We start from the raw sequence: 94,457 nt of genomic DNA, 5'->3' as shown, positions 1-94,457 counted from the left end.
GAGTGGCTTCTATGCCCGGCTTCAGATTCGGTCAACAGGGTTTTTGCATTTTTGTTGCGCCACACCCCAAACCCGCAAAAAACTGCGGTTTACGACCCAGCAAGACGTAGCTGCGATAGGGGTTTGATGATCGAATCACCCGCCGAATCACCAAATGAAGGCCGAGAATCGCTCCGAAATCAGGTGCGCAGTGCGGTGATCTGGCGCTCCGGCACCCAGATCCTGGGGCAAGTCATCGCGTGGGGCGCCACCTTCCTGGTGATTCGCCTGCTCGACCCGAGCGACTATGGCCTGTTCGCAATGACCCAGGTCGTGTTGGTGCTGCTCAACCTCCTCAACGGCTATGGTCTGGCGAGCGGTCTGATCCAAAAGGCAGATGTCGATGAGCGCGCGGTGCGCCAGCTGTTCGGCATGTTGCTGCTGCTCAACCTCGGGCTTGGCGCGCTCCAGTTCATCCTCGCCCCGCTCGCCGCGGCCTATTACCGTCAGCCAGTCGTCGCCGATATGCTGCGCATTCAGGCGCTGCTCTACATCGCGACGCCCTTCATCGCCTTCCCCTATGCGCTGCTCGCGCGGGCGATGGACTTCCGCAAACAGGCGCAGGTGAACCTAGTCTCTGCCGTGGCGGGTGCGATCGCCGCGGTCGCGGGCGCCTATGCCGGCCTTGGCGTTTGGACGCTGGTACTTGCCCCCCTTGTGCTGTTCGGCACCCGCGCGATCGGCATGACCTGGGCTGCAGGATCGCTGATGTGGCCGAGCTTCGACTTTCGCGGTGCGGGCGAGATGGCGCGCTTTGGCGGGTTGATCGCGACCGGCCAGTTCTTCTGGTTCGTGCAGAGCCAGTCCGACGTGTTCATCGCGGGGCGGAGTTTCGACCCGCACTGGCTCGGCATCTATACGACCAGCCTGTTCCTGACCCAGATCCTTGTGTCAAAGTTCATCCCCGCGCTGAACGAGGTTGCCTTCTCCGCCTATGCCCGGATGCAGGATGATGCGGAGGGAACCGCGATTGCCTTTGCGCGATCGGTGCGACTGATCATGGTCGTCGCCATGCCCTTCTATCTCGGACTCGCCGCGACCGCCGAGCCGTTGGTGCATGTCGCACTGGGCGAGAAGTGGCTCGAAGCAGGGCCTGTCGTCCATCTGCTCGCGCTCGCCATGCCGTTCATGACGCTGCAGGTGCTGTTCGCGCCGGCGACCGACGCGCGCGGGCGACCGGGGCTTGGCGCGCAGACCGCCGCGATCGGCGCGCTGCTCCTTCCCGCCGCCTTCCTGATCGGAGTGAAATGGGGAGTCGAGGGACTTGCCTGGGCGTGGATCGCGGTATGGCCACTCTTTCTGCTGGTGACTGCCGCGCGCAGCCTGCCGGTGATCGGCCTGTCATGGCGCGAATGGCTGGGGGCGATTCTTCCGCCGGTCACGGCCGCGGTCGCGATGGCGCTGATCGTCGGGCTGGTCGACCGCCTGCTCCCGCCGCTTGCGCCTTTCCCGCATCTGACCCTGCTCACCGGTGTGGGAGCTGCCGTCTATGGTGCGTGGCTGTGGCTTTTCGCGCGCGCGACGGTTCAGGATGCCATTGCGATGATCCGGCGGTAACGCCCTGAACCCCGTTGGACCTGCCTTCGCTAAGCCGTCTGGATATAGGCCCGCATCTGATCCGCCTCGGCCTCGATCTTCTCGATCCGGAACTTGACCAGATCGCCGATCGACACGAACCCGATCAACGCGCCGCCTTCAACCACCGGCAGATGGCGGATGCGCCGCTGGGTCATCAGCGACAATGCGCCGAGCACCGATTCGCCGCGCGTCACCGTGATCGCCGGGGCGGTCATCACCCGTCGCACATCGGTATCGAGTGCAGCCGGCCCATCGCGCTTCAGACAATGGATCACGTCGCGTTCGGAAAAGATGCCGGCCACCACGCCCCCCTCGACCACCGGCACCGCGCCGATACGTTTTTCGGCAAGCAGCGCAACCGCTTCACGCACGGTCGCGTCGCCACCGATGGTTGTGACATCCTGTCCCTTGGTGCCGAGGATTGCTGCGATGGTCATCGTCAGTCTCCTTCATCTCGTTAGGCGGTTGAGACTCCCACGATTCGTCCCCAAATGAAAGGGCATGGAACCGAACCTCGACAATCCCGATTATGCGCGCCTCGCCTGGCGCCGCTACCGCCGCATTTTCGGCTTTGTCGGGCTGCTCGCTTTGGGGTCGGCGATCGTGGCGGTGATCGCGCTCTATGTCGCGGTCGGTGAGTTTCAGCTGCACGCGTCGATCGCGATGGCGATCGGGGTCGGGCTGTCGATCCTGCTCGGCGGCGCGTTGATGGGGCTGGTGTTCCTGAGTTCCGGCACCGGCCATGACGAGCGGTCGCGCGATGCGACGGAGAAGAAGCGGGATTAGAGTCGTTTCAGTTAGGCGGCACCGGCCCGCTCCCCCATCCGGCCACCCATAGAATACACTGTCGTTGGGTGGCCGGGTGCGGGTAGCCCCGCAAAGTACTACTTTGCGGGGACCCCGTGGGGGAGCGGGCCGGTGCCGATTCAGCTTTGCTGAAAACGACTCTAACGCTGCGGCTTGGGCGGGGGCGGCAGCTGCACCTTATAGCTCAGCGTCTGCGATCCGTTCGCCGGCACCGTTACCGCCCATAAAGTGCGGCCATCCTTCTTGCCCAGCTTGACGCTGGCCCCGCGCATCAGCGACGGGTCGATGTTGAACTCGCCCTCGAACTGCACCGGGAACGGGTTGGCGTTGCGCACGATCAGCTCGAATGCGTAGCGGCGCGATTTGGGCTGCTGCTGCTTGAGCTCCAGGGTCACATTGGCGGTCGCCGGGAACTTGACCTCGACCTCCTCGCCCACCGCCTTGTCGTCGGTGCTCGATTCGTCGATTAGTAATGACCGCTCACCCTGCCGCTCGAACAGCGCGACCGGCCCGGCGGGCAGCGGCAGCCCCAGCCGATCGCTTTCCTTGTTCATTGCGCGCAGCAGGATCTGCGGCTGCTCCGCACCCCGGAACCCGATTTCGGACGCGTAGATGATGCGCACTGGCACGGCATCCTTCGCCAGCATCGCCACCTGCTTCTGCGCCTTACCCGCGACGGTGGTGCGATCAGGAATGCGATAGGCCTTGAGGTCGCCGAGATCTTCCTGAACCGCCATCCGCATCCGCGCGCCCGTTACGACGATTTCCTCACGCGCCATCGGTGCGGCCATCATCGGGGGTGGGGGCGGCGGCGGCGCAGGGGGTGGTGGCGGAGGCGGCGGGATGTTCCCGCCACCTTCGGGCAGATAGCAGCGGAATTCGAACGACTCGGCGCTCTCGAATGGGTTGGCCGTCCGGCCGGTCGTGCGGTTGACCTTGCCCGCCACCACCATCGTTTCGGCGTCGGCAAAGCTGGTCATGTCGGTGCTGGCCAAGGTCACCCAGGCGAACAGGTCCGCCGTCCGCACGCCAGCCGCGGTGCCGCCGCCGTCCCGCAACGTCGCGACATAGTTCGCCTGCCAATCGAATCCCCAGGCGAGATAGGACAGCGTGATCGTCGCGGTCCCGCCCTGCGGCGATTCGGTCTCGACCGACAGCGTGGGTTTCGCAGACAGACCCTGCGGCACCGCGTCATAGACGATCGCATCTTCGGTCGGGCCGCAGTTCAGCACCTCGATCCCGCGTGTCGTCTCGACGATCGCCGCGCCCGCCGGGCCGGAGCGGATCACAGCGCGCTCCTCCACGGTCTTGCCGTCGCGCGTCCGGCGCAGCGTCACCGGTCGGGCATAGCCGCGGCTGTACAGACTCCCGGCCGACAGCAGATCGCCGTCGAGATTTTTCTCGCGCGCGCCCTCAGGCAATCCCGTGACGATCGCGCTTTCGGGCAGGATCCCCGACGCCACCCCCTCGAACCGGATCACTGCGCGGCCGGCGGGGATCGTTACCGTCCGCGTCTCGGTGATCAGCGCGTAGCCGCCGAGCCAGTCGAGATTGATCTTCTCGTCAGAGCCGCGATTGGGCGCACGATAGATGGTGACCCCGACCGAATCGGGTCCGGCGGAAGTCTGCACGCTCTGCGCATGCGCCCCGCCCGTCCCGGCGAGCGCGGTCGCGATCAGCAACAAGGCGGCGCGGCGCACCGGCCGCTTCTCAGTAACGCGTTTCGAAGGTCGCGGTCAGCGTCGCCTCGCCATTGGCGGGGACGCTCACCTTCCACAGCGCCTCATCGGAATTGACGCGTTCGCTCGCCTGGGTCTCTTCCAGGATCCGCGTATCCTTCCACCAGCTGTCGAGCCCGCCCTGCGACAGTTCGACCACTACGGCGTCGGGCCGGGCGTTGGTCAGCGTATAGACCATCGTCGTGCGCCACTTGTTCGATCCGGCGCGCTCGCGGGTCTGGACCACCGCCTTGACCTTCACGTCGAACGCTTCGCCAGTCTTGATCGCCAGCCGCGATCCCATCGGGGTGTGCGGGATCGCATTCTCGCCGATGAACTGCGGCGCACCGCGCGCGTCGCGCATATAGATGCGGACCGTCCCGGCGGGCAGCGCGTCGCCAAGGCCGCCCTCAGCCGAGGACGAGAAGCGCAGCACCGTGTCGACGCTGCGCGCCTGATCCTGTCGACCGAGCCAGGGGTTGCGATAGGCATAGGCTTTCGCCGCCGGCGCGCCCGCGACATCGAGGAAGCTGACCTGCTTTTGCTGGCGCTGCGCGATCGTGGTGCGGCCGGGAATCGGATAGACATAGAAGTCGCCGATCCGCTCGCGGCCCGCGGTTTCGGTGCCCGGCACCATCACCGACCCCATGCCGCGCCCGCCGCCGCCGACCGCACCCGCGACCAGCAATGTGTTGGCGTTGGTGTAGGTGACGCCGCTATTGTTGGTCAGGGTCAGCCAGCCCTGAACGTCGATCTTGCCCGCCTTCTCATCGAACAGCGCGACATAGTCGGACTTCCAGCCCATCCCATAGGTCAGGTAGCTGAGCGTTACCGGCCGCGCGCCCGCCGCATCGGCGTCCAGCGTCACCGACAGCGTCGGCCGCGCGCGCAAGGATGGGGGCAGCGACGGGAAGATCACCCGGTCGTCCTTGCCCAGCACCTCGATCCGTCCGCCGATCTCGACCACGGTGCCGTCATTATAGGCGAGGATTTTGGCGGGCAGGTTCTGGCCGCCGCGCACCACGGTGACGGCCTGGCCGACTGCCTTTTCCATCAGCGCTTCGGGGGTGAGCAGGTCGAAGTCGAAATTCTGTTCGACGATGGTCGCGCCGGGCGCGCCGATCGTCACCGTCTCGGGCCGGATCTGTCCCGACACATCGGGGAAATCCTGTTTCGACTTGCCCGCGGGCAGGCGCAGTTCGCGCTTGTCCTGCACCAGTGCCAGATTGTTGTTGTAGATGGTGACCGCGACCTCGCCCTGGGCGCTTGGGGCCTGCGGCGCTTGGGCGGACTGGGCGAAGGCGGGCAGCGCCAGTATCGTCCCGGAAAGCGCGGCTCCAGCCGCAAGTGCCAACGTCAAACGCCGCATCGCATTTCCCCTTCGATCTGGTGTGCGCACCATCGTCAACGGGCGCGCCATGTCAACGGTTAAGGGCACCAACAACGAAAAGGCCGGCCCGTAAGTCACGGACCGGCCTTTATTTTTTCGTCGAAGTGGAGAGCGCTTATTCGGCCGCAGCCGGTTCGCCCTCATCCTTCTTCACGCGGCGGCGGCGCGGCTTGACCTCGACCACCTCGCCCTCGACGCCCAGCGCCGGGGGCAGCACTGCCGCAATCTCGGCACCATGGCCGGTATCACTGCTCGCTTCGTCGCGGCGCGGACGCCCACGGCGCGCGCGGCGACCGTCCTCGGCCGGAGCTTCGTCTTCGTTCGCAGCGACCGGAGCCACTTCGCCCTCAACGCCACGCGGCTGACGTTCGCGGCGCGCGTCACGGTCACGGTTGCGGCCGTCGCGGTCACGTCCGTCACGATCACGCGGCGCGTTTTCGCGGGGGGCCTGATCGCGGGGCACATGCTCACGCGGGGCCTGATCACGCGGAGCCTGATCGCGATCGCGGTTCGGGCGGCGGTCGTTGCGGTCGTTGCGGTCGTTGCGGTCGGAACGCTCGTTGCGCACCGGACGCTCGGACTGCTCATCGCCCTCGTCGCCGAAGTCGCCGTCCTGGCCGCGATTGCCGTCCTCACCGTCGAACTCATCCTCGTCGCCGTCGAACTCGTCGCGCTGACGGCGCTGTTGCGGATTCTGTTCCTCGAAGCGCGAGCGCGTTTCGGCCAGCACGCGGAAATAATGATCGGCGAACTGAAGGTAATATTCGGTGTTCACCCGGTCGCCCGCCAATTGTGCGTCGCGAGCAAGGTTCTTGTATTTCTCAAGCAGCTGCGCGGCATTGCCACGTGCGCGATTGTCGATCCGGTTGCCCTGGTTGGGATTGCCGCCGCCCTGCTGGCGCTGGCCACCACGACCGCGACGGCGACCGTTGTTCGCCTGACGATTGTTTATCAACGTCTGTGTGTCCTGTCCTTACTCAATCCGCCATCGGTCAAACAGCGATCCCGGATGCGTGTTACACCGCACGCCGTCACGATCCTTCGGATCGAAACGGCTCTCGCATGGCTGCCGGACAATCAGCAGCGCGCATGCCTTGAATTGGGTCGGCAAACCTTTTCAACGATTTAGGTTGCTGGTGCCTGCCCCGGAGTTATCTTTAGCCCGCACGGCAATAATCTCCAAGCCCTATCTTGGTTCGGCGCAGCGATAGTTCAACTTAGCGGCATTTTGGCCGCAACCGCCCGCGGCCGCCCGCCCAGGTCGTGGTGCAGAACCGGGTCGAGCCCCGCAGCGCGCATCAGTTGCGACACCGCCTCGGCCTGCGTCCAGCCGATCTCCAGCACCGCGATCCCGCCCGGCGCGAGCAGGCGGGGGAGGTCGGGAATGATCCGGCGGTAGTCGTCCAGCCCATCGGCACCCGCGATCAGGGCGGAGGGTGGCTCATGGTCGCGCACTTCCGGCCCCAGTTCCTCGGCGATGCCGATATATGGCGGGTTGCACAGGATCAGGTCGAACTGGCCGTCGACGTCGTGGGCCCAGTCGCCGCGCCGCAGATCTACCCGCGATGCAATGCCCAGAGCGTCGGCGTTGGCGCGCGCATAGTCGATCGAGATATCCGACGCGTCGACACCGAGCCCCGTCGCGTCGGGCCACTCCGCCAGTGCCGCCAGCAACAACGTCCCTGGCCCGGTGCCGAGGTCCAGCACACGCTTGGGGCCGTCCGTTCCGACGAAATGCGCCACCCCTGCCTCGATCAGCGTCTCGCTGTCGGCGCGCGGCACCAGCACGCCTGGGCCGACGCCAATCTCGACGCTCCAGAAGCCGCGTGAGCCGGTGATGTAGGCGACCGGCTCGTGGTTCAGGCGGCGTTGGACCAGTGCATCGAAGCTGGCCGGAGCGGGATCGCCCAGATGCTTGAGCAGCAAATCCTGATGCGACACCCCCAGTGCATGCGCCATCAATAGCTCAGCATCGAGCCGCGGCGTGGCGGAGGCAATGCGCGAAGCCGCGTTGGCAATGGCTGCGCGGACCATTCGCTCGCTCACCACCAACTACCTCGTCACCCCGGCCTTGTGCCGGGGTCCACGGTGCCGCGCTTCCTGCGATTGAGCCTCTTGCTTCGCGCCCAGCCTCCCGGTGGACCCCGGCACAAGGCCGGGGTGACAACTGCTGGAACGACCGCCCAATCTCACGAATCCAGCGCCGCCAGCCGCTCCGCCTCATCCTCGGACACCAGCGCGCCGACCAGTTCGTCCATCTCGCCTTCGAGGATCTCGGGCAGGCGGTGGAGGGTCAGGTTGATGCGGTGGTCGGTCACCCGCCCCTGCGGGAAGTTATACGTGCGGATCCGCTCCGACCGGTCGCCAGAGCCCACCATCGACTTGCGCGCGCCCGAGCGCTCACTCGCCAGCCGCTCGCGCTCCAGCTCGTACAGCCGCGTGCGCAGCACCTGCATCGCCTTGTCGCGGTTCTTGTGCTGCGACCGCTGATCCTGCTGGATCACCACCAGCCCGGTCGGAATATGCGTCAGCCGCACCGCGGAGTCGGTGGTGTTGACGTGCTGCCCGCCCGCGCCCGACGCGCGATAGATGTCGATGCGCAGATCCTCATTCCGGATGTCGACATCGACCTCTTCGGCTTCGGGCAGCACGGCGACGGTCGCGGCGGAGGTGTGGATGCGCCCGCCGCTTTCGGTCACCGGCACGCGCTGGACGCGATGCACGCCGCTCTCAAACTTCAGCTTGGCGAACACGCCCTTGCCCGCGACACTGGCGACGACTTCCTTATAGCCCCCGGCTTCCGAGGTGGACGCAGAGATCAACTCAACCTTCCACCCCTGCCGCTCGGCATAGCGGGTGTACATGCGCAGCAGGTCGCCCGCGAACAGCCCGGCCTCGTCCCCGCCGGTCCCGGCGCGGATTTCGAGCATCGCCGCGCGCTCGTCCGCCGCGTCGCGCGGCAACAGCGCCAGCGCGAGGCGGTGGTCGGCCTGCGCCAGCGCCGCCTCGTTCGCGCGCAATTCCTCGCCCGCCATCGCGCGCAGCTCGGCGTCGGCGTCGCGCGTCATCGCCGCCAGGCTCACCGCCTCGGCGCGCAGCCGCCGGACCTCGCCCGCCGCCGCCGCGACCGGCTCCAGCTCGGCATATTCCTTGGACACCGCGACGAAGCGATCCGACGGCAGGTCACCGGTCGCCATCATCGCCGACAGCTCATCCCGCCGCGCCTCGATCTGCGCGATCCGCTCGGGGGAGATGCGGGTCACCGTTTACGCTTCAACAGCGAAATGACGCGGGTTTCCGCGTTATCATCAAAGACGAAGTTTGCCTCGACGACTTCTTTTAAACGGGCGCGGACAGGTGCTGCTTCATACCAAAGATTTTGAAGGCGAAATGACCCGATCGCTGAGGCGTCCGCATTTGCCTCAACACTAACAACTCGGGCGGCGCTGAGGTCGCGCTTCGCCTTCTCGAATTGCTTTTTAGCAGATCCCTTAAACGCCATATTCGCTTCGATGCCGCCTGCTCGAGCGAGAGCGAGTAGTTCGCTGGTGAGGAGGCGTGACTCGTCGTTTGCAGCGATGAACAGCAACTCAGGCACGCGAATGGGCGGGGGATCGAGCAACATCCCCAACCGCTCGATCCCGGCGGCCCAGCCCACGCCCGGCGTCTCCGGCCCGCCGAGATTGCCGATCAGCCCGTCATAGCGCCCACCGGCCAGCACCGTGCCCTGCGCTCCCAGCCGGTCGGTGACGAACTCGAACGCAGTGTGGCGGTAATAGTCGAGCCCGCGCACCAGCCGCGCGTTGCGCGTCCACGCGACGCCTGCCGCATCCAGCCCGCTGGTCACTGCGTCGAAAAAAGCCCGCGCTTCATCGGTCAGATACGCATCGATGTCCGGCGCCGAATCCGCAACCGGCCGGTCGCGCGGGTCTTTCGAATCCAGAATCCGCATCGGGTTCTTCTCGAGCCGCGTCAGGCTGTCCTCCGACAACTCCCCACGATGCGCCTCGAAATGCGCCACCAACGCCGCGCGCCACGCCTCGCGCGTCTCAGCATCGCCCAGCGTGTTGAGCTGCAGCGTCACGCCCTCGGCGATCCCCAGCTCCTTGAGCAGCTGGTCGGCCATCGTCAGCAGCTCGACATCGGCCTGCGGTTCCGCCGCGCCGATGATCTCGGCGTCGATCTGGTGGAACTGGCGGTACCGCCCCTTTTGCGGGCGTTCGTAGCGGAACACCGGGCCGTGCGTGGTCAGCTTGAGCGGCGCGAATTGCTGCCACCCCTCGGTGATGTACGCGCGGCAAATCCCCGCGGTGAATTCGGGCCGCAGCGTCAACAGATCGTCGCCGCGGTCGGGGAAGGTATACATCTCCTTCGACACCACGTCCGACGTCTCGCCCATCGAGCGCGCGAAAACCGCCGTGGATTCGAACACCGGCACTTGCACCTGCTGGAAGCAGTATAGCCGCCGCACATGCTCGAACGCCTCGACCACGCGCGCAAAGCGGCGCTGCTCGTCGCCAAAAATATCCTGCGTGCCGCGCACGCGGCGGGGGGTTTCGATCCGTGCCATGTGGGCGGGTCTCTATTGGCTAGGGGGCCGGAAGGGAAGATTGTTCACGCACCGCCCCCTTTCGACTATAGGCCCGCGCCATGAGCGCCACCCCCAAGACCTATCACGTCAAATCCTTCGGCTGTCAGATGAACGTCTATGACGGCGAGCGCATGGCCGAGCTGATGGCGGCACAGGGCATGACCGCCGCTGCGGATGCCGACAGCGCCGATCTGGTCGTGCTCAACACCTGTCACATCCGCGAAAAGGCGACCGACCGCGTCTATTCGGACATCGGCCACCTCCGCAAAAAGGCCCGCAACGCCGAGCGCGCCGCCCCGATGATCGCTATCGCCGGGTGCGTCGCTCAGGCCGAAGGCGACGAGATTATTCGCCGCGCCAAGGTGGACGTGGTCGTCGGCCCACAGGCCTATCACAATTTGCCCGCCCTGATCGCCCAGGCCGCCTCCGGCACCGCCGCGACCGACATCGACATGCCCGCCGCCAGCAAGTTCGGCGCGCTTCCCAGCCGCCGCCGCGTCGGCCCCTCCGCGTTCCTGACGGTGCAGGAAGGGTGCGACAAATTCTGCACCTATTGCGTCGTCCCCTATACGCGCGGCGCCGAGGTCAGCCGCCCGTTCGCCGCGATCGTGGATGAGGCCAAGTCGCTGGTCGATGCCGGCGCGCGCGAGATCACGCTGCTCGGCCAGAACGTCAATGCGTGGGACGATGACGCCGGCACCGGCCTGCACGGCCTGATCGCCGCGCTCGACAAGATTTCGGGGCTCGCACGCATCCGCTACACGACCAGCCATCCCAACGACATGAAGGAAGGCCTGATCCGCGCGCATGCGGAGGTCGCAAAGCTGATGCCTTTCCTCCATCTCCCGGTGCAGGCGGGCAATGACCGCATCCTGAAAGCCATGAACCGCAGCCACAGCCGCGATTCATACCTGCGCATCCTCGACCGCGTCCGCGCCATCCGCCCCGACATCGCGCTGTCGGGCGACTTCATCGTCGGCTTCCCCGGCGAGACCGAAGAGGAGTTCCGGGACACGCTGAGCCTGGTCGACGCGGTCGGCTATGCCCAGTGTTTCAGCTTCAAATACTCGCCCCGCCCCGGCACCCCGGCGGCGGAGATGGACGGCGCGGTACCCGAGGAAGTCATGGACGACCGCCTCCAGCGCCTGCAGGCCGCACTCAACCGCGATCAGGCCGCGTTCAACGCCGCGACATTAGGCCGCACCTGTTCGGTGCTGATCGAGCGCAAGGGCAAGCTGCCGGGGCAAATGCTCGGCAAATCGCCCTGGCTTCAGTCGGTGCACCTGATGACCGATGCGGCGATCGGCGATCTGATCGAAGTGGAGGTTGTGCGGGCCGATCCCAATTCGCTGGCGGGTGTGGCGCTCTAACCGCCTTCGTCACCCCGGCCTTATGCCGGGGTCCACCGGGAGGTGAGGCGCGGAGCAAGAGGCTCGATCGCCGGAAGCGCGGCACCGTGGACCCCGGCACAAGGCCGGGGTGACAAGCTCTTAGCCGCCCCCATCTGGACACCGCCCGCCCGCTCGGCCAGTTTCCGCCGATGAACCTGACCTCGACCGCCCGCCTCGTCGCGCTGGCTACCCCGCTCCTCCTCGCCACCACCGCGCTCGCACAGCAAGCCAGAGACCCCGGCCCCAACGCCCCGGTCGCCTACGAGCTCAGCTTCGACAACGCCGCGCATCGTGAGGCGCGGATTGCGGTCACCTATCGCGACCTCAAGCCCGGCGCGGTCGAGTTCCGGATGGCCCGCTCCTCCCCCGGCCGCTACGCGATCCATGAATTCGCCAAGAACGTCTATTCGGTCTCGGCCAAGGACAGCGCGGGCCGCGACCTGAAGATCGACCGCAGCGACCCGTACAGCTGGCGGGTCACTGGCCATGACGGCACCGTGACCTTCGCCTACACGCTGTATGGCGACCGTGGCGACGGCACCTACAGCCAGATCGACCAGGCCCACGCGCACCTCAACATGCCCGCGACGCTGATCTGGGCGAGCGGCTATGACGACCGCCCGATCCGCGTCACCTTCCGCCCGGCCGACCCGAAATGGAAGATCGCGACCCAGCTCGCGCCGGTGAGCGGCAGCGCCACGACCTTCTGGGCGCCGCACCTCCAGTATCTGCTCGACAGCCCGACCGAGCTGTCCGACCACCATGTGCGCACATGGACGATCACTTCGGGCGGCAAGACCCAGACGATGCGCCTCGCCGTTCACAGCGCCGACACCCCGGAAACGGTCGATGCCTATGCCGAAAAGGCGAAGAAGGTGGTGGCCGAACAGATCCGCATTTTCGGCACCGCGCCAGAGTTCGATTTCGGCACCTACACCTTCATCGCCGATTACGTCCCGCAGATCAGCGGCGACGGGATGGAGCACCGCAACTCAACGATCATCAGCCAGCCGCGCACGCTGGAAGCGGGCAAGTTCGCCCAGCTCGGCACGCTCAGCCATGAATTCATCCATGCCTGGAATGTCGAGCGGCTGCGCCCGGCGGAGCTGGAGCCCTTTGACTTTACCCAGGCTGATCCCTCGCCGTCCTTGTGGTTCGCGGAGGGCTTCACGCAATATTACGGCCCGCTCGCGATCCTGCGCGCGAAGGAAGCCACGCTGGACGCCACGCTCGCGGGGCTGGGCGGAACGCTGGACTTCATCGTTAACAACTCCGCCCGCCGCTACGGGTCGCCGCAGGAAATGAGCCTGCGCGCGCCGTTCGTCGATGCCGCCGCGTCGATCGATCCGGTGAATGAGCGGATCTTCGCTTCCTATTACCCCTATGGCGCGGTGGTCGCGCTCGCGCTCGATCTGACGCTGCGCCAGCGCTTCGACACCGATCTCGACGCCTATATGCGCCATTTGTGGAAGCGGCATGGTGAGGCGCAGCAGGGCTTCGCCCCGGTCAAACCCTATACCCCGGCCGATCTCGAAACGGGCCTTGCCGAACTGACCCGCGACCCGGCCTTCGCCAAGGCGTTCTTCGACGCGCATATCCGGGGCAGCGCCCTGCCCGATTTCGCGCCGTTGCTCGCCCAGGCCGGGCTGGTGCTGCGCCCGGCCGACGCAAGCCGCGCGTGGATTGGTGCCGCCAACGTCACCGGCGGCGGCGACGAACCTGTCCGGCTTGCGGAAATCCCCGTCCCCGGCAGCCCGATCTACGCCGCCGGGCTGAATCGCGGCGACACGATCGTCGCGGTCGATGGCAAGCCGATCGCCAGCCCCGCCGACTGGCGCGCCGCGCTCGCCGCGATGAAGCCGGGCCAGCCTGTCGCGATCACCTTTGCCACCCGCGCCGGTCCGGGCAGCGCGACGATCACCCCGGTTGCCGATCCGAAGCTGACGATCGTCAGGCTGGAAAGGACTGGCGGCACGCTGACGCCGGAGCAGATCGCCTTCCGCCGCGCCTGGCTCGGCACGGACTGAACCACCCACTGTTGCCCCGCTGCGTCACCCCCGGTGCCAATCGGCATCGGGGCAGCATTTCCGCTGTCCTACGCGGCCCGCCTCTGCCATCCTCGCATCACGACATGCGAAACGGAACCTCCGCGCTGAAAACCGGTTCGGCCCTTCATGGCCCGCAGTCGCCCTCATACGTGCATTTTTGTCAGCTTCGTCTGCCGCCGCGCGCGTCGATGATCGCGCAAACCCATGACCTGTGTGACGTTCCAGCCACCGAAAGGACCGCATGAGCCGCAAGCCAGTCCCCGCCCAGCATGGTCAGCGCGCCCGCGTCGAGGTCAATTTCGACCGCCCGCAGCTGCTCCCGCAATTGTTCGGCGAATATGACAGCAACATCCTCGCGCTGGAGGAGCGGCTCGGCGTCTATATCCACGCCCGCGGACAACGCGTGGTGATCGAGGGCAGCGCCGAGGCTGTCGCGCATGCCCGCGAAGTGCTGATCGAACTGCACAGCCGGGTGATCCGGGGCGAGGCGATCGACACCGGCCTGATCGACGCGGTGATCGCGATGGCGACCGAACCGATGCTGACCGGCATCGTCCGCGCCGAGAATGACGAATCCGGCGGTAGCGCCCCGCCGATCATGATCCGCACGCGCAACAAGACGATCGTCCCGCGCTCGCTGACCCAGACGACCTATATGCGCGCGCTGGTGTCCAACGACATCATCTTCGCACTCGGTCCGGCGGGCACCGGCAAGACCTATCTCGCGGTGGCGCAGGCGGTGGCGCAGCTCATCACCGGGTCGGTCAAGCGTCTGATCCTGTCGCGCCCCGCGGTCGAGGCGGGCGAGCGGCTGGGCTTCCTCCCCGGCGACATGAAGGACAAGGTCGACCCCTATCTGCGCCCGCTCTACGACGCGCTCTACGATTGCCTGCCCGCCGAACAGGTCGAGCGGCGCATCGCGAGCGGCGAGATCGAGATCGCCCCGATCGCGTTCATGCGCGGCCGCACCCTTGCCGATGCCTTCGTGATCCTCGACGAGGCGCAAAATACCACGCCGATGCAGATGAAGATGTTCCTCACCCGCTTTGGCCAAAACAGCCGCATGGTGGTGTGCGGCGACCCCAAGCAGACCGATCTGCCCGGCGGTCCGTCGGCGAGCGGCCTCAACGATGCGGTCAACAAGCTCGAGGGGATCGACGGCATGGCGTTCGTCCGCTTCGGTATCGGCGACGTCGTCCGCCACCCGATCGTCGGGCGGATCGTCGAGGCGTATGAAGGCGGGGATCAGGGCTGATGCTTGACGTTGCCGTCCAGGCAGAACCCGGCTGGCCCGAACTCGACTGGGATGCACTGGGGATGAAGGCCGCCGCCGCTGCGGTTGATCAGACGCCCTATGGCTATCTGTCGACCAGCGACGCGATGATCGAGATCGCCGTGCGCCTGACCGACGATGCCGAGGTGCATCAGCTCAACGCGCAATATCGGCAGAAGGACAAGCCGACCAACGTCCTGTCCTTCCCGATGATCGAGCCCGACCTGATCGAATCGCTGACGCAGAACAGCGACGATGGTGAGGTAATTCTGGGCGACATCATCCTCGCGCAGGGCGTTTGCGAGCGCGAAGCCGAGGAAAAGGGCATTTCGGTCGAGCAGCATGCCACGCACCTGATTGTCCATGGCGTGCTGCATTTGCTAGGCTATGACCATCAGGGGGATTCCGAAGCCGAGGCGATGGAGTCGATGGAGCGCACCGCGCTTGCAACCTTGGGGATCCCTGACCCCTATCTGATACGCGAGGATTGAACTCTAAGATGGCGGACGGCCCCAGTAGCAACGGGAACGGCGACAGTAGCGGCGACGGCGGAATATGGCGCGGGCTTCGCTCTTTGCTCTTTGGCGACGAGCAGAATGAAACGCTGCGCGAACGCATCGAGGACGCGATCGACGAGGCGGAAGAGGGCACGGACCGCAAGTCCGCGAAGGGCGACCTCTCGCCGCTGGAGCGCAAGATGCTCCGCAACCTCCTCCATTTCGGTGAGCGCGACGCGGGCGATGTCGGCGTGCCGCGCGCCGATGTCATTGCCGTGGACGAAGCGACCAGCTTCGCCGAACTGGTCCAGATCTTCGCCGAAGCGGGGCATAGCCGCCTGCCGGTCTATCGCGAAAAGCTCGACCGCGTCATCGGCATGATTCACATCAAGGACGTGTTCACCGTGCTTGCCGCCGGGGCCGGTCCGCCGTCGAAGATCACCGATCTGATGCGCCAGCCGCTCTATGTCCCGCAATCGATGGGGACGCTCGACCTGCTCGCGCAGATGCAGGCGAGCCGCACCCACCTGGCAATCGTCCTCGACGAATATTCGGGGACCGACGGGCTGATCACGATCGAGGATCTGGTCGAGGAAATCGTCGGCGAGATCGACGACGAGCATGACGACGCGCCCGAAGCGCTCTGGATCCCGCTCGAAAATGGCGGCTGGGACGCCGACGCGCGCGCCGAGCTGGAGGATGTCGCCGCGGCGATCGATCCGCGGCTGGGCGAGGTCGAGGAGGATATCGAAACGCTCGGCGGGCTCGCCTTCATCCTCGCCGGCCATGTTCCGGAAGCCGGCGAATGCCTCAAGCATCCCAGCGGCTGGACGCTCGAAGTGCTGGAGGCCGACGCAACCCGCGTCCGTCGCCTGCGTTTGCACCCGCCCGAAGAATTAGTCGAACCCGAGGACTGACCCAGTGCGCCGCAAACTCCTGATCGCCACCGCCGCAATCGTCGTCATCGGCGCCGGCACCTATTGGTTCGCCACGCGCCCCGATGTCGCGCAGCTCAGCGTGGAGGCGACGAGCGGGGTGCGGCCCAAACTGGTCGATCCGCGCGCCCAGACCTTCCCGACGGTGAAGATCGCCCAAGCGGTCGGCTGGCCTGCAGGCGCGAAGCCGGTCGCGGCCAAGGGGCTGGCGGTCAACGCCTTTGCCACCGGCCTTGATCACCCGCGCTGGCTCTATCGCCTCCCCAATGGCGATGTGCTCGTCGCCGAAAGCAATTCGCCGCCGCGCGAAGGGGGCGGCGTCACCGGGCTGGTGATGAAGCGCCTGATGAGCCGCGCCGGCGCCGGCGTGCCATCGGCCAACCGCATCACCCTGCTCCGCGACACCAATGGCGATGGCGTGGCCGAAGCGCGCTCGGTGCTGCTGACCGCCGACAACGGGCTTGAGTCGCCGTTCGGCATGGTACTGGTCGGCGAGACGCTCTACGTCGCCAACCATAATGCGCTGATCCGCTTCCCGTTCAAACCGGGCGTGACCAAGATCACCGGCAAGGGCGAAAAGGTTGTCGACCTGCCCGGCGGCGGCAATCACTGGACCCGCGACGTGATCGCCGGGCCAGAAGGCACGTTGCTGGTCAGCGTGGGCTCTGCATCGAACATCGCCGAAAACGGCCTTGAGGCGGAAAAGAACCGCGCGACGATCCTTGAGGTCGATCCGCGGACCAAACGTTTCCGCATCTTCGCCGCGGGGCTACGCAATCCGATTGGCCTTGCGCTCCACCCGGAGACGCAGCGGTTGTGGACCGTGGTCAATGAGCGGGACATGCTCGGCTCGGACGGCCCGCCCGATTATCTGACCCAGGTGACGATCGGCCAGTTTTTCGGCTGGCCGTGGAATTACTGGGGCGGCTATGTCGATGAGCGGGTTCAGCCCGAGCGGCCCGACCTGCGCGAATATAGCGCGCGACCGAGCTATTCGATGGGGCCGCACACCGCCCCGCTCGGCCTGACCTTCGCCACTGACGTGAAGCTCGGCAGCGCGTTCGCCAAAGGCGCGTTCGTCGGCCTGCACGGATCGTGGAACCGTGTGCCCGCATCGGGCTACAAGGTGGTATTCGTCCCGTTCGGGGAGCGCGGTTTGCCGGTGCCCGATGCCAAGCCGGTCGACGTCCTCACCGGCTTCCTCGACGCCAAGGGCAAGGCACAGGGGCGTCCGGTCGGCGTAACCGCGGACCGCACCGGCGCGCTCCTGGTCGCAGACGATGTCGGCAACACGATCTGGCGGGTCAGCGCCCCGGCTCAGTAATCGGCGCTGGTGTAGGACAAGTCGGAATAGCCCGCTTGCTCGCTCCAGGCGGGTGCGACCGCGTCGCTGACGCGCAGCTCTGCCTGATATTCTGGCACTGCGCCTGACGGGGCAAGCGGGAGCATCCCGGTGACGGTGTAGTGGGCAGCGACCGTGCCCGCGCAACTGCCCAGCACGCCGGTGGCGAGCAGGGCGACGGCAAGCAGCGGCCACGGGCGGGGCGATCGATTCATCGCGTGTCTCCTCGCCGCAGAAAACCGCGAGGGCGAAGCGCGGTTCCCTATTTCAACAGCTTGGGCGCTTCCTGCATCAGCTTCTCGCGGATCTTGCCCGCGAACAGCGCGAGCATCGGCGGCAGATCGACTTCGGCATGGACATGGGCGTCGTGGATTTCGAGGCGGCTGGCGACGCTCTGGCCGAGTGCAGTGACGGTGAAGTGGAGCGTATCGCCCTCCCACCGCTCATCTACCGTGCCGCCGCCCGGAAACATCGACCCGATCTTGCCCACCCCGCCGGCGATCCGCGCCCGCGCCGCGTCGCGTCCAAGCTTGTGGGGGATATCGACGGTGACGGGTTCGGGCATGACTATTCCTCTGGTGTGCTGAGTCCATAATACGCACGACGCTTGTATCTGTCACCGTCCGGCCCGATAGCGTGGCCGTCATGTCTGCCCTGCCTCGTCCCCGCCTGATCGCGCTGCTGACCGGCGCCGTGTCCGCAACCGCTTTCGCCCCGCTCGACTGGTGGGTCGCGGTGCTGGTGTGCTTCGCCATCCTGCTGCGGCTGACGCATGAGGCACCGACGCTGAAGCAGGCGCTGCTACGCGGCTGGTGGTTCGGCCTTGGCCATTTCACCGTCGGCAACAACTGGATCCAGCACGCCTTCACCTATCAGGACAAGATGCCGGCCGAACTCGGCTATGTCGCGGTGGTCCTGCTCTCGCTCTACCTCGCCATCTATCCGGCGCTGGCGATGGGGCTGACGTGGCGGTTCGGGCAGCGGCGCAAGCTCGACCTGTCATTCGTGCTCGTCGCGGGTGCCGCATGGATCGTCGCCGAATATCTGCGCGCCGTGATGTTCACCGGCTATCCGTGGAACCCGCTTGGCGTGATCTGGCTCCCGGTGCCGGGTGTCGCGCAAACCGCAAGCTGGATTGGCAGCTATGCGCTGTCGGGTCTGACCATCCTCGTCGCGGGGGCTCTGCTGCTCGCCACTCAGCGCCACTGGCGCTTCCCCGCCGCGGTCGCGATCACCGTCGCGCTGCTGGCGCTAAGCGGGATCGAACTTCAGGCCACGCGTTCGGCCAATGAGCCCGTCCGCCCCATCGTCCGAGTGCTCCAGCCCAATATCGGGCAGGAAACCGTACTCGACGGCAGCTATGCGCAAAAGGCGTTGAGCGAGCTGATCCGCCTGTCCAACGACACCGCCACCATCCTGCCCGGCGGCCCGGTCCCGCGCCTGATCGTCTGGCCCGAAGGGACCGTCGATTACTGGCTGGAGGAGGGCTATCCCGCCGCCTGGTACGCCAGGAACGATCCCCGCACCGTCCGCAGGATGATCGCGCAGACGTTGGGACCGAAGGACATCGCGCTGGTCGGCGGCAACGGCCTGTTGTTCAAGGGCGACGACACGCTCGACGCCGCGACCAATTCGGTGTTCGCGATCGACGCCAGCGGGACGATCCTTGGCCGCTACGACAAGGCGCATCTGGTCCCCTATGGCGAATATCTGCCGATGCGCCCGATCCTCGAACCGCTCGGCCTGTCGCGGCTGGTGGCGGGCGAGATCGATTTCGAGCCGGGCCCCGGGCCAAAGACGATGACCGTCCCCGGCTTCGGCAATGTCGGCATGCAAATCTGTTACGAGATCATCTTCTCAGGGCAAACGGTCGATCCGGCCAACCGCCCGGCGATCCTGTTCAACCCGTCGAACGACGCGTGGTTCGGCGCCTGGGGTCCGCCCCAGCATCTGGCGCAGGCGCGGATGCGCGCGATCGAGGAAGGGCTGCCAATCCTGCGCGCCACCCCGACCGGTATCTCCGCGATCATCGACGCGCGCGGCGGCATCGTCGCGTCGGCAGAAATGGGCGAAGCAAAGGCGATCGAGGCTCCGATGCCGTCGGCGCTGCCCCCCACCCTGTTCGCCCGGCTCGGCAATCTCGCGGCGGCACTCGTCGCGGCATTGCTGTTCGCCATCGCCATTGCCTTCCGCCGCTTCGCTCGTTAGGGCGGCGCGATATAAGGGAAGCTTTATATCTTCCCTTACCCCCAGCCGGGCATGGCAACGGCCCGGCTTTTTTTGAGGAAAACCATGCGTTCCAGCTATCTCTTCACGTCCGAATCGGTGTCCGAAGGCCATCCGGACAAGGTTTCCGACCAGATTTCCGACGCCATCGTCGACCTGTTCCTGTCCAAGGACCCCGAAGCGCGCATCGCGTGCGAGACGCTGACCACCACCCAGTTGGTCGTGCTCGCAGGTGAAATCCGCGGCAAGGGCATCATGGACGAAGCCGGCAACTGGGCGCCCGGCGTCAAGGACGAGGTCGAAAAGGCCGTCCGCGATACCGTCAAGCGGATCGGTTACGAGCAGGACGGCTTCCACTGGGAGACGCTGCGCTTCGAGAACAACCTGCACCCGCAGTCGGCGCACATCGCGCAGGGCGTCGATGCCGGCGACAACAAGGACGAGGGCGCGGGCGATCAGGGGATCATGTTCGGCTATGCCGCGAACGACACCCCGGATCTGATGCCGGCGACGCTGGACTATAGCCACAAGATCCTTGAGCGCATGGCCGCCGACCGCCATTCGGGCGCAGCCCCGTTCCTCGAGCCCGACACCAAGAGCCAGGTCACGCTGCGTTACGAGGGCAGCAAAGCCGTCGCCTGCACCGCAGTCGTGGTCTCGACCCAGCACGCCAAGGGCTATGACCAGGGCGAGCAGGAAGCCGAGCTTAAGGCCTATGTGAAGTCGGTCATCGCCGACGTGATCCCGGCCGAGCTGCTCAGCGACGCGACCGAATATCACATCAACCCGACCGGCAGCTTCGAAATCGGCGGCCCTGACGGCGATGCCGGCCTGACCGGCCGCAAGATCATCGTCGACACCTACGGTGGCGCGGCTCCGCACGGTGGCGGCGCGTTCAGCGGCAAGGATCCGACCAAGGTCGATCGCTCGGCAGCGTACATCACCCGCTACCTCGCCAAGAACATCGTCGCGGCCGGCCTCGCCCAGCGCTGCACGATCCAGCTGGCGTATGCGATCGGCGTCAGCAAGCCGCTGTCGCTCTATGTCGACACGCATGGCACCGGCACCGTCAGCGACGACCAGATCGAGCAGGCGATTCAGGGCATCGAGAAGCTGGGCGGCCTCACCCCGCGCGGCATCCGCACGCACCTCAAGCTGAACAAGCCGATCTATGGCCCGACCGCGGCCTATGGTCACTTCGGCCGCAAGCCCGAAGGCGACTTCTTCCCGTGGGAGCGCACCGACCTGGTCGAGGATCTCAAGGCCGCTCTGGCCTGATCCTTCGCGTCACGAAGCAAGAAAGGGGCGGCGGTCTGCGGATCGCCGCCCCTTTTGTTGTGCAGCTTCCGATTTCGGCTTGCGGATCAGCGATTTGCAGTCAGGATCAGGCAAAATCCCGGAGACGCATCATGTTCGTTCGGCTGGCCCTGCCCATCATGCTGCTGACGAGCCCGGCGCTCGCCCAGCAGGAACCGGCCCCGATCGCGGCGCGCGAAGGGTCGGCGTACAAGCACAAGCATAGCGGCTTCAACTTCCCGCCGACGCTGATCGGCCTCAAGCGCGTGCAGGGGCGCGAAGTGGTCGCTCCGCAGCTGGACCTGTTCTTCAATTATCGCGCGGCCGACGATAGCGAGGAAATCTCGGTCTATGTCTATCGCATGACCTCTGGGTCGGTGCCGCTCTGGTTCGACGTGTCACGCACGGTGGTGGAGACGCGCAAGGAAACGGGCAGCAAGACCGCCTGGGGGACCCCGACCGCATTCGCCCCGCCGGGGCAAGCCAGCGCCTCGGCATTGCAGCTTGGCTGGACGATCACCGGTAGCGACCTGCGCAGTACGACGCTTACGCTGATCCCGATGGGCGACTGGCTGGTCAAAATTCGCCATTCATCGGTCGCGCATGAAGTCGCCTCGCTCCAGCGCCGCACGTCCGAGGCGGTCGCCGCGCTGGGCTGGCCCAAGCGGATCGCGGCCGCGCCCGCTGCGGCGGCGATTGCAGATTGCACCGACACACTCGCGCTAAGCGGCGACGCAAAGCCCGTCGCCGCAAATGGCGCAAACGCGCTGGTCGAGGCTGTGCTCGCGCAGATGGCGGGCAACCCGGCCAGCCGAAAGAAGGCGGCAGACGCGGCGGCCGCGCCACCCGTTCAGTGGTGCGCCGACCGCAGCATCGTCAATCAGGCCGGCCTCTACCGACCGCAGGGCACGCGCGACCGCTACCTTGCACCACTGTCAGACTCGGGCATCGCGGTCTGGACCCAGCCCTCCGCCGCATCGGCCATGCTGGCCGAAAAGGACAGCCCGTCCTGGTCGGTCAGCCTGCTCACCGCGGGCAAGACGTATAATTTCGCTGGGCGCGATCGGCTACCGCTTCCCAGCCAGGTGGACGCCATCCTTAAGGAGCGCCCGGCAACTAGCGCCGCCACCTGGGGCGACCGTCAGATCAGTGTCGATTCCGGAGCAATGAACTAGGGCCTGACTTCTCCACAGGCCGCTACGCAAAAATCCCTAGTCGAGTTAACCATCCGCCCTTCGCTCGTCCTAATAAGAGCGGGTGGAGACGCTGATGCAGACTGTACCGACCTTTTCCTCGGCCACGGCCGAGCCCGATTTTAACCTGACCATGGCGTTCCAGCCCGTCTGGGACGCGCGGCTGGGCGAAGTCTATGCCTATGAAGCGCTGGTGCGCGGCCCCAATGGCGAATCGGGGCGCGAAGTGATCGACGCGATCCAGCCGGCCGACCGCTACGCGTTCGACCAGCAATGCCGCGTCGCCGCGATCAAGCAGGCGGTTTCGGCGGGCATCCTGAAGGTGCCAGCACTGCTGTCGATTAACTTCTTCCCCGATGTGATCACCGATCCCTTTGCCGACAGCGAACGCACGATGCGCGTCGCCAAGGAAACCGGCCTGCCGCCCGAACGGCTGATGTTCGAATTTGCCGAGCATGACCGGCTCGACGGATGCCGCATGGCCGAAACGATCGAGGCACATCGCAAGATGCACATGCAGACCGCGTTCGACGATTTCGGATCGGGCGATGTCGGCCTGGCGCTGCTGTCGCGCTTCACCCCTGACGCGATCAAGCTCGACCCCGTCCTGATCCGCGGCCTGTCGACGAGCTGGTCGCGCCGGCTGCTGGTCGAGAAGGTGATCGAGATGGCGCGGTTGCGCGCAGTGCGGTTGATCGCGGAAGGGGTCGAGACCCGTGCCGATTACGACAAGCTGCTCGCGCTCGGCGTTCGCTATTTCCAAGGCTATTACATCGCGCGCCCGCAGATCGGCGTGCTGGAACAGCCACGATTGCGCCCCGCAGCCTGAGCCGGGTTCCGGGCGGGCAGTATTGCCCGCCCGTTTCAGCACCGCTCAAACCTTGCCCCGCGGTGCATGCTGCGCCAAGGGGCTCGCGATGAACGATCCGAGCACGATCCGCCGCCTCTATGGCCGCGCCAAGGGGCATAAGCTGCGCGCCGGCCAGCAGGCCCTGGTCGATGAGGGCCTGCCCCAAGTCGCTGTCCCTGCCGATGGTCCGATCGACGCGGTGCGCCTGTTCGGAGACGATCGTCCGCTGGAGGTCGAGATCGGCTTTGGCGCAGGCGAACATCTCGCCGGTCAGGCGGCGATGCGACCGGACCACGGTTTCATCGGTTGCGAGCCGTTCCTGAACGGTGTGGCCGGCGCGCTCGGCCATATCCGCGATGGCAGCCTGACCAATGTCCGGTTGCACATGGGCGATGCGCTCGACGTCGTCGAGCGGCTGCCCGATGCCAGCCTCGACCGCCTCTATCTGCTCCACCCCGATCCCTGGCGGAAGGCGCGCCACGCCAAGCGGCGCATGGTCAATCACGGCCCACTCGACCTGATCGCGGCGAAGCTGAAGCCCGGCGCGGAATTTCGCCTTGGCACCGACGATCCGACCTATTGCCGCTGGTCGATGATGGTGATGAACCAGCGCCGCGATTTCGATTGGCTAGCACAAAACGCGGCGGATTTCCTCACCCGCCCCGCCGACTGGCCCGAAACGCGCTATGAACGCAAGGCGCGGCGGCAGGGGCATGAAGTGTGGTACTTCCGCTACCGTCGTCGTTGATGTTCAAGCGGGCTAGGGCTGATGCAGGGGATCATTCGATCCGCGCGAATGCAGCTGCGCCCGACGGTCGCCTGGCGAGGCGGCTGTCGGTCGCGCCGCCGATCGCGAGGCTGAGCGCACCCACAGGGTCAGCGTTCCCGCCGAACATCGCCTCGATCCCGCGCACGCAGATCACGACATTCTCGTCTGCGAGCCGATAATGGACCTGTTTTGACACGCGCCGCGTCTTGACGATTTCGGCCCGTCGAAGCTCGGCGAGCTGTTGGCTCAGCGCAGGCTGACCGATGCCGGTCGCTTCGTCGATCTCGCTCACCGTGTGTTCGCCCTCGAGCAGACGGGAGAGGATCATCAGTCGCTGGGGCTGCGCGTAAATCTTCAAGCGCTCGGCGGCGACGTCGGCAGCGGGACGCGAGGCATAGAGCGTCATTTCGCGTCCGCCGTCGTCCGATAGAACCAATGTTCATCCTCCCCCGCGAGCACAGCGTGCTGATCCTGGGCCGGGGGCATCAACAGATCGTCGCCGATCCGCCACCCCTCCGGCGCGAGGACGTCATTGCCAGCCGTTCGCTGAAGCGCAGCGACCATGCGCAGCATCTCCGCCACCGATCGCCCGACATTCAGGGGATACCAGGTCATTGCCCGGATCACGCCTTCGGGATCGATAAAATATGTCGCGCGGACCGCCGACGAATCGTCCGAATGCGGCTCGATCATCCCATAGGCACGCCCGATCACCATCGACGGATCCTCGACGATTGGAAACGGGATGGTGACGCCGAACCTCTGGCGGATCGCGCGAACCCAGGCGAGATGAGAATAGAGGCTGTCGACGGACAGGCCAAGCAGTCCGCAATCCAGCGCGGCAAAGGCATCGGCCGCCTTGGCGATGCTGACGAACTCGCTGGTACAGACCGGCGTGAAATCAGCCGGGTGCGAGAAAAAGACCAGCCATCTGCCGCGGTAGTCCGACAGCCGGACCGCGCCGAGTGTCGAACGTGCCTGAAAGCCGGGCGCTATGTCACCGATGCGAAGCGGACGCTGTGGTGCAGCGGCGGAAGAAGAATTCGATTCAGTCATCATGGTCCCGTTGGCACCTCAAATCGATTGACGCAACTCAGATACACGATTACATACATATTGTAACTGTTAAATCCTGAGTCGGAGCATCCCATGAGCGATCCCCATCTCGACCAAGCCGCAGCAATGATCGGCAACGCCCGTGGCGGCACCGGGCACACGCCGGTCGTCAAAAGCTTCTTTGACGAGCCCACCAATACCGTCAGCTACGTCGTGCATGATCCGGCGACGGGCGAAGCGGCGATCGTCGACAGCGTCCTCGATTTCGATCCGGCGGCCGGACGGACCAGCTTCGCGTCGGCGGATGCGATCATCGCCTATGTACAGGACGAGGCTTTGACCGTGACCTGGCTGCTGGAAACCCACGCGCATGCCGATCACCTGTCGGCCGCACCCTATCTCAAGGAAAAGCTGGGCGGTGCGCTCGCGATTGGTCGCGAGATCATCCACGTCCAGAATGTCTTCGGAAAGATCTTCAACGAGGGCACCGATTTTGCCCGCGACGGGTCGGAATTCGATCGCCTGTTCGAGGATGGCGACACCTTCCAGATCGGCGAGTTGCAGGCGATGGCGCTGCACGTCCCGGGCCACACCCCGGCCGACCTCGCCTACGTCATCGGCGACGCCGTCTTTACCGGCGATACGCTGTTCATGCCGGATTACGGCACGGCGCGCGCCGATTTCCCCGGCGGCGATTCCCGCCAGCTGTTCCGTTCGATCCGCCGACTGATGGCGCTGCCCGAACAGACCCGCCTGTTCCTCTGCCATGACTATAAGGCAGTCGGACGCGACAGCTATGCCTGGGAAACGACGGTCGGGGCGCAGCGCACCGGCAATGTCCATGTCCATGAAGGCGTAAGCGAGGATGATTTCGTGGCGATGCGCGATGCCCGCGATGCCACCCTGGCCATGCCCAAGCTGATCCTGCCGTCGATTCAGGTGAATATCCGCGGCGGCCACCTGCCGGAGCCAGAATCGAACGGCACGCGCTACCTCAAGATTCCGCTGGACGTGCTGTGATGGAGGCCATTTTCGCAAACGCCATGCCCGTTCAGGGACTGATCGGCGGCCTGATGATCGGGACGGCGGCAGCAATCATGCTGCTCGGCCTCGGTCGGATCGCCGGTGTGAGTGGCCTTGCGGCACGTGCCACCGGTCTGTCGGGCGAAGGCGCACCATGGGCGGTCGCGGCGGCGTTCGTGATCGGCCTGCCCCTGGGCGCGGCAGTGATCGCGGCAGCGCTTGGCCCGGTTGAAGCCCGCTTCCCGACCAGCCTCGCAACGATCGTGCTCGGCGGCCTGCTCGTCGGCTTTGGCACGCGGTTGGGCAGCGGCTGCACCAGCGGCCACGGCGTGTGCGGCATGTCCCGCCTTTCGCCGCGTTCGCTGATCGCCACCGCCAGCTTCATGGCAGCGGGGATCGCGACGGTCGCCGCAATGAACGCACTGGGGTTCGTCCAATGATGCGCCGCAGCCTGTTTGCCCTGGTCGCCGGAGCGTTGTTCGGTTCGGGGCTAGCCGTGTCGGGCATGGCCGATCCCCAGCGCGTGCGCGGCTTTCTCGATATCTTCGGCGCGTGGGATCCGACGCTGGCATTTGTCATGGGCGGCGCGCTGATCCCGATGGCGCTCGCCTGGGCCGTGCAGAAGCGCATGGCCGCACCGCTCGCCGATATCCGCTTCTCGCTGCCCACCCGCCGCGATGTCGATCCGTCGCTGATTGGCGGCGCGGTGCTCTTCGGCATCGGCTGGGGAATTGCAGGTCTCTGCCCCGGCCCGGCCATCGCCGATCTCGCCCTCGCCCCCGTTCCCGCTGGGATCTTTGTGGCGTCGATGCTCGGCGGGATGATCCTGCACCGCCTGCTGCCTGCCACCCCGGCACGGCAACGCAACCCGGAGACGTCCAATGTCTGATACCCCCTCCATCGGTCTGCCGCGCTTAAACGCGCCCGCCCCGACCTTTTCCGCCAAGACCACGCACGGCGACCGCGCGCTCGCCGATTACAAGGGCAAGTGGCTGGTGCTGTTCTCGCACCCGTCCGATTTCACGCCCGTCTGCACCACCGAGTTCATCGGATTTGCCGAGGTTGCGGCGGAACTGAAGGGCAAGAACTGCGAGCTGCTTGGGCTGTCGATCGACAGCATCTATTCGCACATCGCGTGGACGCGGAACATCGCCGAGAAGTTCGGGGTCGAAATCCCCTTCCCGATCATCGAAGACCTTAAGATGGACGTGGCTCGCGCCTATGGCATGATCCATGAGGGCGCGAGCGACACCTCCGCCGTGCGCGGTACGTTCGTGATCGATCCCGAAGGCGTGCTGCGCGCGATGCTCTATTATCCGATGAGCAATGGTCGCTCGATCCCCGAAATCGTGCGCCTCGTCACCGCCATGCAGACGAGCGACGCCAACGGCGTTGCCACGCCAGCCGGCTGGCAGCCCGGCGATGACGCCATCGTCTCGCCGCCAAAGACCATCGCCGCAGCCACGGCCCGCGAGGGCGAGGGCTTCACCTATACCGACTGGTATTTCTCGACGCGCCCGGTGGCGGCCTGAACCCAGTGCCGGGCGTCGAGTCATCGACGCCCGGCATCGCCGACGCCCGCCGACACCGTTGTTCAAGGACGATCCTGATGCCGTTCAAGCCCCTGACCCCGACCTTGTCGGTATCGCCCCAGCTCAGCGAAGCCGATGTCGCCCAGGCGGCGCGCGACGGATTCCGTGCGATCATCGACAATCGGCCGGATGGCGAGGAGCCCGGGCAATTGTCGGCGGCGGACATGGAGGCGCTCGCCGCGCGCCACGGCATGGGATTTGCGCACGTTCCGGCCATTCCCGGCCAGATCGGCGACGCAGAGGTCGCGCAGATGGCCAGCGCGCTCGTGCGGCTCGACGGTCCGGTTCTGGCCTATTGCCGCACCGGAACCCGCTCGACGACCTTGTGGGCGCTATCCCAGGCAGGAGCGCGGTCTGCCGACAGCATCATCGCCACCGCAGCGGATGCCGGTTACGACCTGACGGCGTTGCGCCCGCGGCTGGAGCTGCCGTCCACGCCCCCCGAGGGAGCAAGGCCAGGCAAGGCCGACATCGTCGTGATCGGCGGGGGATCGGCCGGGCTCGCGACAGCGGCGTCGCTGCTTGAGCGTGACGCAACACTCGACATCGTCGTCATCGAGCCGCGTGACAGCCATGACTATCAGCCGGGCTGGACGATGGTCGGTGGCGGCGTATTCGACGTGGCCGAAACCCGGCGCGCCGAAGCGAGCGTCATCCCCGCCGGCGTGCGCTGGATCAAGGGCGCAGTCGCCAGCTTTCAGCCAGAGCGCGATGCCGTCACGCTGGAGGACGGGAGCACGATCGGATACCGCGCGTTGGTCGTCGCGCCCGGCATCGCGCTCGACTGGGCGGCAGTCGACGGCCTGCCCGAGACGCTGGGCCGGAACGGGGTCACCTCGAACTACAGCTATGACACCGCGCCCTATACATGGGAGCTGGTCCGCTCGCTGAAGGGCGGCACGGCCCTGTTCACTCAGCCGCCGATGCCGATCAAATGCGCGGGCGCGCCGCAAAAGGCGATGTACCTGTCCTGCGATCACTGGCGCCGCGCCGGGGTGCTGCGGGATATCGATGTCCAGTTTCATACCGCCGGCGCGGTGCTGTTCGGGGTGAAGGAATTCGTCCCGCCGCTGATGGAATATGTCGACCGCTACGGTATCGACCTTGCATTCGAATCGACGCTGATCGCGGTCAATGGCGCCGATCGCACGGCGACCTTCCGCGAACAGGCGGGTGAGGTCACTAGATCCTTCGACATGATCCACGTCACGCCACCGCAACGGGCCCCCGCCTTTATCGCGCGCAGCCCGCTTGCCAACGAAGCGGGCTATGTCGATGTCGATCAGGCCAGCCTTCAGCATGTCCGCTACGCCAACATCTTTGGTCTGGGCGATGGCGGATCGACCCCCAACGCCAAGACGATGGCAGCGGCGCGCAAACAGGCACCGGTCGTCGCCGAAAACCTGATCGCATTCCTGGCGGGCAAGCCACCCCGGGCGGTCTATGACGGCTATGGCTCGTGCCCGCTGACCGTCGAGCGCGGGAAGATCCTGCTCGCCGAGTTTGGCTATGGCGGCAAGCTGTTGCCCAGCTTCCCAAGCTGGATCATCGAGGGCACCAAGCCACAGCGCCTGTCCTGGCTGCTCAAGTCCGAAGCACTCCCATGGATCTACTGGAACGCAATGCTCAAGGGCCGCGAATGGATGGCCCAGCCGCAGCATCGTAGCGCAGCCTGAGATGAGCGTGCTGACCCGATACCTGCCGGTCCTCGACTGGGGGCAGCGCTATAACCGAACGACGCTAACCAACGATCTGGTCGCGGCAGCAATCGTCACGATCATGCTGATTCCCCAGAGCCTGGCGTATGCCATGCTGGCGGGGCTCCCGCCCGAAATCGGGCTCTATGCCTCGATCCTGCCGATCATCGCCTATGCGCTGTTCGGGACCAGCCGCACGCTGGCGGTCGGGCCGGTCGCGGTCGTCTCGCTGATGACGCTGGCAGCCGCGAGCAGCGTCGCGGCGCCGGGCACGGCCGAATTCATCGCCGCAGCACTGATCCTGGCGTTGCTGTCCGGCCTGATCCTGATCGGCATGGGCGTACTGCGGCTCGGCTTTCTGGGCAATCTGCTATCCCACCCGGTCGTGTCCGGCTTCATCACCGCCAGCGGGATCATCATCGCCACCAGCCAGCTCAAGTCGCTGCTCGGGGTCAGCGCCAGCGGCGAGGCGATGCCCGAATTGCTCCACAGCCTCGCCACCAATATCGGCGCCACCAACCTGCCGACGCTGGTCATCGGCATCTCCGCCACCGCCTTCCTGTTCTGGGTGCGCAAGGGGCTGAAGCCGTTGCTGATCCGCATCGGGATGGCCCCCCGCCCCGCCGATCTGATCGCCAAGGCCGGGCCGATCGCTGCGGTGGCGGCCTCCACCCTTGCCGTGATCCTGCTCGACCTGGAGGCACAGGGCGTCAAGGTGGTCGGCACCATTCCCCAGAGCCTGCCGCCCTTCACCATCCCGCTGTTCGACGCGGGCCTATGGGGGCAACTGGCGGTCCCGGCCCTGCTGATCAGCATCATCGGCTTTGTCGAATCGGTATCGGTGGCACAGACCCTGGCCGCCAAGCGACGCCAGCGCATCGACCCGGATCAGGAACTGATCGGCCTCGGCGCCGCCAATGTCGCGGCAGCTTTTTCCGGCGGCTATCCCGTCACCGGCGGCTTTGCGCGATCGGTGGTCAACTACGACGCCGGCGCCGAAACGCCGGCAGCCGGTGCCTATACCGCGATCGGCATTCTGATCGCCGCGCTGTTCCTGACCCCGCTGTTGCGTTCGCTGCCCATCGCGACGCTGGCTGCGACGATCATCGTCGCGGTGCTGAGCCTGGTCGATTTCAAGACGCCGCGTGCGATCTGGCGGTTCTCAAAGCCGGACTTCGCCGCGATGGCCGCGACCATCGCCGTCACCTTGCTTGCGGGGGTGGAGCCGGGTGTGATCGCTGGCGTCGGCATCAGCCTTGCCCTGTACCTGTGGCGCGCTTCGCGCCCCCATGCCGCCATCGTCGGCCGGGTACCGGAGACCGAGCATTTTCGGAACGTGAAGCGCCACGACGTGCTCACCGATCCGCGCATCGTCACGATCCGCATCGACGAAAGCCTGACCTATCTCAACGCCCGCTGGCTGGAGGAGTTCGTGCTGGAGCAGGTGGCCGAGCATCCCCGGATCAAACACCTGATCCTGATGTGTTCGGCGGTGAACGCGATCGACGCATCCGCGCTGGAGAGCATCGAGGCGATCAATCACCGGCTGCTCGATGCCGGGGTGCAATTGCACCTGTCGGAGGTGAAGGGGCCGGTGATGGACGCGCTTGAGCGCTCGCACCTGCTGCATGCACTCGGCGGAACCGTATTCCTGTCGCAGAATGATGCGTTCAGCGAACTGCTGAGCCGGGCCAGCCAGCCCGACGATGCAGGCGGCGAACGTGATCCGTGGATGGCGCGCGGGCTGATCTGATCATGCCCCCCCGCCGCTAGCAGCCAAAATCCTGCCCGGACCATTGCAACCGTTGCAGCGTTTGAGTGCCGCGTCTTGACCGGCGACGCCCAATCATGGCAGTGCGCGCGCTCGCCCGGCTTGTCCGGGTAAGCCTTGACGGCGGCCATGCGGCCAGAGCGGGCGGGTATAGCACAATGGTAGTGCAGCAGCCTTCCAAGCTGAATACGCGGGTTCGATTCCCGCTACCCGCTCCAGCCCTCTTACCCGATTCGGTAAATGTGCGGATTTACGCCGACGCTGTGGCGCGGTAATCGCCACTGCGATTCGGGGGGATCTAAGACATGTTGAAATTCGGGGACTTCATTTCGTCCTATGGCTGGCTGCTGGCGCTTGTCGCGGCCTTGATCGTTACCAGTATCGTGCTTGCCTGGCGCGCACGGGCGCAGCGCTCGCGCCGTGAACGGCAACGCGTGCGGCAACGCATGTGGGACTGGCTGATGATGCGGCCGAACGTCCGCCGGCTGACCCACCAGCCCGATCAGGACCAGGTCTGATCGACCGGTTCGGGGTGGTGGTGGAAGGGACTGGATTCGAACCAGTGTACGCTCACGCGGGCAGATTTACAGTCTGCTGCCTTTAACCACTCGGCCACCCTTCCATGCGGCACGCCGAAGCGAGTGCGCGCCAATGCCGAAGCGAGGCGGTGCTGTCAACGCCTTGCGCAGTGCATTCGCGCCTTCTAAGTCGTTTCCGCGATGCTGAACCGCTGCGGTGCCGGTTCCGCGTGAGCGGAACAGAGAGAGCTATGAGCCAAAGGCCAAGACGCGGGCATCGTCCCCAGACCGGATCGAACAGCAACCGCCCCCGTTTCTGGGGACGCCACGCCGTGACTGCGGCACTGGCCAATCCCGAACGACGGGTGCGCAAGATCTGGGGGACGCGGGAGGCGCTGGGCGCACTCGACCTGCCCCCGGTGTTGCCGATCACCTATGCCGATGTCGCCGATCTGGCGCGCATGGTGCCGGCCGATGCGCCGCATCAGGGCATCGTGATCGAGGTCGATCCGTTGGAGGAAATCTGGCTGGGCGACCTGCTGGAGCAGGGCGCGAATGATCGCCGCCCGCTCCTGGTGCTCGACCATGTCACCGATCCGCATAATGTCGGCGCGATCCTGCGCTCGGCCGCGGCGTTCGACGCGCTGGGCATCGTGACGCAGGACCGCCACGCCCCGCCCGAATCGGGTTCGCTGGCGCGCGCAGCGTCGGGCGCGCTGGAACTGGTGCCGTGGGCGCGGGTGGTCAATCTTGCCCGCGCGCTCGACGAGATCGGCGAAGCGGGCTTCTGGCGCATCGGCCTTGCCGGTGAGGCCAAGGGGACGCTGAGCGAAGTGATGGGTGACACCCGCCCGGCTTTGGTGCTGGGCGCAGAGGGCGAAGGCATGCGCCACAACACTGCGGCGCATTGCGACCAGCTGGCGCGCCTGCCGATCTCGCCGCGGGTCGAGAGCCTCAACGTATCCAACGCCGCGGCCATCGCGCTGTACGCGGCCATCTCGCGCTGACCCGACCGGGCGCGCCAACGGGGAAGTGACGCCATGTTCGACCGGTTCAAGGGAATTGCGCTGGCGATTCTGGCCCCGGTGCTGCTGGTCGGCTGTGCGTTCAGCCCGGGCAAGTTCGCCTCGACCCTCACCATCCTCGCCGATCGCAGCTTTACCTTCAGCTATCAGGGCGAAGTAATTGCGGTCGATATCGCGGGCGAGATGGCGAAGGGCATGGGCGACGCCTTTAAGGGGCTCGGCGACGAGGACGGCGACGAGAAGAAGAAGAAGACCACGACCAGCCTGTGGCGCGATGCCGCGTGGCAGGAGGACGATGACGCGGTCGAGGCTGAAGACGATGCCGAGGAGGCCGCCAAGAAGGAGGCCAAGTTCAAGGCGATCGCCGAGGCGCTGACCAAGGAGGCGGGCTATCGCTCGGTCACCTACAAGGGCGATGGCGTGTTCGTGGTCGACTATCAGATCAGCGGGAAGCTGACCCATGGCTTCCTGTGGCCCTATAATCTCGATGCGGAAGTGATCTTCCCGTTCGTCGTGCTGGAGCTCCGCGGCGCCGACGCCGTCCGCGTCAAGGCGCCCGCCTTTGGAGACAATGATTCGCTGGGCAAGGGCAAGTCGGACAACACCAACACCAAGCTCGACGGCACCTTCACGCTCATCACCGACGGCGAACTTGTCAGTCAGAACAACGAGGACGGGGCCAAGACCGAGGGCACTCGCCGCACGGTCACTTGGAAGGCGACCCCACTGAGCAAGGACGCCCCGATGGCGGTGGTGAAGTTCGCGCCGAAGCCCTGAGGGCCCCGGCCCTCCCTCAATCCTCGGCCGCGATCGTCACCTTCAGCCCGTCAAGCGCGGAGGTGAACTGCACCTGGCACGACAGGCGCGAGGTTTCGGTGCGGTCCGACGAGCTGTCGAGCAGGTCGTTCTCGTCCTCGCTCATCGCCGGAAGTTTGGCCGCAAATTCCGGGTCGACATGGATGTGGCAGGTCGCGCACGAGCAGCAACCGCCGCACAAGGCGAGCAGTTCGTCGAACCCGTTATCCCGGATCACTTCCATCACGCTCAGGCCCACTTCGCCCTCGACTTCGCGTTCTTCTCCTGCACGCGTGACGACGATAAGCTTGGGCATGGTCTTCTCCTCCGTATTGTGCGCCCATGCCGGGGATCGACGCGGCTTTCAAGGATTCGAAATATGGGACTGACCGCCGAACAGCTGCGCGAATCGCTCGATGCGATCGCTGCGGACGAGCCGCTGATGGCGGCGGCGGTCGCGCGCGTCGGCTACCCCGAGCCGCGCATCCGCGAGCCGGGGTACGAAACGCTGCTGCGCACCATCGTCGGGCAACAGGTCAGCGTCGCGGCGGCAGCGTCGATCTGGACCAAGCTGGCCGCCGGAGTCGGCGATCTGACGCAGCCCGATATCGTTGCCGCCGCGAGCGACGAGGCGTTGCGCGCCGCCGGCCTGTCGCGTCAGAAAGCGAGCTACGCGCGTAGTCTGGCGGAGGAAGTATCGAGCGGTCGCCTCGACCTCACCGCGCTTCCCGCCGATGACGAGGAGGCGATTGCGCAGCTAGTACGGGTCAAAGGGATCGGGCGCTGGTCGGCGGAAATCTACCTGCTGTTCGCCGAAGGGCGCCGCGACATCTGGCCCGCCGGTGACCTGGCGGTGCAGATCGAGATCGGACGGATCATGGGCCATGCAGAACGGCCGTCGGAAAAGCAGACCCGCGCCATCGCCGAGGCATGGCGACCGCATCGCGGCGCCGCCGCGATCCTCGCCTGGCACCATTACAAAGCCGATATGGCGGCGATCTAGTTCAGCCGCCCGCCCTCGACCCGGATCACGCGCGGGCAGCGGGACAGGGTTTCGATGCGGTGCGCGACAATGAGGATCGCCGGACGCGGCTCCAGCGCGGCGAGCCGGTCGAGGATGCGCCCTTCACTTTCGGGATCCAGCGCAGCCGTGGCCTCATCGAGGACGAGCAGGCGTGGACGGCGCAGGATCGCGCGGGCGATCGCCAGCCGCTGGCGCTCGCCGCCCGACAACAGCGCACCGCGCTCGCCGATGATCGTGTCGAGGCCATAGGGCATCGCTGTCACGCGATCGGCCGCGCCCGCCACGGTCAGGGCGTCCAACAGCATCGCATCGTCGATCCGCGTATCGCCCCAGTCGAGATTGCGGCGCACGCTGTCATGGAACAGGAACGCGTCCTGCGGCACATAGCCGATCGCCGCCCCCCATCCGCCCGGCGGCAGCGGCGCTCCGCCGACCGTGACTTGCCCCGATTGCGGAACCAGCAGGCCGGATACGAGGTCGATCAGTGTGGTCTTGCCACCGCCCGACGGGCCGGCAATCCCGATCAGCTCGCCCGGCCCGATCTGCAGCGACGCATCGACCAGTCCTGCGCCCGACGCATGGTGGTAGCGGACCCGATCAAGCAGGATCGGGCCCGCCGGAAGCGGGGCTGCCGCCGCGCGGGCGACGCCGGCACCGCCAAGGTCGGTCAGCGCCGCCTGCACCGCGCCATAGCTGGCGCCGAGGTGGAGCAGCTGCTGCGACGATTGCTGGAGCTGCATCGCGAGCGGGGCCATGCGCGAGAAGATCAGCGCCAGCACGACCAGCACGGTCGGCGGCACCTGCGCAAGGACGCCGCCAGTGAGCACGCCAGCGGCGGCAAAGGCAGTGCCGATGCCGAACCAGGTCCGCGCCGTCGACTGCGCGACCACGAATCCGCGCTGTTCGAGCGACGCCGCACGCTGCGCCGAGTCGAACTCCGCAGCAAAGCCCACGCTGGCGTCCTGCGCCGCCGAAGCCTTGAGTCCGCTCAGGAACGAGGTCGAGCTGCCCATCAGCGCGCGGTTCTTGTCGACCATCCGCGCCCCAAGCGCGGCGCTGTTGCCGCTGTGGCGATTGACCAGCAGCGCGAGCAACCCCAGCCCCGCCAGTGCCGCGATCGCGAACACCGGCGCCAGCGTGAGCGCGACGACAAGCTGGATCACGATCATTGCCATCGCCACCAGCGACTGGGCCATGAAATGGGCCGCGACGCCGATACGGCCGATGTCGCTGGTCAGGAGGCTGGTGATCCGCGCATGCTCGACCCCGGCCAACCGCTCCCATGGTGCCGCCGCCAGCGTATTCACCACCTGGCTGCGCAGATCGAGCGTGTAGCTGGTCTGGACGTCGAACAGCGCCAGGTCGCGCCGGCGCAGGACCAGTGCCCGCACGATCATCACCGTGACAAAGGCGGCGACCAGCACCACAAGCCGGGAGCGCGCATCGCCCCCCAGCCAGTCGAGCAGCCACGCGAACGAGTCGCCGGGGGCTACGATCACGCCGATCAGCGGCACGAGCAAGGCAAGGCCCAGCCCCTCCAGTACGGCACCCGCCGCGACCCATGCAACGGCACCCGCGCCACGGCGGCCGGCCTGACGGACCAGGCTGGCGGCGAAGGCGATGGCCTGTCGCCCGGCAGAGGCGGCGGTGGGAGATGCGGAAGCGCTCATGCGGGTGCTTGTGCCGCGCTTTGCACAAAGGGCAACCGACTTTGCGCGTCGCGGGGTGGAATCGCGCGCGCGGCTGCGCCATGAGAGGCGCAACCCAAGGGAGACGACAACCCATGAAGACCCGTGCCGCCGTTGCGTTTGAGGCGAAGAAGCCGCTCGAGATCGTCGAGCTGGACCTGGAAGGGCCGAAGGCCGGCGAAGTGCTGGTCGAGATCATGGCGACCGGCATCTGCCATACCGACGCCTATACGCTCGACGGGTTCGACAGCGAGGGCATCTTCCCGAGCGTGCTGGGGCATGAGGGCGCAGGCATCGTCCGCGAGGTCGGCGCGGGCGTGACCAGTGTGGCGCCCGGCGATCATGTCATCCCGCTCTACACCCCCGAATGCCGCCAGTGTAAGTCGTGCCTGTCGGGCAAGACCAACCTGTGCACCGCGATCCGCGCGACGCAGGGCAAGGGGCTGATGCCCGACGGCACCACGCGGTTCAGCTATAAAGGTCAGCCGATCTACCATTATATGGGCTGTTCGACCTTCTCGAACTTCACCGTGCTGCCCGAGATCGCGGTCGCCAAGATCCGTGAGGACGCGCCGTTCCAGAGCAGCTGTTACATCGGCTGTGGCGTCACCACCGGGGTCGGCGCGGTGATCAACACCGCCAAGGTGCAGGTCGGCGACAATGTCGTGGTGTTTGGCCTTGGCGGCATCGGGCTCAACGTGATCCAGGGGGCGCGACTGGCTGGCGCGAACAAGATCATCGGCGTCGATATCAACCCCGACCGTGAGGAATGGGGCCGTCGCTTCGGCATGACCGAGTTCCTCAATTCGCGCGGCATGAGCCGCGAGGATGTCGTGGCGGCGATCGTGGCGATGACCGATGGCGGCGCGGACTATACCTTCGACGCGACCGGCAACACCGACGTGATGCGCATCGCGCTGGAGGCGTGCCACCGCGGCTGGGGCACCAGCATCATCATCGGCGTGGCCGAGGCGGGCAAGGAGATCGCCACCCGCCCGTTCCAGCTGGTCACCGGTCGCAACTGGCGCGGCACCGCGTTCGGCGGGGCAAAGGGCCGCACCGATGTGCCCAAGATCGTCGACATGTACATGACCGGCAAGATTGAGATCGACCCGATGATCACCCATGTCATGGGGCTCGAAGACATCAACAAAGGGTTCGACCTGATGCATGCGGGCGAGAGCATTCGCAGCGTCGTCGTGTTCTGAAGCAAAACAAGGGGAGAGGAAGCCATGTTCAGCCATATCATGCTCGGCGCCAACGATGTCGCCGCGTCCAAGGCCTTCTATGACGCCACGCTCGGCACGCTGGGCGCGCGCGAAGGCAGCGTCGATCCCAAGGGCCGCGCCTTTTACATGCACAATGGCGGCATCTTCATGCTGAGCCAGCCGCTCGACGGACAGCCCGCCTGTCACGCCAATGGCGGCACCGTCGGCTTCGCCGCGACCAGCCCGGAGATGGTCGATGCCTGGCACGCCGCCGGCCTCGCCCATGGCGGCACCGCGATCGAGGATCCGCCCGGGATCCGCGAGAACGCGTTCGGCGCGCTCTATCTCGCCTATCTGCGCGATCCGGCGGGGAACAAGGTCTGCGCGATGTACCGCGTGCCCAAGGAAGGCTGACAGCGCATGGGGATGGAGACGGTTTCGACCAATCGCGCGCATGGCGGGACGCAGGGCGTGTATCGGCACGAGTCGACCGCGACCGGCACGCCGATGACCTTTTCGGTCTTCATCCCCGACCATGCGGAGGGGGCGAAGCTGCCCGTTTTGTGGTACCTCTCCGGCCTCACCTGCACCCACGCCAACGTCACCGAAAAGGGCGAGTATCGCGCGGCCTGCGCCGAACATGGCGTGATCTTCATCGCCCCTGATACCTCTCCGCGTGGCGACGATGTGCCGGATGACGACGCCTATGATTTCGGCAAGGGCGCGGGTTTCTACGTCGATGCGACGCAGGAACCCTGGGCCGCGAATTTCCGGATGCGGTCGTACATCGAGGACGAGCTGCCCGGGCTGATCCTGCGCGAATTTCCGATGGCGGACTTGGGGCGGCAGGGGATTACCGGGCATTCGATGGGCGGGCATGGCGCGCTGACGATGGGCCTTCGCCACCCGGATCGCTTCCGGTCGGTCAGTGCGTTCGCGCCGATCGTTGCGCCGTCGCAATGCCCTTGGGGCGAGAAGGCGCTGGGCGGCTATCTCGGCGATGACCGCGCGGCGTGGCGGCAGCATGATGCGGTGGCGCTGATCGAGGATGGCGCGCGGTTGCCGGAGCTGCTGGTCGATCAGGGCGAGGCCGACGCCTTCCTGACCGAACAGTTGAAGCCGGAGTTGTTAGCAGCGGCCTGCCGTGAGGCGGGCATCGACCTCACGCTGCGGATGCAGCCGGGGTATGACCATAGCTATTACTTCATCTCCAGCTTTATGGCCGACCATGTCGCCTGGCATACCGAGCGGCTGAACCGGTGACGCAGCGGTTCGACGCGGTCGTCATCGGGGCGGGGCATAATGGGCTGACCTGCGCCTTTTACCTCGCCCGCGCCGGTCTCAAGGTCTGCGTGGTCGAGCGGCGGGACGTGGTCGGCGGGGCGGCGGTGACCGAGGAGTTTCATCCCGGATTCCGCAACTCCGCCGCGAGCTACACCGTCAGCCTGCTCCAGCCCAAGGTCATCGCTGACATGAAGCTGGTCGAGCGGGGCTATCGGGTGATCGAGCGGCCGGTTTCGAACTTCTTTCCGCTGGACGGCGATTATCTGAAGCTCGGTGGCGGGGCGGAGCGGACTCGGGCGGAATTTGCGCGGTTCTCGGCCAAAGATGCCGCAGCGCTGGACGGTTACGAGGCGGCGCTGGAGCGGGTGGCGGACCTGCTGCGGAGCATGGCGCTGAAGACTCCGCCCAATGTCGGGGGCGGGATCGCCGCCTTGCTCGCCGCTGCGGCGCAGGGCCGGGCGGTTACAGCCTTGCCGATCGAGGGGCAGCGGGATGCTCTTGCCCTGTTCGTTCAATCTGCCCGCGAATTTCTCGACGGGTGGTTCGAGAATGATCACGTCAAAGCCGCCTTTGCGTTCGACGCGGTGGTCGGCAACTATGCCGGGCCGTCGGCGGCGGGGTCGGCCTATGTCCTGCTGCACCACGTCTTTGGCGAGGTGAACGGCAAGAAGGGCGCCTGGGGCCATCCGGTCGGGGGGATGGGCAGCATCACCCGGATGATGGCCGAGGCCGCGACCCAGGCCGGGGCGGTGATCCGGCTGGAGGAACCGGTCGACCGGGTGCTGGTCGACAAGGGGCGCGCCGTTGGGGTGCGGCTGTCGAGCGGCGAGGAGATTGCGGCGAAGACGGTGGTGGCTAATGTTGGCCCTGCCCTCCTGTTCCGCAAACTCGTCGATGCTTCCGAATTGCCCGCCGATTTCAACCGCCGGATTGCCGGGTTCAAGACCGGATCGGGCAGCTTCCGGATGAATGTCGCGCTGTCCGAACTTCCCGATTTCACCGTCCTTCCCGGCAAGGATGCCGAACATCACCGCAGCGGCATCATCATCGCGCCGACCATGGACTATATGGACAAGGCCCATGACGACGCGGTCCGCTATGGCTGGTCGAATGCGCCGGTGGTGGAGATGACCATTCCCTCCACCGTCGACGACAGCCTCGCCCCGCCGGGCTGCCATGTCGCCAGCCTGTTCTGCCAGCAGTTCGCCCCCACCCTTCCCAATGGCCGCAGCTGGGACGATGAGCGGGAGGCGGCGGCGGACGACATTATCGACACGGTGACGCAGCACGCCCCCAATTTCCGGGACTCGATCATCGCCGGGCAGATCCACTCCCCCACCGACCTCGAACGCAAATTCGGGCTGGTCGATGGCGACATTTTCCACGGCCGCATGTCGCTCGACCAGCTGTGGGCGGCGCGGCCGGTGCTGGGGCATGGCGACTATCGCAGCCCGATCAGCGGCCTGTATCTGTGCGGCGCGGGCACCCATCCCGGCGGCGGGGTGACCGGAGCGCCGGGGCATAATGCGGCGCGGGAAATCCTGAAGGATCGCAGCGTGTTGGGCAGATTGCTGCGGAAGTAATTCCCCTCAGTCGAATACCGCTTCGTAGCGCACTGCGCCGGTCACCGGTTCGCGGCTGCGGGGGACGAGGAACAGGCACATGCGGCCGAAACTGGGGTGCGAGAGCCAGTAGAGCCCCTGCGGCAGCGAGGCGCCGGCAGCGCCGCGCAGATACATCGAATAGGGCATGCGCCACGCGGTCGAGGTCGCGCGGGGACGCTCGGCCCGCACCTCTTCCAGCGTCAGTTCATGCGCCGGGCCGACGATGCCGCCGACCAGAAACACATCGCCGATCGCCGCGCAGGCATCCTGCGAGCTGGGGAGCGACAGCAGGGGACGGGTGCCCGACATCAGTGGCGGAATCCCGAATCGACAAGGCGTGAGAACGCGGCGCAGGCCATGACCTGGAGGCTCCATAAACTGTGGAAAGCCGGACTCACCCCTCCGGTCGTACCGAATAATATGCGTGAAATGGGTACGCCCGCAAGTCGGGGGTTTTGCGGATCGGCAGGTTAACCATGCGGCTCGTCGCATCGCGCGGGCGGGTCGCGGGGTGGTGCGGGGGACGCCGGATGCGGAGGTACCGACGAAGCTGACGAGAATGGGGGCGTATGCGGGCGACGCGACGGGTTTGCGACCGGGAACGGCCCGGATCGCGACCCGCTGACACCCGTGCCGCGACCGCCGCGCGACGGTGACGCGACAGGTGCGCGACACTCGGGCGACTGGTTGACGACCGAGTGTGACCGGAAGGCGACCGCGCGGCATCATGGACGCGCCACCGGGGCGACGGGGGCGCGACTGGGGGCGTCCGCTGGACCGCGCGGGGCGAGCGGATCGGGCGCGAAGGGATCGGCGAAGCGCGCGGCGTGGAGCTTGAGCGCGTGGCTCCAGTGATGGTCGAACGGCGTTCCAGCGAGGCGGTTGCGCAGCGCATGGGCGCTGGAGCGCGACATGCCGGCGGCGCGGGCCGCGCGGGCGATGCTGCCGGTTTCAACGAGCGCGGTGAGGAAGATGCGCTGGCGGGCGGGGGTCCAGTGGTTGCGTGGGGCGCTGGTGGCGGGTTGATCGGGGTGCATCGACTCGGCTCCGGTTGGTTGGAGCTGATTCAGTTGACCTATTTGGTTCGTGTAGGAAAGGGGGTTTTGGGTGCGCCAGCCCCCTCCCCTTCGTCACCCCGGACTTGTTCCGGGGTCCACTGCGAGGGAGGCGCGACGGCTGGGTTCGGAGGGCCGACGGGGCGTCTGAACGCTTTATCTTGGTGGCCGTGGTGGGGGATGGGAGCGCCACGCCAGCGCCTCATGGGTTCGGGGTGCGGGGACGGGTGGACCCCGGCACAAGGCCGGGGTGACCAGGGGGGTGGGGTGGGCGCATCCGTTCAGGCGGCAGTTCGTCATGCCGGGCTTGTTCCGGGGTCGTCCGTGCGGCACGCTCCCCCGTGCGATGTCCGAGCGAACGCCCTGCGTCTATATCCTTGCCAGCGGGTTTAACGGCACGACCTATGTCGGCGTTACGTCCGACCTGCTCGGGCGGATCGTCCAGCATCGCGAAGAGACGTTCGACGGCTTCACCGCGCGCAACAAGGTGAAGCGGCTGGTCTATTATGAGGTCGGAGGGACGATGGAGTCCGCGATCCGGCGCGAGAAGCAGCTCAAGCGGTGGCGGCGCGAGTGGAAGATGAACCTGATCGAGCGGGAGAATCCGCGCTGGGACGATCTGGCGGTGGAGCTGGGGCTGAAGCCGCTGGATGAGGACGACGCGGCGCCGGGTGCGGGACCGGACTGAGGCAGTAGCGGCGCATCGTCCCCGCTCCTGTCGTCATCCCGGACTTGTTCCGCGGTCCACTGTGCGGGAGGCGCGGCGGGCGCGGTTTCGAGCGCGGACGGGTGGTCTAGCCTGACTGGTCAGCGCGTGGCGGGTTCGGTCGCGGAGGATGGCGCGGGATCGGGCCGTTGGCGGTCGGGGCGCGGGGCTGGGTGGACCCCGGCACAAGGCCCGGGGGGACGAATATTGGGGGGTGAGCGCTGGCACCCTCTCCCGCCGTCACCCCGGACTTGTTCCGGGGTCCACTGTGAGGGAGGCGCGGAGGGCGCGGTTTCGAGCGTGGGCAGGTTGTCTGGCTTTGGCCTATCAGCTTGTGGCTGGCTCGGTCGCAGAGGATGGCATGGGGATCGAGCCACTGGCGATCGGGGCGCGGGGATGGGTGGACCCCGGCACAAGGCCGGGGTGACGAACGCTTTTATTCGGGTTGGTGGAATCCCACAGACAGATCAGCGATGATCTACTCCGCCGCAACCGTCCCATCGAACAACCCGCCCTCAGCGGCGTCCTCGTTGGCCGCCGGCCCGGCCTTTGCCTTCTGGCGCTTGTCGAACGAATCCCACACTTCGTTCCAGTTGCCCTTGGTCGCGCCCTTCGAATATTCCGTCGCGCGCTGTTCGAAGAAGTTGGCGTGTTCGACGCCGTTGAGCAAAGGGGCGAGCCAGGGGAGCGGGTGTTCGTCGATCATGTAGATCGGCTTCAAGCCCAGCTGGTTCAGGCGCCAGTCGGCGATGTAGCGGATGTACTTCTTGATTTCCTTGGGCGTCATGCCGGGGACCGGGCCCTGTTCGAACGCCAGGTCGATGAACGCATCCTCGAGCCGCACGGTCGTCTGGCAGACGTCCATGATGTCGTCCTTCACCGCCTTGGTCAGGCAGTCGCGTTCCTTGCAGAAGGCGTGGAACAGGCGGGTGATGCCTTCGCAGTGCAGCGATTCATCGCGCACCGACCAGCTGACGATCTGGCCCATGCCCTTCATCTTGTTGAAGCGCGGGAAGTTCATCAGCATCGCGAACGACGCGAACAGCTGAAGCCCCTCAGTAAACCCGCCGAACATGGCGAGGGTGCGCGCGATATCCTCGTCGGTGTCGACGGTGAAGCGCTGAAGGTAATCGTGCTTGTCCTTCATTTCGCTATATTCGAGGAACATGCCGTACTCGCTTTCGGGCATGCCGATCGTGTCGAGCAGGTGGCTGTACGCCGCGATGTGCACCGTCTCCATGTTGGAGAAGGAGGCGAGCATCATCTTGATCTCGGTCGGCTTGAACACGCGACCGTATTTTTCGTGGTAGCAATCCTGCACCTCGACGTCCGCCTGGGTGAAGAAGCGGAAGATTTGCGTGAGCAGATTGCGTTCGTGGTCGGTCAGCTTTTGCGCCCAGTCGCGGCAATCCTCTCCCAGCGGCACCTCTTCGGGGAGCCAGTGGATCTGCTGCTGACGCTTCCAGAAGTCGAACGCCCAAGGGTATTCGAACGGCTTGTAGGTCTTGCGGGCTTCGAGAAGAGGCATGGGGTTACTCCGAGAAGAACAGATGCTGAATTGAAATTGTGAGGACGACCGTGTTGGCGATGAGCGCCAAAGTCGCGCGGAGGCGGACGGTTCGCAGGCTTCGCCCTAACTCCATGGCTTTTCGCGATTGTCGAGGACCGACGATCGTACGAACCAACTGGACGATCCAAAGCCCGCTGGCTGCGGCGAGCGCACCATATATAGCCATATTGGCGCCCAGCACGCGCTGGAAGGCGAGCTGCAGCAAGACGGCTGCCAATACGAGGCCGACGAGCGTCAGCACGAACTGCTTTTGGCCGGTAGCCCGATAACGATTGACGGATTCTATCTCGCTCACGCCCCACCCACCACACTGGCGACCAGCGCGAAGCCGGTGAGGAAGAGGCAGAGCGCGACCAGCATCGTGCCGGCGATGCGCAGGGCGTAAATGCCCTCGGGCGAGGCGGCGCGGCGGCGCAGCAGGGTGAGGCCCGCTACACCCGACGCGATGCCGATGCCGGCCTGAATGGCGAGCGCGCGCGTCACTGGTCGATCACCGTGCCGCCGCGATCACGCACGATAACGCGTTCCTTGATGATCACCTTCTTCCCGCGATTGGCGCCGACGCCGAACACGCAGATGCCGAGGAAATAGCCAAAATCATACCAGCCGCCATTGTTGGGCACGGCATAGACCGCGACGTCGGGGACGAACAGCGACAGCACCCACGCGACCGGGAAGATGAAGCCGTGCCACAGGCCGAGCAGGAAGCCGGGCGCCGTGGGCTCGACCGCCGTGCCGACCTGCTGCGCGCAGGCGGCGAGCAGGGCGAGGCTGGCGATGGCGAGGGCATTACCTATCCGGATCATTGCGCATCTCCTGCATCCACTGGCGGCGCTAGGCGTTGGGCGGTTACGTCAACCAAAGGAACGCGATTATGGGACATGCCAGCAACGTCCGCGAGCATATGGAAGTCATCGGCGCCGATGGCGTCCATGTCGGCACCGTCGACAAGGTCGAACATCACCGCATCAAGCTGACCCGCAAGGACAGCGGCATGGGCAGCCATGAGGGGCATCACCACTTCCTCCCGCTCGGCCTGGTGGCCGAGGTCGAGGGCGACAAGGTGCGGCTGTCCGCCACCGCCGCCAACGCGCTCGCCTTCCAGGAAGAAGAGAGCGACGTCTGAGGCAGCGCTTCCCTCTCCCGTTGGGAGAGGGAGGGAGCCGCACAGCGGCGGAAGGGTGAGGGCAGCGTTCACGCGTTGCCCTTTTCTTGTGCCAGCACTGCTGCAACGCGGGCCAACACACCTTCGAGATTGCCCGTAACGTCGTCATTTGTGAAACGGATCACACGAAACCCCTCGCTCGCAATCACCGCGGTTCGCGCGGCGTCGCGAGACGCGCTGTCTGCATGGGTATCGCCATCGACTTCGATCACTAGAGCTTCCGAGAAACAGAGAATGTCGGCGTAGAACTGGCAGATCGGCACCTGATGCCGCCATTTAAGCACCGGGAAGGCTTCGCGGAGTGCGCGCAACAGCCGGCGTTCGGGACCGGGCGCCTCGCGCCGGAGCTGGTGGGCGCGGGGGACGGTCCCGATCGGCTGATTTGCGTAGAGGCGCACCCTGCCCTCACCCTTCCGCCGCTGCGCGGCTCCCTCCCTCTCCCAAGGGAGAGGGATTCAGTTCACTGACACGCCAGACATTCGTCGTAGTCGGTCGATTCGCCCAGGTTGAACTGCGGCGCGTCGATCGTGTTGTCGGCTTCCACGCCGCCCGCAAAGCCGGCGCGCTGCACCGATTTGCTGCGGAGATAGTAGAGCGATTTGATGCCGAGTTCCCATGCGCGGAAGTGGAGCATCAGCAGGTCCCACTTTTCGACGTCGGCCGGGATGAACAGGTTCAGCGACTGGGCCTGATCGATATAGGGCGTGCGGTCGCCGGCGAGTTCGAGCAGCCAGCGCTGATCGATCTCGAAGCTGGTCTTGTAGCAATCCTTTTCTTCCTGGCTGAGGAAGTCGAGATGCTGGACGCTGCCGCCGCGCTCGAGGATCGAGTTCCACACCGCTTCGCTGTTTTTCGACTTTTCGATCAGGATCTTTTCGAGATACGGATTCTTGACCGAGAAGCTGCCCGACAGCGTCTTGTGGGTGTAGATGTTGGCCGGGATCGGTTCGATGCAGGCGCTGGTGCCGCCGCAGATGATGCTGATCGACGCGGTCGGCGCGATCGCCATCTTGCAGCTGAAACGCTCCATCACGCCCATGTCAGCGGCGTCGGGGCACGGGCCACGCTCGACCGCGAGCTGCATCGAAGCTTCGTCGACCTGGCCCTTGATGTGCTTGAAGATCTTGCTGTTCCAGGTCTTGGCCATCGCGCCCTCAAAGGGCAGGCCGCGTGCCTGAAGGAAGCTGTGGAAGCCCATCACGCCAAGGCCGACGCTGCGTTCGCGGGCGGCGGAATAGGCGGCCTTTTCCATGCCGGGCTCGGCGCGGTCGATATAGTCCTGAAGGACGTTGTCGAGGAAGCGCATGACGTCCTCGATAAAGCCCTTTTCGTTCTTCCACGCGTCCCAGGTTTCAAGGTTGAGCGAGGAGAGGCAGCAGACCGCAGTGCGCTCGTTACCGAGGTGATCCTTGCCGGTCGGCAGGGTGATCTCGCTGCACAGGTTCGAGGTCGAGACCTTGAGGCCCAGATCGCGGTGATGCTTGGGCATGTTGTTGTTCACGTGATCGGCGAACACGATGTACGGCTCACCGGTCGCGAGGCGGGTTTCGACCAGCTTCTGGAACAGCGCGCGGGCGTTGACGGTGGCGCGGACGCTGCCGTCCTTGGGCGATTTGAGATCCCAGTCGGCGCCGCTGCGCACTGCTTCCATGAAGGCGTCGGGAATGAGGACGCCGTGGTGGAGGTTCAGCGCCTTGCGGTTGAAGTCGCCGCTGGGCTTGCGGATTTCGAGGAACTCCTCGATCTCCGGGTGGCTGATGTCGAGATAGCAGGCGGCCGAACCGCGACGCAGGCTGCCCTGGCTGATCGCGAGGGTCAGCGAATCCATCACGCGGACGAACGGGATGATGCCCGAGGTCTTGCCGTTGAGGCCGACCGGCTCCCCGATGCCACGGACATTGCCCCAATAGGTGCCGATGCCGCCGCCGCGCGAGGCGAGCCAGACATTCTCGTTCCAGGTGTCGACGATGCCGTTGAGGCTGTCGGGCACGGAATTGAGGAAGCAGCTGATCGGCAGACCGCGCCCGGTGCCGCCGTTGGACAGCACGGGGGTGGCGGGCATGAACCACAGGCGCGAGATATAGTCGTAGATGCGCTGGGCGTGCGCGGCGTCGTCGGCATAGGCCGACGCGACGCGGACGAACAGGTCCTGGAAATTCTCGCCGGGCAGCAGGTAGCGGTCGCGCAGCGTGTCCTTGCCGAATTCGGTCAGCAGCGCGTCGCGCGAATGATCGACCTCGACCGGGTAGATGCGCGGAGCGATGGTCTTCGAATCGAGCTTCTTCTTCGCCTTCACAGCCTTTTCAGGCGCGGCGGCGGCAGCCGGGGTTTTGGGCTCGACGAGCATTTCGGTGGTATCAGTCACGGTTTCACTCACGCTCGTTTCCTGGCTTTCTCTGAAGTCCATCGGTCGTCCCCTGCCACGTCCAATTGTCACGACTCGGGGGCGTTACCGATCCTAGCATCTTAGCATCCGGAACGAAGAGAACAAAACATGTCCATCCGTCCCGCCCAGGCAACAGCAGCACACCCCGCGATATAGGATCGCGAGCGGTGTTCCACCAGTGCTTGGGTTTGTCCCCCTTAGTGACCACAAGAGATTGTGCCAATCCGGCGCGGGAGGCAATACCGTAAATGACAGTTAAGGGACTCGGTTCGTCGCTGATATGACTCGGTTCATGGCACGCGACGGGTGGCATGAGGGGCGCGACGCGCGGACCTTCCTCGCCTTTTCAGAATGCAAGAGAACGACGTGCGAACGCAGGATTTTTTTCGCGGGGCAAGTCATCCACAGCTTTCTGACTCCGCGACGCCACCAGATGTAGCGATCCCCGCCCGGCAAGCCGGACGGGGATGCTGTGTCCAATGCGAATCCGACCCTTCTTGCCCTCACCCCTCCTGCGGAGGGGCGAGGGGAAGGCGTTAGAATCGGCCGGTCAGTTCAATGCCGTAGAAGCGCGGCTCGGCTGGGATGAAGGTCGGGATGCCGAAGCCACCGCCGGTGTTGCCCGCGTCGAGCAGATAATCCTCGTTCGACAGGTTACGGCCGAACACGGCCAGTTCGTAGCGACCCTCAGCGATCGACACGCCTGCGCGCGCGTTGAACAGGGTGATGCCCGGCTGGCTGATCGCGGGATTGTTCGGGATCTCAAAGAAGATCTGCGAACGATAGGTGACGGTCGGGGTCGCGAAGACGCGGACGCCGCCGATTTCGGTGTTGAGCGTGAAGCCGCCCGCCGCCTGCACTTCGGGCTGAAGGCGGAAGCGTGCGCCGGAGAAGGCGGGGGCGACCGAATTGCCTTTCTCGATCTTCGCATCGATATACGCGCCGTTGGCGAAGACGGTCAGCCACGGCGTCGCGCGGACGCTGACTTCGGCTTCGACACCGAAGTTGCTGGCCTTGCCCGCGCTCTGCGTGCGGGTGGTGCCGTCGGGCTGGATCACGCTGACCTGGAAGCCGTCATATTTCTGGTAATAGACGCCGAGCGTGCCCGAGACGGGACCGACGCGGCCCTTGAGCCCAGCTTCATAGTTCCACACCTTTTCCTCAGCGACGAGGTTGAGGTTTTCGACCGGGCCGGCGGGGGTGGAACGCGCCGAGAGCTGGACGACCGGCGAGCGGCGCCCCTTCGACACGGTGGCGAAGACGTTGATGTCGTCGGTCGCGCGGAACAGGACGTTGAAGCGCGGCAGCACGGCGTCGAAGCTGTCTTCGGCGTGGAGCGTGCGGCCCGCGGTATCGACCTGACCCGGGATCAGCGACGCGCCGCCGCTGAGCACCGAGCGCGGCACACGCGCGAAATAGCCCGAGCGGCGGTTTTCGGTGAGCCAGCGCACGCCCGCGGTCAGCTCAAGCTGGTCGAACGGGATCCAGGTGCCGTCGGCGAACACCGAGTAGCTGTCGTTGCGCCCCTGATTCTCGAACACCGAGCTGTAGGGGATCGCGGTGGCGAGGCCGCCGGTGGCGCGCGACGTCGCCAGTGCCGCCGTCACCACGCCCGCCGAATTGATGCAGCCCAGGCCCGGAATGAAGTTCGCCGCGCACTGCAGGAACGTGCCTTCTTCGGACGAGAAGGGGACGTTCTGGAAGCTGTCCTCAACGAACACGTTGAAGCCGAACGAGCCACGGAACTTGGCGCCGGTATAGGCAAAGCGGCTTTCCTGGCTGGCCTGCCAGCCCTTGGCGAATTCGGCGAACTCCAGATACCAGGCGGCCGAGCCGTCGGCGTCGAACACTTCGAGGCTGTCGAACTCGCGATAGCCGTTGACCAGGGTCAGCGACCAGCGATCGGTGATGTCCCAGCTGACCGTGAGGTTGGCGTCGTAGACCTCGCGATTAAGGCCGAGCTTTTCCATCCCCAGCACCTGCGCCGAGACGGGCGAGCCGCCGAGATGCGCCGCGCCGAACGGGTTGCCCGGACCCGCCGTGGTCGGCAGCGCGCGCGAGATGAACGGGGTGCCGCTGTTGCGCTGCTGGTCATAGGTGAGGATCAGGTCGGCGCGGAACGCGTCGCTCGGGCTCCAGCGCAGCGAACCGCGCACGCCGAGCTGGTCCTGTGCGTAGAGATCGTCCTGATTGGCGGCGAGGTTCTCGACATAGCCGTCGCGCTTCTTCACTTCGAACGCGATGCGGCCACCGAACACGTCGTTGCCGGCGTTGACGAAGCCGGCGACGCGCCAGGCGTCGAAATTGCCGTAGCTGGCGGTCAGCTGGCCGGAGAAGCCCGCTTCGGGACGCGCCGAGATGATGCTGATCGCGCCGATCGTCGAGGCGGTGCCGAACAGCGTCGCCTGCGGCCCCTTGATCACTTCGACGCGCTCGAGATCGTAGATCGCCTGGTACGAACCGCGCGAACGCGAGATATCGACGCCGTTATAGTAGAGCGAGACGCGCGGCCCCTGCTGCGCCGAGCCCGAGTCCGACGTGATGCCGCGGATCACGATGCCGGGGTTGTTCGCGCTCTGCTCCTGCACGTTGAGGCCGGGGACATAGTTGGACAGCTCGTCCAGGTCCTGCACGCCGAGCTCCCGCATCCGCTCGCCGCTGTTCGCGCTGATCGTGATCGGCACGTCCACCGCGCGCTGTTCGGTTTTCTGAGCAGTGACGATGATGTCGCCATTTTCGTCCTCAACCGCCGCGCGCGATGCGGGCGCTTCCTGCGCGAGCGCGGTGCCGGACACGGTGGTGAGCAGCGCCGCGAATGCGACGCCGGAAAGGCGCGATGCCATGATCGATTTCCCCTGGTGGACGTAGTTTATGGTGCACGCCCCCTGCTCCCGATCTGTTGCACGGCGACGCGATTTCGATGACGAAGCGGGGAGAGTTTCGTGACGATTTGGGGACAGTCGGGCGCGGGTCGTTACGCTGGACTAGGGCCTCACGCGGGTCTCAACAGTCATCGGAGAAGCCGCATCGGAATCGCGATGGTCGATCAAGGCCAGTGGAAGACCCGGCGCGGCGGAGCCAGCCTCGTGCGAATCGTCCATCGGTATTAACGGTTCGGCGAGGGATCCACCCGGTTGTGAAAGAACCCAGTGTATCCAAGCAACAGCACCCCCGGCGTGCCCGGTGCGGTGAAAGTCTTACGAACCCCGAGCGGTCCGAACTTCCCACGGACCGTTCCGTCAGGGCCATCAACTAGCCATCCGCCGATCTGCAGCCACCCTTCCTTCAGGACGATCGTCGTTTCCGGACGGGCGCGTATCTCGGCAATCTCTTCGGCGGACAGTTCCGCCCGCCGCTTTGTGAGGCGCGCGCAGCTGTAAAACGCCTCTTCGAGATAGCGTTTGAGCCGCTCACCGTTGTTGGCAGTCAACATGGTGAAACGGGCTTGCTTTGAAGGGGCGCCCTCCCATTCGATCGAAGCCTCGGATTGGTTCTCATACCGCAGGTTTGAGTCCTGCCACCCCGACACTGGATCACCCCCGCGAACCTTGAGCGCGCAGGCAACGAAAACGCGGGTGTTCGATGGGTTCACTGCATATTCGAAGGTCAAAGTCGCCCGAGCAGCGGGCAAGTCGCGAGCCATCGCCTCACCATTTGTAGCCACCCGCGCGTCCGCAGCCCGGAGCCACACCGTCTCCGCGAAGGCTGCACGCGTTGCCGTCAAGGCAAGTGCGTGGGCGTCGAAGTCAGCAAGCGAGGGGTCGAATGCGCGCCCTTTCTTTCGCAGGCCATCGCGTTCGCGCCGTTCGAGAATCCCCGAGAACAACATGCCGACCGGACCGCCAAAGCTGGCGACGGGTGCCAAGCTCAGTGTCGGCGAATATTGCACGCGAAGGCCAGTTTGCGGCACCATAACGAGCAGGTCTAGCGGCTCTGCCGTCGTGCGCACCTCGGTCGGCAACGCATCGAATGGGCCCGCCATCGCCGGACGTGGCAGCATTAGCAACGCGCAGACCAGAGCAGCTCCGACGACACTCGACACACGAAGCGACATGCGATTGCCCCATCTCATTCGGCTCCCCCGAGCCACGCACGGCGTCTTAGAGCCATGCCATATCGTTGATGTCAAACGACTTTCCTCGGTCAGCAATCCGAAAGCATCGCGATGCAATCCTTCTGACTGAAGGGGAATCCCATGCGCCATCTGCTGATCGTCGCCACTATGCTTGCCGCCCCCGCCACCGCGCAGATCCGCGATCCGGCGGGGAGCAATGCCGGCTGGCCCGCGCCGCGCCCGGCGCTGCCCGGGGTGGCGCGCGACCTGCATCAGGTGGACCGGTCGATCCGCGATGCGCGCGATGCCGGCAAATTGTCGCGCAAGGAGGCGCGGGAGTTGCGCCGCGAGAGCCGCCGGATTGCGGCGCTGGAGGACCGCTATGCCCGCGACGGGCTGAGTGAGTCCGAGCGCGCGGGATTGCAGGCGCGGATCGAGGCGTTGCGGAGCATTGCGAGCGCGCGGCGCAAGCCGTGATCCCGAGATCGCTTGAGGGGCGTGCGACACGCGGCTAGCCTTACTCCAAAGACGCTTTTTGGAGACTGCGATGTCGCTGCTGTTCCTGTCGCTTGCCCTTGCCTCACCCGCCGCTGCCGCACCGCCCGCGCCGGTCGCGGTGTCGGCCGAGACGCAGATTGTCGAGCGGTCGATCGACGACCTCGCCGCCGATCTGACAGCGGGGCGGACGAGCAGCGAAGCGCTGGTGCGCGCCTATCTGGCGCGGATCGAGGCGATCGACCGCAAGGGGCCGATGCTGCGGTCGGTGATCGCGACCAACCCGGAGGCGATCGCACAGGCGCGGATGCTGGACGCCGAGCGGCGGGCGGGCAAGTTGCGCGGGCCGCTGCATGGCATTCCGGTGCTGGTGAAGGACAATATCGACACCGTCGGGATGGCGACCACGGCGGGCAGTCTGGCGCTGAAAGACAATATGACGGGCCGCGATGCGCCGCTGGTGGCGAAGCTGCGCGCGGCGGGGGCGATTATCCTGGGCAAGACCAACCTGTCCGAATGGGCCAACATCCGCTCGACCCGGTCGATGAGCGGGTGGAGCGCGGTCGGCGGGCTGGTGCGCAACCCCTATGCGCTCAACCGCACCGCGTGCGGATCGTCGAGCGGGTCGGGCGCGGCGGCGGCGGCCAGCCTTGCCGCGGCGAGCGTGGGGACCGAGACCGACGGGTCGATCGTATGCCCGTCTTCGATCAACGGGCTGGTGGGGATGAAGCCAACCGTTGGGCTGGTCAGCCGTACGCATGTTGTGCCGATCAGCCATAGTCAGGACACCGCCGGGCCGATGACGCGCAGCGTGCGCGACGCCGCGTTGATGCTGACCGCGATGGCGGGGAGCGATGCGGCCGATGCGGCGACGGCACAGGCGGATGCAAAGCGGGTCGATTATGCGGCTGGGCTCGATGCCAATGGCCTGCGCGGGGTGCGCGTCGGGGTGGTGCGACCGCAGAACCTGTCCCCCGATCTGGCCAGCGTGTTCGATGTCGCGCTGGAGAAGCTGAAGGCGGCGGGCGCGGTGCTGGTGCCGGTCGAGCGGCCGGCAACGCCCGGACTGGGCGCGGCGGAGTTCGCGGTGCTGCTGACCGAGCTCAAGGCCGATCTCGACGCCTATCTCGCAACCACGCCCAATGCGGTGACCGCGCGCACGCTGGACGCGGTGATCGCGTTCAACAGCGCCAATGCTTCGAGCGAAATGCCGTTCTTTGCGCAGGAGATTTTCCTGGACGCGGCGAAGACCAAGGGGCTGGACGATCCCGCCTATCGCACCGCGCGCGAAACATCGCTGCGGCTGGCGGGCAAGGAGGGGATCGACGCGATGCTGGCCAAAGCCGATGTCGCGCTGCTGGTCGCACCGACCGCGGGCGCAGCGTGGTTGTCCGATCCGGTCCATGGCGATCAATCGGACGGCCCATCGGCGAGCGGCCTGCCCGCGGTTGCCGGATACCCGCATCTGACGGTGCCGATGGGGATGGTCGATGGATTGCCGGTGGGGTTGAGCTTCTTCTCTACCGCCTGGCGCGATGCCGAGGTTTTGAAGGCGGGATATGCGTTCGAGCAGCAGGCGAAGGCGCGGGTGGCACCGCGCTATCTGCCCAGTGTCGAAGCAGGGCCGGGGCTGGACGGGGTGCGTTAGGTTCTTTCAGCTTCGCTGAGGCGGCACCGGCCCGCTCCCCCACCCGGCCACCCAACGCCAGTGTATTCTATGGGTGGCCGGGTGGGGGAGCGGGCCGGTGCCGCAACTAATAGGCTTAAACGCACCAGCCCATGCGGCGTCCGCGATAGGGGCGGGCCAGTCCCTCGGCGATCAGCGTGTCGCCGACGCCGCGGCCGTTCACCTCGACGCGGCGCAGCTTGCGGCCATAGCGGTCGGTGTCGCGGTCGATCGGATGGAGCGTCACGGCGCCGCTGTTGAGCAACGCCTGCAGCCGTTGCGTCGCCGCCGCGCCGAGCCGGGCTTCCTCACGGCAGCGCGCGGGGTGGGTTTCAGGAGTGTCGATATCGGCGATGCGGATCTTGTCCCCCGCCATGCGGAACGTATCGCCATCGACCACGCAATTGGTGCCGCCGCCGCTATGGCAGAAGCCGAAGGCGGTGCGGGGGGCGGCGGCCGGTGCGGCAGGCGCGGGGGCGGCGGCAGGCAGCATCGACCAGGCGAGCCCGCCAACGATCCCTGCGAGCAGCATCCCCGCCAGTTCGTTGCGCCCGAAGCCTCGCCGCCGGTGCCGGCCACGGTGCAGGTCCAGAGGGTGTTTCATCGTCTCGCGTCCATCGGGCGCGAGGGTAAAAGACCCGGCTGATCAAATCCTTAACCGACGCATCCACCATGGCGGGGAGTCCCGCCATAGTGGAGGGAGGTCAGGCGTTGGCCAGCCCGAGCTGCCACAGGATGAAGGCGTTTTCGTCGGCGGCTTCGCGCAGGCTTTCCCAGCGGCCCGATTTGCCGCCATGGCCGGCGCCCATGTTGGTCTTGAGCACCAGCACATTGTCGTCGGTCTTGGTCGCGCGCAGCTTGGCCGCCCATTTGGCGGGTTCCCAATAGGTGACGCGGGGGTCGTTGAGGCCGCCGGAAATGAACAGCGGCGGATAACCCTGTGGCTTGACGTTGTCGTACGGGCTGTAGCCGCGGATCAGGTCGAACGCGGCCTTGTCGGTGATCGGGTTGCCCCATTCGGGCCATTCGCCGGGGGTCAGCGGCAGGCTGTCGTCGAGCATGGTGTTGAGCACGTCGACGAACGGGACATCGGCGACGACCACGCCCCACAGATCGGGGTCGGAGTTGACGACGGCGCCCATCAGCTCGCCGCCGGCGCTGCGCCCGGCGATGGCGATGCCGCCCTTGTGGGTGTAGCCGCGATCGATCAGGCCCTTTGCGACGTCGACGAAGTCGTTGAAGGTGTTGGCGCGCTTTTCCAGCTTGCCGTCGAGATACCATTGCTGGCCCAGATCATCGCCGCCACGGATATGCGCGATGGCGAAGGCGACACCGCGGTCGAGGAACGACATGCGTGCGGTCGAGAAGCCCGGCGGGATGGCGTAGCCGTACGCGCCATAGGCGTAGAGGTAGAGCTTGCCCGTGCCGTCGCGCGGGAAGTCCTTCGGGTAGACGATCGAGCAGGGGATGTCGGTGCCGTCGCGCGCGGTAATGTGCAGCCGTTCGGTCGCGTATTTGCTCGCGTCATAGCCCGAGGGGATGATCTGGACCTTGAGCGTTTCGAGCTCGCCGGTCGCGACGTCATAGTCATAGACGGTGCCGGGCGTGACCATCGATTCATAGCCGATGCGCAGTTTCGCCATCGCATATTCGGGGTTGTCGCCGAGGCTGGCGACATAGCTTGCCTCCGGGAAGGCGATGCGCTTGGCGCCGTCTGTTTCTGGGCCGCCTTCGTACTGGTGGATCTCGATCTGATCGAGCCCGGCCTCGCGCCCCTCGACCACGAAATAGTCGGCGAAGGTGGTGACGCCGGTCATGTAGAAGGTTTCGGACGGCGCGATCCGCTCGACCCAGTCGCCCGGCGCATCGAGGCTGGCGGTGACGAGCCGCCAGTTGGTGTGGGTGTCGTTGGTGTGGATGAAGAGCGTGCCGTCATGCTCCTCGACATCATATTCGCGGCCGGTCTGGCGCGGGGCGACGAGGATCGGTTCGGCGAGCGGGTTGTCGGCGGGGAGCAGGCGGATTTCGCTGGTGACGTGATCGCCGGTCGAGATGACGAGGAAGCGCCGCGATTGCGTCTCGCCGACGCCGACGCGATACCCCTCGTCGTCCTCGTGAAAGAGTTCGATGTCGCTCTCGACCGGATCGCCGAGCTTGTGCCAGCGGGCATTGTCGGTGCGCCACTGGTCGTTGGCGACGCCGTAGAGGAAGCCCTTAGAGTCCGAGGTCCAGACGAGGTCGGAGAGGACGCCGGGGATCATGTCGGGGAGCAGGTCGCCGGTGGTCAGGTCCTTGACCCGCACCTCGAACCGTTCCGAGCCATTATCGTCAAAGGCATAGGCGAGATAGCGGTCGTCGGGGCTGATCGAGAAGCCGCCGAGCACGAAATATTCCTTGCCGTCGGCGAGCTTGGGTTCGTCGAGGATCAGTTCGGCGTCACCGCCCGCAACCGGCTTGCGCCACCAGCGGCGATATTCGCCGCCGGTCTCGTGATCGGTCCAGTAGAGATACGCGCCGTCCTTTTGCGGGACCGTGGCGTCGTCTTCCTTGATCCGCCCGCGCATCTCCTGAAACAGCGTTTCGGCGAGCGGCTTCAGCGGCTCCATCACGCCTTCCAGATAGGTGTTCTCGGCCTCGAGATAGGCGAGGACGTCAGGGTCCTTGACCTCGGGATAGCCGGGGTCGCGCAGCCAGGCCCAGGGGTCGTCGATCGTCACGCCGTGGCGCTCGTAGCTGAAGGGGCGGGTGGCGGCGACGGGGGGCGTGGTCTGGCTCATCCGGCCCGTCTAGCGCAGCCGCCCGTTGGCGCAAACGGTTGCCGTGAACGGAAGCGGCGCTAGGCTGGTCGAAAATCTGGGAGGATCGGATGGGCAAGGCGATGCTGTTGGCGGCTGCGGGCGTGGCGCTGGCATGGAGCGGCGCGGCGCAGGCTCAGCGCTACGATGCGACGATCACCCGGACCCAGCATGGCGTGCCGCATATCGTCGCGAAGGACTGGCGCGGAGCGGGCTATGGCGTGGGCTATGCCTATGCGCAGGATAATCTGTGCATGATCGCCGAGGAGTTCGCGACAGTGGCGGGCGAGCGCTCGCTGCATTTCGGGGCGAAGGGCAGCGCGACATTGGGCTTCCAGAGCGTCGACAATCTGTCGTCCGACCTTTTCTTCCGCTCCGCGATTGATGTGCCAGCCCTGCGGCGCGGGGCGAAAGAGCAGGGGGCGGCGGCGCTGGCGCTGACTGCTGGCTGGGTCGCGGGGTATAATCGCTATCTCAAGGATCTGGGGCCGGAGCGGGTCCCGGCCGAGTGTCGCGGCAAGGCGTGGGTGCGGGCGATCACCGCCGACGACATGCTGCGGCTGAATGAGAAGCAGATGCTGCTCGCCAGTTCGCTGAACTTCGCGCCGGCCATGGCCAATGCGGTGCCGCCGGGAAGCGAGCCGCCGACCAAGACGAGCGCGGCGATGCCCGACCCGGCGAAGTTCGAGGTCGCCAGCAATGGCTGGGCATTCGGCGGCGATGTCACCGCCAATGGCAAGGGGATGGTGATCGGCAACCCGCATTTCCCCTGGGCTGGGCCGAGCCGCTTCTGGCAGATGCATGTGACGATCCCGGGCAAGATGGACACGGCGGGGGTCGGGATTGCGGGGTCGCCCTTCCCTACTTTGGGCTTCAACAAGGACATTGCCTGGACGCATACGGTGACGGCGGCGCGGCACTTTACGCTGTATCAGCTGGCGCTCGATCCGAATGATCCCACCGCCTATCTGGTCGATGGCAAGTCGGAGAAGATGGTGGTCAAGGCCGTGACCGTACCAATGCCCGATGGCGCGGCGCCGGTCACGCGGACGCTCTATTCGACCCGCTTTGGCCCGGTGATCGTGATCCCGCAGGCGATGGCGAACTGGAGCAAGGCGACCGCTTTCGCGATGCGCGACGCCAATGCCGGGAACCAGCGCGGGATCGGCACCTGGGTGCGGATCGCGACGGCGAAGAATGTCGGCGAGGTGCGCGCGGCGGTCACCGAGACGCTCGGCATTCCGTGGGTCAATACCATCGTCGCCGATCGCCATGGCGATGCGCTGCACGCCGATGTCACCGCCGTGCCCAACGTGTCGGCGGAGAAGGCGAAGGCGTGCGCGACGCCGCTGTCGCCGGCGGTGGCGCGCACCGCGATCCTGCTCGACGGGTCGAAATCGGCCTGTGCGTGGGATGCGGCGGCGGGGACGCCGGTGCCGGGGCTGATGCCCGCAGCCGATCAGGCGGTGCAGGCGCGGCGCGATTATGTGGCCAACATGAATGACAGCTATTGGCTGAGCAATGCGGACCATCCGCACCCGGTGCTGTCGCCGATATTAGGCGAGGCGGAGAAGCCGGTTTCCTTGCGCACCCGATCGGGGTTCATCGAAACCCGCGCGCTGATCGCGGGCGGCAAGGTCGATCACGCACGCGCCAAGGCGATGACCTTTGCCAACAAGAGCCATGCGGGCGAGCTGGCGTTGAAGCCGCTGCTGGCGCTGTGCGCGGGCAAGGATGTGGCCGATGCCTGTGCGGCGCTGGCGAAATGGGACGGGCGGTTCGAGCTTGATAGCCGGGGGGCATGGTTGTTCGACCGGTTCTGGATGAAGGTCGCGCGTCTGCCCGGCATCTGGGCGGTGCCGTTCGATGCCAAGGACCCGGTGCACACCCCACGCGATCTGGTGATCAGCGGTGAGACGGGCGACAAGCTGGTCGCGGCACTCAAGTCGGCGGCGGAAGAGGTGACCAAGGCGGGGATCGCGCTTGATGCGCGCTGGGGCGATGTCGCCTTTGCGCAGCGGATCACCGATCGCATCCCGATCCATGGCGGTGATGGCGCACTGGGCGTGCTCAACGTGCAGATGATGGTGCCGGCGCCGGGCGGGGTCACGCCGCGCCATGGGTCGAGCTATGTGCAGGTGGTCGGGTTCGATGACGCGGGGCCGGTTGCGGACACGATCCTGTCCTACTCGCAGTCGCCCGACCCGCAATCGCCCTGGTATGGCGATCAGACGCAAATGTATTCGCGCAAGCAGTGGGTGCGGTTCCCGTTCACCCCGGCGCAGATCGCGGCGGCGAAGGTGGGGAAGGCGGTGCGGATCGCGGAGTGACCCCGGTCACTCCGGCGTGACGACGCCGCCCATGCCGAGCCGCTTGCCACGGGTGATGATCACCTTGTCGCCGAGCTTGGCCTGCGCGAACACCAGCTTGGCGAAGGCGGTGGGGACGCCGATGCAGCCATGCGTGGCGCGGCCCTCTTCAACTTCTGACCCATGGATCGCGACGCCGTCCCAGGTCAGGCGCATCATGTACGGCATCGGCGCGCCGTAGAGGTTCGAGATGTGGTGGACCTTTTTCTGCTTGATCGTGTGCACGCCGAGCGGGGTCGGCTTTTCGTCCATGCCGTAGAGGATCGCGGTCGCGCCGATCTCGTACCCGTCGCGGAACACCGACATGGTCTGTGCTTCCAGATCAACGGTGATCACCAGCGGGCCATCGGGCGGGACGCCGTCGGTGTTCCAGTAATAGGTGCCGAAGCTGATCGGGCCGGGGATGTCGAGGATGCGCTTGACTGTCATCGCCTCCAGCGCCGGGGCGGCGGGCGGGAGTGCGGCGGCGGGTGCCGGTGCGATGGGAGACGCGACAACTGGCTTCGGCGCCGGAGCGACGGGAGCGGCTTTGACCGTGGGTGCGCTTCGGGCCGGTTCGGGCGCGGGGATCAGCGCAGCCGCAGCCATCGCGCCGACGCCAAGCGCCGCTACGATCCCCGTCCGCACCATCCATCCGCCTGCGCGCATCAATCTCCTCCGGTCCATCCACGCCAGATCGTGCATCGCGCCGCGCCTGACCACCCCCCGATTTGACCGCGTATCGCTGTGGGACAGGACGGAGGCGCGTTAACCTGACGGCCTCACCCCCCTTTTCAACCCGCGTCGCTTGGGCCACCAGAGCCGCTTAACGGCGCGGCGTCCGCTCCCCATATGGGGCCCAACACCGTAGCCCCAGCAGTTCGAGGACCGTTCCCATGTCGACCCACGCCGCCCGCCTTCAGGCCCTGCGCGAGCAGCTCAACCGCGATCAGCTCGACGGGTTCGTCGTGCCGCTGACCGATGAGCATATGAGCGAATATGTCGGCGACTATGCCCAGCGGCTGTCGTGGCTGACCGGGTTTCAGGGGAGCGCGGGGAGCGCGGTGGTGCTGCCTGAGGCGGCCGCGATCTTCACCGACGGGCGCTACACGATTCAGGTGCGCCAGCAGGTCGATGGGGCGAACTGGGAGTATGTGCCGGTCCCGCAGGTGAGCATCGCCGACTGGCTGCGCGACCATGCGCCGCAGGGCGGGCGGATCGGATACGACCCGTGGCTGCACACGCGCGGCTGGGTCGAGGAGGCGCGTAGGGCGCTGGCCGAGCGTGGGGCCGAGCTGGTGGCGGTCAGCCGCAACCCGATCGACGCAGTGTGGGACGACCAGCCGGCGCCGTCTGACGCCAAGCTGATCGTGCAGCGCGACGATTCCGCCGGGCGGACCAGCGCGTCCAAGCGGGCGGAGATCGCCGACTGGCTGGCCGAGCGCAAGGCTGACGCCGTGGTGCTCTCCGCGCTCGATTCGATCGCCTGGACGTTCAACGTGCGCGGGGCGGATGTCAGCCACACGCCGGTCGCGCTCGCCTATGCCATCGTCAACGCCGACGGCACCGCCGACCTGTTCGTCGCCAAGGACAAGGTGGGTGACGACGTCGCCCAGCATCTGGGCAATGCGGTGCGGGTGCATGACCGCGCGGCCTTTGCCCCGGCGCTGGAGCAGTTTGCGGGCAAGCGCGTGGCTGCCGACCCGGCTGGGTCGGTCGCAGCGATCTTTGACGCGCTCGATGCGGGCGGCGCGACGATCCTGGCGACGCGCGATCCGGTCGTGCTGGCCAAGGCGGTCAAGAACGACGCCGAAATTTCCGGGCACAAGGCAGCGCAGGCGCGCGACGGCGCGGCGCTGGCCCGCTTCCTCAAATGGGCTGAGGCGGAGATGCCCAAGGGCGGGGTGACGGAAATGTCCGCCGCCGACCGGCTGCAGGCGTTCCGCGAGGAAACCGGCGTGCTGCGGGACCTGAGCTTCGACACGATTTCGGGCACCGGGCCCAATGGCGCGATCCCGCATTACAAGGTGACCGACGAGTCGAGCCTGCCCATTGAGAATGGCCATCTGTATCTGGTGGATTCGGGCGGGCAATATGAGGATGGGACCACCGATGTGACTCGCGTGATTCCCGTGGGAGAACCGACGCAGGAGATGCGCGACCGCTTCACCCGGGTGCTCAAGGGCCATATCGCGATTGCCACCGCGGTGTTCCCGGCGGGGACGACTGGCGGGCAGATCGATGCCTTTGCCCGCCGCCCGCTTTGGGAAGTCGGCTGCGACTATGGCCATGGCACCGGGCATGGCGTCGGCGCCTATCTGTCGGTGCATGAAGGGCCGCAGCGGATTGCTGCGCCCAACTATCCCGGCGGCGGCCCGGCCGAGCCGCTGCGCGCGGGCATGTTCCTGTCGAACGAGCCTGGATACTACAAGGCGGGCGAGTTCGGCATCCGCATCGAGAATCTGGTGCTGGTGGTCGAGAAGGACATTCCCGGCGCCGAATCGGTGATGCTGGGGTTCGAGACGCTGACCTTTGCCCCGATCGAGCGCGATCTGATCGAGCCGGGGTTGCTGACCGAGGACGAGCGCCGTTGGCTCGACGCCTATCATGCGCGCGTGCTCGAGATCCTCGGCCCGCAGCTGTCGCCCGACGAGCGGGCGTGGCTCGACGCCAAGTGCCGGCCGATCGCGGCGCGCTGACTCCGGCTTGCTCCCACTCCTCGTTCACTATACGTTCCCCCCGTAACGATTCGGGGGGACGATATGATTGGCTATGTGACCTTGGGGACCAACGACCTCGCGCGCGGGGCGGCATTTTATGACGCGATCGCGGCTGAGCTGGGCACCGCGCGGATGATGGAATGGGATGGCACGATCGCCTGGGGGACGCCGGGCGGCGGTGCCGGCGTCGCGCTGACCAAGCCGTTCGACGGCAATGCGGCGAGCGTGGGCAATGGCGTGATGGTCGCGCTGGAAGCAAAGGATGAGGCGCAGGTCGATCGGCTCCACGCGGTGGCGCTGGCCCATGGCGGCAGTTGCGAAGGCGCGCCGGGGCCGCGCGGCGACAGCTTCTACGCCGCCTATTTCCGCGATCCGGACGGGAACAAGCTCAACGCCTTCATCATGAAGGGGTGAGTTGCGCCGTCAGTCGGGTGAGCCTGACGATGGCGGGATCACGATTGGCGGCGGGCCGGGCAAGTCCGCCGCCTCGCGTGCCTGTGCCTTGCGCTTGCGCAGATTTTCGCGGAGCGCAGCGGCGAGGCGGGCCTTTTTGTCGGCATCGGTCATGATCGCGCGATAAACCGGGCCACTGCGCCTTGACAATGGCCCGCTCCCGCGCGAAAGGGCCGCCTCCCAGCGTGGAACGGACCTTCCGCCCGCGCCGAGTGCTGCCGTAGCTCAGTGGTAGAGCGCATCCTTGGTAAGGCTGAGGTCGTGAGTTCAATCCTCACCGGCAGCACCATTTTCCCCAATCCGAACTGAAGGTTGCGGGGCCGCGTCTGCGGTTCGCGTGGAACCGCTTTGCCTCCCGCTCATTGATGCGCGGCATCAACAGGAGGAATTTGCATGAAATCGATGTTCAAGGCGGCGCTGGCTGGCGCCGGACTGTTTGCGCTCGCCGCGTGCGGCGGCGATGCCGATGACCGGGCGGCGGATAATGTCGAGGCCAATGCCGAGGCGATGGCCGACAATCTCGAGGAGCAGGCCGACATGGCCCCCAATGAGACGATGGAAGAGGCGCTGGAAGAGCAGGCCGACAATGTCCGCGATGCGGGCGAAGCCAAGGCCGACGCGATCGATGACGCGGACGATGCGCGCATGGAAAACAGCCGCTGATCCGCGCAAACTGATCGAGCGGGGCGATCACTGAGGCCGTTTCTTCGCGTTTCAGATCGATTTCCCCAAACCCCATATGGGCGGCATTGCTTCACAGGATGCCGCCCATGTCGCGCGATCTGACCAAGACGTTCACCTATCTGTCGATCCACCTGACGGTCGGGTTCAGCGTCGCCTATGCCTTTACCGGCTCGATTGCCCTCGCTGGCGGGATCGCCCTGATCGAGCCGTGCATCAACGCGGTCGCATTCTTCTTTCATGAGCGCGCGTGGCAGCGATTCGACGCGCGGCGGCGCGATGCGGGGGCGATCGACGGGCGGATCGTCACTGCCTGACCTTGCGCCGGGTGCCGGAGGGGCGCACTATGACACCGGTAACATTTATCGGAGTGACGCGATGCGCTTCCTTATCTTGCCCCTGATTGCGCTGGCCGCATGCTCGCCTGCCAGCAACGATGCCGCGCCCGCCAATGGCGTGCTGGCCGAGGGGCCGGAAACGGCGATCACCAACGTCGCGGCGACCGAGTTGCCTGCTGGCGTCGCGGAACTGGCCGAGGCAACCGTGCCGGGAATGCGGATCGCGGAGGCCGAGCGCAAGGATCGCGACGGGCGGACTTATTACGATGTCGAAGGCACGCGGCCGGACGGCAGCGAGGTCGAGATCGACATGCTGCTCCAGCCCGACGGGTCGCTGAAGGCGGTCGAGGTGCAGCGCGACATCGCATGGGAAGCGGCCCCCGCCCCGGTCCGCGCCGCCGCCGCAGCCACCGCCGACGCCTTTACGCCCGAACGCGTGATCGAGAGCCGACAGGTCGAGGACGGGCGGATCCTGTATGAGCTGTTCGCTCCCGGAAAGCCCAAGGACCCCGCGATGGAGATCGCATGGGCCGACGGCAAGGCGACGCTGCTGACCGAGCGCGCGATCCACTGACCCCGGCGCGCAACGCGAATTCGCAAGCCAGCGAGCGGCACAGCGCCTAGGCTGTCCTCCGGGCGCTATGCCCGCGAAGGAACAGGTCATGGCCAAGAGCCAGAAGAAGTCGAACCGCGAAGTCCGCAAACCCAAGGCGGAAAAGCCGCCCAAGGGCAACGCATCCAACCCCACGACCAAGGACAAGCCGGTCGCGATGGTGACGATCAAGGGGTGACCAAAGCGCCCCTCCCCCGCCCCGATCGCACAGGCGGCGTGGGGCGGTGGGCGGGACATCGGGTGCGGAACGGCGCTTCCTGGCTGGATCAATCAGGCGCTATCCGGGGTCGGCGAGACCGCCGATTCAGCGCGCGATCGCGACCGCTGGCGCGTTGACCCCGGCGGCTTCCAGCTCACGCTCGGCCTGAGTGAAGCCATAGGCCGGGACGATCTCGCCCGTGCGATCCGCCGCTTGCGCCCAGTGCGCGGCAAGCCGTTCGCCCGCATCCGCGCTGCCGCCGATCTGGATGCCGTCGGTCAGCGTCACATTGGCGGTCGCGAAATGCCCGGCACCGGCGCACAGGATCGCGCGGGTCGGCGCGTCCGCACCCACCAGTGCGAGCAGGCCGGGGCTGACCAATGCGGGGTCGAGCGCGGCGAGGCTCGCTTCCGATAGCACGCCTTCGGTCATCCCCGTCGCCGCGGTCGGGGCGAGGCAATTGACGCGGATGCCGTATTTCTCGCCCTCGATCGCGAGCGTCTGCATCAGGCCGACCAGCGCCATCTTGGCAGCACCATAGTTCGCCTGACCGAAATTGCCGTAGAGCCCGGAGGACGAGGTGGTCATGACGATGCGGCCATAACCTTGCCCGCGCATGATCTCCCACACCGCCTTGCTGGCGATGGCGGCGCCCATCAGGTGGACGTCCACGACGAGGCGGAATTCGTCCATGCTCATCTTGGCGAAGCTCTTGTCGCGCAGGATGCCGGCATTGTTGACGAGGATATCGACCCGGCCCCACGCGTCCATCGTCGAGGCGACGATGTTGGAGACCGCCCATTCATCGGTGACCGATCCGGCCAGAGCCAGCGCCTTGCCGCCCTGTGTCCCGATTTCGGCAGCAACGCGCTGAGCCGCTTCGTCGCTGAGGTCGTTGACGACCACGCGCGCACCCTTGCCGGCAAGATACAGCGCGTGTGCGCGGCCGAGGCCACCGCCTGCACCGGTGACGATTGCAATCCGTCCTTCGAGCGACATCAAATGATCTCCCATAAATTCGCTAACGCGTGAGTGAATGTCTTTAATGTGGTTAGGCTATATGGCGCGGCCCCGCTAGTCGGGCCGGCCGCGCACGCCGTGATCGCAGATCTGGCGGAAGCCCGCAGCCATGAACACGGCCATGCGGTCCTTGATCGCCGCGAAGTCGTTAGACCGGCACAGTCCGCCCGAAAGCTTGTCGATGCGCCCGGTGCGCGCCAGCGTGACCATCAGCGCGCCGGTGACGAAGTGATAGCCCCAGAAAATGTCCTCTTCCGCGCAATCGGGCAGCGCCTTTTTGAGCAGTTCGATCAGGCGCAGCACGACGGGGTCGAAATGCGCGTCCATCAGGTCGGCGCCCCATTCGGGCGTGTTCGCGACGAGGGCGCCGAGCGCGCCGTAATTCTTCCAGCCCTCGCCCCCCTCGATATACAGATCGAGATCGGTGTCGAGGAACGCGTGGAGCGCGCCTTCCAGCGTTGGCTTGCCACCGGTTGCGGCATCGTAATCGTTGAGGGCTTTCAGCCGGCGTTCGCTGGTCACCACCGCGCGGCGGGCGAAGACCGCGTCGAACAGCTTCTTCTTGTCCTCGAAATAATAGTTGAGCAGCGTGTGGTGGACGCCAACGCGCTTGGCGACGTCCTTGAGCGTCACGCCGTGCAGCCCGTGCTTCGAGAACAGATATTCCGCCTCGTCGAGCATCTGCTCCATCATCTCCGCGCGCTGCTCGGCCTTGGTCGAGCGGCGGCGGGGTTTGGGCTTTTCGGACGTCTGTTCTGGCACTGGGCGTTCATTCCCCTGTTGCCCGGACGCGATCGCATCGCCGCACACCGGGTCGAACAAGGTCTCAAGCGCTTCCATATTGAGACCGCAAGCTATTCTTGTCGATTTTGCCGGTCGGGGCGAGCGGCATCGCGGGAAGGCGGACGATTGCGTCGGGAATCCACCACGATGCGACGCGGCCGCGCAAGGGCGCGAGCAGTTCGTCATCGCTGAGCGCATCGTCCTGCATCTCGACCAGCAGCAGCGGGCGTTCGCCCCATTTCGCGTCCTGGCGGCCGATCACCGCGGCGAGCGATACCTGCGGCAGCGCGCCGACCACCGCCTCGATCTCCGCCGGGTTGATCCACTCGCCGCCGGACTTGATCAGATCCTTGGCGCGGCCAGTGATGATGAGGTTGCCCTGTGCGTCGATGCGCGCAAGGTCGCCGGTCGCGAACCAACCCTCGGCGTCGGTCGCGGGTGCGTCATGGCCGAAATAGCGATCGACCACCGCCGCACCACGCACGCGCAAATGGCCCTCGGTCTCGCGCTGTTGCGGCAGCGGTGCGCCGTCCGCATCGGTCAGCAGCAGGTCGACACCGATCGCGGGACGCCCGGAGACCGCAGCCGTCCGCTGCGGATCGTGCGGCGGGGCGACGGTGCCGGAGGGCGACAATTCGGTCATCCCCCAGCTGGTCTGCACGGTGACGCCGAGCACGCGTTCGATCCGCTCCATCAGTGCGGGCGCGAGCGGGGAACCGCCGACGATGATCCGCTGAAGGCTCGGCAGGGTTTCACCGGTCGCCTCGAGATGCTCGGCGACGCCCAACCACACGGTGGGCACTGCGACACCAACAGTGACCTCCGCCCTCGCGATCAGCCGGGCGAGGCTTGCCCCGTCGGTATGGCGTCCGGGGAGCACCAGCCGCCCGCCCGCTGCGGGGAGCGCGAAGGGCAGGCCCCAGGCATTGGCGTGGAACATCGGCACGACCACCAGCACGCTGTCGCTGGCGCGGATCGCCATGACATCGGCCTGCAGGCAGCGCAGCGTGTGGAGGAAGCTGGCGCGGTGGGTGTAGGTTACGCCCTTGGGCGCGCCGGTGGTGCCGGAGGTGAAGCACAGGCCGCACGGGGCGGTTTCGGGGAAGGCGCCCCACACCGCTCCGCCGGGCGCGGTTGCGATCAGCGGCTCCAGCGCGGTGACGGCGCATGTCGCTGACTCAGCATCGGCTGCACCGTCGATCACCAGCATCAGCGACACGCCCGGCACCCGCTCGACGATTGCGCGGGCGAGCGGCTGGAGGTCGGCGCTGACGATCAGTAGCTTCGCCCCCGACTGCACCACCATGTCGGCGAGCTGCTGCGCGGTCAGGCGCGGGTTGAGCGTGTGGCACACCGCGCCCATGCCCATGATCGCGTACCACGCCTCGACATGCGCCTGGCTGTTCCACGCCAGCGTCGCGACGCGCGCGCCCTGTCGCACCCCGAAGCCGGCGAGCAGCGACGAGATGGCGAGCGCGCGGTCGCGCAGCCCAGCATAGCCGATCCGGTCGATCCCGCCGCCTTCACGCGCGGTGATCACGTCGGCATCGGCGTGCCATTTGGCGGCGTGGTGCAGGAACTTGTCCAGCGTCAGCGGATAATCCTGCATGCTTCCGTCGATCATCGGCAACCCGTCGCCTTGTTGAGGACCGGCGAGGCGACGCCGGTGTTCCAGTTCCATGGCTGGTCGCCCGCCGCGCGGCGGCGACACACCGCCGCTTCGTGCAGCGCGAACATGCCCGGCATCAGCCGCGTGCCGGGAAGCGGCTTGCCCGCGAACGCCATGTAATTGGCGGCCTTGCCATAGGCTTCCCATGCCGGCTGCCCGTCCGCGACCGGCGTGCCCGAGCGCGCGAAGCTCGCCCAATAGCCCAGCATCGCGTCCGACAGGCGGCGGTTGGTCACGTCATCGGGGACCTTCGGCCAATAGGGCGGCGTGCGGCTGGCGGTGCCGAAGACATAGGGGATTTCGGCGGCGTGGAAGGCGTGCAGGCCATACTCCGCCGCAGCGGGGTAGCCGTGATCGAACAGGTAAAGATAGGCGCTTTGCCCGATCGCAGTCTGGCCGATCGCGAGCCGGGTGGAGGTCCAGCCGTAGAGCGCGTCGCGCGTGGTCGCGAGCATCGCTTCCTTGATGTTGCTCGCCGGATAGAGCCGCAGGAACGGGTTGGCGAGGTCGCCATAGCGCGCGCGGATCGCCGCCTCATACGCCTCGGCATTGGCGGGTGCGGGCGGGAGCAGGACGGGGAGCGAGCGGATCTCGCCCGAATTGAACCCGGCGAGCACCGGCACCTTGGCCTGTTCGCCATGGTCCCAGGTCGCGACGAGCTGGCGCGTCAGGGTCGTACCGTCGACAGTTGCCCAGGGGCCATAGCCCTTGGTCGCCGCATCGACCGTCAGCTTCTCGGCGTCCATTGCGCGCAGTCCGGCGACATTGCTGGCTCCGACTGCGGCCATGATATGGCTGCCCGCCGCTTCAGCCGAGGGCAGGCCGTGCTTGCCCTGTTTCAACTCGGGCGTGGTGATCATGTAGGCGCTTTGCGCCACCGCCTTGTGGAACAGGCCGCGCGCGCGCGGGCTGGCCATCAGGTACATCACGCTGAGCGCCCCGGCGGATTCGCCCGCGATGGTCACGTTGCCGGCATCGCCGCCGAACGCCGCGATGTTGCGCTGGACCCATTTCAGCGCCGCGATCTGGTCGAGCAGGCCGTAATTGCCCGAAACGCCGTCGGGCGATTCCGCGCTCAGTTCGGGATGCGCCAGATAGCCAAGGATACCGAGCCGGTAGTTGATCGACACGACTATCATATTGCCGCGCTGTGCCAGTCGCGCGCCGTCATACATGGTTTCGTGGCTATAGCCCGCGACCAGCGCGCCGCCGTGGATCCACACGAACACGGGCAGATCCTTGGCCCCCGGAGGCGACCAGATGTTGAGCGTCAGGCAATCCTCGCTGACCGTGTCGAGCGGGTTGGTGTAGATGCCGGCGTTGCGGTTGCGCGGCTGAACGCAGGCGGGGCCGAACGCGGTCGCCTTGCGCACCCCCTGCCAGTCTGCGGCAGCGACCGGCGGCTTCCAGCGCAGCGCGCCGACCGGGGCTTGTGCATAGGGGATGCCGCGAAAGATGCGGACGCCGCCCTGCTGCACGCCCTCGACCGTCCCGGCCGGAGGGGTGACCTGCGGCGACTGGGCGAGCGCGGGGCTGCCCAGCGCGAGCGCGAGGAGCGTGATCAGCCACTTCATGCCGCCGCCCCTTCGCGCTTGAGCCGTCGGGCGAGCGCGACGAACAGGCCGATCGCGATCAGGTAAAAGGGCGTGAGCGTGTAGAGCGCGCTCTGCAGGCTCTGCGTATCGCCCTGCGCCTTGAACCAATCGCTGGCAAAGCCGACCCAGGTCGGGCCGAGGCCAAGGCCGATGAAGTTCATGATCAGCAGCAGCAACGCACCCGACAGCACGCGCTGATTGGGCTTCACCTCTTCCTGCACCAACGCGACCGAGGCCGAGAGGTAGAAATAGTTGAACACCATCACCACCGCGAGCAGCGCCAGTGCAAGCGGCCAGCTCGGCGCCCAGACAAAGCCGATGTAAAAGGGCATTGCGATGGCGAGCGATACCGCAGGGGCGACCGCATAGCCGCTGCGCGCCGTGCGCGTCATCGCGTCGATCACCCGGCCGGAAATGACCATGCCGCCGCCCATGCCGATCAGCAGGACGAGCGCGTACCAGACCGCGACATCGCCGAGCACCATGCCCTTTTCGCGCATCAGATAGAGGACCGCGAAATTGCCGAGGCCGTAAGTGACGAACTGGGTCGCGCCGCTGCCTAGCGCCGCGAGCATCAGCACGGGGTTGGACAGGAATGCGCCAACGGTGGGCCAGAACGGCGCCTTGTCCGACGCGCCCGCCGCGCGTGCGCCGTCCATCGCGCCCTTTTGCGGCTCCCGGATCGTCAGCCATACGAACAGCGCGGTGACCACGCCGACCACGCCGACGATGATGAAGGGCAGCCGCCAGCCATACTGTTCGGCGATCGCCGCGCCGAACGCGACTCCTGCTGCTGCACCGATCGCGGGACCAAGATTGAAGATACCGAGCGCAGCGGCGCGCTTGCCGGGCGGATAGGTATCGGTGATGATCGCATAGGATGGCGGCACGCCGCCCGCCTCGCCGAACCCGACGGTCATGCGCGCGATCACCAGCTGGGTATAATTGGCCGCCATACCGCACGCGACGGTCGCGCCGCTCCAGATCGCGCAGGCGAGGCTGAGCACGCCGACGCGGCTGGTGCGGTCGGCGAACCAGCCGACGGGGATCGCGATGAAGCAATAGAACATCGCGAAATAGAGGCCGCCGATCAGGCCAAGCTGCGTGTCGCTGACCCCCAGCGAATCCTGAATCGGCTTGGCGAGAATGCCGATCAGCTGCCGGTCGAGGAAGTTGAGGATGTAGACGAAGGTGAGCGTGACCAGCACGAACCAGGGCCGGTTCGCAGGTGACGGACGGCCGGCGTTGCCGCCGGCCGTCATCGCATCAGAGGCCGTAGCCAAGACGGATCCCCACGGTACGTGGGCGCAGCGTGCCGAAGCGGCTCACCAGGAACGCCTCGGGGTGGATATAGGTGATCGAGTGATCGTCGAACACGTTCTCAAGATAGAGCGCGGCCGAGAGCGACCCCTTCTTGACCCCGAGATTGAGGTTCACGTTCACATATTCGTCGGTCTGGCCGAAGGTCGACAGGCGCAGGTTCGGGTTGCCCGGCGTGTTGGGGAACGAGCTGTTGTACGATCCCACATATTGCGCGTTGACCGCGAAGGTGCCGCGCGCCGTAGCGCCAAGGTCGAAGCCGTAGGAGATGTACGCCGCGCCCTGAAGCCGCGGGGCAGACAGGCGATGTCCGAGCACCGCGCCGGAGATCGCCGCCTCTGTGGCCGACAGCTTGGTAATCTTGGAGTCGTTATAGGCGACGTTGAGACCCAGGAATACATCCTTGGCCGGGATGACGCCCATCTCGAGCTCGAAGCCCTTGCTGCGCGCGGCACCGATGTTGGTGGCAAACTGAACCGAGTCGGTCGAACGGTTTGCCTGCGCCTGGATGTTGCTCCAGTCGATCAGATAGGCCGCAGCATTGATCGTGACGAGGCCGTTGAGAAACCGTGCCTTCGCGCCAATCTCATAGCTTTTCAGATCGTCCGATTCCGCGCCGTCGGGGATGACCACGCCGCCCAGCGTGGGGTTGGCGCCCCGGATCGCGTTGACGACCGGCGCGCGGAAGCCCGTCGAGAAGGTGGCGTAGGTGGTAATCGCCTCGCTCGGCTTCCACGTCGCGCTGGCCTTCCATGACGGGGCCGAGCCGGTCGCCTTGACGCCGGTGGCGGCAGCATAGGGGACCAGGCTGCTCGGCCCGAAATTCACCGGGATGCCAAAGAGCGCATAGGTGAAATAGTTGAAGCCGCCTGCCGTCGCGAGATAGCCGCCCGCCTCGGTGAATGCCTGAGCCGAGGTGCGGCCATAGCGCATGCCGCCAGTCAGCCAGAACTTTGGCGAGAAGCGGTAGGTGATCTCACCGAACCCGGCGAGTTCGTCGCTCTTCGAATAGGTGTAGAGCTTTTGATAATATTGATCGGGCAGCCCGGTGATGCCGCGCGCCGCTAGGAACTGCGGGTTGGACCGATAGAAATAGTCCACGTCGCGGCGGCGGTTCATATAGAAGCCGCCGATGGTGAATTCGAATGGGCCGTCGAGCGAGGAGACCAGCCGCGTCTCCTGCACGAACACCTTGTCATAGGCGTCGGCGTCGAGCCCGAATGCGATCGGTGCGCCGGGGAAGGAGCCGGGCGCGAAGGTGCCCGCAAGGTCGACATAGAATTTCTGGTCGAAATCCGAATAGGTCGACGAGCTGGTCAGCCGGGCGAAGTCGAATTCATATTCGACCGTGCCGTTGATGATCGTCTGCTTGCCGGTGAAGCGGTCGGGCTGGTCCGACACGCGCTTTTCGCGACCCAGCGACGGACTGGTGAGGGAGCTGTCCTTGGGATCGCTGTCCTCATAGGACGCCATCACGCGCACCGACAGCCGGTCATTGGGCTTCCACAGCGCGATGACGCGCCCGCCCCAATTGACCAGCTTGTTCGAATTCTCGACGCCGGTACCGACATTGTCGAGATAGCCGTCTTCGTTGCGGTAAAAGCCGACCGCGCGCACCGCGAGCGTGTCGCTGACGATCGGGAGGTTGACCATCACATTGTAGCGCTGGCGCAGGCTGTCCGATCCGGTCAGGCCGAGATCGACCTGGCCGGCCATATCGAAGGAGCTGAGATTGGGGTTCTTGGTCAGGATGCGCATTGCGCCAGACAGCGATCCGGAACCGAACAACGTCCCCTGCGGCCCGCGCAGGAATTCGACGCGCTCGACGTCGAACAGGGTCGGATCGACCACGGTGGTGTTGCCGATCGTCGAGATCGGCAGCTCATCGACATAGACCGCGACCGAGCTTTGCAGGTTAGCGTTATAGCCGTTGGTCGCGATGCCGCGCGCGGTGAAGTTGTTGAAATTCTGGGTCGGGCGGTTGAGCACGACGCCCGGCGTTTCGCGGGCAATCCCCTCGAACCCGACGATTCCCTTCTCGGTCAGCTCTTCCTGCTGGAAGGCGCTGATGCTGAGCGGGACGTCCTGGATGCGCTCGGCGCGGCGGGTGGCGGTGACCACCACTTCCTGGGCGCTGTCGGCGGTCGTCTCGTCGCGCGCCGGGGTGTCCTGCGCCGCAGCGGACATCGGAACCGTGAACACCGCAACCGCACACGCGGTCGCCAGAAGACTTGCCCTCATCCTTACCTCTCCTCGATGCCATCGATCATGCGTCGATTTGCTGGGGCGAATATGTCGCGGAGCAGAGGCGCTGTCAACATTCACTATCACGAGTGTGAAGATCTTTCACGCGTCCGGGAAGAGCGGCATTATGTGCGGGCTGTTGGGAGATCGGGGCGCGTGGTTCGAAGCCCTCGCGCGCGCCTATTCCGCGTCCGGCGCGCTGGTGAACAGGGGCATCGCCGCGTCGCTGGTCTCGAAATTCGAAACCGTCACCCCGACCAGGCGGATGCCGATGTCGAGCGGATAGAGCGTGCGGATCAGGTCGATCGCGGTCGCGCGCAGGTCTGCCGGGTCGCGCACCGCCTGCGGCTGGGTGCGGCTGCGGGTCACCTGCCTGAAATCGGCGAACTTCGCCTTGACGGTGACGGTGCGGCCGAACTGCTGACGCTTGGCGCTCCACGCGGCGACATCGTCCGCCATTTTGAGCACGCCCGCCTCGATCTCCGCCGGGTCGGTAAGATCGCGGTTGAAGGTGGTTTCCGAGCCGGATGACTTGCGCTCGCGGCTGGGGTTCACCGGGCGCGCATCGATCCCGCGCGCAATGCCGTAATACCAGTCGGCGGCGCTGCCGAAATGGCGCGCCAGCACCGCGATCGATTGCGCCTTGAGGTCGGCCCCGGTTTCGATGCCGAGGCGCTTCATCTTGGCCGCAGTCACCGGGCCGACGCCGTGGAACTTCGCGACCGGCAATTGCTCGACCCATGCCGCGCCCATGTCCGGCGTCACCGCGAACTGTCCATTGGGCTTGCGATGGTCGGACGCGAGCTTGGCGAGGAACTTGTTGTACGAGATGCCGGCCGAGGCGGTCAGCCCCGTCTCTTCATGGATGCGCGCGCGGATTTCCTTCGCCGTTGCCCAGGCGGTGTTGAGCCCCCGGTGATCGTCGGTCACGTCGAGATAGGCCTCGTCGAGCGAGAGCGGCTGAATCAAGTCGGTGTAATCGGCGAAGATCGCGTGGATCTGGGCCGAGACGGCGCGATAGACTTCGAACCGTGGCCGCACGAAGATTAGCTCGGGACAGCGCCGCAGCGCCGTCACCGATGGCAGCGCAGAGCGCACGCCGAATGCGCGCGCCTCATAGCTCGCCGCCGCGACCACACCCCGCGCTGCGGGCGAGCCGACCGCAACCGGCTTGCCGCGCAGTTCCGGCGCGTCGCGCTGTTCGACCGACGCGAAAAAGGCATCCATGTCGATATGGATGATCTTTCGGACACTCGGCTCGGACATGCACCTGCTCTAGCGCGGATCGAACAAAGATGGAACACGGATGGTGACGCGCGAACTGGTCGATGATAGTCGACGTCGAGGTGACGTATCCGATATGCCTGTCGCAGTGGGAATTTCGGCGGGACAGGGATAGCGTTCCACTACCAAGTCACTGACTCTCAGCGACAATTTTGGCAGCAGTGGCGGAGCGGGAGGGATTCGAACCCTCGATACGCTTTTGGCGTATACTCACTTTCCAGGCGAGCGCCTTCGACCACTCGGCCACCGCTCCGCTATCGCTGGATGGCGCTGCCTAGAGAGTTGATCACCGCTTCGCAAGCGCGTTGCATCGCGTGACGCGGCGTGACAGCTTGCGGCCATGCTGACCCTCTCCCTCGCGCTTGCACTTCAGGCCGCCGCCCCCGCCCCGCTGCCGTCCGATCCCCTGCCCGGGGACTGGCGCGACATCCCGGCCGACGAGTTGCTGGTGATGACGCTGGGCGAGGGCAAGCAGGTCGTGATCCGGCTCGCGCCGCGCTACGCGCCGGTGCATGTCGCCAATATCCGCAAGCTCGCCGCGTCGGGCTGGTGGGACGCGGCGCGGGTGTATCGCGTCCAGGACAATTATGTCGTGCAATGGGGCGACCCGAGCGAGAAGAAGTCGCTGCCCCAGGGGGTCATTGCGCAACCGCCCGCCGAATATGACTGGCCGAAATTCGACGCGGTGACGCGGCTGACCCGCACCGATCCTTATTCGAGCGCGACCGGACACAGCGCCGATGGCTGGCCGCTCGCGACCGATGGCACGGTCGCATGGATTCCGCATTGCTATGGCATGGTCGGGGTCGCCCGCGATCTGGCGCCGAGCACGGGGAGTGGCGGCGATCTGTACGCGGTGATCGGCCATGCCCCGCGCCATCTCGACCGCAATATCGCGATCGTCGGACGCGTGCTGGAGGGGATCGAGCATCTTTCGGCGCTGCCGCGCGGCACCGAAGGGGGGCTTGGCCTCTACAAGGAGGCGAGCCAGCATGTCGCCTTCACGCGCGGACGGCTGGCGAGCGAGTTGCCCGAGAGGGAACGCCCGCGCTTTCAGTATCGCGCCGCCGATAACGAACGCTTCGCTGCGTGGATCAAGGCGCGCGAGAACCGCCAGCCGCCGTTCTTCAACCTGCCGTCGGGCGGCGCAGACATCTGCAATGTCATGCCGCCAGTGCGACGGCGGAATAAAGCCTAGTTCCCGACCCAGTCGGCAACCTCGCCCGCCACCTGATTCGCGGCCTGGTTGAGCCCGGCACCAGCGGCGGTCGGGGTCACTTCCGCCAGCGGCACGCGCGCTTCAAAGCGGCGCTTTTCGAACGTCATCGCCGGGCGGCTGCCATCGGCCGCGGCGGGACGATCGCGCACGAGTGTGGCTTCAAAGACCACCACCGCCGCACTGCTGTCGGCATCCACGCCGAACTGGCGCAGCTCGCCGCCCAACCGCGCGCCGGGGTCCGACAGCGACTGGCGCAGGCCCAGCACCACGCGTCCGGTGCGCACCGAAATCGTGTCGCCGAGCACGCGCGCGAACATGCGGTTGGGCGCTTCGACCCATTGCGCGTCCTTGAGGTAGGCGACCGCAGTGTCGCTGCTGCGCACCGGCACGCGGGTCACGGCCAGTTCCTGCGGCACCGACGGGACCGTGATCGTGATCGAGCGGACGGTCGCGGAACTGACCGTCTGTCCGGTCGGCATCGCGGCATCCGCCTCGAGCTTGAGCAGCGAGGGCGGCGGCTCGGCACCGAACTTGATGCAGCCGCCCAAGGGCAGCGCGGCAAGCAGAACGGGGGCGAGGAGGAGCTTGCGCATCATCGGGCTCACTTCTTCTTGGGTTCGTAGTCGGGCAGCTTGGGCGATCCGATCAGCGATCCGGCGCCCTCGCGGTCGATCTTCTCGGCGACCGAGGCGAGCGCCGCGGTCATTTGGCGCAGGTCCTGAACCAGCTGATTGATCTCGGGAATCGTCTTGGTCGTGACCTCATCGATTCCGCCATCGGCCTTGCCCAGCGTGCGTTCGAGCGCTTTCATGCTCTTGTCGGCCGAAGCGATCGCACCGCGCAGGTCCTTCATCGCGGGCGAGATTTCCTGACCCACCACGCGATCGGTGGTGCTGGCAAGGGTACCGATCTGCTCGGCGGCGGTCCCTGCCTTCTGCACCGTGATGCGCAGTTCGGCGAGCGTCGCGCGCATGTCGGGGGCGCCCTTGGCGAGTTCGCCGGTCAGCTTTTCGGTATTGGCGAGGATGCCGCTGATCGACGACTGGTTGCGGTCGGACAGCAATTCGGTCAGCCGCTCGGTCAGCGTCGACAGGCGTTCGAGCAGGCGCGGCGCCGAGTTGAGCAGCGCGCCGAGGCCGCCCTGCTTGGTCGGGATCACCGGCACGCCGAGCGGGCAGACGCTGCGCGGATTGGCATCGGGGCATACGATCGGCGGAGCGCCCTTGACCGCACCGTCGAGCTGAATCTGGCTGACGCCGGTAAAGCCGACGCCCTGAATGGTCGCGGTCGTACCCTGCAGGATCGGAACGTCGCTGTTCACCGCGATGCGCACGCGCACCAGGCTGGGGTCGGGCTTGAACAGGCCGATTTCCTTGACCTGCCCCGCGGGGACGCCGGAAAAGGCGACCTGCGAGCCCTTGTTCAGCCCGTCGACCGCCTGTTTGAAGAAGATGTCATATTCCTTCTCGCTGGTCGTGTTCACGCGGGCGAGCCAGACGGTGAACAGCGCCAGCACGGCGAGCAGGATCAGCACGACGGCGCCGACCAGCACATGGTTTGAACGCGTTTCCATTCAGTCCCTCTCGCCCCCCTTGGCGACGGCCCGTTCCGCACTGGCCACCGCCGCGCGGCCCCGCGGGCCGTTGAAATAGTCCTGGATCCACGGATGATCCAAAGCGAGCAGCTCGTCGATTGTTCCCACCGCGATCACGCGCTTGTCCGCGAGCACCGCGACCCGATCGCAAATCGCATAGAGCGTATCGAGGTCGTGGGTGATGAGGAAGACGGTCAGGCCCAGCGTCTGCTGAAGCGAGCGGGTCAGTTCGTCGAACGCCGCCGCGCCGATCGGGTCGAGCCCGGCGGTCGGTTCGTCGAGGAACAGCAGTTCCGGATCGAGCGCGAGACTGCGTGAAAGGCCCGCGCGCTTCTTCATGCCGCCCGACAGTTCGGACGGGTATTTGGGGCCGGCTTCGGGCGGCAGGCCGGTCATCACCACCTTGTACGCGGCAATCTCCGCCAGCAGCTGCGGGTCGAGCTGGGGGTAGAATTCCTTGAGTGGAACCTGAACATTTTCGGCCACGGTCAGGGTCGAAAACAGCGCGCCGCCCTGAAACAACACGCCCCAACGGCGGCGAATCTCGATCGCCTGACGCTCATCGGCGTCGATGACCGATTCGCCGAACACATGGACCTCGCCCGCATCGGGCGGTTGCAGGCCGATGATCGATCGCATCAGCACCGATTTGCCGGTGCCCGATCCGCCGACCACGCCCAGAATCTCGCCCGGCCGTACGTCGAGATCGAGATTCTCGTGCACCACCTGATCGCCGAAGCTGTTGCGCAGACCGCGGATGCGGATGACCGCCTCTTCGCCGTCGAAAATGGGGGCGGTCATCAGTTCCACCCCACTTCGGTGAAGAACACCGCAAAGAACGCATCGAGCACGATGACGAGGAAGATCGCCTGGACCACTGCGGTAGTGGTGCGCAGGCCCACCTGTTCGGCGTCGCTCTCGACCTGCATGCCCTGATAGCAGCCAGCGATGGCGATGATCGCGCCGAATACCGGCGCTTTGACGAGGCCGACATAGAGATCGGTGATCGGCACCACTTCGCGGAGCCGCTGGACGAAGGTGATCGGCGGAATGTCGAGCGCGATCCAGCACAACAGGCCGCCGCCGATCATCCCGAGGAGTGAGGCGTAGAAGCCGAGCAGCGGGAGCATCAGCACCGCCGCGATCACGCGTGGCAGCACGAGCGCCTCCATCGGGTTGACCCCGATGGTGCGCATCGCGTCGATCTCTTCGGTCAGCTTCATCGTGCCAAGCTGGGCCGCAAAGGCCGACCCGGAGCGGCCTGCGACCATGATCGCGGTCATCAGGATGCCGAGTTCGCGCAGCGTGATCCGGCCGACCAGATTGATCGTGAACACCTCGGCACCAAACTGGCGCAGCTGCACCGCGCCCTGTTGCGCGATGACGATGCCGATCAGGAAGCTCATCAACCCGATGATGCCGAGTGCGGAGACGCCGACCACTTCAAAGCGATGGACGGTCGCGTGGTAGCGGAAGCGGCGCGGGTTGGCGATCACGCGCGCCGCCGCCACCGCAGTCGCGCCCATGAAGCCGAGCAGGCCGTACATGGTCTTGATCGCCTGAACCACCGCTTCGCCGATCTCGGCGAGCAGCTGGGCGAATGCGCCCATCGGCTTGGGCGGTGCTTCGATCGGATGGTCGGCCTGTGCGACATGGTCGAACAGCAATTGCTGATTGGCGTCGAGTCCGGTCACCCGCGCATCATGGTCGCGCGCGAAGCGATGGATCAGCCACGCCCCGACCGTGTCGATCCGGTCGATCCCGCGCATGTCGAGCCGACGCACCTCACCCTCGACCGCACCGAGCCGGGTCGGCAGATCGTCGATATTGCGCAGCGACAAATTGCCGCTGAACCGCAGCGTCCCTTCGGCCGCGTCGTGCTGGAAGTCGGCTGGCGCGTTCATCGCGACCATCCATCGTTGATTCGGACTGGAACGGCAAGCACCTGTAGGTAGAGGGTAAGACTTGGTCTGGACCAATTCCGGACTGCGACGAAAGGTTCCGATGCGCCGGCTCGCCATTTACGACATGGACAAGACGATCACGCAGCGCGCGACGTGGATTCCGTTCCTGATCCATGCGGCGAAGACACGCGCGCCCTGGCGGCTGGCGCTGCTGCCGCTCGCGGGGCTTGCGAGCGTTGCCTATCTTGGAAAGGCGATCGACCGGGCGCGGTTGAAGGAGATCACGCATCGCCTGATGATCGGCCGCGCGATCCCGCCCGCCGAGCTGATGGCGGTGGCGGAGACCTTCGCCGACGATATGGCAGCGACCAATATGTTCGCCGATGCGCGTGCGCGCGTCGAAGCCGATCGCGCGGCAGGGTGGGAGCCGGTGCTGGCGACCGCAAGCCATGGTTATTATGCCGAGGCGATCGCCGCGCGGCTGCATATCGGCACGGTGATCGCCACCGCCGCGCGGCGCGATGCCGATGGCAATGTGCTGGCGGGGCTTGAGGGCGAGAATTGCTATGGCCCGGCCAAATTGCGACTGATCGAGGCGTGGATGGCGCGTGAGGGCCTGGCGCGCGGGGATATCCGGGTGCGCTTCTACAGCGACCATGTCTCCGACGCGCCGGTGCTGGAATGGGCGGACGAGCCGTTCGCGGTCAATGCGCACGGGCCGTTGCGCAAGCTGGCGGCGGTCAGGGGGTGGACGGTGCTGGATTGGGAGGGGTGAGCGAGCGGCTCGATGAACTCTTCCGGAGGCGCGCGCATCGCATGTTGATGCCTGCAGTTCTGGAGGGCTGGCGTGCGCTAGGGGGCGATGCGCTCCCGCTGAGCTTTGACGACCAGATGAGGCTAGTGACCCGCGTGCGCGCGGCTGAGCCCGCCAAGGCCACCCATTTGGAGCGACTCTCGCTTGCTCAGCTCCATCACGAGATTGCGCTATTTTCGTCCCGCTTGACGGAAGTCGTGGTGGTAGGTTGGGCACTGGATAGCGAGCCCGCCGTGATGATAGCGACGTCGATGCTACAGCAGTCGGTATTCGCTCTCAGTTCGGTCTACCCTGACGGGTTCCTGTTGCTTGAACCGCTGGCGCTTCCACTCACATCTTTGCTTGCGGTCGATTTTGGGAACGAAGACGATCCCCAAATCTACATTCGGCATAAGACCTTCAACGTGCGGTAAGCCTCGTTTGGTTGGCGACCACAAACCTCACAACAGCGTATGCAGTGTGTGCAGCGTCAGTCCGACCAGCCCGCCGACCAAAGTCCCGTTGATGCGGATATACTGCAGATCCTTGCCCACCGCATTCTCGAGCCGCCCGGTGATCGTGCGCGCGTCCCAGCCGCGCACCGTGTCCGACACCAGCCGGACGATGCCGTCGCCATAATCGGCGGCGGTGCCGACCGCGGCGCGGCGGACGAAGCGATTGATCATGTGCGCGAGGCGCGGGTCGCTCTGCAGCGTGCCGCCAAGCTGGCGCAGTGCCTCGCCGAACTTGCCCGCCAGCGCCGCATCGGGATCGCGCGCCACCCGCAGCAATGCCCCACGCGCCTGTTCCCACATCCCCTCGATCCAGCGGGCGAGCGCGGGATTGTCGAGCATGTCGGCCTTGAACTCTTCGACCTTCAGCCGGGTGGGAATGTCGAATTGCAGGTCGAAGGCGAGCTTTTCCAGCCCCTCCTCCACCTTCGCGCGCAGCGGGTGGCCGGGGTCTTCGGCGACGTCCGACACCAGCTTGTACAGGCCGTCGATGATCGCATTGGCGAGCGTTTCGTCGAGGCCGGTCCAGCGCATGATCGAGCCGGCGCGCTCATGCACCATCTTGCGGATCAGCGCCTCATTCTGGTCGATGATCTTCGCCAGCCAGCGCAGCATCGAATCCATCAGCGGCAAATGCCGCCCCTCGGCAATCGCCGCGCCCAGCGCCTGGCCGAGCAACGGCGCGATGTCGGTCTGGCGCAGGCGGCTGGCGACCGCGCCCTTGATGAGGCCACCGAGCTGATCCTTGTCGAGTGATTCGAGCAATGACGCGGCCATGCGCGATGCGCCACGGCGCAGGCGACCCGAGTTCTCGGGCGGCTGGGCGAGCCAGCGGCCCGCTGCACCCGCGACGTCAATCGACCGCATCCGCCGCGCGACGACGCGGGGAATGAGGAAATTGTCGCGCAGGAAATTGGCGAGCGAGGTGGCGATCCGCTCCTTGTTGCGCGGGATGATCGCGGTGTGCGGGATCGGCAGGCCCAGCGGATGACGGAACAGCGCGGTCACCGCGAACCAGTCAGCCAGGCCACCGACCATCGCCGCCTCGGCAAAGGCGCGGATAAAGCCCGCGACGGTGTAGTCAGGCTCATAGCTACGGGCGATGAAATACACCGCCGCCATCAGCACCAACAGGCCGGTGGCGAGGATGCGCATGCGCCTCAGGCCGGGCGGAACGGGGTCACGGTCGCGAATCACTGGACCAGAAAGCACGCGGATTGCCGGGTTCATAGCCGGAACAATCCGCGTGCCGTCTTTTAGTTCACTCGGCAGGCGCGGGGCCTTCGCTTCCGCTGTGCCCGATGCGGCCGGCAGGGACGGTGCCGGCAAGGCGCGCCTTGTCCTCGGCATCGTCACCCGGGCTGAAGGTCAGCAGCTTGCGACCAAGCCACGGACCGACCCGCCGCTCCATGCCGAGCGCAAGGCTGAATAGCGCCGGGACGATCAGCAGCGTGAGCAGCGTCGAGAGCAACAGGCCCCCGATCACCGTGATGCCCATCGGCGCGCGCCACGACCCGTCGCCGTTCAGCGACAATGCGGTCGGCACCATGCCGGCGACCATCGCGACCGTGGTCATCACGATCGGCTGCGCACGCTTGTGCCCGGCGTCGACGATTGCGGTGATCTTGTCGACGCCCTTCTCCATCTCCTCCAGCGCGAAGTCGATCAGCAGGATCGAGTTCTTCGCGACGATGCCCAGCAGCATCAGGATGCCGATCAGCACCGGCATTGAGATCGGATTGCCGGTGATCAACAGGGCGATCAGTCCGCCCAGCGCCGCGATCAGCAGCGAGGACAGGTTGACCATCGCCGCCATCACGCCGCGATAGAGCAGCACCAGCACCGCAAAGACGAGCAGGATACCGGCCACCAGCGCTACGATGAAGTTGACCAGCATTTCGGTCTGCCACTTGGCCTGACCCACCTCCAGCTTGCCGACACCCATTGGCAGGGCGCGCATCGTCGGCAGCTGATCGACCTTCTGCATCACCGCGCCCAGCACGAACGGCTTGCCGGTCTTGGGATCGGTGGCGAGGTCGGCACCGACGACGAGGCGGCGCTTCTGGTTCAGGCGATCGATGCGGGTTGCGCCCACGCCGAACTTGATGTCGGCGACCACCCCCAGCGGCACCGATCCGCCGGTCGATGTCGCCACCGGCAGGTTGCGGATCGTTTCCAGCTCAGCGCGCGAGCTTTCAGCGAGCGCGACCTTGATCGGCACCTGGCGATCGGACAGCGAGAATTTGGCGCTGTTCTGATCGATATCACCCAGTGTCGCGATGCGGATCGCGTTCGACAATGCCGCCGTCGTCACGCCGAGGTCCGCCGCCAGCTCAGTGCGCGGCTGGATCACAATTTCCGGCCGCTTGAGATCGCCAGTAATGCGCGGGGAGCGGAGCTCCGGCATCTTCTCCATCTCGGCGACGATCTTGAGCGCGGTGTCATTGAGCAGCTTGGGATCTTCACCGCCAAGCACGATCGACACCGCGCGGCCGCTGCCGCCCCAGCCGCCCTGCGAGCGCACATTGACGCGCGCGTCGGGGATTTGCGAGAGCGCGGGCTGGAGCTGCTGCTCGAGCTCGACGCTCGTCAGGGTGCGCCGGCCAGCTGTCGCCTCCTCGTCACCCAGTCCTGCCTTAATGTTCTCCCACGCGGTCGGGCGCTCTTGAAGGATCGCGGTCACACGCCCATTGCCGACAAAGGTGCGCGAATAGACATTCTGCACCACGTCGGTCCGCGCGGCGATGATCCCGGTCACGCGGTCAACGACCGTTTTGGTCTGCTCCAGGCTGGTTCCGGGCACCATTTCGATCTGGACGGTCACATCGTCCTGATCCTGATTGGGCTGGAAGGTGAAGGGCAGCGGACCGCCCGCAGCGAGGAAGATTTCCAGCGCGAAGGCGACGAGGAACGCGACCACGGCGACCCAGCGATGCACCAGGGTCCAGCGCAGGATGCGGACATAGACGTCCATCATCGCGCCCTCGCCATGGCTGGCATGGCCCTTCGCCTTGAGGAAATAGGCCGCGATCATCGGGGTGAGCAGACGCGCAATCGCCAATGACATCAGCACTGCGGCGACAACCGTCAGGCCGAAATTCTTGAAGAACTGGCCCGAAATGCCCGGCATCAGGCCCACGGGAAGGAACACGGCGACGATTGACATGGTGGTCGCGAGAACCGCAACGCCGATCTCGTCCGCCGCATCGATCGATGCCTGATAGGCGGATTTGCCCATCCGCATATGCCTGACGATATTCTCGATCTCCACGATCGCATCGTCGACCAGCACGCCCGCCACGAGGCTGAGCGCAAGCAGCGTCATCTGGTTGAGGGTAAAGCCCAGCATCTCCATGAACCAGAAGGTCGGGATGGCGGAAAGCGGGATCGCCAGCGCTGAGATCAACGTGGCGCGCCAGTCGCGCAGGAACAGGAACACGACGATGACGGCGAGCACCGCGCCCTCGATCATCGCGACCATCGCCGAGTGATATTGGGCTTCGGTATATTTGACGCTGTTGAACAGGACGTTGAACTGAACGCTCGGATTGCGCTTGTTGAGCGCCTCCAGCTTCTTCTCGGCGTCGTCGAACACGGTGACGTCGGACGCACCCTTGGCGCGCTTGATGTTGAACGACAGCACCTGACGGCCGTTATACTCGGCCAGGCTGCGCTGTTCGGCGTAGAGATCCTTGACCTCGGCAATGTCGGCGAGCCGCACATTGCGGTCGCCACCAATGGAAATTCGCGTCTCGGCGAGCGCGCGCGCATCCTGGGCGTTGCCGAGGACGCGGACCGACTGTTCGCTGCCCGAAATCTCGGTGCGACCGCCGGCTGCGTTCAGATTGATCTGACGCAGCTGCTGGTTGACCTGTGCGGCGGTCAGGCCAAGCGACTGGATTTTGGGCAGGTTGAGGATCACGCGGATTTCGCGATTGACCCCGCCGATGCGTTCGACCCCGGAAAGGCCGTCTACCGACAGCAGTTCGTTGGCGACCGTGTTATCGACATACCATGACAGCTGTTCGATCGTCATGTCGGTGCCGGTCGCGGTAAAGGTCGCGATTTCCTGGTCGCTCGTGTTGGCGCGGCCGACCAGCGGTTCGAGAATGCCGTCCGGCAGGTCGCCACGGATCTGGGCGATTGCGTCGCGCACGTCGCTGACTGCACGATCGATCGGCGTACCGATATCGAGCTGGATGACGGTCTGTGAATTGCCTTCGCTGACGGTGGATTCGATCTGGTCGATGCCCTGCAGGCTGCGCACCGCCGCCTCGACCCGCTGGGTCACCTGGGTCTCGAGCTCGCTCGGTGCCGCACCCGGCTGGCTGATCGACACCCACACGATCGGGAAATCGATGTCCGGATCGTTGTTCACGTCCATCCGCGCGAAGCTGACAAAGCCGGCGATGGTCAGCGCCAGGAACAGAACGATCGGCGGAACCGGGTTCCGGATCGACCAGGCAGAGATGTTGCGAAAGCTCATATCCCGTTGTCCCTTAACGCTTCAGCGTGGTGAGGTTCGGCTTGACCTTCTGTCCCGGGTTGAGGAACGCGCCGGCGGTCAGCACCACCCGTTCGGTACCGTCCAGACCGCTGGTGATCGCGACCCCAACGTCGGACACGTCCCCGGTCGTCACGGCACGACGCTCCGCCTCGTCCTTGGCGTTGAGGATATAAACATAATTGCCCTTGGCGTCGCTCTGGATCGCCGATTGCGGGAGCAGCGGGGCGACAGCCGCACCCGCCGTGATCCGCGCCGAGGCGAAGCCGCCTGGACGCAGCGCCTTGTCGAACGACAGGGCGATGCGCGCGATGCCCTGACGCGTCTGCGGGTCGATGACCGGCGACACCTGCCATACCTCGCCGGTGAATACCCGGTCCATGCCGACCGGGGTCACTTCCGCGCGCGCGCCAACGGGGATGCGCTGAAGATCCGCTTCGGCAAGCTGCGTGCGCAGCTCCATCTGGCCGCCCTGAGCCACGCGGAACAGCGCGCCCGAGCCGGAGCTGATGATCTGACCCGGCTCGACCGAGCGGGTGAGGACGAGGCCCGCGGCGGGCGAGCGGATGTCGAGGCGGCGGTTGCGCGCCTGCGTCTCCGACAGCTGCGACTGAGCGACGCGGACGCGTGCGGCGGCAGCGTCACGGGTGGCCGTCTTGCGGTCGAGATCCGCCTTGGACACGAAGCCGCGTGAGAGCAGCTGCTGCGAGCGATCCAGCTCGGCCTGCGCGATGCTGAGATCAGCCTGCGCGACGCGGATGCTGGCGGACTGCGACTGGGCGGTCTGGCTCTGCACCGACCGGTCGACCGTGGCGAGCACCTGACCCGCGCCGACCCAGTCGCCCGGCTCGACGAGCACGCGGGTGACCATGCCACCTTCGCCAGCGACACCAACCGGCATTTCGCGGCGCGCGGCGAGCGAGCCGTTGCCGCTGATCATGCTGGAAATGGTGCTACGACCCGGAACTGCGACGGTGACGGTCGGCAGCTGGCGGTCGCCGCCCTGCCCACCCTTGGCGGCGCCAGCGGCGCCCGCCTTGGCCGGATCAGCCTTGTCGCCCGCCCCGCCCGAGGCAAAGGCGAACCAGGCGGCGACGATCACGACGAACGCGATAGCACCGGCGATGATCCACCGTTTGCGGCGCGACCTTTTCTCCCCCTCACCCGTCAGAGCGAGCCGTTCTTCCCCACCGAACATCCGAGCCTCGTAATTCATGCGCGACCTCTTTCACCCCCGACCCAAAGGCCGACGCGGGTCCTCCCCGTCGCGCTGTATTATCTGAATAAGTCACTTGCCTCAAGGGCAGTTTTACAGTGCGCGCCAGATGCCCGTTTTGCAGAATCCGCGCAAGGGCAGGTCGCACGCAAATGGGGGTATTCAGGAAAGCGATCATGGGGCAATCTCCCGCCTGCTCCAGCCTGATCGGGGGACGGAGGCGACTACAGGAGGAAGGCATGCCCGAAGGTATTCTCGGTTGGATCCTCATCGGCCTCGTGGCCGGGGTTCTTGGCAAGCTGATCATGCCGGGCAAGGATCCGGGCGGTATCATCGTCACCATTCTTATCGGTATCGCCGGCGCATTGCTCGCCGGGTTCGTCGCACCGTCGATCGGGGTCGACCTGACCAACACGCTCAACAGCTATATCGCAGCCACCGTTGGCGCGGTCGTGCTGCTCGCGCTCTATCGGCTGGTGATGACGCGCCGCACGCGCTGAACGCACGCTGCAGGGTTCGTTCAGCCCTTGTTGTCCCGCCCTGCCCCACGCAGCGGCGGGACAATGTTTGTTGAAAGGCCCTGATTAGATGATCCGAATGATGACCGCTGCCGCACTCGCCGCGACCTTCCCGCTCGCCGCGGCCGCGCAGGTTGCCCCGACAGCGACGGTTGCCGAAGGTACGCTGCTGGACGTGGTGGCCGAGGGGCGGGTCAATCGCGTTCCCGACATTGCGGTGATCCGCGCCGGCGTCGTCAGCCAGGGCGCGACCGCCGCCGAGGCGCTGTCCGCCAATGCGCGGCAGATGGCATCGGTGCTCACCGCGCTCAAGGGTGCCGGCATCGCCGATCGCGACATCCAGACCGCGACGATCTCGCTCAGCCCGCAATATCGCTACGCCGAAAATCAGCCGCCGGTGATCACCGGCTATCAGGCGAGCAACAGCGTGTCGGTGAAGTTTCGTGACATCGCACGCAGCGGCACGATCCTGGACACGCTGGTCAAGCAGGGCGCAAACCAGATCGACGGGCCGAGCCTGACGATCGATGCGGTCGATTCCGCGATGGATGAGGCGCGTGTGGATGCAGTGAAGCGCGCCCGCGAGCGCGCCGCTTTGTACGCCCGCGCGCTCGGGATGCGGGTCGATCGCATCCTGATGGTCAGCGAAGGCAGCGACGGTGGTGCGCCCGGCCCGGTGCCGCAGATGATGGTCCGCGCCGAAGCCAAGGATTCGACCCAGATCGCGCCCGGCGAACAGCAGGTCAGCGCCAACGTTCGCGTACGCTTCCTGCTCAAGTGAAAGAAAAGGGGCCGCCCCAGCCGGGACGGCCCCTTTTTTGTTGGCCGCTGAGCGGGCCGATGCCGCGCCCAGCGAAGTTTCGTTCGAGCGATTAACGCACTGAGCCGCGACGCACGAGATTGACGATCGCGAGCAGGATGATCGCGCCGACCAGCGACGACACAAAGGTCATCACGGTGATCGCGCTGTTGATCGAGCCGCCGAACAGTAGGCCGCCGATGAATGCGCCGACGATGCCGACGACGATGTTGAGCAAAATGCCCTGCTGGGCGTCGGTGCGCATCACGAGGCTGGCGAGCCAGCCCACCACGCCGCCGATTACGAGCCAGACAATCAGTCCAACCAGGTCCATGTCTTCCTCCACTGTGACGTCCGCACATTTGCGAACGATGTGGGGCGAAGACGCGCAGGGGCCGAAAATGGTTCCGCCCGCGTTTTGAGGCGCGGGCGGATGGGAGAGAGGGTCAGAGTCCGGCCTATGCCACCGGGATCATGTCAGTATTTCTGCTGGCGCTCGTAGAGCGACTTATAATGCTGGATCCGCGTGACACGCAGGCCGGGCATGCCCGACCGGTCGATCGCGCGCTGCCAGCCGGCGAATTCCTCGACCGTCAGGCCATAGCGCTCGCACACTTCGTCGACGCTGAGCAGGCCGCCATTGACCGCCGCGACGACCTCAGCCTTGCGCCGCACGACCCAGCGGGTCGTTTCGGGCGGCGGCAGCGAATCGAGTGTCAGTGGCTCACCGAGCGGACCGATCACTTTCGCTGGGCGGATCTTCTGGTTTTCAATCATTCCATACCTCGATCAGGGCGGGGGGTCCCCAACTGCGTCTGAAGCCCGTCATAACGTCCGCGGATTTCGCTTCGCCTAAACGGCACGGTAAACGGCGCCTTCATCGAACTTGCCACCGGGTTAGCGTGCGCTCGACCGCCAGGTTGAACGCGCCATGCGGCGGCGCGAGCAATCCGTGCGCGGGCGTCAGCCGATCGAGTCGGATCTGCAGGCGCGCGGTCCGGCTCGCCGACTGACGCACAGCCGCCGCCGCGAGCAGCACGGCAACGGGCGCGGCGATCGGCGTCGCGCCGACATCGCGGTCGAATCGGAAGCTCAGATCCACTGGAGCCTGCTGTCATCGGTCGAACTCATCCGACCCCGTTTAACGGCGAAGGCTGAAAGCCCGGTAAATACAGCGATTTTGCATCGCTATCGTGAAACCACTATGTGCGCGGCGATGTTCACCGGCGATTTTCAGCTTTCCGGGCCGCTCGAGAAGCGGCGAATCGTGGTCGCCATGTCGGGTGGCGTCGATAGTTCGGTCGTGGCCGCGCTTGCTGCGCGCACCGGGGCGGAGACGATCGGCGTCACGCTGCAGCTCTATGATCATGGCGAAGCGGTCGGGCGCGCGGGCAGTTGCTGTGCCGGCCGCGACATCCGCGACGCGCGCGCGGTGTGTGATCGCCTCGGCATCGCGCATTATGTGTTCGACCATGAAAGCAGCTTTCGCGAGACGGTGATCGACGATTTCGCCGACACCTATCTGGCGGGTCGCACGCCGATCCCTTGCGTCAAATGCAATATGGGGCCGAAATTCACCGATTTGTTCGCGCTCGCCCGTGATCTGGGTGCCGATTGCCTTGCCACCGGCCATTATGTGCAGCGGGTCGAGGGTGCCGAGGGGCCGGAGCTGCACAAGGGTGCCGACCCGGCGCGCGACCAGAGCTATTTCCTGTTCGCTACGACCAGCGCCCAGCTCGACTTCCTGCGCTTTCCCTTGGGTGGCCTGCCCAAGGCACGGGTGCGCGAGATTGCGGCGGAGATCGGCCTGGGCGTTGCCGGCAAGCCCGACAGCCAGGACATCTGCTTCGTCCCCGATGGCGACTATGCCAGCCTGGTCAAGAAATTGCGCCCGGAAGCCGACACCGCCGGGGCGATTGTCGATGAGGCGGGCACTGTGCTGGGCGCGCACAAGGGGCTGATCCATTTCACCGTCGGCCAGCGCCGGGGCCTTGAGATCGGTGGCAGCCCCGAGCCGCTCTATGTGCTGCGGCTCGACCCGGCGACACGCGACGTGGTGGTCGGGCCGAAGTCTGCACTCGCGGTCAGTGCCGCGCGGATCGAGGGGCTAAACTGGATCGGCGGGAGCCATAGCGGGCCGCTCACTGCCAAGGTCCGGTCGATGGCGCGCCCGGTCCCGGCGCGGCTCGATGGCGACCGGGTGGTGTTCGACGCGCCCGAATATGGCGTCGCGCCAGGACAGGCGGCGGTGCTCTATGCGGGCGAGCGCGTGCTCGGCGGCGGCTGGATCACCGAGACCGAACGCGCGGAGATGGTCGCGGCCTAAGCGCCGCGCAGCTCGTTCGCCTCGCGCAATGGCTCGCCGGGTCGGTCGACCTGGCCCTCCGGGTCGACATGGATCAGGATTTCGGTGCCGGGGAATTCGGCCTCGAGCCGGGCTTCGAGGGCTTCGACCACGTCATGCGCCTCGGCCACGCTCATCGTGGCGGGGACATGGATATGGAATTGCGCGAAATCCTGCGATCCGCTGCTGCGCGTGCGCAGGTCGTGGAGGCTTTCAAACCCGGGGATAGCTGCGGCGCAGGCGATGAAGGCGCGGCGCTTTTCCTGCGGCCATTCGCGGTCCATCAACTGGCCGATTGCGTCGATCGCGGCATGCCACGCTCCCCAGAGCAGCCATAGCGCGATGCCGATGCCGAACACCGGGTCCGCGCCGCGCAGACGGAGCACCGATTCGAGCACCAGTGCGGCGATCACGCCGGCGTTGAGCAACAGATCGGACTGGTAATGCAGCCGGTCGGTGCGGATCGCGATCGATCCGCTCGCGGCGATGGCGCGCGCCTGATAGGCGGTGAGCAGCAGCGTCACGCCGATCGCGATCACCGATACGATGATCCCGGCTTCGGGGTCGGCCGCGACTTCGCCACTGGTCAGCCGCTCGATCGCGCGCACCGCGATGAAGGTGGCGGAGGCGGAGATCAGCACGACCTGGAACAGCGCCGCCAGCGCCTCGGCCTTGCCATGGCCGAAGCGGTGATTGGCGTCGGCGGGCTGCGCGGCGATGCGCACCCCGGCCAGCGTGACCAAAGACGCGATCAGGTCGAGCACCGAATCCGACAGGCTCGCCAGCATCGCCACCGAACCGGTCGTCCACGCCGCATAGGCCTTGAGCCCGCCGAGCAGCAGCGCCGCACAGACGCTTGCGATTGCCGCCCGGGTCGGGGTGGCGGTCATGGGTAGAGCAAACCCTCGTCCCAGCTTTCGCCATTGCGGACGAACACGCGGCGCTCGTGCAGGCGGTGTTCGCGATCCATCCAGAATTCGATCCGCTCCGGCGTCACGCGATAGCCGCCCCAATGCGGCGGGCGCGGCACATCGCCGCCATCGAACCGCGCCTGCATCTCCGCAAACCGCGCTTCGAACGTCGCGCGATCGGGCAGCGGGCGCGATTGGTCGCTGGCCCAGGCGCCGAGCTGCGAATCGCGGCTGCGGCTCGCGAAATAGGCGTCGGACTCGGCGTCGGCCACGCGGCTGACCGGCCCTTCGATCCGGATCTGGCGGCGCAGCGACTTCCAGTGGAACAGCAGCGCAGCGCGCGGTGTCGCTTCCAGCTCACCCGCCTTGCGGCCTTCACGGTTGGTATAGAAGGTGAAGCCTTCCGCCCCATGGCCCTTGAGCAGCACCATCCGCACCGATGGCTGGCCATCGGCGCTCACCGTCGCCAGCGCCATGGCGTTGGAATCGTTGATCTCGGTCGTGCGTGCCTCGCGGTACCAGGCGTCGAACAGGGCAAAGGGATCTTCGGTCATGCCCCGCCATAGACCCTACGCGCGGCAAGCGGGAGGGGGAACGGCGATCCCGGCATTGCCCTTTGGTGCATCGCGCGGCATGGGGAGCGCAGGCTTTGGTCAAATTGTTCGAGGACGCGATGAAGGACAAGCTGGTGACGTTGATCGGCGGCGGCGGGTTCGCCGGACGCTATATCGCCCAGTCGCTGCTGAAGGCCGGCGCGCGGGTGCGGATTGCGCAGCGCGATCCGCGCGCGGCGTGGTTCCTCAAGCCACTGGGCGGCCTTGGCCAGACCCAGTTCGTCGTCGCCGACGTGACCCGCCCCGACAGCCTGACCCGCGCGCTTGCCGGGTCGGACGCGGTGGTCAATCTGGTCGGCGTGTTCGGCAACAGCATGGATGTGGTCAACGCGCGCGGATCGGGCAATGCCGCCAAGGCCGCTGCGGCGGCGGGCGCGACCAGTTTCGTCCAGATGTCCGCGATCGGCGCCGATAGCGACTCGCCCTCGGCCTATGGCCGGTCGAAGGGCGATGGCGAGGCGGCGGTGCGCGCGGCGTTCCCGACGGCCACGATCCTGCGCCCCAGCCTGATGTTCGGGCGCGAGGACCAGTTCGTGAACCGCTTCGCCGCGCTCGCCGCGTCGCTGCCGTTCGTCCCGGTGCTCAAGGGCGGGACCAAGATCCAGCCGGTGTGGGTCGCCGATGTCGCGCAGGCGGTGACGCGCGCGATCGCCGAACCCGCCCGCTATGCCGGTCACACATTCGATCTGGGCGGTCCGGACGTGATGAGCTTCACCCAGTTCCACCACTGGCTGCTCGAAGCGATCGGGCGCGATAAGCCGGTCGTCGAGCTCCCCGATGTCGTCGGCGCGGGGCTGGCCTCGCTCGGATTCCTGCCTGGCGCGCCGATCAGCTGGGACCAGTGGCTGATGCTGCAGCAGGATAATGTCGCATCGGGCGACGGCCTGGCCGCATTCGATATTGCGCCGACGCCGCTCGCCGCAGTCGCGCCGCACTGGCTGGTCCAGTATCGCAAGCATGGCCGGTTCGCGGGCGCGCGCCACGCCTGACCGCCGCATCCCCCGGCAGATTTGAACAGCCGGGCGCACCCGGCGGAGGACACGCGCCGTGAGCGACATCGCGATCTACATCATCCTCGGCATTATCGAGGGGCTGACCGAATTCCTGCCCGTGTCGTCGACCGGGCATCTGATCCTTGCGGGCGAGCTGCTCGGCTTTACCGGCGAAGGATCGGTGGCGTTCAAGGTGGCGATCCAGCTCGGCGCGATCCTGGCGGTGCTGGTCGCTTACTGGCGGCGCTTCTGGGGCATCGGCATGGGCCTGTTGCGCGGCGAGCGCGAGGCGATCTGGTTCACCCGCAACATCCTGATCGGGTTCCTGCCCGCGATGCTGATCGGCGCGGTCGCCTATGAGGGGATCCGCGCGCTCATCCAGTCACCGATGACCGTCGCAGTCGCGCTGATCGTCGGCGGCATCGCGATCCTCGTCATCGAGCGCATGGTCAAGGTGGTAAAGGTCGAGCGGGTCGAGACGATGCCGCTCACAACCGCGGTCACGATCGGACTGGTCCAGTGCATCGCGATGATCCCGGGCGTCAGCCGGTCGGGTGCGACGATCATGGGCGCGTTGCTGATGGGCGTCGAGCGCAAGACGGCGGCTGAGTTCAGCTTCTTCCTTGCCGTGCCGACGATGGCCGGGGCGACCGCCTATTCGCTGTACAAGGACCGCGACCTGTTGAGCGCCGACGACCTAGGCGGCATCGCGATCGGGCTAGGCGTGTCGTTTGTCGTCGCGCTGCTTGTTGTAAAGGCGTTCGTGAAAATCGTCGGCCGCTTCGGCTTTGCACCCTTTGCCTGGTACCGGATCGCACTCGGTGCGGCGGCGATCCTCTTCCTCTCCTTGCGTTAAGGGCCGATTCGGACCTGGATTTGAAATGATGTTGCGCAGGTGACAGGCTCACTTTGAAAACCGCAGTTAATAGGACAGCATAACTGCCCTAATAGCCCATTTTTGCGTGACTCATGAGGCAAATCCTGCCATCCGCGCCGCATGGCAAAGGATGTGATGCTTCAATTCGTCGATCGTGCTCAGGCATTTCCGCCCAAGCGCGATCCGGACCTGCGCGCGGAGGATTTCCGCGAGATCGCGGAGCGCTACGCGCCGTCGACGGCCGAGGATCAGGCCGGGCGCTGTTCGCAATGCGGCGTGCCTTACTGCACGGTGCATTGCCCGTTGCATAACCACATCCCCGACTGGCTGCGCTTGACCGCCGAGGGGCGGCTGCGCGAAGCCTATGAGCTGTCCAACAGCACCTCGACCATGCCCGAGATTTGCGGCCGCATCTGTCCGCAGGACCGGCTGTGCGAGGGTAATTGCGTGATCGAATCCTCCGGCCACGGCACGGTCACGATCGGGTCGGTCGAAAAGTTCATTACCGACACCGCCTGGGATCAGGGCTGGGTCGAGCCGTTGCAGCCCGGCCCCGCGCGCGGCCAGTCGGTCGGCGTCATCGGCGCGGGTCCGGCGGGCCTGACTGCGGCGGAATATCTGCGCGTGCTCGGCTATGACGTGCATGTCTATGACCGCCACGACCGCGCGGGCGGGCTGCTGACCTATGGCATCCCCGGCTTCAAGCTGGAAAAGCACATCGTCACGCGCCGCACCGATCGGCTGGCGGCGGGCGGCATCGTGTTTCACCTCGGTTTCGACGTCGGCAAGGATGCGACGCTGGAGCAGCTGCGCCAGAAGCACGACGCGCTGCTGATCGCGACCGGCGTGTACAAGCCGCGCGTGATCAAGGCGCCGGGCGTCGGCGCGAACGGGGTGGTCGATGCGCTCGATTATCTGATCGCGTCGAACCGCAAGAGCTTTGGCGACAGCGTGCCGGCGTTCGAGGACGGGAGCCTCAATGCCGCGGGCAAGAATGTCGTGGTGATCGGCGGCGGCGACACCGCAATGGACTGTGTCCGCACCGCAATCCGTCAGGGCGCGGAATCGGTGAAGTGCCTGTATCGCCGCGACCGCGCCAACATGCCGGGCAGCCAGCGCGAAACCGCCAATGCCGAGGAAGAAGGCGTCGAGTTCGTCTGGCTCTCTGCCCCCGAAGCGTTTGAGGGCGGCGAGCAGGTGACGGCGGTCAAGGCGGTCGGCATGCGCCTCGGCGCCCCCGATGCCAGCGGCCGCCGCGCGCCCGAACCCGATCCCGACGCGAAGTTCGACGTCCCCGCCGATCTGGTGATCAAGGCGCTTGGCTTCGATGCCGAAGACCTGCCGGTATTGTTCAACGCGCCCGCGCTGGGCGTCACCCGCTGGGGCACGGTGCGCACCGATGCGCGCACGATGATGAGCAACCTCGACGGCGTGTTCGCCGCGGGCGACATCGTCAAGGGCGCGAGCCTGGTGGTGCAGGCAATCCGTGACGGGCGTGATGTCAGCGAGCGGATGCATGCTTGGTTGAAGGCGAAGGCAAAAGCGCCCCGGAGCAAGGAACGGGTCGCAGCATGACGATCGCCATCTGCCTGTTCATCACCGCGCTCGCCGGGGCGCCGGTAGCCAGCGCAACCGCACCGCTAGCTGCAGAGACAGCGCCGACTGTTTCGCCGGCCGCGTTGAAACTTGCAGCGACCACGAATCCTGCCGAGGGCATAACGTCCGAAAGTGATCGACTTTTTACCGGCGGAGAACTCGCGGAAAGCATGCGGGCGGACCCCGAGATGGCTGAAACCGAGCGAGAATATCCCGGTTTGATTGATCATATCGCTGCCCAGATGAGACCGACGATCGAGCGTCAGGTTATGGCGTCCCTTCCGACCCTGTGGAACCGATTGGCCCGGATCTACGACGCCAATCTTACTCCGGCAGAGATTGATCAGGCGCAACGCTATTATGGCTCAAGCGCAGGGTCGCGCCTCATCCGCGCGGTAAGTCGGCATTTCGACTATAAACCCATGCTGAGCGAGTCCGCGCAGGACGAGGATGTCAGCACCACCAGCATGCGTCAGGGATTAGCAGCCGGAATGCCCGCGATCATTGCCCAGATGTCGTCTGAGGATCAGGCGGCTTTGATGGCGTTTGCACGCACGCCGACGTTTACCAAAATTCAGAAGATAAATCCGGAAATCGCGCGGGTGAAGGCGGCGTGGGTGAATGAATCCACCCCTGAGGCAGATGCCGAGCTTGAGGCCGTCGTCACAAAGGCGGCG

General features: G+C 66.1%; 94 protein-coding genes and 4 tRNA genes (1 of these 98 running past the window's edge). 50 read left to right on the top strand and 48 right to left on the bottom strand.

The genetic code is table 11. The annotated features are described in order from the left end of the window. Positions 1–126: 126 nt before the first annotated feature. Positions 127–1,596 carry a lipopolysaccharide biosynthesis protein gene (locus tag K9B35_RS12805; protein WP_224922223.1) on the top strand — a complete coding sequence of 490 codons (1,470 nt, stop codon included), beginning with the start codon at positions 127–129 and terminating at the stop codon, positions 1,594–1,596. Between the two features lie 29 nt (positions 1,597–1,625). Here the strand turns inward: K9B35_RS12805 and K9B35_RS12800 are convergent, their stop codons facing one another. After that, on the bottom strand, positions 1,626–2,054 hold the full coding sequence (locus K9B35_RS12800; protein ID WP_224922222.1) for a CBS domain-containing protein: 429 nt from the start codon (positions 2,052–2,054) through the stop codon (positions 1,626–1,628). Positions 2,055–2,118: 64 nt separating this feature from the next. Here K9B35_RS12800 and K9B35_RS12795 point away from each other — a divergent pair, with 64 nt between their 5' ends. Continuing rightward, positions 2,119–2,403, top strand: coding sequence for a hypothetical protein (locus tag K9B35_RS12795; RefSeq protein ID WP_224922221.1), 285 nt, complete (start codon positions 2,119–2,121; stop codon positions 2,401–2,403). Positions 2,404–2,564: 161 nt separating this feature from the next. Here K9B35_RS12795 and K9B35_RS12790 read toward each other — a convergent pair whose 3' ends face one another. From K9B35_RS12790 to hisS, 6 genes are all read right to left on the bottom strand, one after another. Continuing rightward, entirely contained in the window at positions 2,565–4,124 is a 1,560-nt protein-coding gene (locus K9B35_RS12790; protein WP_224922220.1) for a DUF4139 domain-containing protein, read from the bottom strand. Between the two features lie 10 nt (positions 4,125–4,134). Further along, positions 4,135–5,511 (bottom strand): DUF4139 domain-containing protein, encoded by a 1,377-nt coding sequence (locus K9B35_RS12785; RefSeq protein ID WP_224922219.1) that lies wholly within the window; start codon positions 5,509–5,511, stop codon positions 4,135–4,137. Positions 5,512–5,647: 136 nt separating this feature from the next. Further along, positions 5,648–6,487, bottom strand: coding sequence for a DUF4167 domain-containing protein (locus K9B35_RS12780; protein WP_224922218.1), 840 nt, complete (start codon positions 6,485–6,487; stop codon positions 5,648–5,650). A 257-nt stretch (positions 6,488–6,744) separates the two neighbouring features. Further along, complete coding sequence (gene prmC / locus K9B35_RS12775; protein ID WP_224922248.1) at positions 6,745–7,566, bottom strand: peptide chain release factor N(5)-glutamine methyltransferase; 822 nt, start codon at positions 7,564–7,566, stop codon at positions 6,745–6,747. Between the two features lie 155 nt (positions 7,567–7,721). Then, the gene (prfA, locus tag K9B35_RS12770; RefSeq protein WP_224922217.1) at positions 7,722–8,795 is read right to left on the bottom strand and encodes a peptide chain release factor 1; all 1,074 of its coding nucleotides are present in this window, start codon (positions 8,793–8,795) and stop codon (positions 7,722–7,724) included. Further along, positions 8,792–10,102, bottom strand: a complete 1,311-nt coding sequence (gene hisS, locus K9B35_RS12765) for a histidine--tRNA ligase (RefSeq protein WP_224922216.1) — start codon at positions 10,100–10,102, stop codon at positions 8,792–8,794. Before hisS ends, prfA begins: the two co-directional genes overlap by 4 nt. An 80-nt stretch (positions 10,103–10,182) precedes the next feature. On the opposite strand from hisS, the gene miaB reads away from it, so the two are divergent. The 6 genes from miaB (at position 10,183) to K9B35_RS12735 (ending at position 17,591) form a co-directional block, all read left to right on the top strand. Beyond that, positions 10,183–11,493: a tRNA (N6-isopentenyl adenosine(37)-C2)-methylthiotransferase MiaB gene (gene miaB / locus K9B35_RS12760; protein ID WP_224922215.1), complete on the top strand. Its 1,311-nt coding sequence runs from the start codon at positions 10,183–10,185 to the stop codon at positions 11,491–11,493. A gap of 170 nt (positions 11,494–11,663) precedes the next feature. Beyond that, positions 11,664–13,541: a M61 family metallopeptidase gene (locus K9B35_RS12755; RefSeq protein ID WP_224922214.1), complete on the top strand. Its 1,878-nt coding sequence runs from the start codon at positions 11,664–11,666 to the stop codon at positions 13,539–13,541. A 262-nt stretch (positions 13,542–13,803) separates the two neighbouring features. Then, positions 13,804–14,817, top strand: coding sequence for a PhoH family protein (locus K9B35_RS12750; protein WP_224922213.1), 1,014 nt, complete (start codon positions 13,804–13,806; stop codon positions 14,815–14,817). Then, positions 14,817–15,326, top strand: a complete 510-nt coding sequence (gene ybeY / locus K9B35_RS12745) for an rRNA maturation RNase YbeY (protein WP_224922212.1) — start codon at positions 14,817–14,819, stop codon at positions 15,324–15,326. The genes K9B35_RS12750 and ybeY overlap by 1 nt, the downstream gene beginning before the upstream one ends. 8 nt (positions 15,327–15,334) lie before the next feature. Continuing rightward, the gene (locus K9B35_RS12740; protein ID WP_224922211.1) at positions 15,335–16,249 is read left to right on the top strand and encodes a hemolysin family protein; all 915 of its coding nucleotides are present in this window, start codon (positions 15,335–15,337) and stop codon (positions 16,247–16,249) included. 4 nt (positions 16,250–16,253) lie between these two features. Next, positions 16,254–17,591, top strand: coding sequence for a PQQ-dependent sugar dehydrogenase (locus tag K9B35_RS12735; protein WP_224922210.1), 1,338 nt, complete (start codon positions 16,254–16,256; stop codon positions 17,589–17,591). Here the strand turns inward: K9B35_RS12735 and K9B35_RS12730 are convergent. Both K9B35_RS12730 and K9B35_RS12725 read right to left on the bottom strand, forming a co-directional pair. Next, on the bottom strand, positions 17,585–17,824 hold the full coding sequence (locus K9B35_RS12730) for a hypothetical protein (protein WP_224922209.1): 240 nt from the start codon (positions 17,822–17,824) through the stop codon (positions 17,585–17,587). The two genes, K9B35_RS12735 and K9B35_RS12730, sit on opposite strands and share 7 nt — an antisense overlap. A 47-nt stretch (positions 17,825–17,871) precedes the next feature. Further along, positions 17,872–18,174, bottom strand: coding sequence for a polyhydroxyalkanoic acid system family protein (locus tag K9B35_RS12725; RefSeq protein ID WP_224922208.1), 303 nt, complete (start codon positions 18,172–18,174; stop codon positions 17,872–17,874). 80 nt (positions 18,175–18,254) lie between these two features. Here K9B35_RS12725 and lnt point away from each other — a divergent pair, with 80 nt between their 5' ends. The 5 genes from lnt to trmB all read left to right on the top strand — a co-directional run bounded on the left by lnt (position 18,255) and on the right by trmB (position 23,922). Further along, positions 18,255–19,817: an apolipoprotein N-acyltransferase gene (gene lnt / locus K9B35_RS12720; protein WP_224922207.1), complete on the top strand. Its 1,563-nt coding sequence runs from the start codon at positions 18,255–18,257 to the stop codon at positions 19,815–19,817. An 84-nt stretch (positions 19,818–19,901) separates the two neighbouring features. Further along, positions 19,902–21,113, top strand: coding sequence for a methionine adenosyltransferase (gene metK / locus K9B35_RS12715; protein WP_224922206.1), 1,212 nt, complete (start codon positions 19,902–19,904; stop codon positions 21,111–21,113). A 131-nt stretch (positions 21,114–21,244) separates the two neighbouring features. After that, complete coding sequence (locus tag K9B35_RS12710; RefSeq protein ID WP_224922205.1) at positions 21,245–22,306, top strand: hypothetical protein; 1,062 nt, start codon at positions 21,245–21,247, stop codon at positions 22,304–22,306. Positions 22,307–22,400: 94 nt separating this feature from the next. Continuing rightward, the gene (locus tag K9B35_RS12705) at positions 22,401–23,153 is read left to right on the top strand and encodes an EAL domain-containing protein (protein WP_224922204.1); all 753 of its coding nucleotides are present in this window, start codon (positions 22,401–22,403) and stop codon (positions 23,151–23,153) included. Positions 23,154–23,241: 88 nt separating this feature from the next. Next, positions 23,242–23,922, top strand: a complete 681-nt coding sequence (trmB, locus tag K9B35_RS12700; RefSeq protein WP_224922203.1) for a tRNA (guanine(46)-N(7))-methyltransferase TrmB — start codon at positions 23,242–23,244, stop codon at positions 23,920–23,922. A 31-nt stretch (positions 23,923–23,953) separates the two neighbouring features. Here the strand turns inward: trmB and K9B35_RS12695 are convergent, their stop codons facing one another. After that, positions 23,954–24,349 (bottom strand): ArsR/SmtB family transcription factor, encoded by a 396-nt coding sequence (locus K9B35_RS12695; protein WP_224922202.1) that lies wholly within the window; start codon positions 24,347–24,349, stop codon positions 23,954–23,956. Next, on the bottom strand, positions 24,346–25,002 hold the full coding sequence (locus tag K9B35_RS12690) for a peroxiredoxin (protein ID WP_412103467.1): 657 nt from the start codon (positions 25,000–25,002) through the stop codon (positions 24,346–24,348). Before K9B35_RS12690 ends, K9B35_RS12695 begins: the two co-directional genes overlap by 4 nt. Positions 25,003–25,092: 90 nt before the next feature. Between K9B35_RS12690 and K9B35_RS12685 the strand changes: the two genes are divergently transcribed. From K9B35_RS12685 to K9B35_RS12650, 8 genes are all read left to right on the top strand, one after another. Beyond that, positions 25,093–26,019 (top strand): MBL fold metallo-hydrolase, encoded by a 927-nt coding sequence (locus tag K9B35_RS12685; protein ID WP_224922200.1) that lies wholly within the window; start codon positions 25,093–25,095, stop codon positions 26,017–26,019. A gap of 23 nt (positions 26,020–26,042) precedes the next feature. Next, positions 26,043–26,462, top strand: a complete 420-nt coding sequence (locus K9B35_RS12680) for a YeeE/YedE family protein (protein ID WP_412103466.1) — start codon at positions 26,043–26,045, stop codon at positions 26,460–26,462. Then, a complete protein-coding gene (locus tag K9B35_RS12675; protein WP_224922198.1) occupies positions 26,462–26,911 on the top strand; it encodes a DUF6691 family protein in 450 nt (149 codons plus the stop codon). Before K9B35_RS12680 ends, K9B35_RS12675 begins: the two co-directional genes overlap by 1 nt. Next, positions 26,904–27,554 carry a peroxiredoxin gene (locus K9B35_RS12670; RefSeq protein ID WP_224922197.1) on the top strand — a complete coding sequence of 217 codons (651 nt, stop codon included), beginning with the start codon at positions 26,904–26,906 and terminating at the stop codon, positions 27,552–27,554. Before K9B35_RS12675 ends, K9B35_RS12670 begins: the two co-directional genes overlap by 8 nt. A 77-nt stretch (positions 27,555–27,631) precedes the next feature. Next, positions 27,632–29,290 carry a bifunctional protein tyrosine phosphatase family protein/NAD(P)/FAD-dependent oxidoreductase gene (locus K9B35_RS12665; RefSeq protein WP_224922196.1) on the top strand — a complete coding sequence of 553 codons (1,659 nt, stop codon included), beginning with the start codon at positions 27,632–27,634 and terminating at the stop codon, positions 29,288–29,290. 1 nt (position 29,291) lies between these two features. Next, positions 29,292–31,064, top strand: coding sequence for a SulP family inorganic anion transporter (locus K9B35_RS12660; protein ID WP_224922195.1), 1,773 nt, complete (start codon positions 29,292–29,294; stop codon positions 31,062–31,064). A 162-nt stretch (positions 31,065–31,226) separates the two neighbouring features. Then, a tRNA-Gly gene (locus K9B35_RS12655) sits at positions 31,227–31,300 on the top strand. 87 nt (positions 31,301–31,387) lie between these two features. After that, on the top strand, positions 31,388–31,600 hold the full coding sequence (locus tag K9B35_RS12650; RefSeq protein WP_224922194.1) for a hypothetical protein: 213 nt from the start codon (positions 31,388–31,390) through the stop codon (positions 31,598–31,600). A gap of 18 nt (positions 31,601–31,618) precedes the next feature. Here K9B35_RS12650 and K9B35_RS12645 read toward each other — a convergent pair. After that, a tRNA-Tyr gene (locus K9B35_RS12645) sits at positions 31,619–31,704 on the bottom strand. A 147-nt stretch (positions 31,705–31,851) separates the two neighbouring features. Here K9B35_RS12645 and rlmB point away from each other — a divergent pair. Both rlmB and K9B35_RS12635 read left to right on the top strand, forming a co-directional pair. Then, a complete protein-coding gene (rlmB, locus tag K9B35_RS12640) occupies positions 31,852–32,607 on the top strand; it encodes a 23S rRNA (guanosine(2251)-2'-O)-methyltransferase RlmB (protein WP_224922193.1) in 756 nt (251 codons plus the stop codon). A gap of 33 nt (positions 32,608–32,640) precedes the next feature. Beyond that, the gene (locus K9B35_RS12635) at positions 32,641–33,402 is read left to right on the top strand and encodes a hypothetical protein (RefSeq protein ID WP_224922192.1); all 762 of its coding nucleotides are present in this window, start codon (positions 32,641–32,643) and stop codon (positions 33,400–33,402) included. Positions 33,403–33,418: 16 nt separating this feature from the next. On the opposite strand, the gene K9B35_RS12630 is transcribed toward K9B35_RS12635, so the two are convergent. After that, positions 33,419–33,736, bottom strand: coding sequence for a 2Fe-2S iron-sulfur cluster-binding protein (locus tag K9B35_RS12630; RefSeq protein ID WP_224922191.1), 318 nt, complete (start codon positions 33,734–33,736; stop codon positions 33,419–33,421). Between the two features lie 63 nt (positions 33,737–33,799). On the opposite strand from K9B35_RS12630, the gene K9B35_RS12625 reads away from it, so the two are divergent. Further along, a complete protein-coding gene (locus tag K9B35_RS12625; protein ID WP_224922190.1) occupies positions 33,800–34,423 on the top strand; it encodes a DNA-3-methyladenine glycosylase family protein in 624 nt (207 codons plus the stop codon). On the opposite strand, the gene K9B35_RS12620 is transcribed toward K9B35_RS12625, so the two are convergent. Next, a complete protein-coding gene (locus K9B35_RS12620) occupies positions 34,420–36,114 on the bottom strand; it encodes an ATP-binding cassette domain-containing protein (RefSeq protein WP_224922189.1) in 1,695 nt (564 codons plus the stop codon). The genes K9B35_RS12625 and K9B35_RS12620 overlap by 4 nt on opposite strands. Positions 36,115–36,227: 113 nt before the next feature. Here K9B35_RS12620 and K9B35_RS12615 point away from each other — a divergent pair, with 113 nt between their 5' ends. The 4 genes from K9B35_RS12615 to K9B35_RS12600 are packed head-to-tail and all read left to right on the top strand — an operon-like array spanning position 36,228 to position 40,207. Further along, positions 36,228–37,340, top strand: a complete 1,113-nt coding sequence (locus tag K9B35_RS12615; RefSeq protein ID WP_224922188.1) for an S-(hydroxymethyl)glutathione dehydrogenase/class III alcohol dehydrogenase — start codon at positions 36,228–36,230, stop codon at positions 37,338–37,340. 24 nt (positions 37,341–37,364) lie between these two features. Further along, positions 37,365–37,754 carry a VOC family protein gene (locus K9B35_RS12610; RefSeq protein ID WP_224922187.1) on the top strand — a complete coding sequence of 130 codons (390 nt, stop codon included), beginning with the start codon at positions 37,365–37,367 and terminating at the stop codon, positions 37,752–37,754. A 6-nt stretch (positions 37,755–37,760) separates the two neighbouring features. Beyond that, positions 37,761–38,603, top strand: a complete 843-nt coding sequence (gene fghA, locus K9B35_RS12605) for an S-formylglutathione hydrolase (RefSeq protein ID WP_224922186.1) — start codon at positions 37,761–37,763, stop codon at positions 38,601–38,603. Then, entirely contained in the window at positions 38,600–40,207 is a 1,608-nt protein-coding gene (locus K9B35_RS12600) for a phytoene desaturase family protein (RefSeq protein ID WP_224922185.1), read from the top strand. The genes fghA and K9B35_RS12600 overlap by 4 nt, the downstream gene beginning before the upstream one ends. 6 nt (positions 40,208–40,213) lie before the next feature. Here K9B35_RS12600 and K9B35_RS12595 read toward each other — a convergent pair whose 3' ends face one another. Continuing rightward, complete coding sequence (locus tag K9B35_RS12595; RefSeq protein WP_224922184.1) at positions 40,214–40,537, bottom strand: DUF6916 family protein; 324 nt, start codon at positions 40,535–40,537, stop codon at positions 40,214–40,216. 416 nt (positions 40,538–40,953) lie between these two features. Then, positions 40,954–41,265, bottom strand: a complete 312-nt coding sequence (locus K9B35_RS12590; RefSeq protein WP_224922183.1) for a LysR family transcriptional regulator — start codon at positions 41,263–41,265, stop codon at positions 40,954–40,956. Between the two features lie 364 nt (positions 41,266–41,629). Between K9B35_RS12590 and K9B35_RS12585 the strand changes: the two genes are divergently transcribed. Further along, positions 41,630–41,971, top strand: coding sequence for a GIY-YIG nuclease family protein (locus tag K9B35_RS12585; protein ID WP_224922182.1), 342 nt, complete (start codon positions 41,630–41,632; stop codon positions 41,969–41,971). Positions 41,972–42,467: 496 nt separating this feature from the next. On the opposite strand, the gene K9B35_RS12580 is transcribed toward K9B35_RS12585, so the two are convergent. The 4 genes from K9B35_RS12580 to K9B35_RS12565 are packed head-to-tail and all read right to left on the bottom strand — an operon-like array spanning position 42,468 to position 44,365. Then, a complete protein-coding gene (locus tag K9B35_RS12580) occupies positions 42,468–43,517 on the bottom strand; it encodes a ribonucleotide-diphosphate reductase subunit beta (RefSeq protein WP_224922181.1) in 1,050 nt (349 codons plus the stop codon). A gap of 4 nt (positions 43,518–43,521) precedes the next feature. Continuing rightward, complete coding sequence (locus K9B35_RS12575) at positions 43,522–43,854, bottom strand: hypothetical protein (protein WP_224922180.1); 333 nt, start codon at positions 43,852–43,854, stop codon at positions 43,522–43,524. Next, the gene (locus K9B35_RS12570; protein WP_224922179.1) at positions 43,851–44,042 is read right to left on the bottom strand and encodes a hypothetical protein; all 192 of its coding nucleotides are present in this window, start codon (positions 44,040–44,042) and stop codon (positions 43,851–43,853) included. Before K9B35_RS12570 ends, K9B35_RS12575 begins: the two co-directional genes overlap by 4 nt. After that, complete coding sequence (locus K9B35_RS12565; RefSeq protein ID WP_224922178.1) at positions 44,039–44,365, bottom strand: hypothetical protein; 327 nt, start codon at positions 44,363–44,365, stop codon at positions 44,039–44,041. Before K9B35_RS12565 ends, K9B35_RS12570 begins: the two co-directional genes overlap by 4 nt. Before the next feature lie 68 nt (positions 44,366–44,433). Between K9B35_RS12565 and K9B35_RS12560 the strand changes: the two genes are divergently transcribed. Next, a complete protein-coding gene (locus tag K9B35_RS12560; protein ID WP_224922177.1) occupies positions 44,434–44,685 on the top strand; it encodes a DUF2171 domain-containing protein in 252 nt (83 codons plus the stop codon). Positions 44,686–44,753: 68 nt separating this feature from the next. On the opposite strand, the gene K9B35_RS12555 is transcribed toward K9B35_RS12560, so the two are convergent. From K9B35_RS12555 to K9B35_RS12540, 4 genes are all read right to left on the bottom strand, one after another. Beyond that, positions 44,754–45,122 (bottom strand): endonuclease domain-containing protein, encoded by a 369-nt coding sequence (locus K9B35_RS12555; RefSeq protein ID WP_224922176.1) that lies wholly within the window; start codon positions 45,120–45,122, stop codon positions 44,754–44,756. A 62-nt stretch (positions 45,123–45,184) separates the two neighbouring features. After that, a complete protein-coding gene (locus tag K9B35_RS12550) occupies positions 45,185–47,131 on the bottom strand; it encodes a ribonucleoside-diphosphate reductase subunit alpha (protein ID WP_224922175.1) in 1,947 nt (648 codons plus the stop codon). A gap of 515 nt (positions 47,132–47,646) precedes the next feature. Beyond that, the gene (locus K9B35_RS12545; protein WP_224922174.1) at positions 47,647–49,953 is read right to left on the bottom strand and encodes a TonB-dependent receptor; all 2,307 of its coding nucleotides are present in this window, start codon (positions 49,951–49,953) and stop codon (positions 47,647–47,649) included. A gap of 263 nt (positions 49,954–50,216) precedes the next feature. Continuing rightward, positions 50,217–51,164 carry a hypothetical protein gene (locus K9B35_RS12540; RefSeq protein ID WP_224922173.1) on the bottom strand — a complete coding sequence of 316 codons (948 nt, stop codon included), beginning with the start codon at positions 51,162–51,164 and terminating at the stop codon, positions 50,217–50,219. A gap of 141 nt (positions 51,165–51,305) precedes the next feature. Between K9B35_RS12540 and K9B35_RS12535 the strand changes: the two genes are divergently transcribed. Next, complete coding sequence (locus K9B35_RS12535; protein ID WP_224922172.1) at positions 51,306–51,641, top strand: hypothetical protein; 336 nt, start codon at positions 51,306–51,308, stop codon at positions 51,639–51,641. 70 nt (positions 51,642–51,711) lie between these two features. Beyond that, positions 51,712–53,307: an amidase gene (locus K9B35_RS12530; protein ID WP_224922171.1), complete on the top strand. Its 1,596-nt coding sequence runs from the start codon at positions 51,712–51,714 to the stop codon at positions 53,305–53,307. 115 nt (positions 53,308–53,422) lie between these two features. Here K9B35_RS12530 and K9B35_RS12525 read toward each other — a convergent pair whose 3' ends face one another. Continuing rightward, positions 53,423–53,929: a thermonuclease family protein gene (locus K9B35_RS12525; protein WP_224922170.1), complete on the bottom strand. Its 507-nt coding sequence runs from the start codon at positions 53,927–53,929 to the stop codon at positions 53,423–53,425. 100 nt (positions 53,930–54,029) lie between these two features. Continuing rightward, on the bottom strand, positions 54,030–56,102 hold the full coding sequence (locus K9B35_RS12520) for a S9 family peptidase (RefSeq protein ID WP_224922169.1): 2,073 nt from the start codon (positions 56,100–56,102) through the stop codon (positions 54,030–54,032). A gap of 89 nt (positions 56,103–56,191) precedes the next feature. Between K9B35_RS12520 and K9B35_RS12515 the strand changes: the two genes are divergently transcribed. Continuing rightward, complete coding sequence (locus K9B35_RS12515; protein ID WP_224922168.1) at positions 56,192–58,450, top strand: penicillin acylase family protein; 2,259 nt, start codon at positions 56,192–56,194, stop codon at positions 58,448–58,450. Between the two features lie 6 nt (positions 58,451–58,456). Here K9B35_RS12515 and K9B35_RS12510 read toward each other — a convergent pair whose 3' ends face one another. Further along, positions 58,457–59,173: a L,D-transpeptidase family protein gene (locus tag K9B35_RS12510; RefSeq protein ID WP_224922167.1), complete on the bottom strand. Its 717-nt coding sequence runs from the start codon at positions 59,171–59,173 to the stop codon at positions 58,457–58,459. A gap of 191 nt (positions 59,174–59,364) precedes the next feature. Between K9B35_RS12510 and K9B35_RS12505 the strand changes: the two genes are divergently transcribed. Further along, a complete protein-coding gene (locus tag K9B35_RS12505) occupies positions 59,365–61,167 on the top strand; it encodes an aminopeptidase P family protein (protein WP_224922166.1) in 1,803 nt (600 codons plus the stop codon). Positions 61,168–61,230: 63 nt separating this feature from the next. Beyond that, entirely contained in the window at positions 61,231–61,602 is a 372-nt protein-coding gene (locus K9B35_RS12500) for a VOC family protein (RefSeq protein WP_224922165.1), read from the top strand. Between the two features lie 9 nt (positions 61,603–61,611). On the opposite strand, the gene K9B35_RS12495 is transcribed toward K9B35_RS12500, so the two are convergent. After that, positions 61,612–61,755, bottom strand: coding sequence for a hypothetical protein (locus tag K9B35_RS12495; RefSeq protein WP_224922164.1), 144 nt, complete (start codon positions 61,753–61,755; stop codon positions 61,612–61,614). Between the two features lie 100 nt (positions 61,756–61,855). On the opposite strand from K9B35_RS12495, the gene K9B35_RS12490 reads away from it, so the two are divergent. The 5 genes from K9B35_RS12490 (at position 61,856) to K9B35_RS20195 (ending at position 63,451) form a co-directional block, all read left to right on the top strand. Beyond that, positions 61,856–61,930, top strand: a tRNA-Thr gene (locus K9B35_RS12490). A 104-nt stretch (positions 61,931–62,034) separates the two neighbouring features. After that, positions 62,035–62,304, top strand: coding sequence for a hypothetical protein (locus K9B35_RS12485; RefSeq protein WP_224922163.1), 270 nt, complete (start codon positions 62,035–62,037; stop codon positions 62,302–62,304). Positions 62,305–62,411: 107 nt separating this feature from the next. After that, positions 62,412–62,639, top strand: coding sequence for a DUF2061 domain-containing protein (locus tag K9B35_RS12480; RefSeq protein ID WP_224922162.1), 228 nt, complete (start codon positions 62,412–62,414; stop codon positions 62,637–62,639). Positions 62,640–62,700: 61 nt separating this feature from the next. Then, on the top strand, positions 62,701–63,234 hold the full coding sequence (locus tag K9B35_RS12475) for a PepSY domain-containing protein (protein WP_224922161.1): 534 nt from the start codon (positions 62,701–62,703) through the stop codon (positions 63,232–63,234). Between the two features lie 88 nt (positions 63,235–63,322). Then, positions 63,323–63,451 carry a hypothetical protein gene (locus tag K9B35_RS20195; protein ID WP_263622528.1) on the top strand — a complete coding sequence of 43 codons (129 nt, stop codon included), beginning with the start codon at positions 63,323–63,325 and terminating at the stop codon, positions 63,449–63,451. A 126-nt stretch (positions 63,452–63,577) separates the two neighbouring features. Here K9B35_RS20195 and K9B35_RS12470 read toward each other — a convergent pair whose 3' ends face one another. The 8 genes from K9B35_RS12470 to K9B35_RS12435 form a co-directional block, all read right to left on the bottom strand. After that, entirely contained in the window at positions 63,578–64,471 is an 894-nt protein-coding gene (locus tag K9B35_RS12470) for an SDR family NAD(P)-dependent oxidoreductase (protein ID WP_224922160.1), read from the bottom strand. A gap of 75 nt (positions 64,472–64,546) precedes the next feature. Then, positions 64,547–65,332 (bottom strand): TetR/AcrR family transcriptional regulator, encoded by a 786-nt coding sequence (locus tag K9B35_RS12465; protein WP_224922159.1) that lies wholly within the window; start codon positions 65,330–65,332, stop codon positions 64,547–64,549. Then, positions 65,319–66,899: an AMP-binding protein gene (locus tag K9B35_RS12460; protein WP_224922158.1), complete on the bottom strand. Its 1,581-nt coding sequence runs from the start codon at positions 66,897–66,899 to the stop codon at positions 65,319–65,321. Before K9B35_RS12460 ends, K9B35_RS12465 begins: the two co-directional genes overlap by 14 nt. Then, a complete protein-coding gene (locus K9B35_RS12455; RefSeq protein WP_224922157.1) occupies positions 66,896–68,518 on the bottom strand; it encodes a carboxylesterase/lipase family protein in 1,623 nt (540 codons plus the stop codon). Before K9B35_RS12455 ends, K9B35_RS12460 begins: the two co-directional genes overlap by 4 nt. After that, the gene (locus tag K9B35_RS12450) at positions 68,515–69,822 is read right to left on the bottom strand and encodes a spinster family MFS transporter (protein WP_224922156.1); all 1,308 of its coding nucleotides are present in this window, start codon (positions 69,820–69,822) and stop codon (positions 68,515–68,517) included. Before K9B35_RS12450 ends, K9B35_RS12455 begins: the two co-directional genes overlap by 4 nt. Continuing rightward, the gene (locus tag K9B35_RS12445) at positions 69,806–72,100 is read right to left on the bottom strand and encodes a TonB-dependent receptor (protein WP_224922155.1); all 2,295 of its coding nucleotides are present in this window, start codon (positions 72,098–72,100) and stop codon (positions 69,806–69,808) included. The genes K9B35_RS12450 and K9B35_RS12445 overlap by 17 nt, the downstream gene beginning before the upstream one ends. A gap of 183 nt (positions 72,101–72,283) precedes the next feature. Continuing rightward, a complete protein-coding gene (dinB, locus tag K9B35_RS12440; protein WP_224922154.1) occupies positions 72,284–73,369 on the bottom strand; it encodes a DNA polymerase IV in 1,086 nt (361 codons plus the stop codon). 180 nt (positions 73,370–73,549) lie between these two features. After that, a tRNA-Ser gene (locus K9B35_RS12435) sits at positions 73,550–73,640 on the bottom strand. 87 nt (positions 73,641–73,727) lie between these two features. Between K9B35_RS12435 and K9B35_RS12430 the strand changes: the two genes are divergently transcribed. Then, positions 73,728–74,585 (top strand): peptidylprolyl isomerase, encoded by an 858-nt coding sequence (locus K9B35_RS12430; RefSeq protein ID WP_224922153.1) that lies wholly within the window; start codon positions 73,728–73,730, stop codon positions 74,583–74,585. On the opposite strand, the gene K9B35_RS12425 is transcribed toward K9B35_RS12430, so the two are convergent. The 4 genes from K9B35_RS12425 to K9B35_RS12410 are packed head-to-tail and all read right to left on the bottom strand — an operon-like array spanning position 74,582 to position 78,104. Further along, complete coding sequence (locus tag K9B35_RS12425) at positions 74,582–75,199, bottom strand: ABC-type transport auxiliary lipoprotein family protein (RefSeq protein WP_318245972.1); 618 nt, start codon at positions 75,197–75,199, stop codon at positions 74,582–74,584. The genes K9B35_RS12430 and K9B35_RS12425 overlap by 4 nt on opposite strands. Positions 75,200–75,207: 8 nt before the next feature. Next, positions 75,208–76,179 carry an MlaD family protein gene (locus tag K9B35_RS12420; protein WP_224922151.1) on the bottom strand — a complete coding sequence of 324 codons (972 nt, stop codon included), beginning with the start codon at positions 76,177–76,179 and terminating at the stop codon, positions 75,208–75,210. After that, the gene (locus tag K9B35_RS12415) at positions 76,180–77,001 is read right to left on the bottom strand and encodes an ABC transporter ATP-binding protein (protein WP_224922150.1); all 822 of its coding nucleotides are present in this window, start codon (positions 76,999–77,001) and stop codon (positions 76,180–76,182) included. Next, the gene (locus K9B35_RS12410; RefSeq protein ID WP_224922149.1) at positions 77,001–78,104 is read right to left on the bottom strand and encodes an ABC transporter permease; all 1,104 of its coding nucleotides are present in this window, start codon (positions 78,102–78,104) and stop codon (positions 77,001–77,003) included. The genes K9B35_RS12415 and K9B35_RS12410 overlap by 1 nt, the downstream gene beginning before the upstream one ends. A gap of 100 nt (positions 78,105–78,204) precedes the next feature. Here K9B35_RS12410 and K9B35_RS12405 point away from each other — a divergent pair, with 100 nt between their 5' ends. Together K9B35_RS12405 and K9B35_RS12400 are read left to right on the top strand one after the other, a co-directional pair. Continuing rightward, entirely contained in the window at positions 78,205–78,879 is a 675-nt protein-coding gene (locus K9B35_RS12405; protein ID WP_224922148.1) for an HAD family hydrolase, read from the top strand. Beyond that, positions 78,876–79,331, top strand: coding sequence for a hypothetical protein (locus K9B35_RS12400; RefSeq protein WP_224922147.1), 456 nt, complete (start codon positions 78,876–78,878; stop codon positions 79,329–79,331). Before K9B35_RS12405 ends, K9B35_RS12400 begins: the two co-directional genes overlap by 4 nt. A gap of 27 nt (positions 79,332–79,358) precedes the next feature. On the opposite strand, the gene K9B35_RS12395 is transcribed toward K9B35_RS12400, so the two are convergent. The 3 genes from K9B35_RS12395 to K9B35_RS12385 form a co-directional block, all read right to left on the bottom strand. Beyond that, positions 79,359–80,564 carry a DUF445 domain-containing protein gene (locus K9B35_RS12395; protein WP_224922146.1) on the bottom strand — a complete coding sequence of 402 codons (1,206 nt, stop codon included), beginning with the start codon at positions 80,562–80,564 and terminating at the stop codon, positions 79,359–79,361. Between the two features lie 106 nt (positions 80,565–80,670). Further along, positions 80,671–83,895: an efflux RND transporter permease subunit gene (locus tag K9B35_RS12390; protein WP_224922145.1), complete on the bottom strand. Its 3,225-nt coding sequence runs from the start codon at positions 83,893–83,895 to the stop codon at positions 80,671–80,673. A gap of 13 nt (positions 83,896–83,908) precedes the next feature. After that, positions 83,909–85,129, bottom strand: coding sequence for an efflux RND transporter periplasmic adaptor subunit (locus tag K9B35_RS12385; protein WP_224922144.1), 1,221 nt, complete (start codon positions 85,127–85,129; stop codon positions 83,909–83,911). A gap of 239 nt (positions 85,130–85,368) precedes the next feature. Between K9B35_RS12385 and K9B35_RS12380 the strand changes: the two genes are divergently transcribed. Together K9B35_RS12380 and K9B35_RS12375 are read left to right on the top strand one after the other, a co-directional pair. Continuing rightward, the gene (locus K9B35_RS12380; RefSeq protein WP_224922143.1) at positions 85,369–85,629 is read left to right on the top strand and encodes a GlsB/YeaQ/YmgE family stress response membrane protein; all 261 of its coding nucleotides are present in this window, start codon (positions 85,369–85,371) and stop codon (positions 85,627–85,629) included. An 88-nt stretch (positions 85,630–85,717) separates the two neighbouring features. After that, a complete protein-coding gene (locus K9B35_RS12375; RefSeq protein WP_224922142.1) occupies positions 85,718–86,428 on the top strand; it encodes an SIMPL domain-containing protein in 711 nt (236 codons plus the stop codon). A 91-nt stretch (positions 86,429–86,519) separates the two neighbouring features. On the opposite strand, the gene K9B35_RS12370 is transcribed toward K9B35_RS12375, so the two are convergent. From K9B35_RS12370 to K9B35_RS12360, 3 genes are all read right to left on the bottom strand, one after another. Next, a complete protein-coding gene (locus K9B35_RS12370; RefSeq protein WP_066658922.1) occupies positions 86,520–86,780 on the bottom strand; it encodes a GlsB/YeaQ/YmgE family stress response membrane protein in 261 nt (86 codons plus the stop codon). A gap of 143 nt (positions 86,781–86,923) precedes the next feature. Beyond that, positions 86,924–87,223, bottom strand: a complete 300-nt coding sequence (locus K9B35_RS12365) for a DUF1153 domain-containing protein (protein ID WP_224922141.1) — start codon at positions 87,221–87,223, stop codon at positions 86,924–86,926. A 100-nt stretch (positions 87,224–87,323) separates the two neighbouring features. Then, positions 87,324–87,548: a hypothetical protein gene (locus K9B35_RS12360; protein ID WP_224922140.1), complete on the bottom strand. Its 225-nt coding sequence runs from the start codon at positions 87,546–87,548 to the stop codon at positions 87,324–87,326. 114 nt (positions 87,549–87,662) lie between these two features. On the opposite strand from K9B35_RS12360, the gene mnmA reads away from it, so the two are divergent. Beyond that, positions 87,663–88,772, top strand: coding sequence for a tRNA 2-thiouridine(34) synthase MnmA (mnmA, locus tag K9B35_RS12355; protein ID WP_224922139.1), 1,110 nt, complete (start codon positions 87,663–87,665; stop codon positions 88,770–88,772). Here mnmA and K9B35_RS12350 read toward each other — a convergent pair. Together K9B35_RS12350 and pdxH are read right to left on the bottom strand one after the other, a co-directional pair. Continuing rightward, the gene (locus K9B35_RS12350) at positions 88,769–89,680 is read right to left on the bottom strand and encodes a cation diffusion facilitator family transporter (RefSeq protein WP_224922138.1); all 912 of its coding nucleotides are present in this window, start codon (positions 89,678–89,680) and stop codon (positions 88,769–88,771) included. The genes mnmA and K9B35_RS12350 overlap by 4 nt on opposite strands. Beyond that, positions 89,677–90,255, bottom strand: coding sequence for a pyridoxamine 5'-phosphate oxidase (pdxH, locus tag K9B35_RS12345; protein ID WP_224922137.1), 579 nt, complete (start codon positions 90,253–90,255; stop codon positions 89,677–89,679). Before pdxH ends, K9B35_RS12350 begins: the two co-directional genes overlap by 4 nt. A gap of 119 nt (positions 90,256–90,374) precedes the next feature. Between pdxH and K9B35_RS12340 the strand changes: the two genes are divergently transcribed. The 4 genes from K9B35_RS12340 to K9B35_RS12325 form a co-directional block, all read left to right on the top strand. After that, on the top strand, positions 90,375–91,304 hold the full coding sequence (locus K9B35_RS12340; RefSeq protein WP_224922247.1) for a complex I NDUFA9 subunit family protein: 930 nt from the start codon (positions 90,375–90,377) through the stop codon (positions 91,302–91,304). A 58-nt stretch (positions 91,305–91,362) separates the two neighbouring features. After that, positions 91,363–92,163 (top strand): undecaprenyl-diphosphate phosphatase, encoded by an 801-nt coding sequence (locus tag K9B35_RS12335; protein WP_224922136.1) that lies wholly within the window; start codon positions 91,363–91,365, stop codon positions 92,161–92,163. A 141-nt stretch (positions 92,164–92,304) separates the two neighbouring features. After that, positions 92,305–93,759, top strand: coding sequence for an NAD(P)-dependent oxidoreductase (locus K9B35_RS12330; protein ID WP_224922135.1), 1,455 nt, complete (start codon positions 92,305–92,307; stop codon positions 93,757–93,759). Continuing rightward, positions 93,756–94,457, top strand: partial view of a hypothetical protein gene (locus K9B35_RS12325; RefSeq protein ID WP_224922134.1) — the 5' portion only. It continues 36 nt past the right edge of the window; the window shows 702 of its 738 coding nt (coding positions 1–702); its start codon is at positions 93,756–93,758; its stop codon lies off the right edge, out of view. The genes K9B35_RS12330 and K9B35_RS12325 overlap by 4 nt, the downstream gene beginning before the upstream one ends.

Source organism: Sphingomonas sp. R647 (genome assembly GCF_020177055.1).
In the GTDB taxonomy this organism is placed as follows: domain Bacteria; phylum Pseudomonadota; class Alphaproteobacteria; order Sphingomonadales; family Sphingomonadaceae; genus Sphingomonas.
Note: the sequence above shows the minus strand (reverse complement) of the source record. Positions and strands in the feature narration are given on the sequence as shown.

Coding starts and splice junctions, on each gene's coding strand:
- K9B35_RS12805 (WP_224922223.1), top strand. CDS start 127: ATGATCGAATCACCCGCCGAATCACCAAATGAAGGCCGAGAATCGCTC.
- K9B35_RS12800 (WP_224922222.1), bottom strand. CDS start 2,054: ATGACCATCGCAGCAATCCTCGGCACCAAGGGACAGGATGTCACAACC.
- K9B35_RS12795 (WP_224922221.1), top strand. CDS start 2,119: ATGGAACCGAACCTCGACAATCCCGATTATGCGCGCCTCGCCTGGCGC.
- K9B35_RS12785 (WP_224922219.1), bottom strand. CDS start 5,511: ATGCGGCGTTTGACGTTGGCACTTGCGGCTGGAGCCGCGCTTTCCGGG.
- prmC (WP_224922248.1), bottom strand. CDS start 7,566: ATGGTCCGCGCAGCCATTGCCAACGCGGCTTCGCGCATTGCCTCCGCC.
- hisS (WP_224922216.1), bottom strand. CDS start 10,102: ATGGCACGGATCGAAACCCCCCGCCGCGTGCGCGGCACGCAGGATATT.
- miaB (WP_224922215.1), top strand. CDS start 10,183: ATGAGCGCCACCCCCAAGACCTATCACGTCAAATCCTTCGGCTGTCAG.
- K9B35_RS12755 (WP_224922214.1), top strand. CDS start 11,664: ATGAACCTGACCTCGACCGCCCGCCTCGTCGCGCTGGCTACCCCGCTC.
- K9B35_RS12750 (WP_224922213.1), top strand. CDS start 13,804: ATGAGCCGCAAGCCAGTCCCCGCCCAGCATGGTCAGCGCGCCCGCGTC.
- ybeY (WP_224922212.1), top strand. CDS start 14,817: ATGCTTGACGTTGCCGTCCAGGCAGAACCCGGCTGGCCCGAACTCGAC.
- K9B35_RS12740 (WP_224922211.1), top strand. CDS start 15,335: ATGGCGGACGGCCCCAGTAGCAACGGGAACGGCGACAGTAGCGGCGAC.
- K9B35_RS12730 (WP_224922209.1), bottom strand. CDS start 17,824: ATGAATCGATCGCCCCGCCCGTGGCCGCTGCTTGCCGTCGCCCTGCTC.
- K9B35_RS12725 (WP_224922208.1), bottom strand. CDS start 18,174: ATGCCCGAACCCGTCACCGTCGATATCCCCCACAAGCTTGGACGCGAC.
- lnt (WP_224922207.1), top strand. CDS start 18,255: ATGTCTGCCCTGCCTCGTCCCCGCCTGATCGCGCTGCTGACCGGCGCC.
- metK (WP_224922206.1), top strand. CDS start 19,902: ATGCGTTCCAGCTATCTCTTCACGTCCGAATCGGTGTCCGAAGGCCAT.
- K9B35_RS12710 (WP_224922205.1), top strand. CDS start 21,245: ATGTTCGTTCGGCTGGCCCTGCCCATCATGCTGCTGACGAGCCCGGCG.
- K9B35_RS12705 (WP_224922204.1), top strand. CDS start 22,401: ATGCAGACTGTACCGACCTTTTCCTCGGCCACGGCCGAGCCCGATTTT.
- trmB (WP_224922203.1), top strand. CDS start 23,242: ATGAACGATCCGAGCACGATCCGCCGCCTCTATGGCCGCGCCAAGGGG.
- K9B35_RS12695 (WP_224922202.1), bottom strand. CDS start 24,349: ATGACGCTCTATGCCTCGCGTCCCGCTGCCGACGTCGCCGCCGAGCGC.
- K9B35_RS12690 (WP_412103467.1), bottom strand. CDS start 25,002: ATGATGACTGAATCGAATTCTTCTTCCGCCGCTGCACCACAGCGTCCG.
- K9B35_RS12685 (WP_224922200.1), top strand. CDS start 25,093: ATGAGCGATCCCCATCTCGACCAAGCCGCAGCAATGATCGGCAACGCC.
- K9B35_RS12680 (WP_412103466.1), top strand. CDS start 26,043: ATGCCCGTTCAGGGACTGATCGGCGGCCTGATGATCGGGACGGCGGCA.
- K9B35_RS12675 (WP_224922198.1), top strand. CDS start 26,462: ATGCGCCGCAGCCTGTTTGCCCTGGTCGCCGGAGCGTTGTTCGGTTCG.
- K9B35_RS12670 (WP_224922197.1), top strand. CDS start 26,904: ATGTCTGATACCCCCTCCATCGGTCTGCCGCGCTTAAACGCGCCCGCC.
- K9B35_RS12665 (WP_224922196.1), top strand. CDS start 27,632: ATGCCGTTCAAGCCCCTGACCCCGACCTTGTCGGTATCGCCCCAGCTC.
- K9B35_RS12660 (WP_224922195.1), top strand. CDS start 29,292: ATGAGCGTGCTGACCCGATACCTGCCGGTCCTCGACTGGGGGCAGCGC.
- K9B35_RS12650 (WP_224922194.1), top strand. CDS start 31,388: ATGTTGAAATTCGGGGACTTCATTTCGTCCTATGGCTGGCTGCTGGCG.
- rlmB (WP_224922193.1), top strand. CDS start 31,852: ATGAGCCAAAGGCCAAGACGCGGGCATCGTCCCCAGACCGGATCGAAC.
- K9B35_RS12635 (WP_224922192.1), top strand. CDS start 32,641: ATGTTCGACCGGTTCAAGGGAATTGCGCTGGCGATTCTGGCCCCGGTG.
- K9B35_RS12630 (WP_224922191.1), bottom strand. CDS start 33,736: ATGCCCAAGCTTATCGTCGTCACGCGTGCAGGAGAAGAACGCGAAGTC.
- K9B35_RS12625 (WP_224922190.1), top strand. CDS start 33,800: ATGGGACTGACCGCCGAACAGCTGCGCGAATCGCTCGATGCGATCGCT.
- K9B35_RS12620 (WP_224922189.1), bottom strand. CDS start 36,114: ATGAGCGCTTCCGCATCTCCCACCGCCGCCTCTGCCGGGCGACAGGCC.
- K9B35_RS12615 (WP_224922188.1), top strand. CDS start 36,228: ATGAAGACCCGTGCCGCCGTTGCGTTTGAGGCGAAGAAGCCGCTCGAG.
- K9B35_RS12610 (WP_224922187.1), top strand. CDS start 37,365: ATGTTCAGCCATATCATGCTCGGCGCCAACGATGTCGCCGCGTCCAAG.
- fghA (WP_224922186.1), top strand. CDS start 37,761: ATGGGGATGGAGACGGTTTCGACCAATCGCGCGCATGGCGGGACGCAG.
- K9B35_RS12595 (WP_224922184.1), bottom strand. CDS start 40,537: ATGTCGGGCACCCGTCCCCTGCTGTCGCTCCCCAGCTCGCAGGATGCC.
- K9B35_RS12590 (WP_224922183.1), bottom strand. CDS start 41,265: ATGCACCCCGATCAACCCGCCACCAGCGCCCCACGCAACCACTGGACC.
- K9B35_RS12585 (WP_224922182.1), top strand. CDS start 41,630: ATGTCCGAGCGAACGCCCTGCGTCTATATCCTTGCCAGCGGGTTTAAC.
- K9B35_RS12580 (WP_224922181.1), bottom strand. CDS start 43,517: ATGCCTCTTCTCGAAGCCCGCAAGACCTACAAGCCGTTCGAATACCCT.
- K9B35_RS12565 (WP_224922178.1), bottom strand. CDS start 44,365: ATGATCCGGATAGGTAATGCCCTCGCCATCGCCAGCCTCGCCCTGCTC.
- K9B35_RS12560 (WP_224922177.1), top strand. CDS start 44,434: ATGGGACATGCCAGCAACGTCCGCGAGCATATGGAAGTCATCGGCGCC.
- K9B35_RS12550 (WP_224922175.1), bottom strand. CDS start 47,131: ATGGACTTCAGAGAAAGCCAGGAAACGAGCGTGAGTGAAACCGTGACT.
- K9B35_RS12545 (WP_224922174.1), bottom strand. CDS start 49,953: ATGGCATCGCGCCTTTCCGGCGTCGCATTCGCGGCGCTGCTCACCACC.
- K9B35_RS12540 (WP_224922173.1), bottom strand. CDS start 51,164: ATGTCGCTTCGTGTGTCGAGTGTCGTCGGAGCTGCTCTGGTCTGCGCG.
- K9B35_RS12535 (WP_224922172.1), top strand. CDS start 51,306: ATGCGCCATCTGCTGATCGTCGCCACTATGCTTGCCGCCCCCGCCACC.
- K9B35_RS12530 (WP_224922171.1), top strand. CDS start 51,712: ATGTCGCTGCTGTTCCTGTCGCTTGCCCTTGCCTCACCCGCCGCTGCC.
- K9B35_RS12525 (WP_224922170.1), bottom strand. CDS start 53,929: ATGAAACACCCTCTGGACCTGCACCGTGGCCGGCACCGGCGGCGAGGC.
- K9B35_RS12520 (WP_224922169.1), bottom strand. CDS start 56,102: ATGAGCCAGACCACGCCCCCCGTCGCCGCCACCCGCCCCTTCAGCTAC.
- K9B35_RS12515 (WP_224922168.1), top strand. CDS start 56,192: ATGGGCAAGGCGATGCTGTTGGCGGCTGCGGGCGTGGCGCTGGCATGG.
- K9B35_RS12510 (WP_224922167.1), bottom strand. CDS start 59,173: ATGCACGATCTGGCGTGGATGGACCGGAGGAGATTGATGCGCGCAGGC.
- K9B35_RS12505 (WP_224922166.1), top strand. CDS start 59,365: ATGTCGACCCACGCCGCCCGCCTTCAGGCCCTGCGCGAGCAGCTCAAC.
- K9B35_RS12500 (WP_224922165.1), top strand. CDS start 61,231: ATGATTGGCTATGTGACCTTGGGGACCAACGACCTCGCGCGCGGGGCG.
- K9B35_RS12495 (WP_224922164.1), bottom strand. CDS start 61,755: ATGACCGATGCCGACAAAAAGGCCCGCCTCGCCGCTGCGCTCCGCGAA.
- K9B35_RS12485 (WP_224922163.1), top strand. CDS start 62,035: ATGAAATCGATGTTCAAGGCGGCGCTGGCTGGCGCCGGACTGTTTGCG.
- K9B35_RS12480 (WP_224922162.1), top strand. CDS start 62,412: ATGTCGCGCGATCTGACCAAGACGTTCACCTATCTGTCGATCCACCTG.
- K9B35_RS12475 (WP_224922161.1), top strand. CDS start 62,701: ATGCGCTTCCTTATCTTGCCCCTGATTGCGCTGGCCGCATGCTCGCCT.
- K9B35_RS20195 (WP_263622528.1), top strand. CDS start 63,323: ATGGCCAAGAGCCAGAAGAAGTCGAACCGCGAAGTCCGCAAACCCAAG.
- K9B35_RS12470 (WP_224922160.1), bottom strand. CDS start 64,471: ATGTCGCTCGAAGGACGGATTGCAATCGTCACCGGTGCAGGCGGTGGC.
- K9B35_RS12465 (WP_224922159.1), bottom strand. CDS start 65,332: ATGGAAGCGCTTGAGACCTTGTTCGACCCGGTGTGCGGCGATGCGATC.
- K9B35_RS12460 (WP_224922158.1), bottom strand. CDS start 66,899: ATGATCGACGGAAGCATGCAGGATTATCCGCTGACGCTGGACAAGTTC.
- K9B35_RS12455 (WP_224922157.1), bottom strand. CDS start 68,518: ATGAAGTGGCTGATCACGCTCCTCGCGCTCGCGCTGGGCAGCCCCGCG.
- K9B35_RS12445 (WP_224922155.1), bottom strand. CDS start 72,100: ATGAGGGCAAGTCTTCTGGCGACCGCGTGTGCGGTTGCGGTGTTCACG.
- dinB (WP_224922154.1), bottom strand. CDS start 73,369: ATGTCCGAGCCGAGTGTCCGAAAGATCATCCATATCGACATGGATGCC.
- K9B35_RS12430 (WP_224922153.1), top strand. CDS start 73,728: ATGCTGACCCTCTCCCTCGCGCTTGCACTTCAGGCCGCCGCCCCCGCC.
- K9B35_RS12425 (WP_318245972.1), bottom strand. CDS start 75,199: ATGCGCAAGCTCCTCCTCGCCCCCGTTCTGCTTGCCGCGCTGCCCTTG.
- K9B35_RS12420 (WP_224922151.1), bottom strand. CDS start 76,179: ATGGAAACGCGTTCAAACCATGTGCTGGTCGGCGCCGTCGTGCTGATC.
- K9B35_RS12415 (WP_224922150.1), bottom strand. CDS start 77,001: ATGACCGCCCCCATTTTCGACGGCGAAGAGGCGGTCATCCGCATCCGC.
- K9B35_RS12410 (WP_224922149.1), bottom strand. CDS start 78,104: ATGAACGCGCCAGCCGACTTCCAGCACGACGCGGCCGAAGGGACGCTG.
- K9B35_RS12405 (WP_224922148.1), top strand. CDS start 78,205: ATGCGCCGGCTCGCCATTTACGACATGGACAAGACGATCACGCAGCGC.
- K9B35_RS12395 (WP_224922146.1), bottom strand. CDS start 80,564: ATGCGCATCCTCGCCACCGGCCTGTTGGTGCTGATGGCGGCGGTGTAT.
- K9B35_RS12390 (WP_224922145.1), bottom strand. CDS start 83,895: ATGAGCTTTCGCAACATCTCTGCCTGGTCGATCCGGAACCCGGTTCCG.
- K9B35_RS12385 (WP_224922144.1), bottom strand. CDS start 85,129: ATGAATTACGAGGCTCGGATGTTCGGTGGGGAAGAACGGCTCGCTCTG.
- K9B35_RS12380 (WP_224922143.1), top strand. CDS start 85,369: ATGCCCGAAGGTATTCTCGGTTGGATCCTCATCGGCCTCGTGGCCGGG.
- K9B35_RS12375 (WP_224922142.1), top strand. CDS start 85,718: ATGATCCGAATGATGACCGCTGCCGCACTCGCCGCGACCTTCCCGCTC.
- K9B35_RS12370 (WP_066658922.1), bottom strand. CDS start 86,780: ATGGACCTGGTTGGACTGATTGTCTGGCTCGTAATCGGCGGCGTGGTG.
- K9B35_RS12365 (WP_224922141.1), bottom strand. CDS start 87,223: ATGATTGAAAACCAGAAGATCCGCCCAGCGAAAGTGATCGGTCCGCTC.
- mnmA (WP_224922139.1), top strand. CDS start 87,663: ATGTTCACCGGCGATTTTCAGCTTTCCGGGCCGCTCGAGAAGCGGCGA.
- K9B35_RS12350 (WP_224922138.1), bottom strand. CDS start 89,680: ATGACCGCCACCCCGACCCGGGCGGCAATCGCAAGCGTCTGTGCGGCG.
- pdxH (WP_224922137.1), bottom strand. CDS start 90,255: ATGACCGAAGATCCCTTTGCCCTGTTCGACGCCTGGTACCGCGAGGCA.
- K9B35_RS12340 (WP_224922247.1), top strand. CDS start 90,375: ATGAAGGACAAGCTGGTGACGTTGATCGGCGGCGGCGGGTTCGCCGGA.
- K9B35_RS12330 (WP_224922135.1), top strand. CDS start 92,305: ATGGCAAAGGATGTGATGCTTCAATTCGTCGATCGTGCTCAGGCATTT.